This is a genomic window from Ochrobactrum sp. PL_is483, assembly GCF_055816855.1.
In genome coordinates, this window is record NZ_JBVPGS010000040.1 from 564,690 (window position 1) to 676,371 (window position 111,682).

Here is a 111,682-nt window from a genome sequence, read left to right on the forward strand (position 1 = left end):
TGATCATAAAAAACTATTCCCAAGACATGAATGTCAGACTGTATAAGATAACGCCGCGCAGGTTCATCCGCGCAAGTTCATTTCAGTCTGATCTTTTGCTTTGTTGAGGAGCCGAAAAAGTGCCAGATTGGCTTCAACTGATGGCGGAATCCCTGCCTACTCTTTTGTGGGCAGGCTTGATTTTCACCATCCCGCTTACCCTTTTGTCCTTTACTTTCGGCCTCACATTGGGACTCCTGACTGCGCTCGTGCGGCTGTTCGCCCCGCTCTGGCTTTCGTCTGTCGCGCGTTTCTATGTCTGGATATTCCGCGGCACACCTTTGCTCGTGCAGCTGTTCGTGATCTTTTACGGACTGCCGAGCGCAGGCATTTATCTTGATGCATTTCCCGCAGCGGTGATTGGCTTCACACTCAGTGTCGGTGCTTATAGCTCAGAAATCATCCGGGCTGTGATATCCGCCGTCCCCAAAGGCCAATGGGAAGCCGCATACTCTATCGGCATGAGTTGGAGACAGGCTCTCGCGCGCACCATTCTGCCACAGGCGACCCGGACGGCCGTGCCGCCACTTTCCAATTCCTTCATTTCGCTGGTGAAGGACACGTCGCTTGCTGCGGCTATCACCGTGCCGGAGCTTTTCCAATCCGCACAGCGTATCGTCGCAACCACTTATGAGCCTCTCATCCTCTATATCGAAGCGGCCCTGATTTATCTGGTCATGAGTTCCGTTCTATCGGCGCTGCAAGTGCGGCTTGAAAAGCGCTTCGGACGCTATGGCGGTACGCTGGAGACAAACGCATGATTGAGCTGCAACACATCGTAAAGCGTTTTGATGACGCAGTTATTCTCAACGATATCAGCGTTGCGATTGCGGAGGGTACGGTAACGGCACTGGTAGGCCCGTCCGGCGGCGGCAAGAGCACATTGCTGCGCTGCATAAATCTGCTTGAGATTCCGACGTCGGGCACTCTGGTTCTAGGGGGGCAGAGCATCAGCTTCGAGCCCGGCCGCAAGCCGAGCTGGCAAGCAATCCAGTCAATCCGCCGCCAGACAGGCATGGTATTTCAGAACTTCCAGCTTTTCCCGCACCAGACGGCGATCCAGAACGTGATGGAAGGTCTTGTTACGGTCCTGAATTGGCCAAAGGACAAGGCAAAAGAACGTGCGATGGAACTGCTCACAAAGGTGGGGATGGCGCATAAGGCCGATGCCTGGCCCTCAACACTGTCTGGTGGGCAGCAACAGCGCATCGCCATCGCACGTGCACTAGCACCATCACCGCGCGTCCTGTTGTGCGACGAGCCTACCTCAGCACTTGATCCCGAGCTTGCCTCCGAAGTGGTTGATGTTCTGAGCAAGCTGGCCAAAGAGGGCACGACCATGGTGATTGCCACACATGATCTACGGCTCGCCTCCAAGATTGCAAAGAATGTGGTCTTTCTCGAGTCAGGCAATATCGTGGAAACAGGCGCTGCTAATGAGATTTTCTCGCGCCCTGCGCGCGAACGCACCAAACAATTCGTTGCGACGATCAACGCCGCTCATACATACGACATATAAGCCTTAAACATATAGATCCCGTAAGGGCTTTCGCCACCAGCGAAAGCCCTCGGCACGCCGTTGGCTCAAATTTCGTACGTGTGTTCAAAATTTCCGGCGGCTCCCGACAGCCTGCCCCTTGGTAAAACAGAAAACCACTGTTACATTATGCACAACGTAGAAATTGAAGCGCCTTGCTTGCGTCCTCATCGGTTCGCGCGGCGCCATAAGGACAAGAACCTTGAAGAACCCCGACGAGCGCACCGCGGAAATGGTGCATCAAGGGGCGTCCGGCGGACAATCGGGCAATTCGCAGGCCCGGAGTCCGTCCGATAACGGTAAGCGCAGACCGCGCAAAAAAGCCGTTACAGATATCGGTAATGCCCGTAGTGCATCCGATTCAGGACGCTCGAAATCACAGGACGAGGCCGAAAGTGCAGGCCCGCAGAGCCAGCGCAAACGTGCGCGTCGGCGTCGGCGTGGTAAATCTGTATCTGGTGTTGAAGCTGCTACCCAACAACCAACCAGGATTGAAGCAGATAACAGCCAGCAACGGCCATCCGGTAAAATCTCGAATCGCCGTCGGCGTGCCCGCAAGAAAAAGCAGGCGCGGCAGCAAAGCGGGCAGCCTTTGATTGCCGAAGCAACGGTCAAGGCTCCGCATAATCCCGTGCGCACGGATCATCAGCATGCTTTGGCACAGGGCAAACGGAAGAGCGGCAACAGCCAAACTCTCCGGATTGCCAATGGTTCGCATCCTGAAAAGGCTGATCCTCCGCTTTATGCGGCTTTGGACCTAGGAACCAACAATTGCCGACTGTTGGTGGCTTCGCCAACCAGACCGGGCCAATTCCGCGTTGTGGATGCCTTTTCGCGCATCGTACGACTGGGCGAAGGATTAAGCACTACGGGCCGGCTCAGCGACAATGCGATGAACCGCGCCGTCGAAGCGTTGAAAATCTGCCGCGACAAGCTGGCAGGCAAGAAAATCAGGCGATCGAGATTGATTGCGACCGAGGCCTGTCGTTCAGCTTCCAATGGCGAGGAGTTTCTGGCGCGGGTTCGTGCAGAAACCGGACTGGAACTCGAAATTGTGGATCGCCAGACAGAGGCCAGGCTGGCTGTCTCAGGCTGCGGCACGCTCGTTACCCGTGAGACCGACGCCGTCGTGTTGTTCGATATTGGCGGCGGCTCGTCTGAAATCGCGCTGATTGATGTTTCCCGCCGTAGATCCCCTCGGCTTGCGGAACACATCATGGCCTGGACGTCCCTTCCAGTCGGTGTCGTGACATTGGCGGAACGGTTTGGCGGGCGCAATGTCACACAGGAAAGTTTTCAGTCCATGGTATCGCATGTGACTGAACTGCTTGCACAATTTGCAGAACGCCAGTGCCTCGGGAATTTGACCGCCAGCCCCCGCTTCCACCTGTTAGGAACATCCGGCACGGTGACCACGCTGGCAGGAATTCATCTCGGTCTTGACCGATATGACCGGCGTCGGGTCGATGGTATGTGGATGGGTGCCGAAGACGTGACCCAGATGACTAACCGTCTTCTGTCGTGGGATTTTGAAGCTCGCGTAGCCAACCCATGTATTGGTGCGGATCGTGCCGATCTGGTATTGGCAGGCTGCGCTATTCTCGACGCGATACGCCAAGTATGGCCAAGCGAAAAACTACTCGTTGCCGACCGTGGTCTGCGTGAAGGCATTTTGACCGAACTGATGTCGCGCGATGGCGCATGGCGACACAATCGCGCGACAGGCGCTAGAAACAGGCACTGATAATGAGCAAGGCAGGCGGAAACAAAGGCGGAGTGAAGACTGGTGGTCGCGGTGGCGCTGGCTCCAGCAATCTGCAGGTGCGCGTGAAGAAAAAGGCCGGCACAATCAAGGAATCGTCGCGCCGCTGGCTGGAACGTCACCTGAACGACCCCTATGTGCACAAATCAAAAGCGGATGGCTATCGCTCGCGCGCAGCCTACAAGCTCATTGAAATCAATGATCGCTATAACCTGCTCAAAAAAGGGCAGAAGATCATCGATCTTGGTGCTGCGCCAGGCGGCTGGTCGCAGATCGCGGCCAAAATCGTCGGTTCCACGGATGAGAACCCACACGTCGTCGGCATCGACTATCTTCACGTCGATCCGCTGCCCGGCGTTGTCTTGCTGGAAATGGACTTTCTCGACGATGAAGCGCCAAAAAAACTAATGGATGCGCTCGGCGACAAGCCCGATCTCGTCATTTCCGACATGGCTGCGCCGACCACCGGTCACCGCAGGACTGATCACCTGCGTACCGTGCATCTTTGCGAAGTCGCTGCTGATTTTGCCATCTCGGTTCTGAAGCCCGGCGGACATTTTCTTACCAAGACTTTTCAGGGCGGCACGGAAAACGAACTTCTGGCGTTGCTAAAGCAGAAATTCCGCTCCGTGCATCACGTAAAGCCTCCGGCGTCCCGCGCCGAATCCGTCGAGCTTTACCTGCTCGCTCAAGATTTCAAAGGCTGAGCTTATTTTCCAGCGGAAGCGTTTGCGGCGTCCACAGCCGCGCGCTCCTTGCTGGAGTGTTTGACAACGGTTGGCGCCGCCAATTCCTTGCCCGCATCCGGCGCAAGCCGCGCAAACCAAAAAAAGGCCATGGCCGAAACAGCAGCAACTACATAAAAGCCGATGTGGAAGTCCACCAATTCAAGGTGGGCTTCGCGTAGGGACGTGCTGATTTCCAAAATACCGCCTGCCAGAGCGACGCCAATAGCAATAGAAACCTGTTGGGCCACGGCTGTAATAGGCGTTGCCTGACTGGTCTTTTCATCAGGGATTTCGGCAAAAGCCAACGCGTTGACGCCGGTGAAAAACAATGAGCGCGCAAAGCCCCCCACAAGCAGAAAGCCGATAATGACCCAATATGGCGTTGTCGGCGTGAACAGGCCATTGACGGCGATAAAGCAGGCCGAAATCAGCGAACCTGCCATCAGCGCACGCCGGAAGCCGACGCGAACAAAGATGCGCTTTGCACCGAACTTCATGCTGATTGCACCAATCGCCGAAACGAAAGTCATCATACCGGATTGAAAAGGCGTGAGCCCGAAACCAAGCTGAAACATTAATGGCAGCAGAAACGGAATAGCGCCGATCCCGAACCGGAAAATGCTGCCACCAACAACCGCAGAACGGAAAACCTGGTTATCGAAAAGCTTCAGGTTCAGCAGAGGATCATCGACCCTCTTGGCATGTTGAAGATAAAGGACTGTACAGACAATACCGATAGCAAGGGTTGTGAATCCTACCGCAGGTGGCAAGGCCGGAAGGCTGACGACTGACAGCCCGAAAACGACGCCTGACATCGCAATACCTGAAAGAAAGAAGCCCGTCCAATCGAGGCGCTTCACAATGCGCTCGTCAGTGTCTGGCAGAAAGCGCGTTGCGAACCAGATGCCGACGACGCCAATCGGCACGTTAATCAGGAAAATCCAATGCCAGGTAAGGAAGGTGGTTATGAAACCGCCTACAGGCGGCCCGACCAACGGCCCAACCATTGCCGGGATCGTAAGCCAGGCCATGGCTGATACAAGCTCGCTGCGTGGGGTGGAACGGATAAGCACAAGACGCCCGACCGGCGTCATCATCGCACCGCCCATCCCCTGCAAAAACCGTGCAACAACGAAAGCAGTCAATGAATTCGATGCAGCACAGGCAACAGAACCCACTACGAATACCGCTATTGCTGCGCGGAAGACATTCTTGGCTCCGAAGCGATCCGCCATCCAGCCGCTGACCGGAATAAAAACCGCAAGAGCAACAAGGTAAGCCGTCAGCGCCAACTTGAGCGCAATGGGGCTTGTGCCGATATCGGCGGCTATAGCGGGAAGCGAGGTCGAGATGACGTTCGAATCCATCTGCTCCATGAAAAGGGCTATGGCCAATACAAGCGGAATGATGCGATTCACGATAATATTCCGATACAACGGATATGAAAGATCTGACCATCCTATGTAGCGCCAAGCTGATTATTGCTAGCCGAAACGGCGTCACATTGCAGTGAATATGCATAAAATCTGCGATTTCTCGCCGATTCAGTTCGATCAGGCCGCTTTCGCGCAAATGGGCCAAATATCTCACGCAAGATTTCACTCGTTCACATTTGCGTAAATCGGGGTTGCGCTTCCCGTAACAGCTTGTTACATTTCGTTACAGTTTCACGAGACTTCGAACCGCGCGGGCACCGCTCCGGTTCAAGGAGGTAGGAAATGAACGATATTACAAGAACCGCCATTGTCTATGGCATGATGATCATTTCACTCAACACTGCACTTGCAGTAGGGCTGCTAGGACTCGACTTCCTGCGTTAACGCGCCCTGAAAAAGTTTTTTGCCCTCCAGGCATGCATGAAAAAGAGCGTTTCCAATTCAATGGAAGCGCTCTTTTCCTTTTGGAGTCTCGTTTGATGTCAGAGAATTCGACTTTGGCTGCCTGGGTCAAAGAAAACAGACTTGTCCAAGTTGAAAGCAAGCCTCGCCGGTTGTCCGGCAGCGATGCGGGCGTCGGCCCGCAGACGCGCCACGACATGCTTGCCGCCCAGTCGCGTGACCGCAAACGTGTCCGAGCCGGCAGGCTCGACAACATCAATCAGGCAATCGCCTTCCACCACGGCATCGGCGTTACGATCGGCTCCATCTGGATCGGTCAGCGCCTCGGGGCGAATGCCGAACACGATATCCTTGCCATCATATGCACCGAGTCCCTGAGGAGCGACTTTCAACGGTAGTTTGAGCGGTTCGCCGTCACCGCGCACGAGATTAATGGCATAGCTCGAACCGTTCTTTTCGACTCGCGCCGTCAACAGGTTCATGGCAGGAGATCCCATGAAATCTGCAACGAACATATTGGACGGATTGTTATAGATTTCTGCTGGCGTGCCAAACTGCTGCAAGACACCGTCCTTGAGAACAGCGATCTTGGTCGCGAGCGTCATCGCCTCGATCTGGTCGTGGGTTACGTAAACGATTGTCGTTTTCATCCGGCTGTGCAGCCGCTTTATTTCGGTGCGCATATCGACGCGTAATTTGGCATCAAGATTGGAAAGCGGCTCATCGAACAGGAAGACCTGAGGATTGCGCACCAGAGCACGCCCCATTGCCACGCGCTGACGTTGACCACCGGAAAGCTGGCTCGGCTTGCGATCCAGCAGATGGCCGATCTGCAGAATATCGGCAACTTCCTGAATAGCCTTTTCACGTTCAGCCTTTGGAACTTTACGAATTTCCATGCCGAAAGCGATGTTTCCGGCAACAGTCATATTTGGATAAAGCGCATAGGACTGAAAAACCATTGCAATATCGCGCTGGGATGGATGCAAACCGGAAACCGACTTGCCATTGATGGCGATATCGCCCGACGTGATTGGTTCAAGCCCGGCGATAGTATTCAGCAATGTTGACTTGCCACAGCCGGACGGACCGACGAGGACAAGAAAACCACCCTCGTCAATCTCGATATTGATATTCTTCAAAACCGAAACATTGCCGTAGGACTTATAGAGATCGGAAATTTTCAGAAAAGGCATTGCAACTTATCCCTTAACGGCACCGGACATCAGGCCACGAACAAAATAGCGGCCAGAAACAATGTAAACGATCAGCGTCGGCAGGGCCGCCAATATGGCACCTGCGAAGTGAACATTGTACTCCTTGACGCCGGTGGAGGAGGAAACGAGATTGTTGAGCGCTACCGTCATCGGTGTTGAATTCGCACCCGAGAAAGAAGCGCCGAACAGAAAGTCGTTCCAGATATTGGTAAACTGCCAGATCACAGACACCACGATGATCGGCCCCGACGACGGCAGCAAAATTCGCCAGAATATCTGGAAGAAGCTCGCCCCATCGATCTGGGCTGCCCGAACCAATTCCGTCGGAAAAGCCTCGTAATAGTTGCGGAAATAAAGCGTCGTGAAACCGATACCATAGACCACATGCACGAGGATCAGCCCCCAGATCGTGCCTGCGATTCCCAGAAAACCAAGTACGCGCGCCATCGGAATGAGCACGATCTGGAACGGAATGAAGCACGACAGTAGCAACAGGCCGAAAAAGATATTCGATCTGCGGAACTGCCATTTCGTCAGCACATAACCGTTTAAAGCGCCGACGATGGTCGAGATCGCAACGGCTGGAACGACCATCAGGATTGAGTTGATGAAGAACGGCTTCAGGCCGGTTGGCTGTACGCCGATCTGCGCCGTCGACCACGCGGACAGCCATGGCTCGATGGTCCATTGCTGCGGCAGATTCAACATGCCGCCCTGACGGATTTCATCAAGGGGTTTGAAGGAGTTGACCAGCATCACATAGAGCGGCAGCAGATAGTAGAATGCAAAGATCAGCAGTGCCGTGTAGATCAGCGCGCGTGTCAGCTTTCCGCTGCTGATGGCATTGTCTTGCGACTGGGCGCTCATGACCGCGACCCTCCGCGAATTTCCGAATAAAGATAGGGAATGATGATCGAGAAGATCATCACCAGCATGATGATTGCCGATGAAGCACCGATACCCATCTGGTTCCGGGTGAATGTATAGGAATACATGAACGTCGCAGGCAATTCTGTAGCCTGACCCGGTCCACCACCGGTCAATGCGATCACCAGATCATAGGCCTTGATCGCCAGATGAGCGAGAACCACGAACGCCGACAGGAAAACCGGGCGCATCAACGGAATGATGATGCGGCGATAGATGGTGCCCGTTGAAGCGCCGTCAATTTGGGCCGCCTTGATGATCTCGTTGTCGACACCGCGCAATCCTGCCAGAAACATCGCCATCACGAACCCGGATGATTGCCACACCGCGGCGATCACCAGACAGTAGATTGCCATCGTATTGCTCTTGATCCAGTTGAACGAGAAACTCTCCCAACCCCATAGATGCATTGTGTTTTCCAGACCAATGCCGGGATCGAGAAACCACTTCCATGCCGTTCCGGTCACGATGAAAGACAATGCCATTGGATAGAGATAAATTGGACGCAGAACACCTTCGCCGCGGATTTTCTGATCAAGTAGGATCGCAAGAGAAAGTCCGATAACCGAGCAGATAATGATATAAAGCGACGCAAAGATTGCCAGATTGGTGATTGCCCGCCACCAATGGGGCAAGGCCCAGAGTTTGGTGTAATTCGCGAGTCCGACAAAGCCATAGGATGGCAGCATTCGGCTGTTAGTGAGCGAGAGAACGCCGGTATAGATGATGAAACCGTAGACGAACACCAGCACTATGAGAAAGCTCGGACCCAGCACCAGCTTTGGCACCAGTTCCTGTAATCGGCTGTTACGCTGCATATTTGCGTCACCCTGTTTGCGCAGTTGGGGCTCTACGTCCCAATATAAGACGCGGCTCCGGACATCAGTTTGATGGGCATTCTGGCGCCTCAGCCAGATATGGGCCGAATGCACCCAAGAAGTTCAATCCGCTGCAATTTCCGATGGAAACATGCAGAGTTTCATCATGCAATTGTTGTTTTGATTTCTGGCTGCAATCGTCGTCACCTTCAAATATGTGGCCAATATCCGAAGTGCTTGAGATACGAGGCGTCCAGAAGGTTTCCTGGACGCCTCTCTGCGGTTATTTCGCAGCTTCGACAGCCGATACCAGTTCCTTGACCGCATCTTCCGAAGAAAGCTGACCGTTGAACTGACGGGTTACGACATCATAGATAGCGTTCTTGACTGCTGCCGGGTTGGCATAGCCATGTGCCATGGAGCCCAGCATCGTGCCCTTTTCACTCGCTTCCTTTTCGTCAGCGATAGCTTTCTTGCCACAAGCATCAAAGTCCGTATCGGGCACATCGGTACGCGCTGGAGCCGATCCCTTCACCACATTGAATGCCGACTGGAAAGCCGGGCTCTCAATCGCCGATGCCATTTCAAGCTGAGCCGGAACCTTGTCTTCCGAGACCTTGAACATAGCAAACATATCGGAATTGAATGTGATTGCGCCCTGCGTACCCGGGTAGCGCATGCAGACAAAGTCTTCACCCGGCTTCTTGCCAGCCTTGATGAACTCGCCCTTGGCCCAGTCGCCCATAAACTGGAGACCGGCCTTGCCTTCGATAACCATCGCCGAAGCAAGATTCCAATCCCGACCGGAGAAATTGTCATCAACATAGGAGCGCAGCTTCGTCATACGATCGAAAGCCTGCTTCATCGTATCACTGCCGAGCGTATCGGGATCAAGGTCGACAAAGGCCTTCTTGTAAAAATCAGTGCCGAAGGAGAGCACGACGGCGTCAAAGATCGTGGCGTCCTGCCATGGCTGCCCGCCATGAGCGACCGGAGTGATCCCCTGTTCCTTGAACTTGTCGAGCAAAGCGATCAATTCGTCCCAATTGGTTGGCTCCTTACCGCCAGCCTTCTCGAGCGCTGCCTTATTGATCCACATCCAGTTTGTGGAGTGAACATTGACGGGAGCCGCGATCCAGTGACCGTCATACTTGGCAAATTCCTGCAAGGGGGCCGGGATAACCTTTTCCCAACCTTCCTTGGTAGCGATCTCATCGAGGTTGCCAAGAGCCCCCTGCTCTGCCCAGTCACGAATGTCGAAGCCGAGCATCTGCACTGCCGTCGGCGCATTGCCCGCCGTAACGCGCGCGCGCAATACCGTCATGGCTTCTGTACCGCCGCCGCCGGCAACCGGCATATCAGTCCAGCTGATGCCCTTTTTTTCAAGGTCCTTCTTGAGAACATCAAGTGCGGCAGCTTCACCGCCGGCCGTCCACCAGTGCAGAACTTCAACATTCTGCTTGTCCTGTGCATTGGCAACAGGCGCCATTCCGGCGAGCAAGGCACAGGCGGCCGTACCCATCGCAGCAAGCTTCAAAAGTTTATGCATGTCTACCTCCCGTAGAAACAAACGAAACTAAAACTATCGGATACTCGGCCAAGCCTCTGCTTATGCGCAATAATCCGCTTCGTCATTCCTATCCGCACCTCCTCGGTGCGGACCAGAAACCGACTGCACCACACAGCCTCTTTCTGTTAGTCACTGCCGCAATATGATGCGAAAGCTCCCGCTTTCACCTGCGCCCCGACCATCCTTTGACGGCGTTTTTCCTGAAATCCTCCACCTCACTCTTACGCCGCCTCGCCCCAATTGACAACGTTGTCTTTTATGAATGCGAAATATCTTCCAGACAAGGTATGGCACGTAGGATAGGCCTCAACCCTCCCAGCCTGTCAATAGTTCCTATCCGACAAAACGGGAGAAGCCCAATCGATTAAAACTGCAAGTAGAGCCAACAGCCTCAAAAACCGTTGGAAAAGAATGGGTTACCCTTTGAAAGACGGCAATCTACATGCTTCTGATGCAGTGAACTTCAAAGGTGGCAGCGGTCGTAGAAATTCCCTCCTCTCCTACTGGACAAGCCATCGACAAGGGCATAAGTTCGCGCCGCTCGCATAATAGTGTGCGGGTTTGTTCTCGGGGCGGGGTGAAACTCCCCACCGGCGGTATGAAGCACAAGCTTTGAGCCCGCGAGCGCCTGATAGGGGTCGATTCGGCTTCAATTCAGGGTCAGCAGATCCGGTGAAATGCCGGAGCCGACGGTTAAAGTCCGGATGGAAGAGAGCAATTGATCGCCAGGATTGTGCCATTTCGGTGCCGTCTAGCGTTCTTTTGTGCGCCCTGATTCTAGTTTCGTGAGGAACCTATGAACCAGAGCTATCCGAACAAGACTTCCTTCAAAATTGCATTCGTTCAGGCTCGTTGGCACGCCGATATTGTCGATGAAGCCCGCAAGAGCTTTATCGAAGAACTGTCCGCAAAGGCCGGCGCCAACGTAGAAGTCGAAATCTTCGATGTTCCCGGAGCCTATGAAATTCCGCTCCACGCCAAAACCTTGGCAAAAACCGGGCAATACGCTGCGATAGTCGGTGCGGCCTTCGTCGTGGATGGTGGTATATACCGGCACGATTTTGTCGCCACTGCGGTTATCAACGGCATGATGCAGGTTGGTCTTGAGACCGAAGTTCCAATTCTCAGCGTTGTCCTGACACCGCATCATTTCCATGAAAGCAAAGAGCATCGTGATTTCTTCCATGCACATTTCAAGGTGAAAGGCGTGGAAGCAGCCCATGCCGCTTTGCAGATTGTCGGCGAACGCAGCCGCATTAACGCGCTCGTATAAGTGCTGGCCTGACCGGCACCTAAAAAGGCCGGTCAGGCTTCACGATAGAATGCGGATGGGTATAAATATCGAAATCATCGCCTCGAACCAACGCAATAAGCGTCAGGCCAGCGTCCTCCGCCGTCCGAATGGCCAGTGCGGTCGGTGCCGAAATGGCGGCCAGAACCGGCACGCCGAATAGCACAGCCTTTTGCACCATCTCCACCGATACACGGCTTGTAATGGCTACAATTCCTATCGCCGGTGTAACATTCGTGCGGGAAACTGCGCCAACAAGTTTGTCGAGCGCATTATGACGTCCGACGTCTTCGCGGACCGCGACGAGTCCGTTTTCCGGTGTATAGAATCCAGCCGCATGGACGGCTCTGGTTTCTGCATTCAGTCGCTGCTCTTCCGCGAGCGACGCTACAGCCGCTCGCACTTCTCCTGCCGTGAACCGCCTTTCCGCATTTTTCAAAACGTTTAGCGGTCGCAACGCATGTTCGATCGAATCTATGCCGCACAACCCACAACCTACGGGTCCCGCCATAAACCTGCGCCTTGCAGCAAGCCGCTGCTCCTGTGGTTCGGCCAGTCTGATCTGTATGTCTATGCCCTTTTCAAAGGCAACAGCCTCAACCGCTTCGATCTCGGAAATATGATCAACGATATTTTCAGTCAGAGTAAAACCGATGGCAAAATCTTCAAGATCGTCCGGCGTCGCCATCATAACGGCCTGTGTCGAGCCATTGTAACTTATAGCCACCGGCACTTCTTCCGGCACTGTGCGCATGCTTTCATTGAAGCCTGACGCGCGATGCGCGAGATACGGCACCTTTCGGCTTGTCGTCTGGATCATCATCTCATTCTCGTCCGTCACGCGTCATGAACCCAACAGTTTCATGTGGCACGAAATCAGCTTTTATGTAAGGTGCCACCAAACAAGCCCCACGGTTCGGGGCAAGCGAGGAAGAGATGGATATTCGGCAGATAGACGACAATTACTCGGTTTCAGGCCAGATCGAACCTGACGACGTGCGCGACATTGCGGCGGAGGGCTTTCGCACAATCATCTGCAATCGGCCCGATCACGAAGGCGGGCCAGATCAGCCCGAGTTCGCCGAGATTGCACGCGTTGCAGAAAAGGCTGGCTTGGCAACCTACTATATCCCGGTTATCGGCGGACAGCTGACGCAGGAAGATGTAGATGCGATGGCAGCAGCACTGGATGAAGCCGAAGGACCAATTCTTGGCTACTGCCGATCGGGTGCACGCTCTACGAATATTTACGGGATCGTACAGCAGCAAAGGCGCGGATAAAGAACGAGCGCAGGCTATGAGGACGGTGAAGCCGCAAAGGCATTTCTACAGTCTTTGCAAACATGGCAATCATCGTCCTGAAAGCCGGGCGCGGCCCGAATGAACGGCGCGCGATGTGTGGGCGCAATATTGACGATAATAGCTCATGCCGGTGCGCGCCACCGTCGCGACAACACCGCCAAGAACGAGCAGCCAGCCAATGGCCTGTGGCCAGTTAAAGCTTTCGATCCCGCCGCTGAGCGCCACGATAAAAATACCCGCCCAGAGCAGAGCAGCCGTGCGACGCCAGAACACCGGATTGAGTTCGTCAAAGACGGCTTTCCACAACGAGTGAACAAGGCAGGCGAAAAAAAGAGCCGCGGCCAGGCCGATATTGAGCAACTCGACCGGAAGCCATTGTTGCGAAGTAAGCATCGTTTCCATCATCCACTTAACCAACATTCGTACGAAGAAACCCGTTACGGATTTATCTTGCGATCCGAGTACTGTTACTGTTCGTCCTATTCAGCTTTCGCTTTGTGGCCGCAACGTGTTACAAGCACGGAAAGCTCCTTCGGATAAATTCACTTATTATTGCGATCACGCGAAATATCGTGTTGAAAACATTGCTCTATTTTAAGTGCCCCGACGGATCAGGCACCTCGCAAGCCCTTCGAGAGATTGAGGAATTTGTGGTTCCACGCTGCTGGTTTTTGGACGCAATGTTGCATGTGCGACCACGCAGGGTAACAGCTTTGTAACAATTCGGCAGAGAAAAACCGCTTCTGGAAGCCCTCCAGAATTCGCAATTATTCACAAGCACACGCTATTAGACAGCTTTTACTTGTTCGCCGCCCTTTTGCGATAAGATTACCGCCGATGGGTCTACGGAAGCTGGTGCATTTGCAGGACGTCCGAACAGAAAACCCTGAACCTGTTCACAACCCTCTTCAATTACCATGCGATGCTGGTCGAAGGTTTCTATCCCTTCTGCCACCACCGGCAGGTCCAGGCTGCGCCCCAGCCCGACGATGGCTCGGACAATGGCTCTCGCACTGACGTCCGTTTCCATGCTGGTAATAAAACTGCGGTCGATCTTGATTTTGTCGAATGGGAAACTTTGAAGATTGCTGAGTGACGAATAGCCGGTACCGAAATCGTCCATAACAACACGGACGCCTGATTTCTTCATGCGGCGCAGCAGTTCAAGTGTCGTCGATCGATCCCTCATCAGAGCGGATTCTGTTATCTCCAATTCCAGTCTCGTCGGATCAAGGCCGGTTTCTGTGATGATCGAGTTGACAGTATCCGGCAGACTTATCAGACGGAACTGCACGGGTGACAGGTTGACCGCGATTGTCAGATGCTTCTCCCATCCGGCAGCTGTGCGGCAAGCTTCACGTAAAACCCACTCGCCCAGAGCGACGATTGCTCCGGTTTCCTCCGCGATAGGAATGAAAACTTCCGGTGGTATCTGACCACGTTCGGGATGGTTCCAGCGAACAAGCGCCTCGTAGCCCGTGCAGCGTCCATCAGCAGTGGCAAACAAAGGTTGATAGGCAATACTGATCTGGCCGCGAAGCATGGCATGGCGCAAATCAGCCTCCATCTGGCGACGTTCGCTTATCTCACGATCCATTTCCGGCGAATAGAACGCTACCATACCGCGCCCTTCCGTCTTCGCTCGATAAAGCGCAACGTCTGCAGCATGCCGGAGGGCTGCTGCATCCTTGCCATCATTCGGATATAGGGCAACACCAATGCTGACACCGACAGCAGTTGGATCGAGTACTGTATTCAGTTCTGACCGGAAAGTTTCCAGTATCTTCTCACTCAGTTTCCGCGCACCTCTGGGCTGGGGTACACCAACCTGCAGAATAATGAACTCGTCACCGCCAATACGTGCGGCCGTATCTATACCGTTGATGCAGCGTTTCAGAATGCTGGAGACCGTCTTCAATACCCGGTCACCTTCGGCATGGCCGAAAATGTCGTTCACAGCCTTGAACCGGTCCAGATCAAGCGCCAGGACGGCGAAAGGTTCGCGATTGCGGCGCGCGACGGCATTCGCAAGCCGTTCCTCGAGAAACACACGATTGGGTAAATCGGTCAGCGCATCATGCCGCGCCATATACTCAATCTGGCGCTGGGCCGTGCGCTTTTCAGTAAGGTCCCGCACAGCAAGCACCTCGCAAGGGCGCCCCTGATACTCAATCGTATGAACCGCCAATTCAAAGATGCGCTCGTCATTTGGGAACCGCGGCGCGGCTTCGATTGCGTCTTGACGGGAAGCACAGACAGGAAGCCCATCAGCCGCCAGCAACAGCTTATCGGGAGCAACACCCAGGAGTGCCTTTTCGCTGCGCCGCATGAGATCGGAAAAACGGTCGTTCATCTCGACTATCCTTCCATCCCTGATAACAGCCAGCCCCTCCAGCGTAGCGTTCGCAAATCCCTTCAAGTCGGTCATGTAACGATCTATGAAGACTGCAACAATCGTCATCAGCGCTGCGATGCATACCACGGTGGCGATGGCCCCGATCAGCCAGACCCGACCGACACCGAGAGGGTCAGCGGCAGGAAGGGCAGGATTTGGAACCAGTTCGGTGGATGCAACCGCTGTGAAATGGAGCGTGCAAACCGCCAATACTCCTCCCAAGGTCGGGAGCAGAATACGCATCCAGCCTGAGGCATTCGTCACGAACCAGAAAGCAGCCAGCAAAAACAGGACCGATATTATGCAGCCGACGATCACTGGCGGGAGATCATAACGAACATCGGCAGCCGCCTTGACTGCATTCATACCCATGAAATGCATCGCTGCTATCGATAGTGTCGCCGAAATGCCCGCAGTCAGGGCGTATTTGAACGTAGTTCCCTTCAGAAAGCGAAGGCTCAACCAAAAGCCGAGGACGGCGATTACAGCCGATAGAACGGTGATGGTGAAATCAAACTCGATTGCGACTGTGCCGGTATAGGCGAGCATGGCTACAAAGTGGGTTGCCCATACGCCCAGTCCTCCCGCGAATGCACTGATTGCAAGCCAATTGTCGCGGCGGCTTTCCGTGCATTCACGCGCACGGGCAAACAACAGGAAAAATGCAAACATGCTTGCAAATGAAATGGATGCAGCCAACACTACAAAAGGCTGATCGTGCTGTACTGTCACGCATTCCAGGACTTTAAACATGTCGCCCCCTGCGCCCGCTTTAGGTGCAGTTCTTATAAAATACAACCAAAATACTGCCGAGACTGCGCTTGGCTTACCGAATAAAAATATCGGCAACTATTTAAGTATTTCTGAATTATCGAATATACCGATTAATGCCCGCCGATGGTGCAGGAGAAATCAGACACGCTTTGCAAAACGCTTCCCGACGCGGGCAAGCAATATCACGGGCAAAATTCCGACCGCTACGATAGCCAGCGCAGCAATAGACGCTTCTTCATAAGTTCCGCGCGCGGCTTCCCCATAAAGATGCGTCGAAAACGTTTCAATGTTAAGCGGCCGCAACAAGAGCGTTGCAGGCAGTTCTTTCACACAGTCAACAAACACGAGCAGGCCAGCCGCTACGATAGCTGTTCTGGATAATGGCAAATGGACTGCAAAAAAAGTCCGAGTGGCTCCACGCCCGAGCGTGCGCGATGCATGGTCCAGCGAGACGGGTATGCGTTCCAGTCCGGAATCTATCCCGCCCGCAGAGATGGCAAGGAATCTGACGACATACGCGTAGACAACCGCTGCACCTGTTCCGATAAGCACCAGCCCGGCAGAGTATCCGAGGAAATGTGATGTGAACTGATTGAAAAGATGATCAAAGCTGCCGGCCACCACCAGAATGCCGATTGCGACAACGGTCCCCGGTGCCGCGTATCCCATTGTCGACAGACGATAAGACCAGCGAGAAACTGTGCTCGGGAAAAGCCGGGCAGCATATGCGACGAGCGTTCCGCAAATCAACACCAGAACCGTTGCCGATGACGCGAGAACCACAGTATTGAGTGCTTCTCCGATCAATCGTGGCGACACTCCGGCGAAGCGCATCCGTTTAATGGCCTCCACGATCAGGTAGATCGCAGGCAGAACGAATCCAATGACAATGGGCAGCGCGCAAAGGCAGAACAACCATGCACCCCGCCCTTTTCCGACCACCAGTGGTTCGAAACCGCGCGAATGGCGGATATTGGAAGCAAAGCGCTGCTTGCGGCGTCCCCAGCGTTCTATTGAAACAAGGGCAACCACCAGAAACAGAAGAGCGAGCGCCAATTGGGAAGCTCCCGGCAAATCCGAGCGCGTTATCCAGGTGGTGTAAATCGAGACGGTTAATGTGCGAATCCCTAGAAATTCGGCAGCGCCTACGTCATTGAGGGTTTCCATCAGGGCAAGACTGACCCCAACCGCCACGGCAGGCCGGGCCAGCGGCAATGCAACACGCCAGAAAATGCCTTTGCGGCTGACTCCCAGAGTTCTTGCCGCTTCGATAAGGCTGGCGGACTGGGTAAGAAACATTGCCCGCGTAGGAATATAGACATAAGGGTAAAGAACGAAGCCCAAAAGGATGATGCAACCGGCCATCGAGCGGATATCGGGCAAGCGGAACTGGCGCGGGCTATCATATCCCAGCACGAAACGAACCGCGCCCTGCACTGGCCCGATTGGATGCAGGATATCAAGATAGGCATAGGCGATAATGTATGTCGGCACAGCCAATGGCAGCAAAAGCGCCCATTCCAGCACACCCCGCCCCCGAAAATCGTAAGCTGTCACCAACCATGCCGCCGATGTTCCAAGAAAAGCCGCTATGATCCCGACCCCGGCGAGCAAAATCACCGTTTCGAGAAAAGCGCTTGGCAAGTTGGTGGCGAACAAATGTGCCCATAAGCCCACAGAGCCTTTTAGGGCTTCCAAAGCGAGGGCGAGAACCGGCAATAAAACCAGAACTGCGACAAGAACCGAGAGCCATAGCCAGCTGCGCCCTGCCCTTGCGGGTTGCAAAACTCGTTTCCGCACGGTGGCAAAGGCTTCCATCGGTCTCTCTATAGTGCAACGCCGGCGCATGGACTGCACCGGCGTTAGTCTCATCAGTTCAATCGGCTTTTAGTTATCAAAACCGACTTTGTCGACCAGTTCGCTTGCCTGTTTGCGATGGCTGACGATTTCAGACAGCGGAACACTGTCGATCTTCAGTTCACCGAAGGATTCCACGATTGGATCAAGCGGCGCGCCCGGCTTGACCGGATATTCGAAATTGGCCTTGGCGTAGATCTGCTGAGCCTCATCGGAGACCAGATATTCGAGCAACTTGACCGCTGCATCCTTGTGCGGAGCGTTCTTTGCAATTGCGGCGCCGCTGATATTGACCTGCGTTCCGCCGTCCTTGAAAGTCGGCAGCAGAACCTTGATGCCCTCGCCCCAGACCTTCTGCTCATCACCGCCCTTGCCTGAACGCATCAGGCCGACATAGTAGGAATTGGCCACAGCGATATCGCAAATACCACCGACAATATCCTTGGCGCCGTCGCGGTCTCCGCCCGCCGCCTTGCGCGCCAGATTATCTTTCAGACCCTTTAGCCATTCCTCGGTCTTTTCCGGGCCATAATGCGCGATGTAATCCGCAAAGAGAGCGGTATTGTAAGGGTGCTGGCCGGCGCGGATGCAGATTTTGCCCTTCCACTTCGGATCGGACAGGTCCTCATAGTTGATCTTGTCAAGCTCAAGGTCCTTCGCGGCATAGACGACGCGAGCGCGCATGGAAAGTGCAAACCAGTTATCCTTCGCATCGCGAAGTTGTTCCGGTACAGCCTCTTTGAGAATCTTGGAGTCGACAGGCTGGGTCAGGCCCTTGTCGACGAGGTCGACCAGGTTACCAGCGTCCACCGTCATAAGTATATCAGCAGGCGAATTCGCGCCCTCGGAGGCCACGCGTTCTGCCAGGCCATCCTTCAGGAAAACTGTATTCACCGTGATTCCGGTGGACGACTTGAAAGCATCGAGCAGCGGCTGGATAAGGCCCGGCTCACGCGTCGTGTAAATGTTCACTTCATCTGCGTGAGCGGCTCCTGCGAACAGCGTTACTGCGACGAGAGCGAGACCAGAACGCGCAAACTTGAACATTTTACCTCCAGATGGATCTGTTTAATTTGTAATTATGAGCGAAGCAATCAAGTTATATGCCAGGGCTTTATTACGGTCAATTACCCCGGTGCTTCGACCGCATATATTTTCTGTCATTTCGTAAAAATCAGCGCCTTATCCCAATGAGGGCATAGAGCAATATTCGTGGCGGATTCCGGGAGCTGCCGTTCCGTACGTACGATCAGACGCTGTGTTGTGCCGCTTACTCTCACGGCCAGCTCTTCGCTTTCACCGAGAAATGTGCGTGACTCGATATAACCGCGCATTGAAGCTTTGCCGACTTCACCGTCAGTCAGAATCGTAAAATCGCGGGGACGCAGATAGGCAAAAGCTTCGATATTTGGTTCAAACTGTCCTACTATGGCAACAGGCCCAAAGGAAGTGACCAGTTCGCCCCCCTGGATCTTTCCCGGTATTATATTGAAATCACAGAAAAATTCTGCCGCATAACGATTAGTCGGCTGGTCGTGCAATTCGCGGGCGGGCCCGTCCTGAACTATTTCTCCGGATCGCATCAACACAACCCGATCTCCTGTAGAAAGCGCCTCCTCGGCTTCGTGCGTTACGATGATCGCCGTCGTGCCGAGTTCCCTCAATAAAGCCACCGTCTCGCGGCGGACCCGGGCGCGCAAGCCTCTATCGAGGTTCGAAAATGGCTCGTCCATCAGCAGAAGGTCTGGTTTCGGCGCAAGGGCCCGGATAAGGGCAACGCGCTGCTGTTCGCCTCCTGACAACATATGCGGATAGCGATCCGCCATATGCGAGAGTGAGACCAGTTCCAAAAGCTCTTTTGCCCGCGCATTCGCCTCATCACGCGACATTTTTCGCAAGCCGAAGAGAATATTTTCTTTGACTGACAAATGCGGAAACAGAGCGTAATCCTGAAAGACCACACCAACATTTCGCGCTTCCGGCTCAATAAAGACGGACGGGCCGACAAGCGTCTTGCCGCCCATGGTGAGCGTTCCACTGTTCGGAACATCGATGCCCGCGATAATGCGCAACAGGGAAGTCTTGCCACAACCGGAATGGCCCACCAGACAAATTATCTCGCCCGCCTGGACATCAAGCGACACATCATTGAGCGCACGCACCGCGCCAAATTGACGGCTGATGCCGGATAGCGTCAGCGCCGGACCGGAATGTCCGGAAAACTGTCGTTCGTTATGCAGGTTGCGTGCGTCCATCAGCCAGATCGCGTATTCAGATTGCAGTTCATGCCGATATAGAGACACATTCTCCAGAAAGCTACCAAAACAGGACAGAATATCTCAGGAATATTGTAATTAAGTATTTTTTGAACGGGGTATCTGGTTGATCGTGAGCCAAAAGCGGGCGATGGTCACGATGCTTCCACATGCCGAAAATCACCACGTTGGTTCGCAGGAGAATACAGAATGGGGCCGGTCACGGATAAGGTGGCGACAGCCGAAAGCTTACCGCAGGAAACCAAGATCGCCGTCATCGGCGGCGGCATTATAGGTGTTTCCACTGCCTTGTTCCTGGCCGAACGCGGCATCCCCGTCACTCTTCTTGAAAAGGGAGAGATCGCGGGAGAACAATCCAGCCGCAATTGGGGCTGGTGTCGTCGTACCGGACGTGACAGCCGTGAAATGCCGCTTATCGTCGAAAGCATGCGGCTATGGGAAGGCATGAACGAACGCACAGGGCGCGAAACCGGTTTCCGCGTTACCGGCATCGCCTATGCGGCTGAAAAAGAAGAACAGATGGCGCTCTATGCCGAATGGATCAAAATAGCGCGCGAACATGGCATTCAAACAGAGCTTCTCAATGCCACGCAGGCTGCCGCACTTGCACCGGGTATCAATCGTCGTCTGACTGGCGGCATGATGACACCGCTCGACGGCCGAGCAGAACCGCAAAAGGCCGTGCCCGCATTTGCCGCGAAAGCGCAGGAAAATGGTGCCGTCATTCTACAGAACTGCGCCGTACGTGACATTGAGACGACCAATGGCCGCGTCACAGCCGTCCTCACGGAAAAAGGTCGACTGCGCTGCGAGGCAGTCGTCGTCGCTGGGGGTGCCTGGTCCAGACTTATTTTCTCTGGTTTCGATGCACATCTGCCGCAATTGAAAGTTCGTTCCTCCGTCTTTCGGACGGCACCAATTGATGCCGGTGTGGAAGCCGCGATTGCTTTTTCAGATTTCGCTCTCCGCAGGAGGCTCGACGGCGGGTATACGGTTGCAAGTCTTGGCGGATCCATTGCGGATATCGTGCCTGACAGCTTCCGATTCTTCCGCGATTTTATACCGTCACTTTCCACCGAATGGCGGTCGTTGCGGTTCCGGTTTGGCGAACGCTTCTTCGAGGAAGCGTTCCAATGGAAGCTCCGCCCTGCCGATCAGGTCTCGATCTTCGAGAAAATCCGCATGCTCGATCCTGCTCCACACAAGGCCGCCAATGCTCAGGTATTTGCAAAACTGAAGCAGACAATCCCGTCCTTCGCGTCGGCTGTTATAGCGCAGGAATGGGCCGGTCTGATCGACACAATGCCGGATGTCATCCCAGTTATTTCCCCCCTTCCCGGCATCGAAGGCTTGATTGTTGCCACGGGCTTTTCAGGGCATGGTTTCGGCATTGGCCCAGGCGCAGGCAAGCTTGTGGCAGACATGGTTGCAGGCGAAACGCCAATCGTCGATCCCTCGGCGTTTCATATATCTCGGTTTTCCGATGGGTCCAAAATCCGCATCGAGAACTGGGGATAGCGTTTCCAACTCGGACTATTCGATTATCCCACAGGCAAACCGTGCTCCACCGCCACCAAGCGGCTTGGGTTTGTCGGAATAGTTATCGCCACCGACATGGACCATCAAAGCCTTGCCTTTAACTTCATCCAACGTCTTGAGACGCTGGGCGGTGACGCTTTGCGTCACATCTCCCTTGGCATCGGCTTTCAGCAGAGGCAGATCACCAAGATGCCCCTCGCCTTCGGGGCCCATGTGATGCTTGGAATGGGAGGGGTCGAAATGTCCGCCAGCAGCTTGTGCCGGTGCCGTTTTTCCGTCCTGTTCAGCGGGTGCGCAGCTTCCATTCTCGTGAACATGAAACCCATGCTCGCCCGCAGGAAGGCCGCGCAAATCCGGTTTGAATTGTAATCCACCGGCAGTCTGCGAGATCGTGACGGTGCCGATTTCCTTTCCTTGCCCAGTCGGCAAAGCCTCGTAGAGTTTGACACTCATATCAGCTGCGACTGCGGGAACTGTCAAAAGCAACATGGCTGAAGCAATCAATAGGGGTTGCATCGTTTTCTCCTGATCACGAGAACTCGGGATGAAGACACAACGCGCGCCGCCTGAAATTGTTCGAAAATAAATTCATCACATGGCGGACCGCGCAACAAAGAGTTGCGCGGCCCGCCACTGGCTACACCGTTACGAACTGCGCCATCATGCCCACATCTTCATGTTCCAGAACGTGGCAATGGAACATGAACGGGTGGCTTTTCACAGCCTCCCGGTCAAAATGAACAAGTAATTCAGCCTTTCCATCAATCAGCGCGGTATCCTTCCATCCGGATTGATGGGCTGGAGGAATCTTCCCGTTCGCTGAAAGGATGCGAAATGACGCGCCGTGGATATGGAAGGGATGTGGCATCTCTTTCGTCGTGAGCTCCCAGATTTCCCAGGAACCAAGTTTAGCCTCGACATCGATGCGATCCATATCGAAAGGCTTGCCCGCAATTGCCATTTCCACGCCGGAGGTCAACGCTTCAAGTGCCGGGCCGGTGTCGGCGGAACTTCTGGCACCATGCATATCATGATCCATCGTGCCGGACTGCATCGAGCTCATGTCCATGCCGCCCATATTATGCCCGGCATGGGGATCGGCTGACGGTTTCGCCATCATCAGCTTCGTATTTTCCGCCATACGCTCGTCAAAGAAAAATGAGCGGCGCTTTGTAGAGAGTTTTTCGTCCGGCGCATCAGGACCATCCAGACGATCTGGAAGTTTCGTAATCGTCCCGGACAATGCGGGATCCACGACAAATCGCATCAAGTGCAAATCGTCACCACCGCTGTCATTGCCATAGGTCAGCAGATCGGCCGCTTCGCCCCTGGAGAAATCAACCAGAACTTCGTAGCGTTCCCCGGGACTAATGGTCAGTCTTTCAACAGGTTCAGGCTTTCCAATATAACCACCGTCCGATGCCACAACGAGCAACGGGCGATTATCACTCAACCGAATATGAAAGTTCCGCGCATTGGCGCCATTCAAGATGCGCAGCCGAACGATGGATGCAGGGACACGTGCTTCCGGCGAAACGACACCGTTCACGATCAGCTTGTCGCCACGGAAACCGTGCATCAAGTCCATAATATCGGGCTGGTAAACCTTGTTGCCCTCGACCACCCGGCGATCCTGAAGCACCAGCGGAATATCGTCCACGCCGTAATCTTCTGGCAGTCCGCGTTCGGCATCCCTGCCGTCAGTCACAACCATGAGACCCGCAATACCCAAATGCGCCTGACGGGCAGTGTTTCCATGCAAATGCGGGTGGAACCAGTTGAACGAGACTGGCTGGTTGACCGTGACTTTCGGTTTCCACTCTCCGCCCGCTGCTATCAGGTTATGGGGTCCGCCATCGAGGACCGACGGTACGAAAAGCCCATGCCAATGCAGGGTCGTCTCTTCATCCATGCTATTCTCGACGGAAAAGGTGACTGTTTCACCGTTCTTCAGGCGCACCAGCGGGCCGAGATAGGCACCATTGATGCCAGCGGATGCGGCTTCACTTCCGTCTTCAAAGCTATGTCGTCCCGTCTGTATTTTCAGTTTAACGACACCCGATGCATCGGGCTCAGCCAGAGGTGGCAAAGGCAAAGGCCGACCGACCCCAGCGTTTGGTGCGGCGGTTGCTACGCCGTGTCCCATTTGATGATGCGCACCTTGGGCCAGACTACCCAAAGGGCGAACGGCAGCAAAAACGGCGGCTCCTGCCCCTAAGGTCAGCAGGCGGCGACGTGCAATTCCAGACATGGTAAGTCTCCAGACAATAATCATGATAGCCGCCAAAGTTTCGGCGGCGATTTCCAGATCAAGCCGGAAGCGAGATGGGAGGCCGTAGATCACCCGCTGGAGATCTGCCGCTTAGCGCCGTCACGAGCGGAGGCAAGCCAAAATTCTGTGCGATCACAAAGGAATGCAAACATGAGCCTATCTGGAAAAGACAGCCGCATGTCATCATGACGCAAGCGTTTGGTGTCTTGGCGCCATGATCCATCGGTGCACGCTTACTCACATCCACCGACATTTCAGAAGCGCCACTGTAATGCGTCGCATGCGCATCAAATTCAGAAACCATCTGCACAGACGGCACATCATGTGCCATTGCGTAACAAAGCTGTACCGAAATGAGAAACAAGAACGATAGCACTGCCATGAGCGTACGGGAGGGCACGCGCAAGACCGCGTGACCTCGTGCCGTATTCCTCAAGCCGATATCGTACTGTGTTCGATACATATTCACTTCCAAACGAACGACACCAGAAATCTAATCGTCCCTCAGGAGAATTAAAAGGCCAAGCTGAGCGCTGACGGGAATTTTACCCACTTTCGCTTTTCTTTCTAAAATGACCCATTCGAAATTAGAAAATTGCTTAAAAGTCCTTTTCCACTTGCGATTCCATCTCCAGCGGTTTTAAAGGAGCCACATCTGGGCTTCTCCCAAACCTTGACGGCCCATAAATATTGGATTTGAAACAATGACTGTCGCTGTAGCGGTTGCCCCGCAGAAAAATTCCGCGCGCCGTGTTCTGGCCGCGAGCATGATCGGCACCACGATCGAATTCTTTGACTTCTATATTTATGCAACCGCCGCGGTGATCGTATTCCCGCATCTCTTTTTCCCTGCAAGCGACGGCAACTCGGCACTTCTACAATCTCTTGCGACCTTCGCGATTGCATTCTTTGCCCGCCCTATCGGCGGTGCATTGTTTGGTCACTTCGGGGATAAAGTTGGCCGCAAGGCGACGCTGGTTGCAGCGCTCATGACCATGGGCATTTCCACGGTCGCCATCGGTTTCCTGCCGACCTATGATTCGATCGGCGTCTGGGCAGCGCTCCTGCTCGCCCTGTGCCGTCTGGGTCAGGGCCTCGGTCTCGGCGGCGAGTGGGGCGGCGCAGTCCTGCTTGCAACCGAGAATGCGCCGGAAGGCAAGCGGACCTGGTATGGCATGTTCCCGCAGCTTGGCGCTCCGGTAGGCTTCATTCTGGCTACGGGCATATTTCTCGTGCTGGCGGAGATTCTCACAGAAGAACAGTTTTTTGCTTTCGGCTGGCGTATTCCTTTCATCGCCAGTGCTCTTCTGGTCGGCGTCGGGCTGTTCATTCGCCTGAAAATTGCCGAAACACCGGAGTTTCAGAAGGCCATCGACAAGGCTGAACGTGTTGAGGTTCCGGTCGCCACCCTGTTCAAGCAGCATAAGATGAGCCTTTTCCTCGGCACCATCGGCGCGGTCGCAACCTTCGTCCTGTTCTATCTCATGACGGTATTTTCACTCGGCTGGGGTACGCGCGCGCTTGGTTACAGCCGTGAGGAATTTCTCATTCTCCAAATGATTGGCGTGGTCTTCTTCGGCCTCATGATCCCGGTGGCAGCATTGCTGTCCGACCGCTTCGGCATGCGCCCGGTCATGGTCATCGTCACCGTCCTGATCGGCCTCTATGGCTTCATCATGGCGCCTTTGTTCATGGCTGGCACGGCTGGCGTTCTCGCCTTCCTTATCATCGGGTTTGGCCTGATGGGTCTTACCTACGGCCCAATCGGCGCGGCACTTGCCGAACCTTTCCCGACATCCGTTCGCTATACCGGCGCGTCGCTGACTTTCAACCTGGCAGGCATTCTCGGCGCTTCGGTTGCACCTTACATCGCGACCTGGCTCGCCACGCATTATAGCTTCGACTATGTCGGCTATTACATGGTTGTTGCCGCAGTCGTCTCGCTGATCGGATTTGCATTCATTTCGTTCAAACGCGGCTAGTAACAGCCGCAGAAACAAAAATAGCCCGCGCGGATCACTCCGCGCGGGCTATTCTTTTCGATGTCGTCTTACTCAGTATCAGCGGCTTCCAGTGCGATAGCCACCGACTGTATGATTGATGCAAAGCGCACGGCAGTCTGGATAATTTCCGACGTCACATTGGCCTTGCGCAAAACATCTTCGTGAGCATCAATGCACATGCCGCAACCATTGATCGCCGACACGGCAAGCGACCAAAGCTCGAAGTCAACCTTGTCGACGCCCGGATTGCCGATCACATTCATGCGCAGCTTCGCCGGCATGGTGCGGTAATCCTTGTTGGTCGCAAGATGAACGAAGCGGTAATAGACGTTATTCATGCCCATGATCGACGCAGCCGACTTTGCTGCCTGGATGACTGAAGCGTCAACCTTGGCCGCCGCTTCAGCAATAAGCGCCTTGCGCAGATCGGCATTGCGGGAGGCAATGCCGCAGGCGACGAACAGACCGTATTTCTGTTGCGGCGTCAGTGTTTCGTCGCTTGCCATGGACGAAAGATTGAGACGAACATCCTTGGCGAAATCCGGAATTTTTGATTTCAGATCATCAATGGACATGGAACCCTCTTTATCAGTCATTTTGGATATTCAATAAAAGAAAGGCGGGCCTGAACCCGCCTTTTCGTCGATAATCAGGGCCAATCAGGCAGCCTTGAGCGTCTCGCCACCGACTTCGCGGTTGCATGGGCAGAGTTCGTCGGTCTGCAGCGCATCGAGAACGCGCAGCGTGTCCTTGGGAGCACGGCCAACATTAAGGTTGGTCGCGTAAACATGCTGGATCGTGTTGTCCGGATCGACAACGAAGGTGTAGCGATATGCGACGCCATCCGGCGAACGAACGCCGAGACCGTCCACCAGCGAGCCATTGGTGTCAGCAAACGACCAGATCGGCAGCTTGTCCAGATCCTTATGGTCGCGACGCCATGCGAGCTTCACGAATTCATTGTCGGTCGAACCGCCCAGAACGACCGCGTCACGGTCTTCAAAATCCGAAGCAAGGCGCGCAAATTCGGCGATTTCGGTCGGGCAAACAAAGGTGAAATCCTTCGGGTAGAAGAAGATAACCTTCCACTTGCCCGCGAAGCTTGCTTCGGTGATTTCCTCAAATGCCGAAACGCCATTCTCTTCATGATGGTTGAAACCGGGCTTTACGCCGGTGACCTTGAAGGAGGGAAGCTTGTCGCCGATACCGAGCATCTTATACCTGCCTGTAAAAATTCAATGGTTATGCGGAAATTTCTGAATTTTCAGAATTTTCCGTCCTGCGACTCGTATATAGGGCTTCTTGCCAAATCGGTCAAAGCGATTATATCGATAAATTCCATCGATTTTAACGATGGAGCAGGGTCTGAAGCTTCAATGCTCAATATCAGTGTCCGTCAACTCCACTATTTCATGGCCCTCGTCAAAGTGGGTTCCTTTTCGCGAGCGGCCGAAGTCGTGGGCGTAACCCAATCGACCTTGAGTGCGGCCATTCAGTCCCTTGAGACAGAACTTGGCGTAGCGTTGATCGACCGCTCAGGCAGACGAATGCAGCTTCTCCCTGCGGGGGAAGATTTTATGGAGCGCGCCCGTATTATCGTAGCGCTCATCGAAGAACTACCTGAACATGCCAGACAGGCAGAACGCCCACTGACGACGAGATTGCGGATGGGCGTTATCCCGTCGATAGCGCCTTTTCTCCTGCCAAAAGTTCTGCCTGCCACGTCCAGAGCTTTTCCCGAACTCCAGCTTACCATTCGTGAAGGCCTTACGCGCTCGCTGCTTGAAAGTTTGCGTTCCGGATCGCTGGATGTTGCACTCGTGGCCCACCCTTACGATCTTGATGAGTTCGAGGTCGCAGAACTTGGGCGGGACCCCTTCTATCTGGCAGTACGACGCGACCATGCATTGGCCAACCGCGACCGTGTCGATGCGGAGGATTTGCAGGACCAGCCATTTCTCCTGCTGGAAACCGGGCATTGTCTTCGTGAACACGTCATGGCCGCCATAGGTTCCACACCAGCACAAGCAAGCGGCGATGTTCACGCCACATCCATAATGACATTGGTGCAATTGGTGGATTTCGGGATGGGAATTACCCTGCTGCCGGAGGTCGCCGTTAAAGCTGGAGCTACACGCGGAACGGAACTGAGCATCGTTCCTTATGATGGCAAAAACAACTACCGGTCGCTGGTTCTCGTCTGGCGCTCCAACGCCGCCCGCCGCAATGAGTTTCAGCTTTTCGCAGACCACCTTCGCAGCAAATGCATGAAAACCGGCTAAAAAATTCCCCAGGCCCGGAAACGTCCCCGCCCCGTGACCTCTCTCAGACCGAGTTCTGAGATCAGTTTCAGAGCTCCTTGCTGCGTGACCTGCAATTCCTTTTCCACCATCTGGCTGGAAATAACGGGGTTGCGCAGAACCATATCCATCAGTTGCGGCAATCGCGAGTTGGATCTGCGTCCCTTGAGTTTGCGCTGCATCTGTTCACGCGCCAGAAGCAGCCGGTCATGTTCCTTCATGACCGCATCCGCGGCGTCTTCAATGCTTTCAAAGAAAGCCCGAAGACGGATCAGGGGGTTGGGCGAACGCCGTTCGTCCGGTCGTTCTGCGCGAAGACCGAGGCTGATTACCGGTAAATGGCCCGTTACGAGCCCGCTATGTCGCAGGAAGGCCGCAGTCAGCAACCGTCCAATCCAGGATGACCGCTGCACAACCTCCAGGGAAAACCACGCGTCGTGGATCAGTGCGGCGCGCATAAGCGGCGGGAAATGTCCTGTGGCCGCAACACAATCCCGCCACTCCTGCAAACGCGCGTCCTCGTCCCAGTCATCGTCATAAAGCAATGCATCGCGTGAGGCGGGCTCCGGTTTGGCCTTGTCAGGGATTGCGCCTTTCAAAAGTGCATCGGTCCGCGCAAGCAAGCTGTCAATATCGTTGAACAGCGGATCAGTATCCCCGTCCATCGTCGTGAACGGTTCGGCCGCCGCAGCAGGCGTGGCGTTGACCGCGCGTCCGAGCAGTTGCTGAATACCTGCTGAGCCGAGAGCCCAATCTGGAGGCCTTCCAGCAATCTGCCTACGCATCCGCAAGACCGCGTGCGCAATCGTCAAGGCATGGCTTGGCATCCGGCTATCCATCAAGGCATCGTGCAAGACCAAGTCTTCCATATGCACGAGTTCACCCTCGAGCCACATCGAAGCAATCGCATCGTGCATATGCATGCGCTCCACCATACCTTCACGTATGGGCGAACGCGCAAGCCGCTCGTCGAGCCGCACCAGAGCTGACGTAGCCCTGCTGACGGAGACGAAAAATTCTTCGAACGGCAAATCGTCGATCTTATAGGCCATATCCCGCATATCGCAGCCGAATGTTACGAATTTGAAAAAGCAGTAATTTCAATTGGTTGTCGCACCTGTGCGGCCCGCTTTAGCCAGTGCGGCCCAAATGCTTCGGAACTATCCGTTCGAAACGAGTTGCAAATGGGGCTTAAGCATCTTGTCCATAGCAGACTTTGCGAGGACTTTTTGACGTGCAGACTTAGCATAACGGTCGACTTCCTTCGAAGTGGTGTGACCCGTTATTGCCATAATCTCGCGTTCGGTGCATCCCAATTCAGCCAGCCGTGAAGCGGCCGCTTTTCGAAGCCCGTGCGCCCTACCCGGAACTCCGGCCTCCTGACAAGCCTGCTGAAACCAGTAAGAAAAATTGTCTCCAACAAAAGGCTTCTTTCGGGGTGACAAGAGCCACGTTGTTTCACCAGCCCCCGGCGTTTCTTCAATCAATTTCCGAAGCGGCTCAACGAACGGAAGCGCCATTTCGACGGGCTTCCGGTTCCGGTTCTTGTGCTGCGTAAAAACCAGCCAGCCGTTTTTGACCATTTCCGGCCCAAATCGTATCACGTCAGAACGGCGCTGGCCTGTATAAAGCAGAAGACCTAGCGCAAGTCGTTCCATCGTCCCGACCGGATGCTTTTCCTCAAATCGCAGCACTTCTTCTTCCGTCCAAGAATGGTGACCGTCTGAGTTGATTTTTAGGTTCTTCACGTCCCTTGCCGGGTTGCTCTTTACATATGGCAACCCCGCCTCAAGGCCGTAAGCAAACGCTCTCCGCAACAAACCAAGTAATTGATTGGCAGCGGACGGAGTATCGACGCGTTGATCGCGTATGGCTCGAATATGTTGAGCCTCAAGCCCGGCAACGGGAAGCTGCCCGCAGATCAGTTTTCCGCTTGGTGACTTGGACAGGCAAAACTTATCCAGCGCATACTTGATGTTTCTGCGACTATCCGCGTCGTTTGTCTGCTTGAATTCAGCCGAATTGTAGAATGAGACAATCAAATCTCTAATCGTACCTTCGACTGGTTTTTCAGGGACTTGCGAGACAATCTTTCCGGTAGCGTCCTTGCCCTGCATAGCGAGCGCTACAGCGCGAACGAACTCGGGCGTCCCTTCCTTTTCTCGGATGCGAATACGGGCACCGGGCTTCTTTCGATAGTATAGCCTTATGTTCCCGTATCGATCCTTTTCACGGATCAGATACTTACTCTCAATTTGCATAGCTCGTTTTTCCTTCATTAGAAGTCATCCCAAACGTTCTTTGTCGGTTGGGTGTCTTCACTAGGAAGGTTATCAAACGAAATGTCTAGTTCCTCCCTGTCCCAAAGAACGCGCGCATCCACTCTTTTCGGTTGTGGCATGCGTCCATCTTTGACCATTTCGTCAAACTTTGTCGTCCCAACACCAATGTAAAGAGCGGCAGCCGCGCGAGACATGCCGCGCGGTGCGTATCGCTGTGCATGGTCGCCCTTTCTCATTCTCATACCTCTTTGGAATTGCAAACCGCGCAAGGAAGCCCCCGTCGGATTTCGGTTGCGGTTAAATTGAACTGCCATCCCGCATCATGCCCGCACCGGGAGCATTTGAAATGCCCGCCCTGCGCAGTTCGCCAGCCCGGCATTAAGCCGGGCGCTTCGCCATGGTCGACCGCATGCATTCTCACGACGCGGGGCTTGCGAGGAACTGGGCCGAAAAGGTCAGTTCGCGTCATGGTGAAACACCATTTCGAATGTTATTAAGTCGCTGCCTTATCGATTTGTTCACGCCCCATAGACGTTCTTTCGGCCATTCTGCATGCTTGGGTAGTGCGTGCCACGCTAGCAGAACGAAAAGCCGAGCGATTGCATATCGAGCTTCTGGAAAACGGCTCCCGTCAATCATGCTGCCCTCGCAATTTGATCGATGTTTCCGAGGATCGGCCGGAAAGTGTAGGCGGCTACCCATGGGTTTTTATTCCACGCGCCGGGGCCGTTGATTTCGTCCCACAGGTTCGCATAGGCGTCGACGGCGGACCGTGTCAAAGCACTGTCCCACTCGGCTTCGGGAACACCATAAAACCGACCGATTTTTGCGATGCCTTCCGCGAATGCGTCGGCCTCACTGCAATCCTGCAACCGCTCGACCTTGACGCCGGTCACTTCAAGCGTGATCCGGGATGCCCACCGGGGCATATGCATCGCCTGCCGGAACTTCCCGGCCCAATCCGGCCGTTCTCCGATTTCCGGCCAAACAGCGGGCTTCCAATCGCCTTGGGCATCCTGATTTGCGATTGAGCCGCCCGCTTCAAAGAAAACCGTCATCGTGCGCGGTTTCAGATCGCGGGGCGCTACTCGGTCGTGCATGCGCGAAACTCGCCACGCTTCGCGGACATAAAGGCGGTCCCCCTCATTGATCCGAATGAACTTCCCTTCCCGGATTTGCCATTCCGCGGCTTCAATCACGCGGTCGCCCAACGTCACCGTTCCCGATGCTGTCGGCTGCGGCTTTATAATCCGGCGTGTTTGCGTCTTGCCGGTGCCCGGATTTTCGATTTCCCGGAGGATTGCGCGCACCATGGGCGCGCTGAAAAGGATAGGAAGATCAGCCACGGCGCTTTACCTCCAAATTGTTGAGGTACGTGTGAAAAGCCTGTTCGGTGATATGCGGCATTACCCCGTGCAGGTCTGGCCTTTCGGCTTCCGACGCGATTTTTCCGATTACCATACCAAGCGCGACATATGAGGAAGCCATATCCCGACCAGACAGGAGGCGGCGAATATCGTTCGCCGACTTTTGCGCTTGCTCGGAAATCATTCTTTCGTCTTCGGTCATAGCCCTACGGCCCTTTCAATTGCTGCGGCCTTGCATCGATCCCATGCGATCCCGCAAAGACGATCGAGGCGAACAGCCTGAATTCGTTTTTCGCTACCGGCTTCGAAGCACCAAAATGAGCTATTGCCGAAAAGCCGCTTGTATCGGCGAAAGAGCTTGAATTTCCGGCGTTTCAGGTGTTGCGGAACAAGTCGCCAGTGCGTCCCGCATATCCATTCCGAAGTGTTGTCCCGGTTGTGCCGCGTGCGCGTGCAGAACGGGACGCAACAATTCACGCGCTCGGACATTGTGACGCCTCGATATAGTCGCTGGCGATCTCATGAAGCTTTGTGGCGATCATTGCTTCGTTGAGCGTCAAATGCTGCAAGTGTTCCGTAGTGAGCGCCCAATTGGCGTGCTCATCTTCGGTGCAAGCTTCCGGCATTGTTTCTATTTCGGCGGCCGCCATCAGAATTTTTTGAAGCTTGGTCATGACTAGCCCCTCCATTCGGGCGCGAACGGAATTTCGTCGTCCAGATCGCGCGAGAAGCCCCCGCCATAGCCGCCGGACGATTGCCCCCTGTCATTGCTTGAATACCGGCCGGACGAGCGCGAGCCGCGATCGTCATCGCGCCCGCGCGACCCACGGTCCCCGCCGTTGTCGTCTTTGCTGCCGAGGAGATAGAGAGAGCCGCTAAACGCTCCAACGACGACCTTCGTCGCCTGTCGCTTCTGGCCGTCCTTTTCCCATTCCTCGTTATCAAGCTCGCCCTCGATACCGATAAGCGATCCCTTGTTGACGTATGGGCGGATGACGTTCTCGATCAGGGAGTTATTCAACACCTTGATTTTGTGCCAAGTCGTTTTCGACTTGCGCTCGCCGGTATTCTTGTCCCGCCATTCCTTCGACGTGGCGAGCGAGAACTCGGCGACTTGGTCGCCGCTGTTGAACCGTCTGACTTCCGGGTCTTGCCCGACACGACCGACGAGAATGGTTTTGTTAATGCCTGCCATGATTTTTCCTCTTGCGAAGCCCGCGTCCGTGCGCGGCTTCGTCTGAATTCAGTGAAACTTTTCGTCGGCCCAAAGGACTGCGAGCGACGCTGCCGTCATGCCCGCAATCACGAGGGCGACCGTCCAATCCCGATGAATGAACTCTGCGCTCACGATCAAAGCGCACCGGCAAACTCCGAATGTGCCGATTACGCGCAGGATGATGCCATCGATTTTCATCGGCTGACCTCCCGAAGCGCTTCTTCGCGGGCTTGGTTAAGTTCGGCCATTTCTTGGTGCGAACCGCCGTCAACGTCTGGATGGCGCTCTTTGGCTAACTTCTTGAAGCGCGCTTCGACCGTTTCATTCGTGACGTGGTCGAAGGCCGCAAAACCAAGGACGGCACGCCAATTTCGTTTGTTGAAATGTGGTGGCAGTGCAGTAAAACCGGCGAACATTTCCGCCATATCTGCGACGCCGTACCGCTCGATTGCCCGAGTGGCTTCGATGTGCTTTGCGATGGCTGCAATGTTGTCGGCAACGCGGTCGTAACGGTCGCAAGGCAAGCAATGCGGTTTGTCGCCAAGGTGGAAATAGAGCGCGACGCCCCGGTCTTTCGGTTCGGCCTGTCCAGATCGTGGCAAACCATCGAGCCGAAGCTCGACATTGCTCGAAAGGACGTACTGTTTCGCGCCGAGAAGATCGACTTCGCGTTGAAGACGGCCGAGCGCGTCAGCGATCGAAAGCGATTGCGTTTCCGCGTAGGACTTTCCGGGCCGGACAACCTTTTTGTTGAAGGTCGCACGAACTGGAGAAGCTGTTCGCGGCCGGTGCTGTGGCCAGTGAAGGGGGAAAGCTGCGGTCATTGTACCACCGTCACTTTCTCGGCCGCGCGGGTAATGGCCGTGTAAAGCCAACGCTCGGGTTCCGGGAAAATCCCGCCCTCGTCAAAGACCATGACGTTGTCCCACTGGCTGCCCTGCGACTTGTGACAGGTGAGCGCATAGGCGTAATCAAAAGGCTGGAAACGCCGAGCATCCTTCCAATGGAGGTCACGCTCCTGACCTCGCGTCCAAGCGTGGTGCGTGATGACCTCGACCGGCTGTTTCGTCATGCCGCTATCGAGCGGCGAGACGTACATCGTCGTTGTGTCGCGAGACTGCCGGAGCACCTTGTCGACGTTCCAAATACCGCCATTCAAGAGGCCCATTTCGCGATTGTTTTTCAGGCATACAACGCGGTCGTTGACCATGAAATCGCCCTTCATGCCCTTCAACTCTCGCAGGCGTTGATTGAAGTTGCGGCGAGTGCTGTTCTTGCCGACGAGGATTTGATCGGCGGCGAGCACGTTATCGGTTTCCAGTTCTTCCCGACGAATGACGCGGCTATCGCCAAACGCGCCGAAGTCGAGGCTTTCCCGTTGGCGGACCTTCATTGACATAGCGATAATTGGATTATCGGCCGCCTGCCGATGAACTTCCGTAAGCATGAAGTCGGGGTCGCCCGCAGTGAAGAACCCTTCGCCCTTGACCGGCGGAAGCTGTGCAGGATCGCCGAGAACAAGAACGCGCGTTCCGAACGACAGAAGATCGCGGCCGAGTTCTTCGCCGACCATCGAAACTTCGTCGACGATAACGAGGTCGGAATAGCGAACCGCACTGTCATAATTTTTGACAAAGCGAGGTATCGGGCTATTCGGGTTCTCGATCTTATAAATCAGGCTGTGAAGTGTGCTCGCATCCTCGCAGCCCTTCGAACGCAGGACGAGCGCGGCCTTGCCGGTGAAGGCTCCGAAGCAAACACGGCCGATATCCTCGGCGAGCCGACGCGCAAGCGTCGTCTTGCCCGTTCCAGCGTAGCCGGCGAGATAGAACGTCTGCTTTGCGCCGGGGTCTTTTAGCCAGGTAGATACCGCCTTGATGGCTTGATCTTGTTGGGGTGACAGTTTCATTCTGCCGCCTCCATGAAATCGGGTTCTGTGGGATTTTCTTTCCTCGGGGCTTCATCGGCCATGAGGGCGTAAACGCACGCTTTCAGCTTGCGGACGGAAACGGCATTTCCGATTTGCTTCACCTTCTGCGTCTTCGTTCCGGCAAACTCGTAGTTTTCAAAGCCCATCGCTAAGGCGAGTTCGTGCGGCTCAAGCATTCGAAAAAGGATATCGAATTCGAGTTCGCCCCTGTCGCGAGAAATGCTTTCGGCGATAGCAAGCTCCCCGCGATTTGCGCCCGTAATCGTTGGCAAAGGCTCGTTGACGCCTTGGACGCGACTTAACCCGCCGTCATGCGTGACGGGCAAAACAACTGCGAATTCTCCGCCCTTGGCTGTGGTTACTGTTTGCAAAGGTTCGTCAACGGATCGGCTACCGTTGCCGCCTTGGCTATGCGTCACCGGCACGACGATGCCGAAACGATCCTTCGTTGTGACCGTTGGCAGCGGCTCGGCCGTGTTCGTGCACGTCTCACCGGAGCCGGAGCCATAAAACGGCGCAATAAGAGTGTGAGCGCCGCCCCTCCCGCCGGTTGTCGACGTAGGCAACGGCTCATTGACCGTACGAGGCGACCCGCAGCTTGCCTGTGAGAGAACGAACGGCTCGACCAACATCGGCCGGGCGCACCCCGGGCGCTCGGCTGTGCCGGCCCCGCCCGTCGTAACGGTTGGCAACGGATCGCGGACAGGGCGCGGCGATCCGCTATTATGTTGCGACAAGATAATGGCTTCGGCCGTATATAAATGGGGAGCGTGTGCCGTTTGGGTTGGAAGCGGTTGAGCCACACCCGATGCCGTGGATTTACCTTTCATATTGACGATGACCGGCTCGGCGACACCGATGTGTCGTCCGGTTGCTGTGATCGTAGGAAGCGGAACATCTATGCCTTGTGCTGCCATGTGATTGCGCAAAATAACAACAAATGGCTGCGGCCATTCATGCTTGATCGCGCCCGCATAAATGCGCGCAAGAGTTTTCGGCGCGAGTGGCTTCTTTCGGTTGAAAATCGAGCGGCCTTTGATCGACCAATCAATTATCTCGTGGGCCGGACGCCAAGGGCGAGCATCTTCGAAAAGCTCTGATTTCGTATCCTGCCGCTTGTGATGCGTTGGCATCGGCCAACGAACCTTATTGCCGTCTGATCGCGCCATAAGGATAAAGCGTTGACGTGTGGTGGCGTCTCCGAAATCGGCCGCGTTTAATTTCCGCCACTCGGGATCAAAGCCAAGCCGCTTGATCGTTTCAATCCATGCGTGAAAGTACTCGCCTTTCCGTTCCTTTATTGGCTTGCCGGTTTCTGGATCGACAGGCCCCCACCCGCAGAACTCCCACACGTTTTCAATTATCAGCCGCTTAACCCGCAGTTCGGTCAACCACGTAATTATGTGCCAAGGGTCGGAACGCTGTTGATCGCTGGTCGGCTTCCCCCCGCGCGCCACCGAATGGTAGGTGCACGTCGGCGAAGCCATAAGGAGGTCAAGATATCCTTCGGGCACGATCTCCGTAGGGCGGGCGACGGCGATATCTTGAATGTAATGGCGCGCGTGTTCGTGGTTTCGGCGATGCGTTTCAATCGCCGTTTCCCAATGATTGAGGCAGACCAATTCCATTTCTAAGCCGAGTTCATTGAACGCTTGCGCCGCGCCGGTTGATGACCCGCCCGCACCGCAAAACAGATCAGCGACGAGAAATTTTCTTGTCATACCTCGCCCCCTTCCGTCGCAGGCTGTTCGCCCGTCAAAACCGATGACGTCGTCGAGAGCTTTTGCGCGATCAGCACCAACTGCGCGGCCGTGATCGAAAGGCGTCCCGCTTCAATCCTCGTAATCGAGTTTTTCTTGACGCCGATAACTTCGGCCAAGTCGTCGGCCGACAAGCCGCGAAGAATACGGAATGCACGAATGCGGCTTCCGATTTTGCTATTGAGTTCATCAACGCGCATCACATTTCCCCCCGATTTTTCAGGTGGACGCGGGCGGTATGGACGAGGTCCGGCTTGTCGGTGACCTTGCGAACTATCCATTTCAGATAATCGCTCGGCACTTCCTTGAACGGTTTCCCCCGATGCTCGCCGAAAGGAACCGCTTTCAACAAACGCAAAGGCTTCTCGCCCTGCGTCCAGTTGATCAGCGTGTCGACCTCGACGCCTTGATCGATGATGAATTTCAGGAGGTGCGCGGTGACGTGGCTATCGGGGCCTGCCCGGTGAGACATTTCGGCAATCTCACGGTCAACCGGCAGGCTATGCAGATACCGCAAGAACTGGTTTTGATGCTTTTCAGCATCCGGCCATAGATGAAGCGCAGCCTTGTAAGTGCAGATCATTGGACGACCGCCGCCGGTAAAGAACTGCTGGTCGAATTCCAGATTGTGCGCTGCGAAAGCGTCGGCCGCATCCGAAAGGGTTCGGAGGGCCACTTCGGGAGCCGGAGCGTCCACGAGGTCCGACTTTTCAATATGGTGGGTGGATAGCGCGCCGATTGACATTTCAAGCTGCGGTGCAGCTTCGAAAGGATTGACGAGCATCGAGGTTGTTCCGCCAACCTCGGCCTTTCCGTCCTCGACAAGTAGATCAGTCCAACCAGCCTCAACGATGGCAGCGCCGGGAGGGAACCCGGTGGTTTCGAAATCAAAAACGCGAATAAGCATGTCGGTCCCTTAAAGTGGTGGTTAGGGATATCGGGGAGATTGGCGGCGACCCTTGCAGTGGTCGCCGCAGCCGGTGCTAAGTTCGGCTATTTCTTTGGTGGCGGAGGGTAGCGGAGCAAATCGCCGGGCTGGCGTTCGGTGATTGTTGGCGCGAGGTAGCCGGCCCCTGCCTCCTGCAAAAACGCTTCTCGGGCTTCATCGCGCTTGCGCTCGACCCGTTCGAGAGCTTTTTGCACAGTCATCCCAAAGCCGTTGTTTTTCATCATATCGTTGATGACGCGCTCGGCGTTCCCGGCGACGACAGGGTCGTGGTGTTCGACCTTGATCTTAAGCCGGTGACGGCCTCCCTCGTCGGCGAACTGCCGAAAGAGTTCCGCGAGGGCTTCGGCTTCGCGCCACTTATCCATAAGCTTTGCGTAATGGGTGCGATCGCTGGTCAATTGCGTGCCTCCGCTTCTTCCTCGGCCGCGGCGTCATAGCCTTCAAGCCAAGCGTTGCGCTCCTCCTCGCGCCCCCTCGCGTTGAATTCGCGCGGGCAGGTTTCACGGGGCATGCCGTTGTGGAATGCGTCGTGCCCCTTGTCGCGAGCGATTTCGATATCGTCGGACGTCGGCGGAAGGATTTCGGTGTCCTCGTCGCCAGACTGTTCCGGTTTAGGCTTGTCAGCTTTTTTCTCGGCCGCTGGTTTCGTTTCGGCCTTCTTGCTGTCGCCCGCGCCGGCCTTATCCTTCGGCTTTTCCTGCCCGTTTTCGCCCTTGGCGAAATCGCTCATTTTCTGGCTAGTTGACTTCTTTTCGCCATCCCCACGCGCTTGACCCCCGAACATTTCTTCGACCGTGGCCTCTCCGCTCTTGAGAGCGGATCGCATGCCGGTGAGTGTGGGAATATGTTCAAGGGTAATATCGTCCTCGCCCGCGATCCCAAGCGAAGCGAAAATCTGTTCGGGCTTCACCCCGAACGCAGCAAACGCCTTGAAGATATTTTCCCGACGCTCCGCCAACGTTTTGACGTCGCCCTTTACGACCTTTTCAGCAGCGTCGTAAGCTTTGCGCCAAACGGCTTTTGGAACTCCGGAAAGGATAGCGTTACGCGATGCGATCGAACACGCGGCGTTTCCCGTAACGATAATCATGTCGTCCGAATAAAGTCGGCCCTGACTATCCACGATGCGGCGACGCACGCGGGCCGTTTTTGAGGCATTGGTTTCCAGATCGTGGTAAATGCCTTCGGCTTCGACGTACTTCTCGACGCGGTCAACATGCACGACGCGAGCGCCGACAATGCAGTTCCCCCAATTCTGATAGACAATTTCGGCGAAACGAGCAGACGGCCCGACGATAGGCTTTTTGCCGCGTGGCAGCGCATAGCTACATTCCTCGGCAGTTTCTTCATCAAGCGTTGCCAACGTCATGATGTTCTGAATTGCCTTCGTGACCTGTCGAGGATACGCGCGGGCCGTCGCAATCTTCTGGTCGACTTCCGCCCTCGAAAGCTGGATGGCAAGTGAAGCCTGTTCCGGCGTCATAAAGCCGGAAAGGACTTCGCCGTCCGCTGTGATTACTTCCTGTCCTGACATTGGACGTTTCCTTCTGTGGTGGTTGAAAAGTGGCCCGGGCTTCGCAGCGACGTGCTGATCCGCGACTACTTGCCGGGCCTCCGGCTACCGCGCCGGATTTAGAAGCTGCCGAGGAAGCCCGAGGCACTGGCCTTGCGGCGCGTTTTCGGAAGCTTTTCGGCTGCCTTTTCCTTGGCGTAATGAACCGCAGGCGTCGGCAACTCGCCGATGCGCAAGAGTTCACGCAAGAGGATGCGCGCACCTTCGGCGTCGTTCATGGCTTGGTGAGCGCCATTCAGGTCATGCCCGAAATGGGCCAGAGCCTCGCCAAGATTGGGGAATTTGAAACCGCCGCGATTTGCATTTGGAATTCTGCAAATCTTCATCATGGGGCGCATTACGCAGACGTTTTTAGTCTGTTCGAAAAGGTCGGGCACGCCAGCCCGGCGCATTTCGCCGCGCATAACCTTAAGGTCGTACTGTGCATTGTAGGCGACCAGTACCAACCCCCGGAGGATTTCCTCGCGATACTGTTCGAGAACGACGCTGATATCCGCACCGTTCGCGAGCAAGAACTCGTCCGTCAAACCGTTGACGGCTCCCGCAGAACCTTCACCCTGCGGCATCGTCCAGCCGTTCGGGCGGACATAAATGTCCTGACGGTCAAGTTCGTTGCCTTCGGCGTCGGCCCAAATCATCGCCAAATGTGCGAGGCGTGGCTGTCCTTCGGCATCGGCCGGCTGCTTGAAGTCAAACAAGCCTGTCGTTTCCGTGTCGATAACAAGATATTTCATGGGATTTCTCTTTCCGGCCGCGCCGGTTGAATAGGTTAACCGGCGATCAGCGGAATGTAGCTTTCACGTCTTCGAAGACTTCGACGCCCGGGATTTTCGTGTTGCCCTTGTGAATGGCGACCTTCGACCGGATCGCCTTTTCGATATCTTCCACACGGAAGAAATCTTTCAGGCTGTTGAGGTCGACCGCAGCCAGGTCAACAATGCGGAAGGCCCATTTCGTCGTAGCTGAAGCGGTAACACCGTTGCCCGTGCGAACCTTCGTCAATTCGGCCGCGGTCGCAGTGGTGCGCTGTTCGGCACTGGTTGCTTGATGGCCGAGGCTTGCTGCCTCGTCCTTCTTGCGCTCCGCAGTGCTTTCCCGCTTAACCTCTTGGGCTTCCTTGAGCTTGCGTTCCTCCTCGGCGCGAAGGCGCGCCGCTTCTTCGGAGGCCCGACGGCGTTCCGCTTCCGCCTTATCGCGCTGATATGACGACGCGAGGGCTTCGAACACGTCGACGATAAGGTCGAGGCGATCAATCAGGGGGTGGAAGAACTGGTCGACTTCACGGCCGCCCTTTACAAAAGGTTCCTTCTCAACCTTCCGGGCAGCTTCGATGCGCTTCGATAGTGCCTTAGCATCGAGAACGATCTCTCCGAGCGGCCCGAGGTCATCGTCGCTTTTTATTTTTCTCGGGTGCGCATTGGCGCGCTCAGCGATTGGCTCGATCAGGTCGACCAATTCTTTGTATTGATCCGCGAGAACTTCTTTTATAGGGGGATTGTTGCCGCCGATAACGGCGCGTTCATTCGTTTCAGCTACCATAGCGAATGGTGCCTCCTGTTCGTGGTGGTTCAGGGGTGCATCAGGACCGGCGACGTTGGGTTGCAGCCTTTAGCCGCCGGTCCACTTCACGCGTCAGGCGGAGGAGTACGCAGGACGCGGAATTCCTTCGGCGGGGCGAAATACCCGGCCCGCTTCTGCGTCAGCCACGTAATCTTTTTCCCGCCCGCAAGATGCGCAATCGAAGCGCCTTGCATTTTGTGCTTGATCTCGGCTTCAACCGCCGCGACCTTTCTTTCGGCTTCTGTGACGTCCGCTTTCAGGCGGTGACGCTCTGCAATCAATTCGTAAATCTGGTTGTCTCGCGTGAGGTCGATTTCCTCGCCTTCCTCCCGCTCATACATTCGCTCGATAAGACCGGCGTCGAGGCTGTAATCTGGAACAACTTCCGCACCGCTTTCGACTAATTCCCAAAACTCCGCGCACTTTGCGCGAATACGCTCGATAGCGCCCTCAAGAATGGGTATTTCGATGACTGGCATATCGACGCCATGGCCTACGACAATCGGCGCTACAGCGGCCCATTTGCTGCCGGTCAAGTAAGCTTCAACGACTGCCTGCATGGCGATCCAGAACGGCGGCTCTGGAACGTCGCTTCCGGCCAGCCACTTCCGGCGAAAGACGCCCTGTTCCACTGACTTGATTTGCACGATGCCCGGCCCGCGTTTTTTATCCACCGCGAGCACGTCGGGAGTGGCCCCGAGACGGACTTCATTGTCGCGCCAGTAGTCACCGGGATTGGTGTTGTGCTTGATTTTCCATGCTGGCCGTTGACGACGCAGGAGCTTAACCGCGACTGGCTCCAAAAGTTGGCCGCGAAGCATGGCCGGGGTTTCCTCCGGGTCCGACTGGACCCGACCCGATTTGAACGCCCAAAGTGCATAAGGCGTTACGAATTCATGAACCCCAAACAAAGCCCCAACGACCGACGCCGTGACGTCTCGCGACCTGCGAGCGTGCCATTCGGCACTTGTCCTAACGTTGATCCGTTCGATCTTCATATCGCCTGTCCTGCCCCGATTTCCTCTAGCGCCGCCTGCGCTACCTCAACCGCCAATGTCTCGATCGCTGGTTTACCGAAGTTGGCTTTTCGCAACTGTTCGACCACGTCTTCAAAAACAGATGGGTCGATATTGCTTTCGATAATCGTATCAATCATTTGGCGCTTTATGATGCTGACCAGAGAAGCCCTCACCGCGCCGGTTGCCTGAATAATTTTGGTCATTTTGTTTCCTGCTGTCGTTAACGCTTCGAAAGGAAATCGGCGTTCCTTAAGGATAGGTTTTGACACGAGCGGCAGAGGGTGAGGATAACTTTCCTATTTTCCCGTCTGGCCTTCTTAAGCCGCTGAAATTCCTTGAATTCACCAAGGAAGATATGTCTAAACCTCGCGAATTCGTCGCAGGTCAAAAGGCAATCGTCGTAAACGATTGGTGCAGTTTTTCACTCGAATTCAAGGCTGATTGCAGTGGGGAGATAATCGGCATGTTGTATCCTGCTCTTACGTAACCATTCGTTTACGAAGATAGAAATAATCTAACTTTTATGGCCTTGCAATCCACAAAGTTTGAAAATCTCTAACTTTTTGTCAGGAGGATTATTCGTTTTAATAAATCAATCAGTTAGATTGTGAATAAATTAAAAATGGGACAGGGGGTATAAACCCCCTGTCCCTAATCTAATTATATAAATATCTATACACGCGCGAGCGCGAAGGATCAGAAAACCATAATCGCTTGAAGCACCAAGCCGAGCACCGACACCTCCTCCGAAGCGTATAGGGGTTCTATCTCCCCTTCGTCTGGAAGCGCGTCAAACCTTATGCCCTTCGCGTCAAAGGCCACCTTGCGGACTGTGATTTCTACCTTGTCCTCAACGGCAGTTCGGGAGACGACCACGACGTCACCCGCTATCAACTCCCTGCCGACCTCCCTCAATGCGTCGGTATTGGCGATTAGGACGAAAGCCTCGCTCGGGATATTCAGCCCGACAGCATGCCCGCCACGAACCAGATAGACCGCTTGCGCCTCGGCTGGATATCGTGGATCGGTTTCGATTGCGGCTGACAGACCTTTCGGAACCCCGGCACCGGGCGACCTTAGCGCCCCTGCCTCGGCAATTCCGGAAACTTTGGTGCCGTCGGGGATGCCTCCCCGTCGGGGTGTGCGCTGTTCAAGCGTGAGGTATTCCGGGTCGCAGTCCAGCGCAGCGGCGGCCGCATCAAGGTGCTTCGGGTTGAAGCGATCTTTCTTGTACTTGCCGTTTTCGAGACGAAAAAGCTCATAGAAGAAATTTCTTGTCAGGCCGCCTCGCTTGGCAGCTTCAAACGCATTGATGCCGAGAGCATCAAGCCGCCCTTGGACCCGTTTCCGCAAAACGTCACTCATTCACGCAACCCCTTTTTGACGCTTTTATAGGTCAAATTTTTCTAATCTGTCCACCCGAGTACGATAAATAAAACTTTTCACATAGAAATCAACTATTTTCTGTCTACTGACAGTTTCGATATCGCACCCTATTGCAGTTAGACAAAATCTAACTTAACAAATGGTGCATGAATTACCTTGATCTCTTCCGCACCAACATTCGAGTAACGATGGATGCATACCGGAAAGCCACCGGGTGCACACAGACGAAACTCGACGAAATTGTCTCCGGCTATCGCACGTTTTCGCAGACGATTGACCGCGTCGATATGCGCGCAGGGACATACGACAAGATCATGTCGCGGTTTTCCGCGATATGGCCGGAAGGCGTGGCGTGGCCCGCGGGCGTCGAGCGCCCGGAGCCCGCCACCCTTGATGCTCAAACCCTCAAACTCGTATCCGAGAACCGGAAACCCGTTAGCGGCATTCATCCCGAATGGCCCGTTGGGGAAGCATGGCCCTTGGATATCCCGCAGCCCGTCGCCGTCTAAGACGCCGACCGAAATCAAGGAGCATGCAGCATGGCAAGACGAGCAAAAAAGGCTGACGTCACGTCGAGCAAGTCGTCGATCACGGCCGAAGAACTGCGCCGCGTAGTAAACCAGTTCATGACCGAAACGGCCGAGGCTTCCGAACATAACGGCGCGGCCGGTTCAATCGTCAAGAATGCCTTGGATCGCCACGGCATGGACCGGAAGGCTTTTCGCTTCATTCTCGGCCTCGCCAAGATGGAAACCACCAAGCGCCAAGCAACCCTTCGGGGCGTGATCGAGCTTGCCGACAAGATGGGCTACTTCGACGACGTCGATATGTTCGATGACGTCATTTCGACGATGGCAAATATCGTCGATGGGAAGCGCCCGGCCGAGGAGGAAGCTCCGAAAAAGGCAAAGGCTCCGCTTACGCTCGCCACCGTGAATTAGATTGATAGTGCGCGCCCTCTGCAACCGGGCTGCGCACATCAAGGCCGGTGCCTCCGCTCCTACACTCCCTGCGTTGTAGGCACCGGCCACCGATTACGGGCCGGGCATCCATTGCCCGGCCTTTGCTTTACCAACCACCACAAGGAAACTGCCATGCCGATACAGCGTCTTTCAGTGACGACGGTCGTCCCTTCTCGCCGCGATCCCTACAAGTACATTTCACTCACCTTTGAAACGGACGCCGATAGCTTCGACGACGTTTTCGAAAAGCTCGCCGAAGACGGTTGCTTAAAGGGCCACCGTATCCAGACGAACGAAATTGCAGACGGCACGCGCGTGGCCGTCGAGCGCACACCGCACATTGTCGGCTTGAACGGCATTGCGGTCATCTGCCCTGTTCATTTCGACTATGTCTATTCGCAGGAGATTGCCGCCGATGCGTAATCTCCCCCAACGCATGATTTTGTTTCTCGACGTTGCTACCCGCACCGGATGGTGCGCCGGTCGCCCAGGCGAAGACCCCGAATACGGTTCAAAACGCCTCGCTCCCGAGGAAGCCCCGCCGGTCGCAATAGTCGCTCATTCTCAAATCTTCATCCGCGAACTAATCGAAACCTACCGTCCGAACGTCATCATTGCGGAAGCTCCTGTTTTCGCCGGGGCGATGGCCGGAAAGACAAACCATAAGACTACGCGTCTCTTGCAATGTCTGCCGTGGGCGATGGCCTCGGCCGCGTACCACGAGAAGGTTTTCGACTATCGCGAAATGGCTCAAGCTTCGATCCGCAAGTTTGTCCTCGGGCGCAAACCGACGACAGGCAAGGCGAAAGCCGAGGTCATGCGGGCAATGAGAGCGCTTGGCTTTGATCCGCAGGACGACAACGCTTCGGACGCAATCGCGGGCTGGCTGTATGCCTGCAACGTCATCGCGCCAGAAGTGAACCCCGCTCACACGACGCCGCTATTCGAGCACAAGCAAGCCGATTTGAGGTTCTAATCATGAGCCGAAAGCGCGCCGGTCTTTGGACCATGTTGCAGACGGCATCCAGCGAGGCGGATCGGATTTACGGGATACAAAAGGCGCTCGTTCGCAATGGAATGCGCGATAAGCCGTGTCCCGACCAGATCGCAAAAGCAGACGTCTTTACCGACATAGCCGATCTCATATCGACGATTATCCCGGTCAAAGAAGACGTCGCGAAAGTCCTCGCACCCGTCGCCAGAGCGAGAGCGAAACCCGGCCAAGCCGGGTTCGCCGATCAGCAACCAGACAATCAAACCGACAATTCAGAACATTAAGGGCGGCTTTCAATGGCTGATAATGGCGAAAAGTTTGCAGGGTTTGCCGGAGAGGTTGCCCGCGAACTCCTCGGCGAGCCAAACAAGCAACTTTCAACATCGAGCGAACTTCGCTTCGGGAGTAAGGGATCAGTTTCGGTTGATCTCGAAAAGGGCACTTGGTTCGACCACGGCGAAAACACCGGCGGCGGTGTTCTCGCGCTCATAGAGAGAGAAACCGGCCGCAAAGGCCGGGAGGCGGTGGATTGGCTGCGAGAAAAAGGTTTTCACGTCGAAGACAAAGCGTCATCCAGTAATCGCGACTACGCGCCGGACAACGGCAATTCGCGCCGCAATGACGAAAACATGAAGCCTGTTAAGACGTGGGATTACGTCGACGAGAAAGGCGACCTGCTTTTTCAAGTCGTGCGGCTTGAGAACGGCGAAACAGGGAAAGACGGGAAGCCGGTTAAGACGTACCGGCAGCGCCGCCCCGATCCGTCCAAGGCCGGAGGTTGGAACTGGTCGACGAAGGACGTCCGGCAGGTTCCCTATCGGCTGCCCGATCTTAAAAAGGCCGTGGACAAAAACCACATAGTTTTTGTCGTCGAAGGCGAGAAGGCGGCCGACAAGCTACTCGACCTTGGCGTTCCTGCGACGACGAATGCGCGTGGTGCCGGGAAATGGCTCGCGGAACTTAGCGACTATCTTAAGGGTGCCCGCGTTGTCGTGCTCGCGGACGACGACCCGCAAGCCCGGCACCAAAAGACCAATGAGCCGCTGTTTCACGATGATGGCCGCCCGAAGTTTGTAGGGATCGATCACGCGAACAGTGTCGCAGCTTCCTTGCTCGGCAAAGCCTCGGACGTTCGCGTCGTCCAGTTGACGGATAACAAGAAAAAAGAAGACGTCGTCGACTGGCTTGATGATGGTCACACGGTCGAGGAGCTTTACCAGATCGCGGCCAAGGCTCCCAAATTCACACCCCCGGCCTTCAAGTCAAAATTCAACGCCGTCCCGTGGGACGCCTTCGACGCCCCGGCCCAAGAGCACGAGTATCTAATCAAGGGCATTCTCACTCGTGGGGAAGTGTCGATCGTTTCAGGCGCGTCAAAGAGCGGGAAAACATTCTTGATCCTTGACGCGGCTATGGCAGTCGCTCGCGGTGTTAACTGGATGGGCCGCAAGTCTCGCCGTGGCGGCGTGATCTATCAGGCTGGTGAAGGTCAAAAGGGCCTCCGAAAACGCATCAAGGCATATCGCCAATGGCACGGCCTTGTTGCTTCGGACAATCTGCCGTTCGTATTCATGCCCGCCCGGCTCAATCTGTACCAGAACGACGACCAGACAAACGAGTTTATTGAAGAAGCCAAGTATTGGGCGTCAACCTTCGATGCACCGCTTGAGCTTGTCGTCATCGACACTTGGGCGACGGCGACAGTCGGCGCGAATGAGAACGACGGTAAAGACGTCGGTTCGGTGTTAGAACGCGGTCGCCGCATTTCAGAAGCTTTGAACTGCCACGTCCTGTTTGTGCACCACATGAACGCGGACGGCACAAAGGTTCGCGGTCACTCCTCGCTTATTGCCAATCTGGAAAACGCTCTCATTGTCCGTTTGGCCGATGGGTTGCACGACGAAGATGGGCGGCAAATCCGTGAAGTATTCCTGCAAAAAAACAAGGAAGGCGAGGACGGGATCACGTTCCGGTTTGCTTTGTCGCAGGTCAAGATTGGCAAAGACGAGGACGGCGATCCCATTACGTCATGTGTCGTCGTCACGCCAAAGGGCGAAGGCTCCGACGAGGCACCCGAAAAACGGCCGAACATTTCCGACAAGGAAAATGTTCTCCTGACCGCGATCCAGAACGCGCTAACCGAACACGGCACCGATGCGCCGCCTTCGATGGGGCTACCCGGCGACGTGCGCATTGTCCATTGGCAAAAGGTCATCGAAGCTTTCGACAAGCTGGATTTCGAATATGCCATTGAGAAGAACGACGACGAGAAGGCGCGACAGCGCAAGCTCGATGCGCGTCGAAAGGAACTCGGCCGCCGTGGCGAGCGCCTGTTCCACAAGGGGCTTATTGCCCGCGACAACCCGTTCGTTTGGCTCACTCCAAAAGCAAAGCGCCGGCTAGTCCGAACGGAGGACGTTCGTCCGGCAATCACACCCGCAGAACCAAGCAACGTCAACATGGCGGCCGTCGAAGAAGCGGCCGCGCTATGGGGGACCGATTGAGACACTACGATGATGTTTGGACCCCGAAACTGGTCGGGGAAGTTCTTGTCGATGCCGCTAAGTGGTCGATCGCCAGCGCCGGGCGCACCGGCCCGGCCGACGACCGAAACGGCATTCTTGAAAAGCTCGACCCGGAAAATGTCGTCCCTTCGCGCAAATGGATGCTTTCGCCTGCCCGCGTTTCGCTTCTCGAAAAGGCGATCCATTGGCCCGCGAACTACCTCAAGGGGAACGACGGCGCTGCCCGCGTGCTGCAACTCTGGTTGCGGTGCAAATGCACCCGTTACCGCTTCGGGCATGCGGTTGACGATAAGGGATGGAGCCGCGCAACGGCCTATCGCCTTCGCGACAAAGCGCTATCAACCATTTCCCAAGGATTGGACCGCGATCGAATTGAGGTTCCGCGCCGATGACACAGCCAAATCTAATCTTCATTCGTCGCGCCCGAAAAGCGGCTTGCCCGGTTCGCGTGTTTCAGAAGCGACCATATGCTAAGGCGGCCGCGATAGGGATGCATCGTGCGGGCGTTAGTCAGCGGGAGATTTGCCGGAGGCTGGAAATCAGTCAATCACTCCTGAACTCCTTCATTGCCCCCTTCTCGCTCTTTCGGATTTGAGCCATAATAAGAAAGCCCCGCTAAGTCGGGGCTTTCATTTTATTTGCTATTAGCTAATTTTTATGTTGCATTTCGATTAGCATATTGCTAACTTCAACTCATGAAACAGATCACTTACTCCCGCGAAGCAACCAAGACCTTGATCAAGATGCCAGCCAACACGGCGAAGCTGATCCGGTCGAAGATTGAACAGTATGCAGCCGATCCGGCGAGCCTTGCGAATAACGTCAAGGCGCTCAAGGGCGGCGAAGGATTGCTTCGCCTGCGGGTTGGCGACTGGCGCGTTATCTTCACGGAAGATGGCCGCGTTCTGGAAGTTATCAAGATCGCGCCGCGTGGCGGCGCTTATGAATGAGGCCCGGAAATGGCACACAACGAAATTCCTGACGTTTTCGATAAATATGGCGATTATCTAAATCCCGTTTGGGCGGAAGGTGGCCGCGTTCAAAACTGGCGCAACTACATCAATGATCAGCTTCGCGAGATTTGGCATACGTTCACCGATGAACAAAAGCGCGTGATTGCTTGGAATGCCGAAGAACTGGCCGACCGTGAAGATTGGGACTAGCGGTCTGAGAAAGGAATAAGAAAATGAATGTTCAAATCATCACTACCCCACAGGGAGAGGAAATGGCAGTTCTCCCCAAGGCCGACTACGATAAGCTGCTTGAAGCTTTCGAGGACCGCGAGGACATTGCAGCCGCCCGCACTTTTCGCGAAAAGCTGGCCGCCGGTGAAGAAGAATTGATCCCGGCCGAGTTCGTCAATCGGATGATCGACGGCGAGAACAAAATCAAGGTTTGGCGTGACTATCGCGGCATGAGCGCGAAGGCGCTCGCCGATGCCGCCGGTATCAGCGCCGCCTACTTGTCGCAGATTGAAAAGGGCGTCCGCGAAGGCTCTCTCGACGCAATGAAGAAGATTGCGGAAGCGCTTAAGGTTACGATCGACGAACTCGTTTAAGGTGGGATTGCCATGAAAATCCGTCAGCGCCGTAATGGTGATTGGTGTATGGAGCATAACGGAGTGGAAGCACCGTACTTCGTCGAAAAAGAGATCGGCGGGGCCTTTTCAGTTTACGACCTCGAGGACGAGGATCGCGAAAAGCCGGTTGCTTTTCATGTCGATCAGGACACGGCGGAAGCGCTTACCCGAGCTCACTTCAACACAATCGCGGGCAAGCTTGGACTGCGGGGTGATTGAATATGATTATGCCCGGCAATTCGCGCGAGGTGGTCGTCAAAGCCCTTGAGGGCCTGTCGTCCGCGCCCAATATTCTTGCAAGCAAGGTTATCAATGATCTTGACGACGCTGGTTTTCGCGTCGTCGAGCGTGACGAATTAACAGGCATTATCCGCGACTTGCTGGATATGGCCGAAGGGAACGGCAGCATGCACCCTTCCGTCATCCGGGCGAAGGCACTTATTGAAATCTTAGACGCATAGAGGAGGAGAAAACGGCATGTGCGGACGTTTCACGCAAACCTACACGTGGGCCGAAATCTATGCGATGTATAACCTCACGGCGACCACGCCCCGAAATATCCAGCCTCGCTATAACATTGCCCCGACGACGCAAGTCGGTGTTATCACGCAAGACGGCGAGCACCTGGCCTATTCAGAAATGCGCTGGTGGCTTGTGCCGTCGTGGTGGGACAAGCCAATTAACAAAGTGCCTTCCACCTTCAACGCTCGGGCCGAGGGCGTGGCAACAAGCGGCATGTTCAAAGGGCCGCTACAGCGGACCCGTTGTCTAATCCCGGCGACCGGCTTTTTCGAATGGTCGGGGCCGAAAGAGGCGCGCTTGCCGTGGTTTATCTCGGCCAAGGATGGGCGGCCGTTGACGTTCGCCGGACTGCATGATCGTTGGAAGGATCGCGAAACCGGCGAGGTGGTTACAAGCTGCACAATAATCACCTGCGATGCGAACCCCTTCATGCAGAAAATCCATACTCGCATGCCGGTGATTTTGCAGGAAAACGACTGGCGCGCTTGGCTCGCCGAGCCGCGCGTCGATCTATTGAAGCCCGCGAATGATGATAACTTGCAGGCGTGGCGCGTTTCCACGAATGTCAATTCGAGCCGATATCAGGGCGAAGACACTATGCAGCCCATCGAAACAGGCGATTTACTGGACGGTTAATTTCATCGCCCTACCTTCCTCGTCAATGAGGGAGGTCGCCAGCATGCCAGAACATTTGAAACCCGTGATAGGTCCGAAGCGCGAAGGGAGATATCCCGACAGGAATATCGATTGTCAGGAGGCTATCGCGGACGCTGTCGTCGATATCATCGAACAAGCGGAAAAGGCTGGTTGGACGGCCGCAGAAGCCGCCCGGGCAGTTAGCGAGGTTTCGCGGGGATTGGCTGTCGGCATTCAGGGGAAAGACCCTGCCGAGTAGCGAGTGCCGCTTTCCTGCTTGCTTCCGCAAATTCTTTCGCCGAAAACGTCCCGGCCCTTGCGAGTTTTGAAAGAGATTGCGCGACGTGCGGCGGAATATCGTGCTTCTGTTCTGACTTCATTTGATGCACCACGGTTCACGCTTGCCCCGCCAAGGGCGGGCAAGTTCTTCCTCGATCAAGATTGCCCCGACGTCAACGCCCTCGACGTAGGCCGTCGCCAGCGTGCGGCCGTACCGATCCTTGATGCGGCCGGACTTCGGATCGCCCCGTTCAATTTCAAAGCCGGGCGAAGTAAGCAATTCCTGCAACCGACGCTTGGCGACACGCCCGAGGCGTCGCTCGGCATCGCATTTCGCGTTGCGGGTTTCCGGTGCGTCGATATTCGCGATGCGTACATGCTCGCCATCAATGACGAATGTATCACCGTCCAATGCTTGCGGCGCGCTGGTCATTATGGCCGCAGCAAGAAGAACCTCAATCATGAATGCCCCCGTTTAGTATCCTCTCGCCGTCTTCGGTAGCGGAGCGGCAACCGCTCCGGCACCCGAATTGCTCGGGAAGTCGAACATGAGCCGAACCCGCCTTGACCCGCAGGACGGGCACTTCATGCGCTCCTGCAGAAAAGTCAGCGGCATATCCCGGCCGCGCGTACAGACGAGCGTTTGAACGTCAAGTTCCGCGCTAAACAAGCATTCGCGAACCGACTTCATTGCGTCTCTTTTACCCCACGCGCACCGCATTCTAATGCGGACGCTGTGCGTGTAGGCGTCTCCTAATGTCTCAATCTGCATGAGAACATCATGAGAACAAAATTCGGCAACCGTCAATGTGCGGCGAGTTCACGAAACGATACAAGCGGCGGAATAGCGCAGGTTTTCCCCGCTGTTCAATTATCGATCAGGCGGTCGGCGACGGCGAACCCGACGAGCGCCTTATAAGCAGAAAGCGCCGAAATCCCCCATAAAACCGCGTGAACGTACCAAGGCCAGACTTCGGACCCGAGCCAATAATTCAGCCCAACGCACACGACGGCCCCGAATACCCCGGCCATAGTCGCAAGCTTTTCGGATTTCTTCATATGCCCTCTCCCGCTTCAAAGTCGCGAGAGAGGCTAGTTCGAATTTAGACCGGGTTCAATTCCCCTGTTCTATCTCGTCCGACAATGCGCCTCGGGCCTCCTCCGATGCGGCCAGCTTTGTTTCGAAGCTGGCAATTGTAGCCAGATGGGAACGTATGATTACGTCCTTCTCCGCCAATAGTTCGTCGGCATTCTCACGCATAACGACCGGCGTTTCAAAGTCCCCGCCGGGCTTTGGCACGATAACGGCCGCGTCGACCGCGCCCTCCATAAGAAGCCCGATTATGCCCCTTTGTGCATAGCCAACCGTCAACAGCCCCGTGCTCGTAGCTGCGGGCTCGGGGCGGGTAAGAGCAACGTTGTTTTCTGCGAAGGATTTCCGCTGTTCTTCCATCAATTCGAGTTGCTGCTCTGGCATCAGGGCCTTACACGCCTTGACGGCGTCGCTCATGAGTTCGTCAAGCGTATGCACACCCTCTATAGGCGCGGGACGCGTGTTGCGTAGCGCTTCAATTGCCAGACTGACAATCGCTTTGTTCCCGATGGATGCTCCCGCCCAATCGCATTTTTCGAGGGCGTCGGCTATCTGGCAAGGTTCTAGTTTACTCTCCATGGTCGTCGCTTTCCGGTACAAAGATGACTGCGCCCGGTATGATGTTCACGAGAGCAGGGCGTGTTGGGAAAAGCTTATCCATGAGGACGTAGATAAGCGGCTCGATTTCATGCATCGGTGCGTCATGCCTTGTGACTACAGTACCCAGCAGAAAAGCATCTTTGTCGGGATAACGGCATATCGCGCACCATGATCTATCAGTCGCCATGACGTTCGCCTCCCGATGGTGCAGAACTCAAAGCTGCTTCCGGGTAAATCTGGACGCTGCCGATTTCAGTCTCGCTTTCGACGGCATATCCGACAGGCGTTAGTTTGGTGCTGTAAAAACCAACGATACGACCAGTCCACGACGATCCCTTGGTCTTGGTCACGCGATCACCGATGCGGAATTTGCGGGCGTCGGCATGGTCCGGTGAGGATAGGGCGCGGATGGCGGCGGCAATCGTGGCATGATGCTGGTCATCTTTTGCCATTCTCGATGGTTCAAGGCGCGGTCCGGCATTCGACACAGTATAAGCGTGTGTTTCTATAAGGCGCGCCGCTTCCTCCAACGCCAGCCCACGCGCTGCGGATGACTCCTTTCTGCCTAAATCCTTGAGAGCGAAATCACGTTCCGCACCCTTGTTGTGATCGTAGGCCCGCAAGAGCCATTGCGGTTCCGGGTGCCATTCTGTCGAACCAAACCAAGGCCGGATAGGCGTAATTTTTCGCTCCGAAGTTTCCCCGCGATAGTTCGTATAGAAAACCGTCGCAGGTGGAGCCTCTTTCGTTGAGCTACGAAGCGCGCTCACCGGACCGGAATAAACCAAACGCATGCCGGACGCGCCCCCGATTTCTGCGACTGCATTGCTAATTCGCGTCAGCAATTCCGCGCAATTCATCTGCCCGAGGATGCTATCAATTCGTTGCTCGTACTCGTCCGAAGGAAGTTGCGGCCCCCCCTGCCCGATATCGTCACGAATGATTTGCTCGATAGTCTTCACAGCCTTGCCTCCGGTTGTTCGGTTGGCACATGGAAGCCATGCACTTTCGCCCGCCCCATAAAGACGTACCCCACACCGGCACCCCCGGGGATGCGCCAGCCCTGTTGACGAAGAACCTTGACATCGCGGTAAATGGTGCGCGGGGTGACGTTCAAAAGCGTAGCAAGGCTGTCCGAGGTGTGGCGGCGGCCGTCTTCAATCGCGCGAATGAGTTTCATAAGGCGTTCTGTTTTGGACATTGCATGCCTCCTAAAAATGGAACGTTTCGCTATCGAGCAAGTCGGCGCGCGTAAGGCCGTCCGTCCCGGCGATCGGGGCGTCGATAGAGACGTTCTTGAAGTGGTCGAACTGGCGGTTGTAGGCGGTCACTGCCGCTTTGACGGCTTCATTCAGCTTATTGAACTCGACCCTGTTCTTGAGGGCCATTTCCATAACCGCCGCGATCACATCCATCTTTGCCGATGGGTCGAGATAGCCGGGGACCATCGGACGGATAAGCGCTCGCAATTCGTTTGGCTTCTCCCGCGCCATCTTCAAAGACTTGTTGCGGTAGTATCGGCGCATTCTTATTGCCCGCTCGTTTTTGTTTGTGTATATTCCGGTGCGCGCTCTACTTTCGCGGCGAAGCTGCCTCGCCCTTTCGAGTAGTACGGGATCGCCCCTTATTTTATCCTGCTTTCGCTTGTCTATTTCCTTAGCCTTTTTCGGGTTTTTCTTGCGCCATTGGCGGACATACTCGCGTTTATATTCGCGGTACTTCTCCCGGTTTTCTTCGCGCCATTTACGCTTGTATTCGCGTAATTCGTTCTTGAGCCGCTCAACCTCGTCGAGCGCTTCTTCCGTGTCCATCTGGAGGATGCGATCAAAGTCCGCTCTCTTCATCCATTTTGGGCACTTCATCTTGGCCTTCGACAGCTTAAAGGACATTACTTCCCCTCCGCTTTCTCGATAGCCGCGCGCAACTGTGCGACGGCTTTTTTGACCACACCCGGTGTGAACACAGGGCTTTCAAGCGCATCCTCGACAAACGGCAAAGCCAGATAGACGGCATCGAGCAATTCAGGAGCGGCCGCGCCGAGCGCCGCGTCTTCCGGCCGCTGAAATACCGCTACCAGTTCGCGGCCGCGCCCCTCGTCGGCCGCCCTAAAATTCGCGAAAACGCGAACTCTTTCCGAAGCCTGCACTTCGTCGCGCACTTCCTTCGTCCAGCGCCGTGTTGTGGCTGTGGCCAGAAGTTTGCCTTGGGACCATGGCCCCGGTGTTGTTTTGCCCATCGTCATAGGACCGCCCTCACTGGCAGATTGTCGATGCGGGCAAATCCGTCGACGTATTGAAGAACACGGCCGTTGCGCAGGAAGATTGCAAACTCGTCCCGGCTATCGGACCAGCGGAAGCCCTCAACCTGCGGGTGACCGCACGCTGCAATAGCTGCCTCGTCGGCTTGCATCATCGCCAGCCGGGAAAAAGCCTGATCGGCCGTTTCGTGGTTGTTAAGCTCGTCGGACAAAAGACGGCGGACGGCTTCGACTTCCGTGTCGATGCCCGTCGCTGCCATGTAATTCAGCAAGCGGGCATGAAGGTCGAGAGGCAGGTTATAAACGCGCCGGATCGTCGGGCCTTTGGCCCTGAAATGTTCAATGGCTGTGATTGCGAGTTCGCACATAATGCCAATCTCCGATTAGACATAGCTTCGCCGTGGCGCAGAAACGCGCGATCAACCGGCGGAGAATTTCAAGGAAGTGATTGGGTGCCGTTTACTCGGCCGGATAGAATTGGTGCTGCCAGCTTTCCCGCCAGAACGTGACGACCTCGTCGCCGATCAGCACGCCGACCCGGATATCCAGACGGCAACCGTAGTTTTGCATAAGGCAGTTGCCGGGTTCGAAATCTCGGATCGGGTTCGCCGCAACCTCAAGGACGACATGCGGAACGCCCTTGTCGTCATAGGTCGACGTCGGCTTCGGGGTGACTATGTCGCCTACCTTGAACGGGCATCGCGCCTGATAGGCGGCGCTCACCTCGCGGAGCGTTGCAATTTGAGCTTCCGGTAGCGGTCGCTTAAGCGCTTCTCGGCGCTGATTTACCCGCGGCAATTCTACTTCAAAAATCTGCATGATAATGCCTCATGTGGTGGTTAAGCATTCGGGAAACCGCCCTTCGGGGCGGAAACCGGAAGGCTTAAATTCCTGCTTTCTTCAAGCGTTTCAAAATCGCGGACTGCCGTTCTTCGTCGGTCTTGAAGAATTGACGCGGCTGCGTTGCGCCGAAACATTCGCCGTCCTTTGTTTTGTCGATCTTTGCGACAAAATAGAAACCCGGTTCCAGACCGTAATACGTCAATACATCGGCAGGGCGGTCAATGAGTGTCACTTCGCACACTTCAACGCGGACACCTTCAACGCGCCCTTTGGCGTCTTTGTTTCCAGCGCTGTAAATCGTTACGCTAGCTTCGGTCTGCTTTCCTAAGATACTTGGCATTTCGGGTGTCTCCCAACTCGTTTGAACATTTGAGAAACCCGCCCCTGACTGGAGGGAAAGAGGCGGGAAACTGAAAGGCTCATGCAACGATGAACTGCTTTTCAATTTTGAGCGGCCCGAAGCTGCCTTCGACGAGAACAGTCTTTTTGTTGACCTTGAGGACTTTCCGAGGGCCATAGTGGGCCGTGTTGACGATCTGACCCACTCTGACAGTTATCGCCGCGGCCTTAGCCTCACGTACTGCGGCGGCATCACCTGCCATGACCGCGCCACGAGCTTCAAGCGTGTCGGCACGTTCGCGAAGTTCTCTCGCCTCGGCGGCAATAGCGCCCGCCTTGATAATCCGGTTGCGCTCACGGTCACGGTGCCGAGCGAACGAGCGCCCCGCAGCGTTGCCGTAAGCTGGCTGTGTCCAGAAAGCCGGATCGTCGTTCACGGAACCGCGCAGGCGCTTTGCTTCGGCTTCTTTGGCATCGGCGCGAGCGCGGAGGTCAGCTATTCGCTTATCAAGCTTGCGCTGGCGTTCTTCGCGGGTCTCATTCATCGCTAATTTTCTCTAACTGGCTTGGCTATAAAATCGCTGTTTGTGATTATGATTTGACACAATTTATCTAACTCCGCAACAGCAAAGTTAGATTTTTTCGTACTTTTTTTAAAGGCAAATCACCTGCAAATCACCCGTCAGACACAAAGCACTGCGCCCCGCTCACGCAAGACGCTGCCGGACATAGCAATGCGGCAACCGGACAAAATGCGCTAAGAGCCGGACACAAACAGGGGCGAAAGCGGACAATCCACTGTCCGGCTTGCCAATTATAAACGCAATTTCAATAGCTTATTGAATTGTCCGGCTGCAAAGCACTGAAGCGATGGCGGACACGCATACCGGACAAAAATATTTTCACCTGTCCGGCACTGGTCGAAACCGACGGTACATCAATGGTTTAGGTTCCGCGCCGTCGTGTCCGGTTAGAAGAAATCGTGTCCGTTTGAAAATTTTCGTCTTGACGAGTGAGACAATTTCGCTCTTTCTCTCGCGTTAAGACGATGGGGTCGCGCGCGGATCGTAGAGCACCGACGAGAGCGAGGCGACGGGAGACGACAAGTCTCCCGGAGAGACGAGCGATCTAGTATTGTTATTCTGATCCATCGTTAAAATCGAAAATCTGTAAATTTTAAATCCGCATGCGAGCGCGCGTGATGCCTATCGGCACCGCGCGTTTTTTCATGCCGGGTTCTGATCGGGTGAAACCATGGCAAGCATCGTCATCACCTCGGACGGCGTATTCAAGCGATATGGTAAAGCGCTGGAAGCAATCGGCGAACGTGATGCAAAGCGTGTATTCGCCCGAGCACTCAATCGCGGTGGTGACCAAGCCCGCACGCAAGTCAAGCGTTCGCTGGTCGCTCAAACCGGGATCAAGTACGGCCTGATTAACAAGGCCGTCAAAACCATTCGAGCACACCCGAACAAGCTCGAATACAAATTGGAAGCGGAAGGCGGGGAGACAAACCTCAACCTGTTCAATGCCCGACAAGGCAAGAAAGGTGTGAGCGCTGCCCCATGGAAAAAGCGCCGAGTTTTCAAGTCGACCTTCATCGTCCCCGCATATGACGGCAGGGTGTTCAAGCGTGAAGGCAGCGAGCGCGGACCACTCGAACCGCTGTTCGGTCCCAACATCGCCCGCGAGGTCGTCAAAGACCCGACGGCGGAGAAGTGGCGCATGGTCGGTGGGTTCGTCATGACCCGCGTCGAGCATGAACTCATGCGCCTCTTTAAGCTCTCCTGACCCCGATCAGTCGAAAGCCTCAAATTTGACCGTAGAAGAGCGAGAGCGCGCGGACGTCAAATCGGTGTCGGCGGGGTGACCGTGCGCGTGGGTGACCGCCTGCGAGGCGAGGCACCCCTACCCCTTTAGGGACCGTACCCCAAGGCCAAGGCATGCGGTGCCGCCGCAGCCCCGAATTTGCGCGTTTTTCAGCTTTCGAAAATCGCGGTTTGCTTTGCACCGAAGGAATGTTCGCCATGGCGAAAAAACCAACCGTCGCCCCTCCGACGCCGCGAGCGTTTGCCTTGACTGGCGAGGAGATGATTTCCGCCAGCGGGGCGGCTTCCCTCTTGGGAATTACGACGCAATGGCTCCGGCAGTTGGCAGCGAATGGCTATGTCCCGGCGGCGGTCAAAGGGAAATACCCGCTCGTCGAAGTGGTGCAAGGCTATGTCCGCTCCCTCAAAGACGAGGAACGGCGATCAACAAAATCAGCGGCGGACAACGGCTTGAAGGCGGCGCGACAGCGCGAAGTCGAACTTCGTATCGCCAAAGAGGAAGGCCGGCTCGTCGAAATGGACGACGTCGAGGCCGTTTCATCCAGCATCTTAGCCACGCTCCGGGCCGAACTGGCAGGGCTTCCCGCATCGGCTACGCGGGACGTGAAGCTGCGCGAGGAGATTGAGAAGGGTCTAAATGGCGCGTTTGCTCGATCACAAAACAAGTTCCGAGAGGCAAGCGAGGCTCTACGATCTGGCCGCGATCCTTTGGGAGCCGACAGAGAAGACGACGGCTGACAAATGGGGCGCTGAAAACCGGGTTTATCCTCCCACTTCGGGAAAGCCCGGACAGCGCGACCCGTACCTTACGCCTTACGCCGTGCCGTTCACGCGAGGTTTTGACGACCATCGGTACACCCGCAATGTCCTCGTGACCGGCGCGCAAAGCGGAAAAACCGAAAGCATTCTCGATGTGATCGGCCACCGCTGCGACACGCGGCCGGTGCCGATCCTGTATGTCGGTCCCTCTCGGGAGTTCCTAACGGATCAGTTTGAGCCGCGCCTTATGGGACTTTTCGACGAGGCCCCGAAACTCAAGGCAAAACTTTCGCGCGGAAAGCGAATGAAGAAAACCTTGAAAAGGGTCGCGGGCGTGACTGTCCGTCTCGCGCATGCCGGTTCGTCAACCGCGCTTAAGTCCGATCCTGCGGGTTTGGCACTCGTCGACGAGTACGACGAAATGCTCAAGAACGTTAAAGGCCAAGGCGACCCGCTCGGCCTCGTCGAAGCTCGCGGCATCACTTACGCCGATTTCATGACCGGCATCACGTCCACACCCTCCCAAGGAATGGTTGAAACGGAAATGGACGAGGAAACCGGCCTTGAATTCTGGAAGGTCGCGCCGACGGACGACGTCGCGTCGCCAATCTGGAAACTATGGCAAGAGGGCACGCGCCATCATTGGACATGGCGTTGCCCCCACTGCCGGGAATGGTTTGTTCCGCGCTTCAAATGCTTGTCATGGCCTAAGCGTGCGACGCCTGCGCAAGCTCGTCGCGAGGCTTTCCTTGAATGCCCCCGCAACGGGTGCGTGATTGAGGAGAGCGACAAGGCCGAAATGAACGCTACCGGCGTGTTTGTCGCGCCGGGCCAGACGGTCGACGAGGACGGCAACGTTTTCGGCGACCCGCCCGACACGACAACGCTTTCGTTTTGGGTTTCTGGTCTTGCGTCGCCGTTCGTTTCCTTCGGTGAGCGCGCCGAAAGCTATTTGAAGGCGCTTGCATCGGGCGATAGCGACAAAGTGCAAACTGCCGTGAACGCAGGTTTCGGCGAGGTTTTCACTCCCGGCGGCGGCGACGTGCCAGAATGGGAGGAGGTCGCGAGGCTCAAGGCCCCGTATCTGCCTCGGACGTTGCCGGATCAAGCAGTTTTCTTGACTGCCGGCGTCGACGTCCAGAAAAACCGCCTCCCGTTTGTCATACGAGCATGGGGGCCGCGCGCGACCTCTTGGCTTGTCGATAGCGGCGATCTTTGGGGTGAAACCTCGCAGCAAGATGTTTGGGACGATCTTGCGGACCTGCTTACGCAACCTATCGACGGGCTGCCGATAAGGCTTGCGTTCGTCGACAGTGGCTTCCGGCCCGGCAAAAAATTTGCCGTGCCGGAGCATCGCGTCTACGAGTTTGCAAGGCGGTTCCCGCGTTTCGTCTTCCCGACAAAGGGGCGACGCACACAGTCAAAGCCGATCATTCAGTCGAAAATCGAGGTGAAACCTGACGGCAAGTCGGCCAAGTATGGCCTGACGCTGCACCTCCTCGACACGGACCATTGGAAAAGTTGGGTGCATGAACGACTTCGCTATCCTCATTTAACCGAGGACGGCAGTCCAGCACTTGGGGCGTGGTATCTCCATTCCCAAACCACGGATGACTATTGCCAGCAGATTGTAAGTGAAGCTCGCACGACGTCACCTTCCGGTACGCCGGTTTGGGTGCAGCGATCACGCGAAAACCACTTACTTGACTGCGAGGCACTGGCCGCCGCCGCCGGCTTCCAACTCAATGCGCACCGCCTCGGCCCGAATGCTCGACGACGCGACGACGACGATCGAGCGGAACCGCGAATTGCGGTTCCCGATGCAAATGGACAGCCGCAGGAAACGAAAGGGTCGAAATTCGACCGCATCGCTTCAATCGCGGCTCGATTTAACGGGTTGTGACGATGAACGCACAAACGAAACCGCGCATTCGCGTCGGCACGGACGGGACCATTATGGGCGCTGTTCCGCAGACGTCACCACAGCATTCAGCCGAATATTTCCGTTCGCCGGGAAGTGGTGGCGCTGCGGCCCTGTTCGCTTGGCGACCGGCACTTCGTGACGCTCGGGACGACGTCGCGAAATCCTACATCGAGGCGGCCGCCCGCGCGATTGATGCCCTTCATAACTCCGGCTGGATTGCCGGGGCGATTGAACAGGCAGTCGCAAGCACCATCGGGACAGGGCTTCGACTTTCGCCTCGCCCGGATCGCATCGCCCTTGGATGGGACGAAAAGCAGGCGAACGAGTGGTCAAGCCATGTCGAACGCCGCTGGATACTTTGGAGCGACAACCCTGTCGAGTGCGACGCCGCAGGCAAGCACACTATGGGCGAGCTTACGGCAATGGAGCTTAAGACGTGGTACGCTTATGGCGAAGCGACGGGATTGCTCCCGTCCATTCGTCGAAGCATTTCACAGTCCCGAACAAAGGTTCAATTGGTTCTTCCTCACCGATTGGTGCAGGACACAGAACCGTTGTCCAAACTCTATCAGGGCGTGAAAACGGACGACTTCGGCTTTCCGCTCTCATATCGCTTCATGCGCGACGGGGTGTTCCGGCACACTGTCGATATTGCCGCCCGCGATGGAGCGGGGCGTCCGCAGGTTTTTCATATCTACCAAGGCGCGCCGGGACAAATTCGCGGCATAACTCCCTTTGCCCCGATCCTTCGCGTCCTTCGCCAGTATGACCAGCTTGCGGACGCCACGCTCACCGCGGCGCTGATCCAGTCTATTTTCGCCGCGACTGTCGAGAGCGAGGCACCAACGGACGCACTCTTGCAGGCATTGCAAGACCCGACGGAGCAAGCCACCTCTGATAGTAGCCCCGCCGAAACCTTGTTCGGTTTCAAACAAGCTTGGTACAACCAGACGAAAATCGACCTCGGGGTCGGCGGCCGTATCGCCCACCTGTTCCCGGGCGAAAGTCTCAAAATGAACCGTTCGGAGCACCCGAACGACACATACGAGGCTTTCACCAAGTTTCTACTGCGGGAAATCGCGGCTTGCCTCGGCATGACCGTGGAAACTCTCACGGGAGATTACACCGGGGCGACATATTCGTCGGTGCGCATGTCCACGGCGGAAAAATGGCCCATCACGCTTTCGCGGCGGGCAAATATCTGCGGCCGTTTCTTACAGCATGTCTATGAGGCATGGCTCGAGGAAGAAATCGAACGCGGAACAATCCCTTTCCCGGGCGGGCCACGGGCCTTTCGCGCGCAACGGGCCGAAGCCTGTTCCGCAGACTGGCGCGGGCCACCCAAGCCACAAGCTGACGACCTCAAATCGGCCAAGGCGCACGAGATTTACCAACGGCTCGGCGTCGTAAGCGATGAAATGATCTGCAACGACATGGGTGCGGATTGGGAAGACGTTTACGAACAACGTGCACGAGAGCGAAAGAAACGGGAAGAGCTTGGCCTCCCCGACGTTGGGCCTATCGTTCCCGATCCCGTCGGCGACAAACTCATAGTTGAGGATGAAAAATAATGGTCGAAAAAATCGGACCAGTCGCCATTGATTGGGATGATCCTTGCGCGAGAGCAAAAGCACTTCGGCAAGCCTATTTCGACAGGCTTGCCGGAGGGACCGCGCAACGCGTGCGTTTCCGCCACGGGGACAACGAACAGGAGGTCCAAACTTCTGTTTTGCAAGGCAATCTCGCGATGCTGCGGCAAGAAATGCAAAGGGCGGAAGATGAATGCCGCGAGCTTAACGGACTTCCGCGTTTGAACCGTCGCTTTGCGATCGTCGCCGGCTCACGACGCCGGTAAAACACAAGGAAAACCTCAATGCCAGCAACGCGCGCCCTCCGGGCGGCGCTTGCGGAGCCATGGGCGATAACAGCCGAAGGGCTAGAACTCGTCCTCTCCGTTGCCGCTCGCGAAAATGACGTCTCGATCGATGCTCTTGAAGCCTATCGCGCCGAGCATGTCCCCACTGCCGAGCGCCTGACCCGCCGCGGGTCGGTCGCCATTCTTGATGTTCGCGGCCCGCTTGTCAGTCGCGCCAACCTGTTTACGGCCATATCCGGCGCAACGTCTTACGACATTTTGCGCCGGGACCTTCAAGCAGCCCTCGACGACCCGTCGATCCGGGCGATTGTCATGTCTTACGACACGCCCGGCGGTTCGGTGACGAACGTCGACGAGTTAGCCAAGGCCGTCCGCGCCGGGAAGGCGATCAAGCCGATTGTCGGTTATGTCGGCGGTTCGGCAGCCTCGGCGGGATACTGGCTTGCCTCGCAGTCAACGGAAATCGTGATCGCCGATACTGCTTTGCTTGGCTCGATTGGCGTCCGTGCCGCCTTGCAGGACACGAGCAAGAAGGACGCCGAGGCCGGGCGGATCGAGTTCATTTCGTCGCAATCCCCCGGGAAGCGGACGGACCTCTCAACGGACGAAGGGCGAGCGCGCATTCAGCGCACGATTGATGCGCTCGCCGACGTTTTTATCGCCACGGTCGCAGAAGGCCGAGGCGTAAAGCCCGACGACGTGATCGCCAAGTTTGGCGGCGGCGACGTGCTTATTGGCTCGGCCGCAGTTGCGGCCGGAATGGCTGATCGCATCGGCAATTTCGAGGCGGTCATCAAAGAACTGGACGGGCGATCCCCCTCCGCAACCTCCAAATTCAGGAGCAACACCATGAATGAACAAATGATCGCTCGCGCGGAACATGATGCCGCCGTAGCAGCCGCCCGCACCGAAGGCCAGATGGCCGGTGAAAAGGCGGGAGCAACCGCAGAGCGGGCACGCATTCAGGCAATTCTCAATCTGCCGGAAGCCAAAGGCCGCGAAGCTTCGGCGATGCACCTTGCGTTTACGACCGACCTTTCGGCGGAAACCGCCAAGGGCGTTCTGTCAGGTCTGGAAGCATCGAAGCCAGAACCTGACAACGATGCCGATATCGAAGGTCAGCGTTCGCATGAAGCTGTCGGCGGTCTCGTAGTCTTTGACCCAAAGGCCGACAAACAGTCGAGCAAGGCCGAAAAGACAAAAGCCGCGTGGGGTGAAGTCACAAGCAAGCTCAACGCTCGCATGTGATCGCGGGGCGCTCCAAGCGCCCTCCCACATTTTCCCAAATCGCTTTCATTGGAGATTGAACAATGTCGAAAGTGTTCGTCGAACCCCGCCACGCGGGCGAATTTATCTTGAGCGAGGCCAACGGCCACCGCTCGCGCGAAAACGTGACGGTCGCTGCGGAACAGGCCATTGAGGCAGGAACGATTTTGGCGTTTCTCGCGATGGCTAACGGCGTTACCGCAACGGTCGTTGCAGGAGCCGAAAATGCAGGTAACGGCACGCTTACGATGGCGGGCACCCCGGTATCGTCCAAGGCCAAGAACGGCACCTATGTCGCGATCGCGACGTCCGACACTGCCTTTGCAGTTGAGGACCCGACAGGCGTCAACATCGGCAATGCCACGGTAGGAACAGCCTTCAATAAGGAGGTCAAGTTCACCATCGCGGCCGGGGGCACTCCGTTCGCCGCAGGCGACCGCTTTGAAGTGAACGTCGGCGTTGAGGCCGGAGATTATCAGGCGGTGGCCTACAATCCGAACGGAGATGACGGGAGCGAAAAGCCCGCCGCCATCGCGATCTATCCAGCCCTCACCGGCGAAGGTGAAACCGTCAAGATTGCGGCGCTTCGCCGTGACGCCGAGGTGAATACTCATTGCCTCGCATGGCCGGAGGTAATCGCGGCGGAGAAAAAGGCCGCCGCAATTTCCGCTCTCGCCGCCCTCGGCATCATTGTTCGCTAACGCATCCCGCCGCAGCAACGCACAACATTCCGAAAATTTGGAGACAACTTAGATGTTGGATATTTTTAACGACGCGGCGTTTTCGACCACAAGCCTGACCGACGCTATCAACGAACTGAAGTTCGTTCCCGGTCGCATCGGCGAAATGGGGCTGTTTGCGGTCGAAAGCGTCGATACGACGACGATCGCCATCGAGAAGAAGGGCGATATTCTGGTTATCGTGCCGCCAACTCCTCGCGGTGGCCCGGGTACGACTATTGCCAAGGAAAAGCGCGACCTGCGCTCGCTGATCGTTCCGCATTTTGAAATCAACGACGCGATTTATGCGGAAGAAGTGCAGAACGTCCGCGCTTTCGGGCAAGAGCGCGCGTTGATGACTGTCATGCAGAAGGTTGGACAGCGGCAGGTAACGCATGTCAATAGCATGGCTGCGACCGAAGAATTCGCGCGTATGGGGGCTGTGCAGGGTATAGTTACCTACGCTGACGGTTCGACGTTGAACCTCTTTACGGAATTCGGTGTCCAGCAGTCGGCGGCGATCGATTTCGATCTCGACGCAGCAAACCCCGGAGAAGGCATTCTTCGCAAGAAGTGTGCGTCCGTCGTTCGCCGGACCGCTGACAGCCTTGGCGGTGTACCGTTCACTGGAATGCACGCTTTTGTTGGTGACAACTTCTTCGATGACCTTCTGACGCATCGTGAAGTTCGCGAGACGTATAAGGGGTGGTCCGAAGCGCAAATCCTTCGCGACGGCTATGTGGGTCCGAACCGCTCAAGCTACGGCATTTTCGAGTTCGGCGGCATCGTTTGGGAGAACTATCGCGGCTCTGTCGGTTCTGCGACCTTTATCGACGCCGATAGCTGCCACCTGTTTCCGGTTGGTGTGCCTGGCTTGTTCAAAACAGCCTACGCACCTGCGGATTATGAGGACACTGTCAATACAATGGGCCAGCGCCTTTATAACCGACAGTGGCCAATGCAGAACGGCAAGGGCCGAAATCTGGATACGCAGATGAATGCCCTCCAGTACTGCACCCGTCCAAAAGTGCTCTTGAAGGGCAAGCGGACCTAACCGCCATGCGCCTCAACAGCATCGCAGCGCGCACCGCCTTCGGGGCGGTGCAGCGTGAGCTTGGGGAATTTGTTCGGGTCGTACCTCGCATTCAAAGCGATTATAGCGGCCCTTCTCCCGATCCTGACCGTCGAATTGTAGACGTCTTCGTCGTCGTTTCATTGACGCCGGAAACGGCACCTTTCGACGGCTCGCGACGCGGCACGAAGATCAACACGTCAACGCGTCTTTCACAGCGCGAGGCGGCCATTTGGTTCGATCCTCCGGTCTATGAAGCGTTGAAATTCGAGCTTCGCGAAGGCGATCAAATTCTCCTTATCGAGCGGCCGAAGGAGCCGCCCTATGAAGTATCCCGCGCGCCGGAAAGTTCCGACCGTGGCGACGTTGTCGTTTCTCTTGTTTTGGATGGAAACCGATGAGCCTCACAGCCCTCGCCGTTCGCCTCGCCACGATCCGAGCTTTGAAGGATCGAACGTTCGCCGAGGATCGGATTTTCGACAGCAAGGTAAATCCGGTCAACCTCGTCGCAAAGGGCGAACCTCGGCCGGTAATCGTCGTCACCACGGATGACGACAACGTCGATATCGAAGGTAGAGACCTGCGCGCGGGCAATCATAAGCTCGAACTAGTGATTGAGGTTGCCGTTACTCAAAAAATCGAAGTGGCAGTCGGCAAAGGCGCGACGACCGAAGTCATATCAATACCGGCGAGCGATGCCGGGCTTGAGGCGACCGTCGGCATTGTTGGCTGGCAAATCGCAAAAGCCCTCTCCGCAGATGGCGGGGAATGGGGCGACCTCTGGCGAACGTTGGTCGTAAAGGTGCATTCCATTTCAAGCCGACGCGGTGCGGACGAAGAAAAGGGCGTACGGTATGCAGCCCGACAATACATTTACTCAATCGACCATATCAACGAACCGACACCGGGCGAAACGCCCGCACCGGGAAGCGCTTGGGGGCGTGTCCTTGCGGCCATGAAGGCCGACCGCGATTTCGCTGACATGGCGAAGCTAATCGAAGCCGAGATTACAGGCGGTGACTATTTGCCTTGGGAACTCGCACGCGGCCAGCTTGGCCTTGCAAACGACGAGACGGATATCATCGGCAGCAAGCCGGTTGAGATATCCGAAATCGTCCAGCTTGCTGCCGTCGAAATGACTGACGGCTTTTCAGTCGACGAGCAAAAAGCCGTCGAAGTCGATGGGCCGGAGAAGCCGAAATGAGGATAGATAAGCTACTCGTCGAGGTGCTTCGCCGAACGGCCGAGATTGAGCGACGCTTCGACGGCATGATTAAGCAAGGCCCGGTCGCGGAGGTCGACCCCAAAAGAGGGACGGTTCGCGTTCGCCTTGGGGGAAGCGACAAAGAGCCGATGCTTTCGCCTCCAATCCCGTATGCGCAGGTTGCCGGCGGCTTAAAGGTTCACGCTCCCCCAACCGTCGGGCAGCAAATGACGGTTCTAAGTGGCGCTGGCGATTTCCGGCAAGGATTGGCCGTTCCGATGACATGGAGCGACATCAACAAGTCACCAAGCGAAAAGGGCGACGAGAACGTCATCACTTTCGGCGCGCTTACGATCGAAGCTCGGGGAAACGAGCTTGTGGTCAAAGTGCCGCGAATGCTGATCGAGTGCGACGGCACCACAATGGAATTGACGGGCGCGGGCCTAAAGGCTGTCGCGCCCGATTTTGATTTTAGTCAGGGGTAAACCATGCCGGGCATTGCTTTAGTGGGTGTCGATACGGCCGGGGGCGTGCAACTCGGCTTGCAAGTGCCTTGGTTTCGCATCAACGGCCAACCTATTGCGGTCAAGGGCGACCGGGTTTCGGGGCATGGAATTTTCCCGCATAGCAGCCCGGTCATGGCTGAAGGTTCCCCAACCTTTCGAGCGGGCGGCATTGCCGTATGCCGGGAGGGGCACCTTGCAACGTGCGGGCACCCGACAACGGGGCGGACGTTCTTCCGCATTCCATAGAAAGAGGATGCCATGAAAAAGACCTATCTTGTGACCGAACGCGCGGGCGACTGGATCGCCGGGCAGCGCAAGCCGAAGGACGGCAAAATCGCCCTATCCGACAGTCAGGCCGCCTATGAGTTGGCTTTAGGAACAATCGCGCTCCCGCCCTCTGCCGAGCGGCCGGAACAAGAACGCAAGCAACCGCGGCGAAAAGCCGAGAAATAGCCGGGAGATATGCCATGTCGCTTAACTCTGCCCTCGGCATCGATATTGATCGGCAAACCGGGGAAATCATCGAAGGTTGGGCGCATGTTGAACAATGTATCGGTGATTTCTTGTCAACATTCTTCGGCGAGCGTGTCATGCGGGAATGGTACGGATCGATCGTTCCGCCGTTGATGGGCGAAAATCTGACCACTGAAACGATTGTCCGGTTCTTTGCGGCCGTGACGTCAGCAATCGACCAGTGGGAGCCTCGCTTCAAGATCGCGAGGATAACGCCGCTTTCCGTAAACCGAAGCGGAGAATTTCAGGTTCGAATTGAGGGCGATTATCGCCCGTTAGCGCTGATCGGCAATTTCACGTCGGGCAGTCCGAAGCATTTAACCATTAGCGGGGCCGTGGGCCGGGGGCTGGTTTTGATATGACAATCAATCTCGAAAGTTACCCTTCGCCCGACGTGATCGAAACAATTGCATTCGAGCAAATTCTCGCCGACATGCAGAATGAGCTTATTCGATTGTTTCCCGCCATCGCGCCAACTCTGGCGCTCGAAAGCGCGCTCGCAAATAAGTTGATGCAAGTTGCATCGTTCCGCGAAGCACTTTTCCGCGCGCGCGTGAATGATGCGGCGCGAGCGAACCTTTTGGCGTTTGCGAATGGTGCCGATCTTGACCACCTCGCAGCCTTCTACGATGTGGAGCGCCTGCAAGGCGAAGATGACGAAGCCCTTCGGAGCCGAACCGTTCTCGCTATTCAAGCGCGCTCGCCTGCGGGCGGCGCGAATTGGTACAAGGCGGCCGCCAGACGCGCCGACGTCCGTATCCGGGACGTCGCCGTTTATCGTGAGGATTTTTGGCCGATTATTCATGTCGCCGTGCTTTCACGCGACAATGACGGCATTCCAGACGACGCCATGCTTGACGCTGTTCGTGCAATCGTCACGAGCGACGACGTTCGTCCGCTAAACGATACCGTCGTCGTCGAAGCGGCCGTTCAGAACCGGACAAACGTCGAGGCGAATGTCTGGCTACTACCTTCCGCTCCCATTGCGGATATGACGCCGCTTCAAGATGCGCTTCGGAAGGCTTGGACAACGGAAACCGGGATCGGGTTCGACCTCGTGCCGTCATGGATCGAGGCTCGCTTGCACGTGTCAGGCGTCCAGCGCGTGGAAATGGTTAGTCCGACCGCTCCTCTTATTGCCGCGCCGGGCACCGCAATCGCCATCGGCGAGATAAAACTCAACTATATGGGGCGCGATTACTGATGTCCGAACGTATCGCATTGCTTCCGAGCAATGCGACGGCGCTGGAAAAGGCATTTTCGGAGGCTCTTGACCGAACCCCGGAACTGTCACCCGGCATCGTCGAATTGCGCGGGTTTAAGTTCCACCCGATCGACAGGGTTATTCCCTACCTCGTCGCGGAATACGGTTTGTCGGAGGTCGCCGAGTTTCTTCCGAACCTTCGCGACGTCATTCGCGAAGGCATCCAGTGGCAGAGAATTATAGGAACTCCCGCAGCGATCCATAAGTCCTTGCGGTGGATAAACCACGATGGCGATATCGAGGAGTTTCCAGCGACAGCGCGCAAATGGTGGTGGTTTCAAATTCACCTGCCATTTGAGCCGACCAATACCCAATTCTTGCGGCCGACGACGCAGCTAGTCCAGTCGTCGAAGCCCTTGCGCTCGGAATTCGCCCGCCTGACCGCGGGATGGGACGTAAGGGCGTTCCGATTGAATGAGCACCGGCTCAATGGCGGGGCAGGATTAAACACATGGTCGGGCACCCGAAAGGAACCCGGCGGACCAGTTGTTTCCATCCGCGTCAATCACCGCAAGCAGGTGATTGTCCCCACTGGCGGGCGCGTCGACGTCAAGGACGTTCAACACATTGAGACGGTTCGAACCGTCCAATCAATCATTCCAATGAGCCAGCACTCGACGCGCTTCGCGTCGCTGGCGGCGGTTCGGGTCGATTACCGCAACCGCGCGACGGTCGCATTCCAGAATGCGCCGTTTGTTCATCAACCTTTCGGCGCTCCGGTGCCGCGTGTCCAAACAGGATTTGAATAATGGCTGTCTTTACCCAAGACGGGCGCGTCGCACTGGCGAAAGCGCTTTATGACATGACGCTCTTTCTTGCCGTCGGCGAAGGCTTGCCGGAATGGGACGATCAGCCCCGGCCGTCTACGCCAGAAGAACAGGCGGCCCAAGACGCCGCATGGTCGGTGCTGACTGGCCTTGAAAATACCGTTGGCATGACGAGGACGCGCGACAAGTTTTTTGTCGTGCCTGATCCAAACGGCGAAATCGTCATGGCCGACGGCGCGAAGTTTTCGCAAAGCTCCGAGCCGACCGGGTACGTCTTCATACGGTTTCAACTCGATCTCGACGACGCGAGCAGCAACACGTTGCGCGAAACGGGCATGTATGTCGGTACAAAATTGGCCGAAAGCGTGCCAGCCGGTCAGATGTATGTCCCCCTCGCCGACGTAGTCGATCTTGGGAAAATGATCGAGGTCGACCGGTTCTCGCCGATCATTCGCGATGGCTCGATCGGCCAAACGTTTACTTTCGTTCTGACAATGTGAGGTGCCATGAACAGCATCATTAAGCGCGCCGGTTATGGCGATCGGTTTGATCGCGCACTACGTCGCCACGCAATCGCGTTTCAGGACGTCGGCCGTGACAAGAAGGGCATCTATCTTCAATCGACCGATTTGAACGAATTGCAGTCGATGCAAATCGATCATATGCGCCGTGGGTTTGACTATATCCTTCAAGACGGCCGCGTCATGGACGGCCAAGACCCGGTCGTCGAAATTGAGGATGACGATCATATTCGCGTGCGGCTCCCGGCCTGCCCGATTTACATCGAAGGTATCGTCCACGACGTGCCCGCCGCGACCTTTGTTCTTCCAAACAAAGGCGACCTGACAATCGGTGTCAGAAGCTCGCAAGTCCTCGTAACCGATGTGGTTGACGTGGATTTGAAAGGTTCAATCCCCGGCACAGAAGCCTACATGGAGGAAGGGCCGAGCCGAATTGAAATTACCGTCCTTTGGGGGCATTCACAGGACGGCGACCCCGAGCCGCTTGTTTCGGTTTATCAGGTCCGGGACGGCGTTATCCTCACAACGTCAACAAACATCGACTTTTCGGAAATCTACAAGGCGATCGAAGGCTATTCGCGCGAGAGCAACGGCTCGTATGTCTTCAACGGCTTCTTGATTACCGCCCTCGGGCCGAAGCCCGACGGCAAACAGGCGTTTTCTGTTTCCGAGGGGACGGCCTATGTGAATGGTCGCCGCATTGTGCGGCGGCAATCATTCCCGTTCGATGTTGAGGAGAAGCCGGACCTTCGCAACGTTGACGCCGAGCCGCACCCTTTTACCGAGGCGACCGGCGGAACGCAGACGTTCAAGGTTTCCAAAGCACCGATTTCAAGCGTTCGTCGGGTAACGGTGGAAAAGGAGGTCACCGAAAGCGTTCTTCATGGGCCTTACTCCGGTGTCGTCGACCCACTGGAACACCCGTCAGTCACCGCGATCCTTGAAATCAAACAGGGAAATACGGTCTACACCTCGCCGGCAAGCTGGTTGCTTTCGCAGGGGCAAATTGACTGGTCGCCATCCGGGCCGGAACCCGCACCGGGAACGACTTACACGGTCAAATATCGCTACAATGAGAACGTACAGCCGGACGAGGTCACTCGCGACACTGTCACTGTGACCGGGGCCGCCAAGGATACGAACGTTCTTATTGATTACGCGTACAAGCTACCGCGCATTGATGCCGTTTGCATGGATATGACCGGCTCCATGGTCTACGTGACGGGCACTTCTGCGGTGTCTCGCCCTCGCCCTCCGATTGTATCGGACAGCATGATCGAACTTGCCCGGATATCGAACGATTGGGGACAAAAGCCTCTCGTCGAGGTAACCGGCGTCAGGAATGTGCCCTACAGCGAAATTCAGGACATTCGAACGATGCTCCTCGACGTGTACGACCTTGTCGCGCAGGAGCGTCTTAAGAACGATGTGTCGGCTCGCGATGTTGGAGCAAAGCGAGGGCTGTTTGTCGATCCGCTGCGCAATGATGCTATGCGCGATCAGGGCATTGCACAGACGGCGGCCGTGTTCGGCGGCAAGATGACGCTGCCGATCTACGCTCGCCTGCACGAATTCCCCGCCTTTGTGGGCATCCGTCATCTGGATTTCGTCGAAGTCGCCGTCATTCGCCAGCCACGGCGAAGCAAGGCGATGAAGATCAATCCTTATCAGACGTTCACTCCAATGCCGGGGCGCGCGAGCGTCGAGCCTTCAACGGACATTTGGACCGACAAACAAACCGTTTGGACGTCACCGGAAACGCAGGCTTTTGAAGCCGGCGAAGGCGAGTTCATTAGCGGTATCTCGCTTGAACAAAGGGTCGAGAAAGTCAGCGAGCGTGTGGTCAACGCCGAGTTCATACGGCAGCGCGACGTTAACTTCCGGCTGGAAGGCTTTATCGAAAATGAAACGTTGGAGATTGTCGAGTTCGACGGCGTGCCCGTTGTGCCTACTGTGTCGGGACCGGCCGACGAGGACGGCTTGATTACGGGGCACTTCACCACGCCGCCCAACGTTCCGGCCGGTTCAAAGTCGATTTACTTCGAAGGCTCTGTCGGAACGGTAGCGGGCTGCACTTACGTCGGCCGCGGATCGATCACGGTTGAAGAGTATCGCCTCACGTCGTCGCTCGAAACGACGACCGACACGATGCCCCAACCCGTCGTCAACAACACCGTTATCAATAACGTGACGAATGTCACCAACGTGACGAACGTTGCGGCGAACAATTCCACGCCAATCCGCCGCGAGGGCGGTAGCGATGGCGGGGCCGGGCACGATCCGCTTGCACAGACTTTTACGCTCGCTCAATCGTGGTGCCTCTCGGGCATTCGGTTGATGTGCGCAAAAGTGGGATCGCGAAGCAACTCGATTGCGGTGCAGCTTCGAACGGTTGAGGTCGGCATGCCGACGCAAACCGTTCTCGCCGAAGCATTCGTTCCCGGTACTGACCTTGTCGAAGGCGAAGTCTTTACGGCTCGTTTCAACTTCCCGGTTTTCCTGCAAGGCGGCCGGGAATTTGCTTTCGTTGCACTGACAGACGATGCGGAGCATTCGTTGTTTGTGGCCGAGATTGGCAAGATCGACCTCGACACTAACGCGGTGATTTCGGAACAGCCGTTCACGGTCGGCGTACTTCTTTCGTCGTCGAACGCTTCGACTTGGACGGTCCATAATGAGGCCGATCTCTGGTTTGAAATGCTCGGCTGCCGGTTTGATCCTGTCGAACGGGTTATCCCGATTGGCACGTTCAAAGCGAACAAAATGTCCGACGTGATTATCCGTGCTGGCGTCGAATACCCCGACCCGTCGGTCGACATTTCGATCCGGCTCCGCCGTCCAAGCGGAGAGGTCATCACTTCGGCACCTTCGCAAACGATCCGGTTCGACGAGTATATCCAGAACGAGGATATCCAAGTCGAGGCAGTATTGCGCGGAACCGAACGCATTACGCCATTCTTGTTCCCCGATATCCAGATTATCGAGGGCGAGTTACAGCCGACCGCGAACTATGCAACGCGAGCTATCGACGCCACCGACGCAAATCGGGTTTTGGTGACGCTCGACGCCCGCTTGCCTGCCGGTTCATCTGCGACTGTCCAAATTGGAATGCCGGGAGACTACCCGAACATCCCGGTTTCCAGTGCAACCCAACTCGGCGACGGCCTCGTCGAGCAAACCTTTATCCGATCCGCCTACCCGGCGGCCAACCTCGATGCGCGCACGCTGATTACGATTACCGGCACGCCAGCGGCGCGGCCGGAGTTGTCGGCGGTGCGCATGTTACTTTCAAAGGTGTGATAAATGGCCAACACGGCAAACTACGAATGGCCTTTGCCGTCCCCTAAAGGCATCCAAATGGAGGAGGTCGCAAAAATTGCGGCCTCCCTTATTGCTATCGATAAAAAGGTAAAGGAAGCGGAAACGGCGCTATCCACGCACAAGCATTCATTTGCTGATTTGCTGGACAAGCCGACGACGCTTGAAGGCTACGGCATTACTGACGGCATGACGGCCGCAGAAATTGCCGCCGCGATTAAGGCCGCAATTGACGGGGTGGTAAACGGTTCTGGCGCTGCCCTCGATACGTTGAAAGAACTTGCTGACGCCCTTGGCAACGACCCCCATTTCGCGACCACAGTTAGCAACGCATTGGGAGTGCGAGTTCGGGTCGATGCTGCGCAAAGCTTTTCGCTCGCACAAAAGGCGCAAGGGCGCGGAAACCTTGATGCTCTCGGGACGGTCGACAAGGGTAAGGCGAACGGTGTCGCCAGTCTCGACGGCACGGGCAAGGTTCCAGCCGCCCAGTTGCCCGCTATGGAATATCTTCCGATCACTGGCGGAAAGGTGAACGGCGAAACCCATTTTCGAAACGGCACCAACGCCAGTGGCGCGCATGTTCTTGGATTGGGTTGGAGCAATAAAGATTTCCCCCTCTGGAAATTCGTTATCGAAACAGATGGTTCTTTGCTTCTGGCTGGCTACAACCCGGATACGGGCACTTGGTTGAAGTCCCCGATCAGATTTATCAGAAATACGAATGATCCGTCCGGCGTAAAGGTGGAGGGTGATGTTCGTGCTACCGCTTGGATATATGCCGGTGAAGCCAACTTGCAGACCGACGGCAACGTCTTCGGGTCTGCATGGGGAGGCAAGCTTTCTGATTTCTTGAACACCGCAAGGCTAGGTGCTTCCGCTTTTCCTCGTCGCTCCGACGGCCACCCTGTTCAATTTCAATGGAGCGGTCAGCCCGGTCAGCCTACGTGGGTTTGGGGCGGCACTGGTGCCGAAGGCGATGCCGGTATTTATCGCGTATGGAACCCCGCCAACTTCAGCGTGAATTACGCAACTAGTGCAGGCAACGCAAATACTGTGGGGGGTGCAAGCTGGGCGCATATCAATGGGGTCATTGAAGACCGTTCCTACTGGCGCACCCGTGATTACATGTTGGCAGAACTTGTGCCAGTCGGCGGCTACGCTTTCCTAGACCCCTACGGTGGCTACGGCCCCGGCGACACGTTCGGTGGCAATGTGATGCGATGGGCTTCGTCAGGGAGTTATCCGGGAAGCTTTGTCAATTATGGCACATGGCGTTCCGTCGCTCATGCTACGGGCGGCAAAACGTCAGGAATGTTCCAAAGGATAGGGTAAATGAAAATTATCGACGTAATCGGTCTAAAATGGCTCGACCCTGAACACACAATGCTTGGCGGGACAGCAGTCACCACAGAATTTGGCCCGGTTCCAGTTTGCGTTCGTGAGAATTACGATTTGGAATACGGCCGGAAGCTTTGGGAGGACGCCCATGCCGGTAAATACGGTTCGATCTTCGAATATGTCGCGCCTCCGAAACCAACGCCGGAACAATTGCGGGCCGAAATGCCTCTGCTTGAAAAGTGGCGCGTAGATACGATCATCGACCTTGAACCGGGGCTTCGGGATGCAATTAATATCGCTATTGCCAATTGGCCCGACCCAAAAAGTACAATTGCGAAGAACAAGCTTGCAAGCGTCACCCAATTTTCCCGCCTCGACCCACTTTTTGATGAATTGGGGGCCGAACCCGGAGTGGGTAAGTCTCCGGACGATATCGATATAATGTGGACTGCGGGAGCGGCGCTGCCGCCCGCACTGTCTTAAATGAAGCGCATAAAGATTGTTGAGAGGAGTTTACAAGCTTTTTGCTGGTAGAACGCAAAACAAATGGCTCGGTTTGAAGACTAGGACTAAATCCTTGCTGTCAACTACAAATTAAATTGGAGAAGACCTTTTTACTTTGACACATCAGCACTCAACTCCTGTACCCGTCTTCTCGCCATTTCGGCCATTGAACGGGTTCGATGGACAGCTTTTGGGTCAATAGCCCCGTCTTTCTTCCAAATTCCGTAATGGGTACGGAAATATTCGATGACAAGCAGATCGGCATTTGTTCGGTCATGCGCGCCTTCGACCAAGTCTGTGAGAGCATCAATCCCGGCTGCGCCGTTGTCCACAACATGGAGACCCTTGCCTGTCATCCAGATTGGAACACCGACCCGCTCCAAATGTCCTGACAGCCACGCATCATCTACAGTCCACATTACATCGGGGATTTCGTAAAAGGCTTCATCGAACCATTCAGGACGGACTAGCACGCCAGCAAATCCAGCAATCATATCCACAAAACCGGGAGTCGTTCGATTTGGCCTATACCGGTATAGATAAAGCGCACGCTGCAACCTATACCGCCAGTCCTTCGGGCGAGACTTTCCGCGCGGCAAGCGTTCCGGCGACCTACATTCGTCAGCGATATCGGGGAAGCTATCGCCTTTCTCGACGATACACGCATTCGGGTGCAGCTCGCTGGCTTCTTTCAGTCTCCGGTGCCAATGCCGGTCATAAAGCACATCATCATCACAAAAGATGAGGTCAACATTCTGGTGCTTCAGGTCGTGAGCAGCAGGTAAAACCTTCGTTGCAGGCCCGTAGTCCATGTCGCATCGCACAATGCGAACTCCGGCTGGAACCACCGGCAACGTACCGTCCCAATTTGGGAAGCGCCGATACGTCTTCGGGATATAGACGCGGACTTCATGAGGCTTGACGCTTTGCGACAGCAACGACCTCAATGTTGGCTCAAGCAAATGAAAGCGTGAAGGAATAGACGATAGCGTCACTACCGTTGGTCTGGTCATGTGGCCCCCGCGATCTAAAATTTAGACCATAAAGCCTCGTATTCCATCGTGTCGGGGAAAATGTCAACCGCCGCTGACGCCATTAAAAGCCGCCCGTAATCGGCTTTTTACTTTTAAGAACCACCGAAGCCCGGCCATCGCGCCGGGCTTTTTCGTTTTCTGGATTGCTCACAAAGGAGAAATGGAATGAGCGACCCTACCTTCGGCCTTTCGATTACTCGCATAGATAACGAGCCACGGCCCGCGATCCTGACCAACATGTCAATTGTCGGAATGGTGTTCACTGCGCCGGCAGCGGATGCAGACGCCTTTCCTTATGACCGCGTCGTGCAGTTCTATTCTGACGACATTGCCATGTTGTCGAAGATGGGGAAGACGGGCACCGGCCCGATTGCGGTTGAGCTTATCAATCAGCAACTCGGGGAGTTTCAGGCGGCCGCGACGATCATCGGCGTTCGCGTTGAGGAAGGCGCAGACGTCGCCGCGACGATTGCGAACCTTCGCGGCAACATCAACGACCGAACTGGCATGTATGCGCTTCTTAATTCCGGTGCGGAACTTGGCCTCACGCCCCGCCTGATTTGCGTGCCTGGCTACACGTCACAGATTGCGGAAGGCGCAAGCGCGAATGCCATCGTTGCGGGACTGCCGACACTTCTCGACCGTCTCCTCGCCGTGGCGGTTGTCGATGGCCCGTCGACCAATCAGGCGGCCGCTATTGCTTGGCGCGAGAGCATTCAATCGGAGCGCATCATTGCGGTCGACGGCGGCGTCAAGTACATGAACGATGACGGCGAAGTCGTCGTCGTTCCTGCCTCCCCTGCAATTATCGGTGGTGCCGTTCGTCGGGATCATGAGTTTCAGGGACGTCCGTTCCACTCGTGGGCCAACCAGCCGATTTACGGGATCGTCGGGCCGTCGCGTCCGATCGAATTCTCGATCCTCGACGGGGCGACAGAAGGTCAACAGCTACTCGCGAAGAACATCGGCGTTATCGTCCGGGGCGAAAGCTCCGATGGCGCGATCGCGGATGGCGGATATGTATACGTTGGCACTGACACGTGCTCCGAAGACACGCTTTGGCGCTTCTACAATCAGGTGCGCGGCCGCGATTATATCCACCTGATGTTTATCAAAACGCTTCGTTATTTCCTCGGCCGCCGCAATATCGACCGTGGGACTATCGAAGACATTCTCGCGACGATGAAGGGCGGCCTTCGCGACATTCAGGCAACCGGCGACCTTCTCGGTTTCCGGGTCGGGTTCAGTAAGGACACGAACAGCCCCGAACAGCTTCGCCTTGGTCGCTTTACCGTGGCGTTTCAGGCCGAGGAGCCGCCCGTCCTGCGCTACATCGGCATCCAGTCGGCGCGCTACCGCCCGGCGCTTGATGCCCTCCTCGACGACCTGCTTACGAGCCTCGACGTCGCAGCTTAACCCGGTTCGCGCGGCGGCTTAGGCCGCCGTCGCTTCCTCTTGTTCCTCGATTTCGGAGAAATCAATCATGTCGAACATTTATATCATGGAGGCTGCGAACCTTTTCGTCGGCGACCACGATCCGAAGAACTCGAAATTCCTCACTCTTGAGGAATTGAAGCTACCCGACTTGCAGGAAACGCTTGTCGACCACACTCCGGGCGGCGGCAAGGTTGGCGTCGAGTTCGCCGTCGGCGTTCAGAAGCTTGAGCCGACGTTCAAGCTTAAGGGTTGGGACGCCCCGCTCCTGCGGGACTTCGGCCTCGGAACGACAAAGCGGAAAGTATTTACCGCTTACGGCGTCGTGCGGGACAAAAAGACGGGCGACGCTCTGGAAGCAAAAGCCATTATCGAAGGCCGTCTTTCCAAGGTCGCACCCGAAGCCTTCAAGCGCGGCGAAACGATGGGACACGATTATTCCATCAATGAGGTGCTGCATTACGAAGTTTTCTTCGATGGCAAGGAAGAATTCTATTGGGATTTCTTCACGAACACGCTTCGTCAAGGCGGGGTCGATCCCGACCCCGACTTCAACAATATCCTTCGTATCAGCAACGGCGGCTAACCGCTGAATAGCTCTCCTTCCCGGCCCGCTCTCATGCGGGCCTTTTTTCTGTTTCAGGTTCCCAAATGACAAAGCACACGCTTCAATACCCGATCGAAATCAACGGCTCGACCGTGTCGTCGGTTACGATCCGCAGGCCGAAGGGCGGCGACATGGTCGTTATTGGTGACGACGTGGCAGACCTGATGCGCTTCTATTCGTCGAACGCGAAGGCCGCCCAAGAAATCAACAATGCGCAAGTCGCGGCAGAGCTTGCCGGTTCCGAGCCTGATTTCGAAAAGATCGCATCGAAGATGACGCCGCCAGACAGTCGCGTCTATACGGCAATGATTTCCATCGTCGGTCGTTTGACCGGGATCGGTGAGGCCGCCGCGGAACTGGACGTCGCCGACCTCCAAGATATCGCTGCAAAGGCCCTCAACACGGGGGAAGCTCCGGGGCGTGGGGCGGCGACGAATGGCGACGAGCAATAGCCCTCGTCGCCAACGCTACCAACACGCCCCTAACGTTCTTTCTCGACCTGCCAGTCGGTGAACTCCTCGACTGGCTTGAAACGGCATCGCAGCTACCCCCGAGGCGTATTTAAATGGCAAATCTTACTTCCGTTCTCACGGTTCGGCTGATCGATGCCGTTGCAGGCCCCGCCCGCGCGGCGGCAAACTCCATTCGGGGTATCGGCAATGCCGTTGACAGCACGAATGCGCGCCGCCTCGCCATTGGCGGGGCGGTTAGCACGATGGTTTCCGACGTCGGCAAGCAAACACAAGTCCTAAAGAGAAACCTTCACAACATGACCACCGGGCTTTCAATGCCCGCTGGTTTCCTGACGTTCTTTGGCGCGCGCGCGGTCTATGACTTCGAAAAGACGTCGAACTCTCTGCAAGCTGTTACGGACATAACCGACGAACAGCGCAAGTCGATCCAGAGCTACGCGAAGGAACTCAACGAGCTTTTCCCGGCCACGAACTCCGAAATCATGAAAGGCGCTTACGAACTCGGCCGAGCCGGGTTCAAGTATGACCAGATCATGGGTTCCATGAAGGGCATGCTTAACCTTGCGCTGGCTGGCGACATTGCGATCAAAGAAAGCTCCGATATCGCCACCAATATTCTGACCGCGATGCGCCTACCAATGAAGACGGTCGAGCAAGCTTCGGACAGCCTGACCCGCGTCAATGACGCCCTCGCCTATTCCGCGTCGAATTCGAACACCGACGTTCGAATGATGGGCGAAACATTCAAGTACGTCGGCCCGATGGCCGCCGCTGCGGGAATGTCGATTGAACAGGTTGCCGCCGCTTCAATGGTCATGGCCCGTAACGGCATTCGGGCAAGCGAAGCCGGCGTCGCGATGCGATCCGCTCTCGTCCGCATGGTCCGACCGACGAAGCCTATGCTTCAAGCCCTCGATCGGATCAACGTCGATATCAACAAGTTCGTGAAGGGCGGCCGACAGATCAGCGCGAAGGATATTATTGGATCGCTCGCCGTTGACGGTATCGACGCGAGTTCCTACGCGAAGCAAATCGAGCAGGTTCTAAACGATCCGAGCCTCAATAAGTCTTTAAGCAAGTTATCGGCCAAACTTGCCGAAATCATCGGCGGCGACGGCACGGCCGTCGACAAGTCGAAGCTCGCCGAAACGATTACGGACGTTCTCACGGCCGCCGGTTCGGAAGTGGACTTTTTCGGCTTCATCCGCGCGCTACGCGAAAAGGGTGCTGACCTTGGCGACATTGCCCGCATTTTTGACGCTCGACAGGGTTCGCGACTGATTACGCTTCTCGCGGGCGATCTCGATAAGGCCCTGTCCGACGTCGAGAAGAATTCGAAGGGCGCAACCGACCGCATGGCTAAAACGATGATGAAAGGCATCGTAGGCGATTGGGCCGAGTTCGAAGCGTCGGTCGAAAATCTATTTGTGTCGATTGCAGAAAGCGGCGTCCTGAAAACCGCGTCCGAAGCTTTCAAGCTCGCCGCTGACGGGTTGAAATCTCTCGCGCAGTCGAACCCTAAGCTCCTCGAATTCGGAACTTACGCCCTCATGATTGCGGGTGTACTCGGGCCAATTGCCCTTGTCGGCGGAGGCGTGATTTCATTCTTCACGTCCCTTCTAGCGATGCTGTTGCTTGTGACAAAGGTCGGGCGCGGTGCGCTCGGCGTCGCAGGCGCTGCGATGGGTATCTCGGGGGCCGCTGGCGCAACCGGAGCCGGAGCGGCCGCCGCAGGTGCGGCGGCAGGGGCTGGCGCAGCATCGAAGGGAAGTTCGCTTCTCGGCAAGGCTGCCAAGGGTGCCGGTATCATCGGCACCGCTTGGACGGTCAAGGAAGTGCTGGACGCTGTTGACCCCGAGGGCAATCTTTGGGGCCTGACGAGCGGCATTGACGCGTGGATCGAAAGCAAGACCGGCATCAACCCGTCAAAAGTCGGCGGAAGCCAGCGCGTCGGGCCGGAAGCCACACCGGAAGAAGGCCGGGCGCATGACATTTCCGAATGGCAAGCACGCCAAGCGGAAATAGACGCCCGACTTGCGCAAATTGAGAAAAACACTCACCCGGCAATGCGTGACATGCCGAACATCGAGCGAGACAATTTGCAGGCCGAGCGCTCTATGCTCGATCAGCAAATCAATGCGGCGATACCGCAGGCGCAGCCTGCCGAAGCCGCGGCGGCCGCTAAGCAAACGATGGACGGATACAACGCCGCATTGTCGACCGAACTTTCGGCGGCCGAGGCGCAGATTGACGCGTTCATGGCTCGCATCAAACAAAAAATGGCGACGACCCTTAGCCCGGTGATTTCACCGCGCCTTGATACGTCGTCAATCTCGGGGCTTCACGCTGATATAGGGGTTGAATAATGCTTTTCCTTCTCGGCGCATTGTCATTCGAGATTTGGCCGCTCAATCCGACCAGCACCGACAGCGAGAACGGCGGCGACTATGTCGAGAAACCAGTAATGGGCCGACGCCCGCCACTGGAATTTGTCGGCGAAGCTACAGAGAGCTTTTCGTTCTCGGCCGTTCTGTTCCCCGAAAAGCTCGGCGGCCTTGAAAAGCTCGACCAGCTTCACGCCATCCGAAAAAGCGGCATTCCTCAATACCTCATGCGAGGTGACGGAAAGCCGCTCGGCTGGTTTGGCGTGACCGGGGTTAAGGAACAAGGTTCCTACCTTTCAGCGCAGGGCGTCGGGCAGCAAATCAACGTCGAAATAAGTTTGCTGCGGGGCGATGCCCCGCAAGACGCTGACTATTTCGCATCGGTCATAGGGATGCTGGAATGAGTTACCAAGGCAACGCGGAAACGATCGTCGTCAAAGGGGAAGCTATCACGCTTCCCCTTCTTGTTTGGCGGCGCTTCAAAAGGCAGCCCACCGGCTTTGTTGAGCGCGTTCTCGACTTGAACCCTGGCATTGCCGACCTCGGCCCCTTCCTTCCGGTCGGAACCGAAATCCTGTTTCCGGTCGATGCGCCAGAATTGGAGACGAAGGAACGGGACACCGTTCATCTTTGGGATTGATTAAATGGCAACGAGCAAAAAAACCGAGTGCGTTGTCATCGTCGACGGGCGCGACATTTCCAGCGCTCTTATGCCCCGGCTTCTCAATCTGAATATCTCGGATAAAGCCGGTGCTTCGAGTGACACAGTCCGCATTGACCTCGACGATGCGGACGGGAAAATTCTCCTGCCAAGCGAGGGCGTTTCGATTTCTGTGTCTCTTGGAGCCGCCGGAAAAGGCGCGGGCGTTGCTTTTCGTGGCGTGGTTGACGAGGTCCGTTCAAAAGGATCGCGGAGCGAGGGCCGCGTTCTGTCGATCAGCGGAAAAGGCTTCGACGCACAAGGGAAACCGAAACAACAGCAAGAAAAGCATTGGGACGAAAAGAAGCTCGGCGATGTGTTCGCCGAGGCGGCAAAGCTCGGCGGGATCGAAACCGTTCGCGTCGACGAGGAGCTTGCATCGATCATTCGTCCCTATTGGGCGATGCAATCGGAGAGCTTCATTCATTTTGGCGAACGTCTCGCGCGTGAAGTCGGCGGGACATTCAAAATCTCGAATGACGTTGCAATCCTTGCCAAACGCAACGGCGGCAAGTCAGCGAGTGGCAAACCGCTTGCTATCATCAACGCGACATACGGCGACAATCTTATCGCTTGGGATATCGCGCCCGTCACCGGCCGCCCTCGATATTCGAAAACTAAAACCCGTTGGTACGATGCCAAAACAGGCACGTGGAAAACGGAAGAAGTCGAGATTGAGGACGAAAAGGCCAAAGCCGAATTTATGAGCCGCTTTCCGGCCGGGGATGCTGCCGAGGCAAAGCGCTTGTCAGAAAGCCGGAAGGCGGACAGCGAGCGCGCCAAGGGCGAAGGCTCGATCACGATCGACGGCAACGCCGATGCGCAGCCCGAGGGATCGGTCAACCTTAGTGGTTCGCGTCCCGGGATAGATGGAACGTACCGCATCGACACCGTCAATCATGACTTTTCGCGCTCGACTGGTTGGGTAACCCGCCTCGACGTCAAACAGCCGCAGGGCGACGCCGGGAAGGACAAGCGCAAGAACTCCAACAAGAGCCGAAAAGGCCCGCGCCGCCAAAAGAATACCCCGACGCCGGTAACTGGCGGCGGGGGCGGATGGAGCACCCCGGACTAACCCCTACCCCATAGAAGGGCCGCAGCAACCGGCCATCACAAAACCAAAGGACAGAACATGACTACCGTGCTGACTATTCAGCGGCGGTTAGCTTCGCTCGGCTACAATCCGGGTGCGGCTGACGGCCTGATCGGCCCTAAAACGCTCTCCGCTATCGATGCGGCGCTTACTGCATTGGAAGGCAAAGGGGGCGCGCAACCAAGCCCTGCGGTTCGGTTCCTGCCGGAAGAATGGCTCCCTTGGGCGCAAATGCAACGTGTCATCGTCCATTGGACCGCCGGGGCAAACAAGGCGAGCGCGGTCGATAAGGCTCACTATCATGTGCTTATCGAAGGCGATGGCACTCCGGTGAAAGGCGATCCGTCGATCGCTGCAAACCAAGCGCCGGTATCATCCGGCTATGCCGCCCACACGTTGAATTGCAATAGCGGCTCAATTGGCCTGTCGCTCTGCGGCATGGCCGGTGCGGTCGAGAAGCCGTTCAATGCTGGCAAATATCCAATCACCCGGCAGCAATGGGAAGCGGCGATTAAGGCCGTTGCCGACCTATGCCGCCGCTACTCGATCCCAGTCACCCCGTCGACCGTGCTTTCGCACGCCGAAGTGCAGCGCACGCTTGGCATCCAACAGCGGGGGAAATGGGACATTGCGATCTTGCCGTTTGAGCCTTCGCTCAACACGGCCGCTAAGGTCGGCGACGCATTCCGCGCCGCCGTCAAAACCATCCTCTAACCGAAGGAGAATTCGGAATGAGATTTTTTTCTATGATCGGCGTGGCAGTGTGCGCGGTTGCGGCTCTTGCCCTCGCGCTCCCGGCCGTTGCGACGGCCGAGGCCGCATCGTCACCCCCCGGCTTTTTTGAAAGCGTGAACCCGCTTCTCTTTAACCTCGCGTCGGCTGCGATCGCCGTTGGCGTGGGCTATGCCATCAAGCGGTTTACCGATTGGACCGGCATCGCAATCGAAGCGAAGCACCGCGAGGCGCTTCAATCGGCTCTCGAAAATGCCGCTCGGCTCGCAATCGGGCATCTGGAAAGCAAGCTGGTTGGTAAACCCGTTGACCTAAGTAATCCGGCGCTCTTGGCCGCGACAAAGTACGTTCGGCAATCGGTTCCCGATGCGGTCGGCTTCTTCAAGCTGACGGACGATAAAATTACCGACCTTATCAGTCCTAAACTCATTCCGAAGGCGTAGCGCCCATGACTGCGATCCTTCTCGGCATTCTAACGGGGGCGGCTGCAATAGCCGCCCTTTTATACAAAGCGTTTTCCGCGGGCAAAAAAGTGCAGTCCGCCGAAGACATAAGGGGCAAGGCGGATAGCTATGAAAAGGAAATCGAAAGGGTCGGCCGTGCCGCCGATGCTCGCGCTTCTGCCGAGCGTGATGCTCGCGGCGGGATGCTCGATGACGAGTGGACAAGGGATTAAGCAGAATGTGGACACGAACGCAGTTTGCGCAGTCTGGTTGCCGATCACGTCGAGTAAGAACGACACGGCACAAACGAGGATCGAGATTAAGGGCAACAATGCCGCCCGGAAAGAATGGTGCAATGTCGCTTCATGAATTCCTTGCGAGCCTCGGCCTCAATCCGAACTTCATCGTTGCGGGCACCGCTGGCGGCTTTCTTCGGGCACTATCCCGAAAGCAGTTCAAAATCCGCGAGGTTGTCTTCTCCCCGATTTGCGGCGCGCTTGCTGCCGCTTATCTGACCGAGCCAATCATCCACTACGCCCGCATGATGAATTGGCCCATGCCAACCGACGGCGCGCCCGAGGCAACGAACAATGCGGCGGCCTTCATCGTCGGCGTCATAGCAATGTGGATTACCGACATTCTGGCAGACCGCCTTATGCGCTTTGTAAAATCGCGAGACAAAGAATAGAGAAGCCCCGCTCGGCCATTAACCGAGCGGGGCTTTTTTTGTTTTTGTACCCTTGGAAAGTGCGGCCCGCCTGAACGAAAAAGCCCGGAATTCCGAGGGTAAAGGTTGGGCCGCACTTTCTTCCAACTAGTTGAAATCTTTACTTTCCCGTTCTTCGCAGCCGAATGCGGGAAAAGGCAAACAAAATTACTGCCTTATCCGAGAACTTCCGCAACTTTGACCGTGCGTCCTTCTTTGATCGAGCGAAGTGCAGCCTCTGCGAGAGCCAAAGCCTGCAGTCCATCCTCTGCTGAAGGATGGGGCGCTTTTCCTGTATCAAGCGCATCAATAAACGAGGCAATCTCCGCGGCATATGCAGCCGTATAGCGCGTCATGAAAAAATCGTGCAGCGGCGGGCGGTTATAGCCATCTCTGGAAGCTATTTCTATCGAAACCGGGCGCTGGTTTTCCGCAGAAACCGCGCCAAGCGATCCATGGACCTCAATGCGTTGGTCGTAGCCATAGGAAGCACGTCGCGAATTGGAAATAACGCACTGTCGACCGGAAGCGGTCGTCAGGATGACGCTCGCACTATCGAAATCGCCTAGCTCTCCGATTTTGGGATCGACAAGGACCGACGCCGACGCAGATACGCTCTCTATTTCCTCCCCAAGCAGAAAACGCGCCATATCGAAATCGTGGATCGTCATGTCGCGAAAAATGCCACCCGATACCTTGATATATTCGGCAGGCGGAGCAGCTGGATCGCGGCTGGTGATCGTTACCATTTCGACGTTGCCGATGCGTCCGTCTTCAATGGTTTTGCGTACTGCTGCAAAATGCGGATCGAAACGACGATTGAAACCAAGCATCACCTTACCGCCGGTTTCGCGAATGACGGCGAGGCAGGCTCGTACGCGTGCAATATCAAGATCGATCGGTTTCTCGCAGAAAACGGCCTTGCCGGCGCGCGAAAACCGTTCGATAAGATCGGCGTGGGTATTGGTCGGCGTGCAAATCAGCACTGCGTCGATGTCGTCGGATTTCTCGATCAGGTCGATGGTGCGAACATCCGCACCGGCAGAATCGGCGATTGCCGTCGCCGCCGCCTCGTTGGCGTCCGCAACGGCGACCAGTTGAGCCCGCTTGTCCGCGGCGATTGCGCCGGCATGAACCTTGCCAATACGGCCCGCACCAAGCAGTGCCAGACGTGTCACCATTGCCTCATCCTCCCAGGAAACGGCCATCTTCAGTTCACTGAAGATATGCTATAGAATATTTATTCTATTTTGCTAGAATGTGACATAAAGATTGTCAAGAGACCATATTGAAAGGCCAAGGATGGATTCCCCTACACCATCATCAAACAGCGTTCCTACGAATATCAAGGAATTCGAGGCGAAACTGCTGGAGGTTTCCGACCGGTTGCCAAAGAGACTGAAACAGTGTGCCGATTTTGTTGCTGCCAATCAGGATCGTATTGCTGTGTCAACCGTTGCTGAGATGGCCGAGGGCGCAGGCGTGCAGAGTTCCGCCTTCATGCGCTTCTGCCAGATCATGGGCTTCTCCGGTTTTTCGGAAATGCAGAAGCTGTTCCGGGAATCCTATGCGGGCGGCTGGCCTGATTATTCGACAAGACTGCAGCATTTGCGAGAAACAGCAACAGGCAGCGCTCCTGCCCTCCTCGCCGAATTTGCCGAGGCCGGGCGCACCTCCCTTGAAGGTTTGCTCAAAACCATTGATCCGCAAGCCCTCGAGAAGGCCGTTCAGCTTCTGGCCAGTGCGCAGACAATCCACATTGTCGGCATCCGCCGCGCATTTCCCGTCGCAAGCTATCTGGCTTACGCTCTGGAGAAAATGCAAGTACCCGCAATGCTGCACAGTGCCGTCGGCAAACTGGAAAACCTTCATGCTATCCGCGAAGGTGACGTGCTTCTGGCCATCACCTTTTCCCCGTACTCGCCCGAAACTGTCGCCATGGCCGAAGCAGTCGCCGCGCGGGGTATCGATGTCGTCGGCATCACCGACACATTTGTGAGCCCCTTGAGTAAATTCGCCAAGCAGACTTTGTTGGTTTCAGAGGTGGATTTCGGAGCATTCCGCTCACTCTCCGCGACGCTCTGTCTGGCCATAGCATTGGCCGTTGCTGTGGGCACAGCACGCCAAAGCGACTGATCCCTCTCGCACACTATTCCATTTTTTGGTTGAAATAGAATATTAAATCCATTTTAATCGAAAATGGAATAACTGCATGATGGCGCATGAATCAAGCGCGGTCATGCAGCAATAAGAAAATAGCGAGGGAGGATGGCAGTGAAGCGGCTCGACTTGATCACCATTGGGCGATCTTCGGTTGACCTGTACGGCGCACAGGTTGGCGGCCTTCTGGAAGACATGGCATCCTTCAACAAGTATGTGGGCGGCTCCCCCACCAATATCGCCACCGGGACCGCGCGGCTTGGCCTCAAATCGGCTTTGATCACCCGCGTCGGCGATGAGCATATGGGGCGTTTTCTGCTGCGCGAACTGGAACGCGAAGGCGTGGACACGCGTGGCATCGTCACCGATCCCGAACGCCTGACCGCCCTCGTCATTCTCGGCATTCGCGACCAGCAGCATTTTCCGCTGATCTTCTATCGGGAAAATTGTGCCGACATGGCTTTGTGCGAGGGTGATATCGATCCGGCCTTCATCGCCGAAGCTGGCTGCGTGTTGGCTACCGGCACACACCTGTCCCATCCAAAGACGGAAGCGGCTGTTTTGAAGGCAATTCGTCTTGCCCGTGAAAATGGAAGCCGGACAGCACTCGACATAGATTATCGCCCGAATCTCTGGGGGCTTTCCGGCCATGGTGACGGTGAAAACCGTTTTATCGAATCTGCGGCCGTTACTGCGAAACTGCAATCGACGCTTCACCTGTTTGATCTCGTTGTCGGAACGGAAGAGGAGTTCCATATTGCTGGCGGCTCGACTGATACGTTGCAGGCGCTTAAAGCCGTGCGCGACGTGACGAATGCCGCGTTGGTTTGTAAACGCGGGCCCATGGGGGCTGTAGTTTTCGAAGGGCCAATTCCCGACAGCCTCGACAAAGGGCAGAGCGGCGAAGGTTTCCCGATCGATGTTTTCAATGTGCTTGGCGCAGGCGACGGGTTCATGTCCGGGCTTTTGCGAGGCTGGCTGAAGGGTGAAGACTGGCCTACGAGCCTCAAATTTGCCAATGCCTGCGGAGCTTTCGCGGTCTCGCGGCATGGATGCACGCCAGCCTATCCGAGTTGGGAAGAACTTCAGTATTTCTTCCGCACCGGCGTCCGCAACAAGGCTTTGCGCAAGGACGCCGCTTTGGAGCAAATCCATTGGTCTACAAACCGCAACGGTCATTGGCCGCATATGCGCGTCTTTGCGTTCGACCACCGCATCCAGCTGGAAGAAATGGCCGCCGAGGCGGGCGTTTCTCTGGATAAGATCGGCGAGTTCAAACAGCTCTGCCTGAATGCCGCATTACGGGTGGCAAATGGCGCTGACGGCTATGGCATATTGTGTGACGGGCGACTGGGGCGAGATGCCCTGTACCGGGCCGCGGGCACAGGCTTGTGGATCGGACGGCCCACCGAATGGCCTGGTTCGCGTCCACTCAAGCTGGAACCCGAACTCGGGCCTGACTGTGGCGGACTGGTTGAGTGGCCCGTCGAGAATGTCGTGAAATTGCTATGCTTCTATCATCCCGACGATACTGCCGAGTTCAAGGCAAAACAGGAAGAAACTGTTTCACGCCTTTTCGCAGCTGCTCGGCGCAACCGACTGGAATTCTTGTTGGAAATCATCCCATCCAAAGCGGGGCCAATCGACGATAATACCACAGCGCGCGTGATCGAGCGGTTCTACGAGATCGGCGTCTATCCCGACTGGTGGAAACTCGAACCCATGAAAACCAGAGCAGCCTGGGCCAATGCCTGTGGCGCTATCACGCGCAATGATGAGCACACACGCGGCATTGTTGTTTTGGGGCTGGACGCGCCAGCCGAGGAACTGGAGGCCAGCCTTGCGATTGCTGCCGAATTTGACCTCGTCAAAGGATTCGCGGTGGGACGCACGATCTTCGGCGACGCCGCACGCAAATGGCTGAACGGCCTGATCAGCGACGAAGAAGCAATCGCCGACATGACCGCGCGCTACCGCAATCTTTGCAACGTCTGGGACAGCGTGCGTACATATTGAAATCGTTCTGCCGGGAGGAAGCTGGAGGAGCTATGAAAACCGTTCGATTGACCGCCGCGCAGGCATTGGTGCGCTATCTCGCAAACCAGATGACGCCGGATGGCGAGACTTTTATCGCAGGTGTTTGGGCAATTTTCGGCCACGGCAATGTGGCCGGGCTTGGTGAGGCGCTCCATGGCATTCACGAAAAACTACCCACATGGCGCGGTCATAATGAACAGACCATGGCTCATGCAGCCATTGCCTACACCAAGCAGCTTGGCCGCAAGCGCGCTTGTGCTGTCACCTCCTCCATCGGTCCCGGCGCAACAAATATGGTCACGGCAGCGGCCCTCGCCCATGTAAACCGCCTGCCGATTCTCCTCATCCCCGGCGATGTCTTTGCCAATCGTGGGCCTGATCCCGTCTTGCAGCAGATCGAAGACTTTAACGACGGCACAATGACCGTGAATGACTGTTTTCGTCCGGTCAGCCGCTATTTCGACAGGATCACCCGGCCCGAACAGCTTCTCACCGCCCTGCCTCGCGCCTTCCGCACCATGACCGATCCCGCTGATTGCGGACCGGTCACGCTTGCCTTTTGTCAGGATGTGCAGACAGAAGCCTATGACTGGCCGGAAGAGTTCTTTGAACCAAAAGTCTGGCATTGGCGCCGCCCACCGCCGGACGAAAACGAGCTGCACACCGCAGCGACGGCAATCAAAGCGGCGCTCAAGCCCGTTATCGTTGCAGGCGGTGGGGTTCATTACTCCGGTGCTCACGAGGCGTTGCGCAATTTTGCCGAAGCGCACGGCATTCCGGTGATCGAAACGCAGGCCGGTAAATCGGCCCTGCCTTGGGATCATCCGCTCAACTTCGGCCCGGTTGGCGTAACTGGAGCGGATAGTGCCAATGCTATCGCGGCAGAAGCTGATCTCGTGATCGGCGTCGGCACCCGCTTTCAGGACTTCACCACCGGATCCTGGGCGCTGTTCAAGCATCCGGAACGCAAGCTGCTTTCACTCAATGTCCAACCCTACGACAGCACCAAACACAATTCACTGCCATTGGTTGCCGATGCAAAGATTGGCCTCGAAGCCCTTTCAAAAGCGATCGGCAGCTACAAACGCCAGCCTGTGAATACCGCTTTGAAAGAGAAATGGTTTGCGGCCGCAGACCGGTTTACTGCTGCCCCCAGCGATGGCAACGCGCTTGCAACCGATATGCAGGTGATCGGCGCGGTGCAGCGTCAGGCACGAGAGAACACCGTCGTCATGTGCGCGGCTGGCACAATGCCCGGAGAATTGCATCAACTCTGGAAGGCCGGTCGCCCCATGTCCTATCATATGGAATACGGCTTTTCCTGCATGGGCTACGAAATCGCCGGTGGCCTTGGCATCAAGATGGCCGAACCGGATCGGGACGTCATCGTGATGGTCGGCGACGGATCTTACATGATGGCCAATTCCGAACTCGCCACCGCCGTCATGATGGGACAGAAGATTACGGTCGTTATTACCGACAATCGCGGTTTCGGCTGCATCAACCGGCTGCAAATGGCGACCGGCGGCGCCGAGTTCAACAATCTGCTCGATCATTCGAGCCATGTGAACCCATCTCACATCGATTTCGCGGCCCACGCCGGGGCTATGGGTGCAGATACGAAGAAAGTAGCCTCCATCCGCGAGCTTGAAGAAGCTTTGGCGGAAACCCGCAACAGTGTGCGCACCACCGTCATCATTATCGATACCGACCCCTATTCAACGCCAGAAACGGGTGGATGGTGGTGGGATGTCGCAGTGCCGGAAGTCTCAGAGCGCGAGCAGGTGCGCGCCGCGCGCAAAAATTATGAAGCCAAGCTCAAAGAAAGAAACTGACCGATGATCCTCTATGGCACCAATCCTATTGCCTGGTCGAACGACGATGATCGCAGCCTCGGCGCGCATATCACGCTGGATCAATGTCTCGATGAAACCGCCGAAATCGGCTTTGACGGGATCGAAAAAGGTCACAAATTTCCGCAGGAACCGTCTGCGCTCAAAGCAGTGCTCGAACCTCGTAATCTTCGTTATGTGTCGGGCTGGCATTCGCTCAACCTGCTGGTGAATTCGGTGGAAGATGAAAAGAACGCGATACAGCCAGCGCTCGATCTTCTGAAGGCAATGGGCTCGACGGTCATCATCGTTTGCGAAACCTCGAACGCCATTCACGGCGACAACGACAAGCCGCTATCCGAGCGTCCGGTGCTGGAAGAAGCGCGCTGGGAAGAATTCGGCGCGGGCGTAGAAGCACTCGCTGAATATGCCGCCCAGCAAGGAATAGCTCTTGTCTATCATCATCACATGGGAACGGTGGTGCAGAGCGAGGATGAGATTGATCTTCTGATGCATCATACGGGACCGCATACAAAGCTTCTTCTCGATACCGGTCACTGCCTGTTCGGTGGTGGCGACCCGGAACGGGTTGCGAAAAAGCATATGGACCGCGTCGGGCATATCCATGCCAAGAACGTTCGTCCGGCGATAGCCGCCGAAGTACGCGACCAAAGCCTGTCGTTTCTAGAAGGTGTCCGTCGCGGTGTCTTTACCGTTCCAGGCGATAAGGAAGGCGGCGTCGACTTCGTGCCCGTGCTGAAAGTTGCCGCTGAAAGTGGCTATCAAGGTTGGCTGGTGATCGAAGCCGAGCAAGATCCAGATGTTCGTAATCCATATCAATATCAGTCACTTGGGTTGAAATCGCTGAAAACATTCGCACGCGAAGCAGGACTCGATAAAGGAGACTGAGACATGGCCAATCTATTGCGCAAGCCCAACGGCACGCATGGTAAGGTTCACGACATTACCCCGGAAAGCGCCGAATGGGGCTATGTCGGGTTCGGACTTTATCGCCTGAAGGCTGGTGAAAGCGCTTCGGAAAAGACAGGCTCGACCGAGGTAATCCTCGTTCTTGTGGAAGGCAAGGCGAAGATTTCGGCTTCCGGCGAGGATTTCGGTGAGATGGGCGAACGCATGAACGTGTTCGAGAAACTGCCGCCACACTGCCTCTATGTGCCTGCTGAAAGCGACTGGCATGCGACCGCCACAACAAATTGTGTCCTGGCCGTATGTACCGCGCCAGGTAAGCCGGGCCGCAAGGCACAGAAGCTTGGACCGAAAGGCCTGTCACTGGAACAACGCGGAACAGGCGCGAACACCCGTTTCATCCATAATATAGCAATGGAAGGCCGCGATGTTGCCGACAGCCTTCTTGTTACCGAGGTCTTCACCCCGCAGGGTAACTGGTCATCCTATCCGCCCCACAGACATGACGAAGACAATTTTCCGGATATGACCTATCTGGAAGAGACCTATTATCACCGCCTCAATCCGGCCCAAGGTTTTGGCTTCCAGCGTGTTTTCACTGAGGACGGAAGCCTTGATGAAACAATGGCGGTCGCGGATGGAGATGTCGTTCTTGTGCCAAAAGGCCATCATCCATGTGGCGCTCCCTATGGCTATGAGATGTATTATCTCAACGTGATGGCCGGTCCGTTGCGCAAATGGCGGTTCAAGAACCACCCTGATCACGACTGGATTTTCAAACGCGACAATCCCTGACCCAGCCTGACCTGAGTTCGGAGCAACTTGTCGGCAGGTCTATAGACGGCTTGCCGATTTTACTGAGGGAGAACCAATTGAACGAGCGGGTGCGCTTTCAGCTTTCGTCTGCGGTTTTTATCATTCTGACACGTGGACCAGAAATCTGCATGTTGCGGCGAAAAACAACTGGTTGGATGGACGGTTCGTTCAGCATTCCAGCCGGAGGACTGGAAGCAGGCGAAACAATACGCTTAGCAGCGGCACGCGAAGCGTACGAAGAGATCGGCATAACTATAGCGCCAGAAACCCTGCAACCCGTCCATACACTGCATAGCTTGACTGCTGGCAACCAGTGGCTCGGCCATTTCTTCCGTGCTGAAGAATGGATCGGCACACCTACCCTATGTGAACCTGACAAGCATGCCGATCTGGAATGGAGAACTCTGGACAATCTGCCAGAGACTACCATTCCGTACGTTCGGCAAGCACTCCTCTGCTCCGCCCGAGGCGAACTCTATTCAGAATATGGATGGAAGTGAAATTCCGGAGAGATCGCCTCCTATAGACGGGCCACTTTCTTGAGATCATCGATCGCACCAGGCGCTGCCACGAAAACCTTGTTACCCTTGGTGAGTTTTTCTCCGTCGACCGGAAAAGGATGCGCATAACCGCCCGCCTCGCGCACGAGACAGAAGCCCGCCATGCAATCCCAGGCATGCATATGAGGCTCATAATATCCGACGAGCCTGCCCGCTGCGACGTAAGCAATCATCAGCGCACCGGAACCATTGCGGATAAAGGTTCCGCCCGCCTCAAGCAGGTCTTCCACGATTTTTGCCACGACTTGCGGCGTAACATAGTTGTTGGCACCGATACCCGTCACCGAATTGCGGATCGTGCGGCTCGGATCGAGAACCAGCTCCTTTCCATCAAGTGTAGCGCCCAGACCTTTGGCTGAAGCGTAGAGCTCGTCAAAACACGGGGCCTGGATTACGCCGATGACGGGCTCGCCTTCTTTCAGAACGGCAATGGAAACGCACCAGTTCGGCATGCCATTGACGAAAGGACTGGTGCCATCAATGGGATCAACGACCCAGGTGTACCCTGACGTGCCTTCGTTCAACCCGTATTCCTCTCCCAGAAAACCGTCTTGAGGAAACGTTTCCGACACGCGAGCGCGGATAAGCTGCTCGACGTCCCTGTCGGCAATCGATACCACATCCTGCGGATCGCGCTTGGTTTCGATAACCAGCGTTTCACGCTGATTGAAATAGTCGAGCGCTTTGGCGCCCGCCTCGCGCGCGATCTTTTCGGCCAGCGCCAGCCGCGCTTCCAGTTCCTGTCGGGGATGAGAAGTCATGATGATTTTCCGGTAAGAGTTGGTAACGGCACGACGCTTCTGCGCCTATTGATTGATTATGGCAAGGCCGCGGGTTTTGAACTCAATGGAGACGTCGGTTTGCGGTGGCAGCGCCTCTTCGACCGCTGGATCGACAATGAAAAGCTTGCCGTGTTCGGTCTCGATTTCATACTCGATGTGATCTCCGAGATAGGCTGAATGTGCAACACGTCCGGGGAAACCGCCATTGGTTTTTGGTTGCAGCGTCACAGCGTTGGGACGAATTGCAAGCTGCGCCGGTCCGGGTCTGGCATTACGTGCGGCAATCCGGTGGGTCAGACCGCCGACACGAATAACGGCCTCGGCGCCGTCCGCCGTCATCACCTCACATGGAACGACATTCGCTTCTCCCATGAAATCCGCGATAAAAGCTGATGCCGGTGCCTCATAGAGATCACGGGGACTTCCCTTCTGTGCGATATTGCCCTCCTTCATCACGATGATTGTGTCGGAGACGGCCAGCGCCTCGTCCTGATCATGCGTCACATAGACGGCCGTAAAACCGAGCCGTTGCTGCAACTCGCGAATTTCAGTACGCACCCGACGACGCAAGCGAGCGTCGAGATTCGAGAGTGGCTCATCCAGAAGCAGAACCTGTGGCTCCAGCACAAGGGCTCGGGCTACAGCGACGCGCTGCTGTTGGCCGCCCGACAATTCCGCCGGCAGGCGGTGCCCCATTCCTGCAAGACCGACGAGCTTCAGCCCTTCTTCTGCACGTTCGCGCGCTTCGGCCTTCTTCAAGCCAGAGGATTCCAGCCCATAGGCCACGTTGTCCAGCGAACTCATATGCGGAAAGAGCGCGTAGGACTGGAAGACCATAGACACATCACGCTCATTGGCCGGCAGATTGGTCACATCCTTGCCGCCAATCAGGATACGGCCAGACGTAGGATGTTCGAGCCCGGCCAGCAACCGCAAGGTTGTCGTCTTGCCGCAACCGGATGGCCCAAGGAGCGTCACCAGCGTTCCCGGCTCGACGGTCAGTGACAGATCGGGCAAGGCGGTGAAATTACCGAATTTCTTGGTGACATTCTCAAATGTAACGGAGCCGGGACGGATCGCAGTCATGCGGTTTTCTCCTGACGAACAGTTTTGATGGGCGTGGCAGCAGCGACACGGTTTTCGCGCCTGAGCTTGCGTTCACCCACGAGAAGCTGGAAGCCTGTAATGACGACGATCATCACGACAATCAGCATCGATGAATATGCAATCGCCACGCCGAATTCACCGTTTTCGACCAGACCGACGATATAGGACGTCGCCATGTTGTATTGTGCCGACACAAGGAAAATCACCGCGCTGATGGACGTGATGGCGCGCACAAAGGAATAAACCAGCGCTGCCGTGATCGCCGGACGCAGCAACGGAAGAATGACCTTACGGATCGTGCGGAAACTGTTCGCCCGCAACGTTAGGGACGCTTCATCAAGGCTTTTGTCGAGCTGGCTCATGGCTGCAATCCCGCCCCGCACGCCCACCGGCATGTTGCGAAACACAAAACATGCGATCAGGACCAGCGCCGTGCCTGTCATTTCAAGCGGTGGCAGGTTGAACGCCATGATATAGCTGACACCGATGACGGTTCCAGGAATGGCGAAGCTCAACATCAGGGCAAATTCGAAGACATTACGCCCGACGAAACGCTGGCGAACAATCAGATAAGCCGTCAGCAAACCCACTGCCGCAGTCAGCGGGGCTGAGAGCAGCGAAATTTCCATGGTTGTCCAGAACGAGTTCCATGCCACGCCGGTCCATGCGATACCGTTTTCGGTCCAGTTGACGGAGAATGCACGCGCGTAATGCTCAACCGTCAGTGTATTGTCGAGCCCCCACTGCCGTACGAAACCGCCAATAAGGATCATCGCATAAACAACGATAGTGAAAATCATCCACGGGATGACAAGAGCATAAACGCCGATCTTCAACCCTTTTGGCAGCCCGGCATGCATGCCGGAATCGCCCTTGCCGGTCACCGTCGCGAAATTCTTGCCCGAGAGCCATACGCGCTGGATAAGAAATGCGGTGAGTGTGAAACAGAGCAGCACGATAGCGAGAACCGCCGCACGGGAAGGATCGTTCTGCGCGCCCACCACGGCAAAGAATATTTCAGTCGAAAGCACACCATTGCTGCCTCCGAGGACCATCGGATTGCCAAAATCCGCCATGCTTTCAATGAATGCAATGAGAAATGCGTTGGCAAGGCCTGGCGCCATCAGAGGCAGAGAAACCCTGCGAAAAGTCCGCCAGCGATCGGCGCGCAAAGTTTGCGATGCCTCTTCCATCGAGGGTGACACGCCTTCCACAACGCCGATAAGCACGAGGAAGGAAATCGGTGTGAAAGACAGAACCTGTGCAATCCATATGCCCGTCAGCCCATAGAGCCACCGTCCCGGTTCTACGCCGAATATATTGGAAATCTGTTCCGTCACCACACCTGCGCGACCAAAAAGCAAAGTCAATGCAAGGCCGACAACGAAAGGCGGTGTGATGATCGGCAATATGGTAAGAAGTCGGAGGCCTTTCTTGAAAGGGAAACCTGTGCGGGTTGCGACAAGGGCAAAGGCAAGCCCCAGCACAGTCGATCCCGTCGCGGTCATCAGCGCCAGCCACAATGTGCGCCACGCAACGCCACACCGTCCTTCACCGACAACACAGGCCAGGCTCCAGATCGAAGAATCCTGGATATTACCTATGAAACCATCTGGCTTGAACGAACCGTCGAAATCCTGCACCGACCCGACAAACATGCTGAGAACAGGATAGAAGACAAATACAGCCACCAGTGCGACAAGCAGAGTAATGGACGAGACAACAAAAGCGTCTCCTTTCATCACGCCGCGTTCCGCGACACCAAACGCAAAAATGAGCAGGAAACAAAGCCCCGTCAGTATCGCCCCTGCCCCAAAGGCTGGCTGACCATCGGCAAGTGCGCCGAACAGTTTCTCACTAATCGTCCAGTTCCAGCCCGAGAATCCGATGGCCAATCCTTGCAGGCTCAAAAAAAGCAAGCCGAGAAGGCTCGCGCAGATCATGGCCCCACTGCGACGTTCAACCGGGAGCAAAAAGCGGGAAGCAGCACAGACCAACATGAATACAGCGACAGCCCCCAGCCACGGGCGTCCGAAAAAGAATATCTGCCACAGGCCGGGTGCAGTTGCCCCATCGCCGAACATTCCGTCCAGCCAGCCGAAACTCAGAAAACCGTCCTCCACGCGATACCACGGCAACAAGACAAATGCCGCAAGCGCAAGTGCCAGAACGATATCCAGTCTGCGATTATGCTGTTTCATGGATGTCCGCGTCCCTCCAGATCGGGGATTTCCAAGGAATGGCTACAGGCTCCGGCTCCAGCTTATTTCAGGAGTACCGCTACTCTGTTCCGCCATTCGGAACAGGTGCGACGCATAACAAGAGCGGCGCACCCGGATTTCAGGCCGTAGAAAGATCAGTTGGCGTGCGCGCCGATCTCCTTGTCCCAGCGCTCAAGCAATTCCTTGCGCTTGGCCGGTTCGCCATAGGTCTTGAAGTCATAATCGATCAGCTTGATATCTTCGAAGCGCGGGGATTCCTTTGGAACCTCGGCCGATTTGTTCGACGGCAACTGGAAGGACTTCGCATCCTTCATATGCGACTGCACTTCTGCGGTCAGCGCCCAGTCGTACCACTTCTTGGCATTTTCGAGATTCTTGGCGCCCTTGACGATCGACATGGAGCCGATCTCGTAACCCGTGCCTTCACATGGAGCAACCGACTTGACCGGGAAGCCTTCCGCCGTCATCGACACCGCATCATGCATAAAGACGATCCCGATCCCGGTTTCGCCGCGCGCGGCGGATTTGACCGGAGCCGAGCCGGATTTGGTGTATTGCGATACATTCTCGTTGAGCTTCTTCAGATATTCATAGGCCTTATCTTCGCCCATGATCTGCACCAGCGTAGCCAGCGCCGTATAGGCCGTGCCCGAAGAATTCGGGTTGGCCATCTGGATTTCGCCCTTATAGGAAGGGTCCAGAAGATCGGCCCAGCATTTCGGCTCTTTCAGGTTTTTCTTGGCCAGAATATCAGTGTTGTAACCCCAACCAAGCGCACCGGCATAAACACCAACCGTGCGGAATCCGGAGCTTTCGGCCTGCTTTTTGGCCCAATCATTCAACTGGTCGAGCATGGGCGATTTATATTCGAGCGTAAGTCCCTCAGCCGCAGCCTGTAGATGTGGATCGCCGGTGCCAGCCCACCAGATATCGGTCTTTGGATTACGCGCTTCCGCCCTTACCTTGGCATAAGTTTCGCCGGAAGAAAGCCGCACCATGTTGACCTTGATGCCGGTATCCTTCTCGAACATGTTCTTCATCTGCTCGCAGATAACCACATCCGCAGAACAAATGAGATTGAGATTGCCTGCGGCCTGCGCAGAAAAAGCAAATGAAAATACGCCAGCGGACAGCGCCGCAACCAGAAATGCCGAACGCATTGTTTTCCTCCCTTTATACGGCGCCTCCACGCCGACGCTTTTGCAAGCGTGTGCACAGTCTTTGCCTTTTATGAAAGCCTGTCAATGCCTTTGTAAATTTTATTCTGAAATTATAAAAAATAATTCAATCATTCTGTTTTGAGCCATCATTTGCACAGCCATGCAAATCTGTACCGGCAAAAGAAAAAGGCGGCCGAAGCCGCCTTTCTGCTCTTTCCGATGCCTATGCGATCAGCCAATTGCCATCAGGCTGGCATTTCCGCCGGCAGCGGTCGTATTAATAGAAGTTGAAACTTCTTCCAGAAGCCAATTAAGGCAATAGGTGTCCGGGTTGTTTGCCAGTTCTTCCGAGGAAGCCGCTTGCGTCAGAACCAATGGCCCCGGAAGCGTTGCGATCTTCTTGTTGATCTCCACGATGCATTCAGAGTCTCCTTCAACAAGCGCACCGGCAAATGGTGCATCGGATTCCCAGTTATTGGTCCAGATCGTGCGCGCTGCCACAGAAGCCGGAATATCTTTCAGAACATTCCGCAAGCCCGAGGTCTCGTCAATATAGGCGTTATTGCCCGTAGCTAGTGCCGCAGTCATCTGGCGATAAAGTCCTGTTTCCGTCTGCGGAACCAGCAGGATATTTCCGCGTGGATGCAACGCATAAAGATTGCGCTCACCGACCGGCCCCGGCAGTTCAAGATCAAGACCGAGAGCCGAAGCGCCACCGGTGTCGCGTGCAGCTTGAGCAAGATCGTTCATGCCACGCTGGCCAAGCCATTTGGCAAAATCCTTGAGCGCCGGATCGGTGTGAACCGAACTATGACGCGGCGGGATCGGCGCCGTTTCCACGAGGCGTCCGAGATAGAGCGGGCCACCCGCCTTCGGGCCGGTGCCAGACAGGCCGCGCCCGCCGAAAGGCTGCACGCCGACAATCGCGCCAATGACATTCCGGTTGATATAGATGTTCCCGACACGGATACGATCCGCGACATTTGCGATGGTTTCGTCAAGGCGGGTATGCAGACCAAAAGTAAGCCCGTAACCAGTTGCGTTGATGTCGTCGATCAGACGCTCCATGTCATCGCGCTTGTAACGCACAACATGCAAAACCGGACCAAAGACTTCCCGCTTGAGATCGCGAAGCGAGTTGATCTCGATGATGGTCGGCGCGACGAAAGTGCCCTTCTCGGTTTCGGGTCCAAGCGGAAGCTGTTCCACCTTGCGGCCAAGGTCGCGCATGCCCTGAACATGTTTTTCGATGATGTTTTTGGCTTCATCAGTAATAACCGGGCCAATATCGACCTTCAGCCTGTCGGTGCGACCGATGGAGAGTTCCTTCAATGCGCCTTTGAGCATGGTGAGGATGCGGTCAGCCACGTCTTCCTGGAGGCAGAGAACGCGCAGCGCCGAACAACGCTGACCGGCGCTGTCGAATGCGGATGCAATCACGTCGAAGACGACCTGCTCTGCCAAGGCAGATGAATCCACGATCATGGCGTTCTGACCGCCGGTTTCGGCAATCAGCGGGATCGGCTTGCCATTTGGCAGCAGGCGCGATGCCAGCTGCGCCTGAATGAGACGCGCCACTTCCGTCGAACCCGTGAACATCACACCGCATGTTTCTTCGGCGGCAACCAGTGCCGCCCCGATACGGCCATCGCCCGGCAGAAGCTGGAGCGCATCAGCCGGAATGCCAGCCTCATGCAAGATGCGGACGCCCTGTGCTGCAATGAGCGGAGTTTCTTCGGCGGGCTTCGCCAGAACCGGATTGCCCGCGACGAGAGCGGCGGCAATCTGGCCAGTGAAGATCGCCAGCGGGAAATTCCACGGGCTGATGCAGACAATAGGCCCCAGCGCCTTATGGGCAACGCCCAAGGTGCGGCGGGCCTGTTCAGCATAATAGCGCAGGAAGTCGATGGCTTCGCGCACTTCGGCAATCGCGTTTGGCATGGATTTGCCGGCTTCGCGCATGATGAGACCAAGCAGAACTGGCATATCACGCTGCATAATGTCGGCTGCGCGTTCAAGACAGGCCGCACGTTCAGCAGGCGCAACCGCCGACCAGCTTGCCGTTGCGTTCTTTGCCGACTTCATGGCTTTGGCTACGTCTGCTTCGGCGATCTCAGTCACCGTGCCGACAATATCGTTACGATCACCTGGATTGAGAACAGGACGGCTGGTTCCCTTCACCTTGGCGCCAGCAACTTGCGGCTCCGACGTCCATGCACGATTGGTGCTGTCTTCCAGAGTTTTGCTCAGTTCCGCCAGCGTGGTCTCGTTTGACAGGTCAAAACCATCGGAATTCCTACGAACGCCATAGAGATTTTCCGGCAGTGCAATCTGGTCGTGGCGTGCGCCGATAACAGCCATGGAGCGAACGACCTCAACCGGATCGGAGATCAGCTCATTGACGGAAACACTTGCATCACCGATGCGGTTGACGAAGGAGGAGTTCGCACCGTTTTCGAGAAGGCGACGAACCAGATAAGCCAGCAGCGTCTCGTGCGTGCCGACTGGCGCGTAAATGCGAGCCGGGCGACCAAGCTTATCGGCGCCGACAACTTCATCATAAAGCGGCTCACCCATGCCATGCAGGCACTGGAACTCGAACTTGCCGGTTTTGAAATCCGGGCCAGCCAGATGATAGATGGTGGCCAACGTCTGCGCATTGTGGGTTGCAAACTGCGGGAAAACGGCATCGGTCGCGGCAAGGAGCTTGCGGGCACAGGCGATGTAGGAAACATCGGTATGCACCTTGCGGGTATAAACCGGAAAATCTTCCAGCCCATCCACCTGAGCACGTTTGATCTCGGCATCCCAATAAGCGCCCTTGACCAGACGAACCATGACGCGCCGCTTGTTCTGTCGCGCAAGATCGATGATGAAATCGAGCACGAACGGGCAACGCTTGCCATAGGCCTGCACCACGAAACCGATGCCTTCCCAATCTGCCAGTTCCGGGTCTTCGATCAGGCTCTGCAACAGGTCAAGCGACAGCTCCAGACGGTCAGCTTCTTCGGCATCGATATTAAGGCCGATATTATAGGACTTGGCGATGGCAGCGAGTGCCTTCACCTTGGGCAAAAGTTCGCCCATCACGCGCTCGCTCTGGGAGCGGACATAACGCGGGTGCAGAGCGGACAGCTTGATGGAAATACCGGGGCCGTCATAAATGCCACGGCCAGCCGATGCACGGCCTATGGCGTGGATTGCGGTCTCGTAATCCTTGTAATAGCGCTCGGCGTCGGCGGCAGTCGTCGCGGCCTCACCCAGCATGTCGTAGGAATAGCGAAAGCCTCGTTCTTCCAGCGGCTTAGCGCGTTTCAATGCTTCTTCGATGGTTTCGCCGGTGACGAACTGTTCGCCCATCATGCGCATGGCCATGTCCACGCCGCGACGAATGACTGGTTCACCGCAACGGGCGATGAGGCGAGTGAGAGCTGCCGATAGGCCACGATCGTTGACCGTATTCGTCAGCTTGCCAGTGACGACAAGACCCCAGGTCGCAGCATTGACGAAAAGCGAACGCCCTCCGCCGATGTGAGACTTCCAGTCGCCATTCGAAATCTTGTCGCGGATCAGCGCGTCGCGCGTCGCCATGTCGGGAATGCGCAGCAGAGCTTCGGCAAGGCACATCAGCGCCACGCCTTCCTGGCTCGACAGCGAATATTCATGCACCAGACCTTCAACGCCGGTGCCCTTGTGCTTGGCGCGCAGCGCTTCGATCAGCTTGCGGGCGGTAGTGCGGATTTGCTTGACTGTTTCTTCCGGCAAGGTTGCCTGTGCGACCAATGCGGAAACGCATTCGGATTCGGGCCGACGATAAGCGGCGGTAATCGCCTGCCTTAGCGCATTTTGCTCGCGGATCGGCGGCGCAAAATTCTGGAAAACCGGATTGGTGGGAGCGGGTATGGTGTCGGTCATGATGCTATGCTCGCAAATGAAAACAGCCCAGAGCGTCTGTGCACAGTTTAGCTCTGCTTTATGTGGGCGCACACTATCATTTGTACAAATTGCGTTCTGCCTTCATTTGCTCCATATAAAGGAAAAACGATCTTATTACAGACCTATCAGAAGGCTAAAAGAATGCGACAAATAGACTCTGTGGACGATTTGGATCAGTTCGATCGGCGTATTCTGGAGGTCTTGAGTGAAGATGGGCGCATTCCAGTCACGGAGCTCTCGAAAAAAGTCGGGCTCTCCAAGACACCGTGCCAGGCCAGACTGAAAAGATTGGTCGATGAAGGCTATATTGTCGGCTTCCGTGCGGCCATTGACCCGGAAAAGCTCGGTCTCGATCATATCGCCTTTACGACGGTCAAGCTGTCGGACACACGCGAGGCGGCGCTTGAAGCGTTCAATGTGGCGGTGCGCAAAATACGCGAAGTCGAGGAATGCCACATGATCGCAAGCTCTTTCGACTATCTCCTGAAAGTGCGAACGTCCAACATCCGGCGTTACCGCGAGGTGCTGGGCGAAAAGATTTCGAGCCTGCCCAATGTGGCAAGCACGTCGACTTTCGTGGTGATGGAATCCGTGAAGGACAACCGCCCGGTCAGGGTTTATCCAGGCGCGTTATGATCGCTCTTATATTGGCTCGTCGGCATGCTAGAGCGGTTCCTGTTTTAACGGAATCGTCGGAACCGCTCTATCCATTTGTTTTTTATGCAGTGATTCAGAAGTAAAAATGGCGAGTCACCCCGCCATTTTATTTTATCTATTTAGTTCAAGCCGAGTGTACCGCGCAGAGTGGATAAATCCTCTGCCAGCGTGGTCACAGGACCAGCCAGCGCCTTGCGATCGTCGTCGGAAAGCTTGTCATAAGACTCGTAACCGTCGCCCTTCTTGTACTTGGCGAGAATATCATCAACCGTCTTGAAGTTGGCTTCCACCTTCGTCACGAGGTCCGGGTTTTCCTTTTGCAGCAGAGGTTTGAACAGCTCAACGATCTTCTGCGCGCCATCCACATTGGCCTTGAAATCCCACAGGTCCGTATGGCTGTAACGATCTTCCTCACCGGAAATCTTGGTAGCGGCTACTTCTTCAAGCAGGGCAGCAGCGCCGCCGACTACCTTTTCCGGCGGAACGGTAAGGTCTTTTACGCGCTTTTGGAGTTCCAGCACGTCTGCGTAGAGCTTGTCGGCGACCGGAGCGAGCCCTTCGCTTGAATTCTGCGCAAACAAGCCATACTCGATGCGATGAAATCCGGTGAAATCTTCCGACTTCTCGCCATTTTCATGGTCGTCAGCGCGGCTATCGATCGAAGCGTCGAGATCAGCGAAGAGTTCGGCGATTGGTTCGATCTTCTCGTAGGAGACACGAGTGGAGGGATAAAGCTCCTTGGCCTTTTCCAGATCGCCTGCCTTGACCGCATCCGTGAAAGCCTGGGTGTCTTTTACCAGGATATCAAGGTTTTCCTGCACGTAGATCTTGTAGTCAGCGATCGGCTGAACAAGATCCAGCGGAGATACTTCGGCCTTGGCTGCGCCGAAGCTGAGCGAAATTGCGACGGCGCAAGCCGATGCAAGCAATGGCAGACGATACTTCATATTTAGCCTCTCCATGTCGGCGCATTCCGAGGAATACGCGTTAATAAAATTTGGTCGCGATCTCACCCGCGGGCATTTTGCGGACCGCTGGCCTCCAAAAGTGCGCGCGCGTAGTAGTCCTTGTGATCTTGAACACCCGGCAGCGCGAAGAAATACCCGCCCCCAATGGGTTTCAGATATTCTTCCAGAGGCTCACCGTTGAGCCGGTTCTGAACCGTGATGAAGCCCTTTTCCAGATCGGCCTGATAGGCGATGAAGAGGAGGCCCATATCAAGTTGGCCCGATTTACTGACGCCGTTGGAATAGTTGAATGGACGACGCAGAATGAGGTGCTGATCAGCATTTGCATCGCGCGGATTTGCCAGACGAATATGCGAGTCGAGCGGCGTTACCTTGCCGTCGGCGTCTTTCGCGTAATCGGGAACGTCGGTCTCGGTTTTTCCGTCGAATGGCGCTCCGCTATCCTTGCGGCGCCCGAAAATCGCTTCCTGCTCCTGCAGCGGGGTGCGGTCCCAGCGCTCCACGAAATTGCGAATGATACGCACGGCCATATAGCTGCCATTGGTCGCCCAATCCGGCTCTGCATTTTGCTTCCCCACCCAGACGATACGGTTCATCAACGCTTCATCGGAGGAATCCGGGTTGGCGGAGCCATCGCGAAAGCCGAGGAAATTCCGGGCGCTTTCTTTTGCCTTGGGGGAATGCGGAGGCTGTACCGGAACGCTTCCTTCCTGTTTCCAGCGCACCATCAGAAGATCAGGCATGTTCTTCATAATGTCCCGCAAAGCATGGATATTCGTATCCGGCGTATTCGAGCAGAACTGAATTACAAGGTCCCCATGGCAGATGTCCTTTTGCAAGGCATCGTTGGGAAAACCTGTCATGCGCTGTAGAAGTTTCGGCTTCAACGGCTTCAAGCCAAAACGATCATCGAATAATGACGAGCCGAGCGCGACCGTGACAGTGAGATTATCCGGGGTGACGACCGGACCGAGAATACCGGAATCCGATGGCGGAAATTTCGCATCCAGCACCGGCGGCCTTCCGCCCTTCATCAAGAATTCCGCGCGCTCGGTGAGCAGCTTGAACATGCGCTCAAGTTCAGCGCGGTCGCGCGCCAGCACATCGAAAGAAGCAACGAGACCAGCCGCGGGGCGTGGCGTCACGATGCCCGGCTGATGCTGCCCGTAAAAAGGCTGGCTTTCGTGCAGCTTTTCGCTTTCCGGCGCATTGGTTACATTGTCGGAGGAAAGCGCTTGTGCCGACTGTGGAGCAAGCACGCCTGCAACACCAGTTGCTCCGGCACCGAGCAGCAATGCGCGGCGTGAAGGTGAAACAGGATTATCTGTTTTCAAAAATTTCTTGGTCACTAATTCACTCCCAATTGATCGCGGAGTTTAGAGAATTGGGCGGCGAGCGAAGCGGCGCCCTCCTTGATCTTCGCCTTTTCATCAGACGAGAGATTGTCATAGGCCTTGAAACCATTGCCTTCGGCATTGGCGCTCAAGAGAGCTTTCACCGCAGCCAGTTCCTTGTCGATGCCTTCAAAAGCCTTCGCATCGACTTTGTCCACGATGGGCCGCAACACATTTGCCGTCTTGGCCGCGCCTTCAACGAGCCCGGCGAAAGCGTACAGATCAGTGTGGGCATAACGGTCTTCGCCGGTATCGCCCGCCGCCGAAGCAAAACGATTAAGCGCCGATGCGGTGCCAGCCAGCATGCGATCCGGCGAAATACGCAGAGCGCGAATACGCTCCTTCAGCGCGCCCGCATCCTGGGCCAACTTGTCCGAAACCGGGGCCAGATCATCTGCCGATTTCTGCTCGAACAGCCCATATTCGATACGATGCAGGCCGCCGAAAGCAGCGTCCTGCTCCCGCTTTTCGAAATAATCCGCGCGCGCATTGATAGCGGTATCGAGATCAGAGAACGCCTCCGAAACAGGGGCAATACGTCCATAGGCCTCTCGTGCAGGGCCATAGGCAGCTTGTGCGGCATCAAGATTTCCGCTCGCTATTGCTGCGGAAAGCGCCGCAACTGCTTTCTGGAATTCAGCCACTTCGGTTGCGAGATAGATCTGATATTCAGCCAGCGCCCCGATGAAAGCAGTAAGCGGAAGCTTGCCCTTCTCCGCTTCGCTGGCGGCGGTCGCAGTTACGGTCAACTTGCCCCGAGGATTGGACAGAAGCCCACAGGTAATCTGGTATTCGCCCGGCGCCAGCTTCGCAGTGATTGTCTGTTTGAAACCCGGCGCGATGTTTTCACGTTCTTCAAGAACCATCACTCCGTCAAGAATTTCCCATTCCACGGTGCGATCCGACTTGTTTATGATTTCGAACACCGAACGCCCGGCAGGAACGGTCAGCTCATTCGGCTCGCAGCTTTTTGCATTGATTGCGACTTGTACCTTGCCATCCACTTCTGCATGGCGGGCCTTGTCCGACACGCGAGATGCATAAAAGAACGCAGCGCCCGCAGCAAAAAGCAGCAGTACGGCGAGAGCCAGCCCGATGCGGACCAGGTTACGTGACATGGGTTCAGCAGACTTCGAATTCGTCATGAAAATCTCTTTTATTGTGCGCTTGATCTGGCCTGATTGGCTGTGGCTGGGACACTTGTTGGCATCAAGAACAGAATGAGCGCCGGAACGAGAAACGCCACATAGGCAACGACTTCACTGACGGTCGGCGTTGCGATGTAGCCAAAAATGCCCGCCAGAACCGAGCCAAGTGTGCTGTCGAGCGGGAGAATGTCGCTCGCATCGAAAACGACTGCCTGGAAGTGGTTCCAGATACCTGCCTCATGCAGCGCCATGACAGAATTGGCGAGAATGCCCGCCGCGATGATCAGGATAAAGACACCGGTCCAGCGAAAGAAGCGACGGAGGTTCAGTTTCAAACCGCCTTTAAAAATGCCGTAGCCAACCGCCGCCGCGAGCAACACGCCGAGAAGCGCGCCCATCGGCGCAGCCGGTCCCTCGCTCTGCTGAAAGGCAGCCAGCAGAAAGAAGACAGATTCGAGCCCCTCGCGGGCCACCGCGAAGAAAACCATGAGAATAAGACCAAGACCTTTATGCGTCGGGGTCTGAAAAGCCGCATCGATGGAGTGGTGCAGCTCCGCCTTGATCGATCGTGCCGCCTTGCGCATCCAGAAAACCATTGAGGTCAGCACAAAGACGGCAATCAGGCCAATAATGGCCTCAAACATCTCCTGCGCTTTTTGCGGGAATTCCGCACTCAACAGCTGCAGAATTGCGCCAACCGTCAGTGACATAGCCAGAGCAAGCAGAATGCCGATCCAGACGACAGGCATCCAGGCACTACGGCCTGTCTGATGAAGATAGCTGGCGATAATGCCGACAATCAGCGCAGCTTCCACGCCTTCGCGGAACATGATGAGAAAAGGTACAAGCATTCCGACTATCCAAAAGACAGAGAAATCGGCCTGCCCCTTGGTCGCTTCTCTTTAACCCCGGCGTGAAGCCTTCGTCATTTGGTCATCTTTTATATCCGCACCGTCAGCGCCGCAAGTTAAATGAAGTTGACCAAAGCAGGAATGTTTTAGAATTATTCTAACCAATTCAGCAGTTTATAAGTGTGCGGTTCGCAGGCGGAATTAACTTACCCCCATAGAAACGATCATATACATTATTGAAATCGCGAGAAAATATGAACTTCCAACGCGCCCGTGCGTTGCTGGCAGCGCATCGCCGCGAGCTTTGCGAACTAATCAAATTAGAGAACGCCGCAATCCTCCACAGCGAGTCGCAAGCACCTGCATTATAACTAAAGATTGTTTCGATCTGGAGTACGCCCGGCCCGTCCGAGGAGTACAAACATTGACCAATAAACTGGAAAACACGGCCACATTTCAAAAAGTTTCAGAATTTTCCGAAATGGTCAAAAATTTCGTGTTTCAGGGGTTGAAGATTGGAGCAAGGTGATACATATCACAGTCACTTACCGCTGTGCCTCCTCCCATTGCGCGCGGTAAGTGTTCCCCTCTGGAGGTTTGCCCAAGTGGCACCTTCATAACTTAGCCGGACTTCCTAGTCCGGCTCTTTTTTTGCCTAAAATTCAGTTGGATGGACTGGCTTCGGTTTAACGTGGAACCGTCGGAACCGCTCTAACCTTTTGATTTTATCGCATCATCCACGCAAAACCGCTTCGCACTTTTGCTGAAAATGCTCCAACGTTCTTCGCAAAAGAAAAGGCGCCGCGTTTCCGCGGCGCCCTGATTTCAAAACAATCCAGCACGATCAACCGTAGGCTGCGACCGGCGGGCAGGAGCAGATCAAGTTCCGATCGCCGCCGACATTATCCACACGGCTGACTGGCGGCCAATATTTTGCCGTCGCATCGAAATCGCCATTGATCGCGCTTGCCGGGAATACTGCCTCCTCACGCGTATAAGGATGCGTCCATTCCGTTGCCAGCGTATCGCCTGCCGTATGCGGTGCATTGGCAAGCGGATTATCGTCCGCAGGCCAGACACCATCGGCAACCTTTTTCGCTTCGGCTGCAATTGCAATCATCGCATCGCAAAGACGGTCGATTTCCGACTTCGGTTCAGACTCCGTCGGCTCGATCATCAGCGTACCCGCAACCGGCCAGGACATGGTCGGCGCATGGAATCCATAGTCGATAAGGCGCTTGGCCACGTCTTCCACGGTGATGCCAGCGCTGTCCTTCAGAACTCGCGTATCCACGATGCACTCATGCGCCACGCGATCATGCGCGCCAGTATAAAGGATCGGATAAGCGTCCTTGAGGCGATGCGCGATATAGTTGGCGTTGAGGATTGCAGCTTCGGTTGCCTTCTTCAGACCAGCACCGCCCATCATGCGGATATACATCCACGTGATGACCAGAATGGATGCGCTACCGAACGGCGCAGCCGAAACGGCATGTTTGGAACCGATATCCACATGGCCAGGCAAATACGGCACCAGATGCTTGGCAACACCGATTGGACCAACACCCGGACCGCCGCCGCCATGCGGAATGCAGAAGGTCTTGTGCAGGTTCATGTGGCAGACGTCGGCACCAATATCGCAAGGACGGGCAAGACCAACGAGCGCATTGAGGTTTGCACCGTCGAAATAGACCTGACCGCCATTGTCATGCACGATTTCGCAGAAAGCCTTGATGCCTTCTTCAAACACACCGTAGGTCGACGGATAGGTAATCATGAAAGCAGCGAGATTATCACGATGCTTCTCGGCCTTGGCCTTCAGATCGTCGATATCGATATCGCCATCCGGCCGGCAATTGACCACGACGACGCTCATGCCTGCCATCGAAGCGCTGGCCGGATTGGTGCCATGTGCAGACGACGGGATCAGGCAGATGTTGCGATGACCTTCGCCGCGCGACTGGTGATAGTGGCGGATAGCCAGAAGACCGGCATATTCACCCTGGCTGCCTGCATTCGGCTGTAGCGAAACGCCAGCAAAGCCGGTGACTTCGCAAAGCCAAGCCTCGACGTCAGCCGTCATTTTCGCATAGCCTTCGGTCTGGGCCGCAGGCGCGAACGGATGCAGATTTGCAACTGTGTTCCAGCTCACAGGCATCATTTCTGCCGCCGCGTTGAGCTTCATCGTGCAGGAGCCCAGCGGGATCATCGCGCGGTCAAGCGCCAGATCCTTGTCGGCCAGACGACGCAGGAAGCGCATCATCTCGGTTTCGGAACGATGCGAATGGAACACATCCTGCGTCAGGAAGCCTTCACCGCGCCCCTTGCCCGGAACGAGAGCCGTGTCGCCTTCAACTGCCTTCGCGCCGAACAGAACGGCGAGCGCTGCGAGATCTTCCTCCGTTGAGGTTTCATCAAAGGTGACGCCAACCGTATCGGCGTCGATGATGCGAAGCAGACGTCCACCCTTGTCGGCCTCGTCGGCGATCTTCGCAGCCTTGCCGGCGAGCTTGATCGTAACCGTATCGAACAGGCTATCGCCTGCAATCTCCACACCAGCAGCCTTGAGGCCAGCGGCGAAGCGCGAAGCAAGGCCAGCAACACGCGTTGCAATCGCCTGCAAGCCAGCCGGACCGTGCCAGATGGCATAGGATGCTGCCATATTGGCGAGCAGCGCCTGCGCGGTGCAGATGTTCGACGTCGCCTTGTCGCGACGGATATGCTGTTCGCGTGTCTGGAGCGCCAGGCGATAGGCCGCACGACCATGCGCATCAACCGACTGGCCAACGATGCGGCCCGGAATGATGCGGGTCAGCGGTTCCGACACGGCCAGATATGCTGCGTGTGGACCACCAAAACCCATCGGCACGCCGTAACGCTGCATGGATCCAACGGCCATGTCCGCACCCCAGCTTGCTGGAGCTTCCATGATGGTCAGCGCCAGCGGATCGGCAACGGCGATAACCAGTGCGCCCTTGGCCTTGGCATCGGCGATGACCTTGCTGAAGTCGCCATAGACTCCGCGCGTATCCGGCCACGGCACCACGATTGCCGCGGTGTTGTCGTCAACGTCGCTGCCGGTGGCGATTTCCCAACCGAGCGGTTCGGCGCGGGTATTCACCACGTCGACCGTCTGCGGATGCAGTTCACCCGCCAGCAGGATGCGGCTGCGCTTGTCGCGATGATGGCGGCAGGCAACACCGATTGCTTCGGCAACGGCAGTTGCTTCGTCAAGCAGCGAGGCGCAGGCAACCGGCAGGCCGGTCAGTTCCGCAACCAGCGTCTGGAAATGGAACAGAAGCTCAAGGCGGCCCTGGCTGATTTCAGACTGGTACGGCGTATAGGCCGTGTACCAGGCCGGATTTTCAAACAGGTTGCGCTGGATGACCGGCGGCGTGTGCACACCATGATAGCCCGCGCCGATGAAGCTCTTCTTCACCACATTGCGGCCCATGATGGCGTTCAGTTCGGCAAGCGCGTCGGATTCGCTAAGCGGCGCCGGCAGATCAAGCGCACGGTTGAGGCGAATGGATGCCGGAACCGCCTGCGTGATGAGGGTTTCCATGGAAGGAAGGCCGAGCGCTGCAAGCATTGCGCGCTCGTCTTCCAGTCTTGGCCCGATATGACGGGCAACGAAGGGAAGAACCTGCTGGGTCATCGCGTTATCCTACCAGTTTGTCGTAACCGGCCTTGTCGAGGAGACCGGAAAGCTGGCTTTCATCGGAAAGCTTCAGCTTGAACAGCCAGCCCTCGCCTTCCGCAGCCTGATTGATAAGAGCCGGATCGCTTGCGACGGCTTCGTTGACTTCGACCACTTCGCCATCGACCGGCGCATAAACGTCGGAAGCGGCCTTGACCGATTCCACAACCACAATGCCCTCGCCCTTGGTTGCCGTGCGGCCGACATCCGGCAGCTCGACGAAAACGAGGTCACCCAGTTGTTCCTGTGCGTGGATCGTAATGCCGACAGTGGCGACGCCGTTTTCGACGCTGATCCACTCGTGATCTTCGGTGAACAGGATA

Annotated in this window: 120 protein-coding genes and 1 riboswitch (1 of these 121 running past the window's edge); of the genes, 61 read left to right on the forward strand and 59 right to left on the reverse strand. The window is 56.0% G+C overall.

The window, feature by feature from the left end:
- Positions 1-119: 119 nt before the first annotated feature.
- From AC0TNJ_RS20935 to AC0TNJ_RS20950, 4 genes are all read left to right on the forward strand, one after another.
- Positions 120-800 (forward strand): amino acid ABC transporter permease, encoded by a 681-nt coding sequence (locus AC0TNJ_RS20935; protein WP_122001888.1) that lies wholly within the window; start codon positions 120-122, stop codon positions 798-800.
- The gene (locus AC0TNJ_RS20940) at positions 797-1,558 is read left to right on the forward strand and encodes an amino acid ABC transporter ATP-binding protein (RefSeq protein WP_473772298.1); all 762 of its coding nucleotides are present in this window, start codon (positions 797-799) and stop codon (positions 1,556-1,558) included. The genes AC0TNJ_RS20935 and AC0TNJ_RS20940 overlap by 4 nt, the downstream gene beginning before the upstream one ends.
- 220 nt (positions 1,559-1,778) lie before the next feature.
- A complete protein-coding gene (locus AC0TNJ_RS20945) occupies positions 1,779-3,320 on the forward strand; it encodes a Ppx/GppA phosphatase family protein (protein WP_473772299.1) in 1,542 nt (513 codons plus the stop codon).
- A 2-nt stretch (positions 3,321-3,322) separates the two neighbouring features.
- Complete coding sequence (locus tag AC0TNJ_RS20950) at positions 3,323-4,045, forward strand: RlmE family RNA methyltransferase (protein ID WP_473772300.1); 723 nt, start codon at positions 3,323-3,325, stop codon at positions 4,043-4,045.
- Positions 4,046-4,047: 2 nt separating this feature from the next.
- On the opposite strand, the gene AC0TNJ_RS20955 is transcribed toward AC0TNJ_RS20950, so the two are convergent.
- The 5 genes from AC0TNJ_RS20955 to AC0TNJ_RS20975 form a co-directional block, all read right to left on the reverse strand.
- Positions 4,048-5,484, reverse strand: coding sequence for a DHA2 family efflux MFS transporter permease subunit (locus AC0TNJ_RS20955; protein WP_473772301.1), 1,437 nt, complete (start codon positions 5,482-5,484; stop codon positions 4,048-4,050).
- A 500-nt stretch (positions 5,485-5,984) separates the two neighbouring features.
- Positions 5,985-7,100: an ABC transporter ATP-binding protein gene (locus tag AC0TNJ_RS20960; protein ID WP_473772302.1), complete on the reverse strand. Its 1,116-nt coding sequence runs from the start codon at positions 7,098-7,100 to the stop codon at positions 5,985-5,987.
- 6 nt (positions 7,101-7,106) lie between these two features.
- Complete coding sequence (locus AC0TNJ_RS20965) at positions 7,107-7,988, reverse strand: carbohydrate ABC transporter permease (protein ID WP_473772303.1); 882 nt, start codon at positions 7,986-7,988, stop codon at positions 7,107-7,109.
- Positions 7,985-8,866: a carbohydrate ABC transporter permease gene (locus tag AC0TNJ_RS20970; RefSeq protein ID WP_473768478.1), complete on the reverse strand. Its 882-nt coding sequence runs from the start codon at positions 8,864-8,866 to the stop codon at positions 7,985-7,987. Before AC0TNJ_RS20970 ends, AC0TNJ_RS20965 begins: the two co-directional genes overlap by 4 nt.
- 283 nt (positions 8,867-9,149) lie before the next feature.
- Positions 9,150-10,415: an ABC transporter substrate-binding protein gene (locus tag AC0TNJ_RS20975; protein WP_122001895.1), complete on the reverse strand. Its 1,266-nt coding sequence runs from the start codon at positions 10,413-10,415 to the stop codon at positions 9,150-9,152.
- 580 nt (positions 10,416-10,995) lie between these two features.
- Positions 10,996-11,156, forward strand: a riboswitch (FMN riboswitch).
- 76 nt (positions 11,157-11,232) lie between these two features.
- On the opposite strand from AC0TNJ_RS20975, the gene AC0TNJ_RS20980 reads away from it, so the two are divergent.
- Positions 11,233-11,709 carry a 6,7-dimethyl-8-ribityllumazine synthase gene (locus AC0TNJ_RS20980; protein ID WP_473772304.1) on the forward strand — a complete coding sequence of 159 codons (477 nt, stop codon included), beginning with the start codon at positions 11,233-11,235 and terminating at the stop codon, positions 11,707-11,709.
- A gap of 19 nt (positions 11,710-11,728) precedes the next feature.
- On the opposite strand, the gene fdhD is transcribed toward AC0TNJ_RS20980, so the two are convergent.
- Positions 11,729-12,550, reverse strand: coding sequence for a formate dehydrogenase accessory sulfurtransferase FdhD (fdhD, locus tag AC0TNJ_RS20985; RefSeq protein WP_473772427.1), 822 nt, complete (start codon positions 12,548-12,550; stop codon positions 11,729-11,731).
- A gap of 113 nt (positions 12,551-12,663) precedes the next feature.
- Between fdhD and AC0TNJ_RS20990 the strand changes: the two genes are divergently transcribed.
- Positions 12,664-13,008 (forward strand): protein tyrosine phosphatase family protein, encoded by a 345-nt coding sequence (locus tag AC0TNJ_RS20990; RefSeq protein ID WP_473768476.1) that lies wholly within the window; start codon positions 12,664-12,666, stop codon positions 13,006-13,008.
- 69 nt (positions 13,009-13,077) lie between these two features.
- Here the strand turns inward: AC0TNJ_RS20990 and AC0TNJ_RS20995 are convergent, their stop codons facing one another.
- The 5 genes from AC0TNJ_RS20995 to AC0TNJ_RS21015 form a co-directional block, all read right to left on the reverse strand.
- Complete coding sequence (locus AC0TNJ_RS20995) at positions 13,078-13,422, reverse strand: hypothetical protein (RefSeq protein WP_122001899.1); 345 nt, start codon at positions 13,420-13,422, stop codon at positions 13,078-13,080.
- A gap of 394 nt (positions 13,423-13,816) precedes the next feature.
- Positions 13,817-16,177, reverse strand: coding sequence for a bifunctional diguanylate cyclase/phosphodiesterase (locus AC0TNJ_RS21000; protein WP_473772428.1), 2,361 nt, complete (start codon positions 16,175-16,177; stop codon positions 13,817-13,819).
- A gap of 159 nt (positions 16,178-16,336) precedes the next feature.
- A complete protein-coding gene (locus AC0TNJ_RS21005; RefSeq protein WP_473772305.1) occupies positions 16,337-18,016 on the reverse strand; it encodes an ABC transporter permease in 1,680 nt (559 codons plus the stop codon).
- A gap of 69 nt (positions 18,017-18,085) precedes the next feature.
- Positions 18,086-19,102, reverse strand: a complete 1,017-nt coding sequence (locus AC0TNJ_RS21010) for a Fe(3+) ABC transporter substrate-binding protein (RefSeq protein WP_473768473.1) — start codon at positions 19,100-19,102, stop codon at positions 18,086-18,088.
- Between the two features lie 113 nt (positions 19,103-19,215).
- A complete protein-coding gene (locus AC0TNJ_RS21015) occupies positions 19,216-20,310 on the reverse strand; it encodes an ABC transporter ATP-binding protein (protein ID WP_473772306.1) in 1,095 nt (364 codons plus the stop codon).
- Positions 20,311-20,520: 210 nt separating this feature from the next.
- On the opposite strand from AC0TNJ_RS21015, the gene AC0TNJ_RS21020 reads away from it, so the two are divergent.
- Positions 20,521-21,849 (forward strand): NAD(P)/FAD-dependent oxidoreductase, encoded by a 1,329-nt coding sequence (locus tag AC0TNJ_RS21020; protein WP_473772307.1) that lies wholly within the window; start codon positions 20,521-20,523, stop codon positions 21,847-21,849.
- 15 nt (positions 21,850-21,864) lie between these two features.
- On the opposite strand, the gene sodC is transcribed toward AC0TNJ_RS21020, so the two are convergent.
- The 3 genes from sodC to AC0TNJ_RS21035 form a co-directional block, all read right to left on the reverse strand.
- Positions 21,865-22,386: a superoxide dismutase [Cu-Zn] SodC gene (gene sodC / locus AC0TNJ_RS21025; RefSeq protein ID WP_473772308.1), complete on the reverse strand. Its 522-nt coding sequence runs from the start codon at positions 22,384-22,386 to the stop codon at positions 21,865-21,867.
- Positions 22,387-22,507: 121 nt separating this feature from the next.
- Positions 22,508-24,121, reverse strand: coding sequence for a multicopper oxidase CueO (cueO, locus tag AC0TNJ_RS21030; protein WP_473772429.1), 1,614 nt, complete (start codon positions 24,119-24,121; stop codon positions 22,508-22,510).
- A gap of 58 nt (positions 24,122-24,179) precedes the next feature.
- Complete coding sequence (locus AC0TNJ_RS21035) at positions 24,180-24,605, reverse strand: hypothetical protein (RefSeq protein ID WP_473772309.1); 426 nt, start codon at positions 24,603-24,605, stop codon at positions 24,180-24,182.
- A 241-nt stretch (positions 24,606-24,846) separates the two neighbouring features.
- Between AC0TNJ_RS21035 and AC0TNJ_RS21040 the strand changes: the two genes are divergently transcribed.
- Positions 24,847-26,124 carry an MFS transporter gene (locus AC0TNJ_RS21040; RefSeq protein WP_473772310.1) on the forward strand — a complete coding sequence of 426 codons (1,278 nt, stop codon included), beginning with the start codon at positions 24,847-24,849 and terminating at the stop codon, positions 26,122-26,124.
- A gap of 68 nt (positions 26,125-26,192) precedes the next feature.
- Here AC0TNJ_RS21040 and ahpD read toward each other — a convergent pair whose 3' ends face one another.
- Together ahpD and AC0TNJ_RS21050 are read right to left on the reverse strand one after the other, a co-directional pair.
- On the reverse strand, positions 26,193-26,720 hold the full coding sequence (gene ahpD, locus AC0TNJ_RS21045) for an alkylhydroperoxidase, AhpD family (RefSeq protein ID WP_473768467.1): 528 nt from the start codon (positions 26,718-26,720) through the stop codon (positions 26,193-26,195).
- A gap of 84 nt (positions 26,721-26,804) precedes the next feature.
- Complete coding sequence (locus tag AC0TNJ_RS21050; RefSeq protein WP_006469087.1) at positions 26,805-27,359, reverse strand: peroxiredoxin; 555 nt, start codon at positions 27,357-27,359, stop codon at positions 26,805-26,807.
- Between the two features lie 162 nt (positions 27,360-27,521).
- Between AC0TNJ_RS21050 and AC0TNJ_RS21055 the strand changes: the two genes are divergently transcribed.
- Entirely contained in the window at positions 27,522-28,427 is a 906-nt protein-coding gene (locus tag AC0TNJ_RS21055) for a hydrogen peroxide-inducible genes activator (protein WP_473772311.1), read from the forward strand.
- On the opposite strand, the gene AC0TNJ_RS21060 is transcribed toward AC0TNJ_RS21055, so the two are convergent.
- From AC0TNJ_RS21060 to AC0TNJ_RS21150, 19 genes are all read right to left on the reverse strand, one after another.
- On the reverse strand, positions 28,424-29,497 hold the full coding sequence (locus tag AC0TNJ_RS21060; protein WP_473772312.1) for an RHE_PE00001 family protein: 1,074 nt from the start codon (positions 29,495-29,497) through the stop codon (positions 28,424-28,426). The genes AC0TNJ_RS21055 and AC0TNJ_RS21060 overlap by 4 nt on opposite strands.
- 108 nt (positions 29,498-29,605) lie before the next feature.
- Positions 29,606-30,724, reverse strand: coding sequence for a tyrosine-type recombinase/integrase (locus tag AC0TNJ_RS21065; protein WP_473768464.1), 1,119 nt, complete (start codon positions 30,722-30,724; stop codon positions 29,606-29,608).
- Positions 30,724-30,963 carry a helix-turn-helix transcriptional regulator gene (locus AC0TNJ_RS21070; RefSeq protein ID WP_473768463.1) on the reverse strand — a complete coding sequence of 80 codons (240 nt, stop codon included), beginning with the start codon at positions 30,961-30,963 and terminating at the stop codon, positions 30,724-30,726. The genes AC0TNJ_RS21065 and AC0TNJ_RS21070 overlap by 1 nt, the downstream gene beginning before the upstream one ends.
- Before the next feature lie 399 nt (positions 30,964-31,362).
- A complete protein-coding gene (locus tag AC0TNJ_RS21075; protein ID WP_473768462.1) occupies positions 31,363-32,073 on the reverse strand; it encodes a hypothetical protein in 711 nt (236 codons plus the stop codon).
- Between the two features lie 494 nt (positions 32,074-32,567).
- Positions 32,568-32,768 (reverse strand): hypothetical protein, encoded by a 201-nt coding sequence (locus AC0TNJ_RS21080; protein ID WP_473768460.1) that lies wholly within the window; start codon positions 32,766-32,768, stop codon positions 32,568-32,570.
- Positions 32,769-32,770: 2 nt separating this feature from the next.
- Positions 32,771-33,289 (reverse strand): single-stranded DNA-binding protein, encoded by a 519-nt coding sequence (gene ssb / locus AC0TNJ_RS21085; protein WP_473768459.1) that lies wholly within the window; start codon positions 33,287-33,289, stop codon positions 32,771-32,773.
- 48 nt (positions 33,290-33,337) lie between these two features.
- Positions 33,338-33,508, reverse strand: a complete 171-nt coding sequence (locus AC0TNJ_RS21090; RefSeq protein WP_473768458.1) for a hypothetical protein — start codon at positions 33,506-33,508, stop codon at positions 33,338-33,340.
- Positions 33,505-34,134, reverse strand: coding sequence for a J domain-containing protein (locus AC0TNJ_RS21095; RefSeq protein WP_473768457.1), 630 nt, complete (start codon positions 34,132-34,134; stop codon positions 33,505-33,507). Before AC0TNJ_RS21095 ends, AC0TNJ_RS21090 begins: the two co-directional genes overlap by 4 nt.
- Positions 34,131-35,219: an ATP-dependent DNA helicase gene (locus tag AC0TNJ_RS21100; protein ID WP_151651084.1), complete on the reverse strand. Its 1,089-nt coding sequence runs from the start codon at positions 35,217-35,219 to the stop codon at positions 34,131-34,133. The genes AC0TNJ_RS21095 and AC0TNJ_RS21100 overlap by 4 nt, the downstream gene beginning before the upstream one ends.
- A complete protein-coding gene (locus tag AC0TNJ_RS21105; protein ID WP_473768456.1) occupies positions 35,216-36,961 on the reverse strand; it encodes a DNA cytosine methyltransferase in 1,746 nt (581 codons plus the stop codon). The genes AC0TNJ_RS21100 and AC0TNJ_RS21105 overlap by 4 nt, the downstream gene beginning before the upstream one ends.
- Positions 36,958-37,200: a helix-turn-helix domain-containing protein gene (locus AC0TNJ_RS21110; protein ID WP_167522164.1), complete on the reverse strand. Its 243-nt coding sequence runs from the start codon at positions 37,198-37,200 to the stop codon at positions 36,958-36,960. The genes AC0TNJ_RS21105 and AC0TNJ_RS21110 overlap by 4 nt, the downstream gene beginning before the upstream one ends.
- Positions 37,200-37,907, reverse strand: a complete 708-nt coding sequence (locus AC0TNJ_RS21115; RefSeq protein WP_473768455.1) for a hypothetical protein — start codon at positions 37,905-37,907, stop codon at positions 37,200-37,202. Before AC0TNJ_RS21115 ends, AC0TNJ_RS21110 begins: the two co-directional genes overlap by 1 nt.
- Before the next feature lie 86 nt (positions 37,908-37,993).
- The gene (locus AC0TNJ_RS21120) at positions 37,994-38,347 is read right to left on the reverse strand and encodes a hypothetical protein (RefSeq protein ID WP_313665580.1); all 354 of its coding nucleotides are present in this window, start codon (positions 38,345-38,347) and stop codon (positions 37,994-37,996) included.
- Positions 38,344-39,483 (reverse strand): hypothetical protein, encoded by a 1,140-nt coding sequence (locus AC0TNJ_RS21125; RefSeq protein WP_473768454.1) that lies wholly within the window; start codon positions 39,481-39,483, stop codon positions 38,344-38,346. Before AC0TNJ_RS21125 ends, AC0TNJ_RS21120 begins: the two co-directional genes overlap by 4 nt.
- A gap of 98 nt (positions 39,484-39,581) precedes the next feature.
- The gene (locus tag AC0TNJ_RS21130) at positions 39,582-40,256 is read right to left on the reverse strand and encodes a 3'-5' exonuclease (protein ID WP_473768453.1); all 675 of its coding nucleotides are present in this window, start codon (positions 40,254-40,256) and stop codon (positions 39,582-39,584) included.
- Positions 40,257-40,302: 46 nt separating this feature from the next.
- A complete protein-coding gene (locus AC0TNJ_RS21135; protein WP_473768452.1) occupies positions 40,303-41,061 on the reverse strand; it encodes a hypothetical protein in 759 nt (252 codons plus the stop codon).
- A gap of 86 nt (positions 41,062-41,147) precedes the next feature.
- Complete coding sequence (locus AC0TNJ_RS21140; RefSeq protein ID WP_473768451.1) at positions 41,148-42,080, reverse strand: YqaJ viral recombinase family nuclease; 933 nt, start codon at positions 42,078-42,080, stop codon at positions 41,148-41,150.
- On the reverse strand, positions 42,077-42,304 hold the full coding sequence (locus tag AC0TNJ_RS21145; protein WP_473768450.1) for a hypothetical protein: 228 nt from the start codon (positions 42,302-42,304) through the stop codon (positions 42,077-42,079). The genes AC0TNJ_RS21140 and AC0TNJ_RS21145 overlap by 4 nt, the downstream gene beginning before the upstream one ends.
- Before the next feature lie 493 nt (positions 42,305-42,797).
- Positions 42,798-43,466 carry a hypothetical protein gene (locus tag AC0TNJ_RS21150; protein ID WP_473768449.1) on the reverse strand — a complete coding sequence of 223 codons (669 nt, stop codon included), beginning with the start codon at positions 43,464-43,466 and terminating at the stop codon, positions 42,798-42,800.
- Positions 43,467-43,633: 167 nt separating this feature from the next.
- Here AC0TNJ_RS21150 and AC0TNJ_RS21155 point away from each other — a divergent pair, with 167 nt between their 5' ends.
- The 14 genes from AC0TNJ_RS21155 (at position 43,634) to AC0TNJ_RS21220 (ending at position 50,964) form a co-directional block, all read left to right on the forward strand.
- The gene (locus AC0TNJ_RS21155) at positions 43,634-43,996 is read left to right on the forward strand and encodes a hypothetical protein (RefSeq protein WP_473768448.1); all 363 of its coding nucleotides are present in this window, start codon (positions 43,634-43,636) and stop codon (positions 43,994-43,996) included.
- A 30-nt stretch (positions 43,997-44,026) separates the two neighbouring features.
- On the forward strand, positions 44,027-44,428 hold the full coding sequence (locus AC0TNJ_RS21160) for a hypothetical protein (RefSeq protein ID WP_473768447.1): 402 nt from the start codon (positions 44,027-44,029) through the stop codon (positions 44,426-44,428).
- Positions 44,429-44,581: 153 nt separating this feature from the next.
- Positions 44,582-44,872: a hypothetical protein gene (locus tag AC0TNJ_RS21165; protein WP_473768446.1), complete on the forward strand. Its 291-nt coding sequence runs from the start codon at positions 44,582-44,584 to the stop codon at positions 44,870-44,872.
- Entirely contained in the window at positions 44,856-45,425 is a 570-nt protein-coding gene (locus tag AC0TNJ_RS21170; RefSeq protein ID WP_473772313.1) for a hypothetical protein, read from the forward strand. Before AC0TNJ_RS21165 ends, AC0TNJ_RS21170 begins: the two co-directional genes overlap by 17 nt.
- A 2-nt stretch (positions 45,426-45,427) precedes the next feature.
- Complete coding sequence (locus AC0TNJ_RS21175; protein ID WP_473768444.1) at positions 45,428-45,727, forward strand: hypothetical protein; 300 nt, start codon at positions 45,428-45,430, stop codon at positions 45,725-45,727.
- A 12-nt stretch (positions 45,728-45,739) separates the two neighbouring features.
- Positions 45,740-47,947 carry an AAA family ATPase gene (locus tag AC0TNJ_RS21180; protein ID WP_473768443.1) on the forward strand — a complete coding sequence of 736 codons (2,208 nt, stop codon included), beginning with the start codon at positions 45,740-45,742 and terminating at the stop codon, positions 47,945-47,947.
- Positions 47,944-48,360, forward strand: a complete 417-nt coding sequence (locus AC0TNJ_RS21185; RefSeq protein WP_473768442.1) for a hypothetical protein — start codon at positions 47,944-47,946, stop codon at positions 48,358-48,360. The genes AC0TNJ_RS21180 and AC0TNJ_RS21185 overlap by 4 nt, the downstream gene beginning before the upstream one ends.
- Before the next feature lie 303 nt (positions 48,361-48,663).
- Positions 48,664-48,918: a type II toxin-antitoxin system RelE family toxin gene (locus AC0TNJ_RS21190; RefSeq protein ID WP_259030089.1), complete on the forward strand. Its 255-nt coding sequence runs from the start codon at positions 48,664-48,666 to the stop codon at positions 48,916-48,918.
- A gap of 9 nt (positions 48,919-48,927) precedes the next feature.
- Entirely contained in the window at positions 48,928-49,131 is a 204-nt protein-coding gene (locus AC0TNJ_RS21195; RefSeq protein ID WP_473768441.1) for a hypothetical protein, read from the forward strand.
- A 62-nt stretch (positions 49,132-49,193) separates the two neighbouring features.
- Positions 49,194-49,526, forward strand: coding sequence for a helix-turn-helix domain-containing protein (locus AC0TNJ_RS21200; protein WP_473768440.1), 333 nt, complete (start codon positions 49,194-49,196; stop codon positions 49,524-49,526).
- Positions 49,527-49,538: 12 nt separating this feature from the next.
- Positions 49,539-49,766, forward strand: coding sequence for a hypothetical protein (locus tag AC0TNJ_RS21205; protein WP_473768439.1), 228 nt, complete (start codon positions 49,539-49,541; stop codon positions 49,764-49,766).
- A 2-nt stretch (positions 49,767-49,768) separates the two neighbouring features.
- Complete coding sequence (locus AC0TNJ_RS21210) at positions 49,769-50,008, forward strand: hypothetical protein (RefSeq protein WP_473768438.1); 240 nt, start codon at positions 49,769-49,771, stop codon at positions 50,006-50,008.
- A gap of 16 nt (positions 50,009-50,024) precedes the next feature.
- On the forward strand, positions 50,025-50,705 hold the full coding sequence (locus tag AC0TNJ_RS21215) for an SOS response-associated peptidase (RefSeq protein WP_473768437.1): 681 nt from the start codon (positions 50,025-50,027) through the stop codon (positions 50,703-50,705).
- 43 nt (positions 50,706-50,748) lie between these two features.
- On the forward strand, positions 50,749-50,964 hold the full coding sequence (locus AC0TNJ_RS21220; RefSeq protein ID WP_473768436.1) for a hypothetical protein: 216 nt from the start codon (positions 50,749-50,751) through the stop codon (positions 50,962-50,964).
- A 117-nt stretch (positions 50,965-51,081) separates the two neighbouring features.
- On the opposite strand, the gene AC0TNJ_RS21225 is transcribed toward AC0TNJ_RS21220, so the two are convergent.
- The 11 genes from AC0TNJ_RS21225 to AC0TNJ_RS21275 form a co-directional block, all read right to left on the reverse strand.
- Entirely contained in the window at positions 51,082-51,447 is a 366-nt protein-coding gene (locus AC0TNJ_RS21225; RefSeq protein ID WP_151657853.1) for a thermonuclease family protein, read from the reverse strand.
- Between the two features lie 404 nt (positions 51,448-51,851).
- Positions 51,852-52,043: a hypothetical protein gene (locus tag AC0TNJ_RS21230; RefSeq protein ID WP_473768435.1), complete on the reverse strand. Its 192-nt coding sequence runs from the start codon at positions 52,041-52,043 to the stop codon at positions 51,852-51,854.
- A 55-nt stretch (positions 52,044-52,098) separates the two neighbouring features.
- The gene (locus AC0TNJ_RS21235; protein ID WP_473768434.1) at positions 52,099-52,656 is read right to left on the reverse strand and encodes a hypothetical protein; all 558 of its coding nucleotides are present in this window, start codon (positions 52,654-52,656) and stop codon (positions 52,099-52,101) included.
- A 197-nt stretch (positions 52,657-52,853) separates the two neighbouring features.
- Positions 52,854-53,129: a hypothetical protein gene (locus AC0TNJ_RS21240; RefSeq protein ID WP_473768613.1), complete on the reverse strand. Its 276-nt coding sequence runs from the start codon at positions 53,127-53,129 to the stop codon at positions 52,854-52,856.
- 506 nt (positions 53,130-53,635) lie between these two features.
- A complete protein-coding gene (locus tag AC0TNJ_RS21245) occupies positions 53,636-53,878 on the reverse strand; it encodes an HTH domain-containing protein (RefSeq protein ID WP_473768432.1) in 243 nt (80 codons plus the stop codon).
- Between the two features lie 10 nt (positions 53,879-53,888).
- Positions 53,889-54,566 carry a hypothetical protein gene (locus AC0TNJ_RS21250; protein WP_473768431.1) on the reverse strand — a complete coding sequence of 226 codons (678 nt, stop codon included), beginning with the start codon at positions 54,564-54,566 and terminating at the stop codon, positions 53,889-53,891.
- Positions 54,566-54,919, reverse strand: coding sequence for a hypothetical protein (locus tag AC0TNJ_RS21255; protein WP_473768430.1), 354 nt, complete (start codon positions 54,917-54,919; stop codon positions 54,566-54,568). The genes AC0TNJ_RS21250 and AC0TNJ_RS21255 overlap by 1 nt, the downstream gene beginning before the upstream one ends.
- Complete coding sequence (locus AC0TNJ_RS21260) at positions 54,916-55,302, reverse strand: hypothetical protein (protein WP_473768429.1); 387 nt, start codon at positions 55,300-55,302, stop codon at positions 54,916-54,918. The genes AC0TNJ_RS21255 and AC0TNJ_RS21260 overlap by 4 nt, the downstream gene beginning before the upstream one ends.
- A gap of 91 nt (positions 55,303-55,393) precedes the next feature.
- Positions 55,394-55,753 (reverse strand): hypothetical protein, encoded by a 360-nt coding sequence (locus AC0TNJ_RS21265; RefSeq protein WP_473768428.1) that lies wholly within the window; start codon positions 55,751-55,753, stop codon positions 55,394-55,396.
- Between the two features lie 64 nt (positions 55,754-55,817).
- Positions 55,818-56,117, reverse strand: coding sequence for a hypothetical protein (locus tag AC0TNJ_RS21270; RefSeq protein ID WP_473768427.1), 300 nt, complete (start codon positions 56,115-56,117; stop codon positions 55,818-55,820).
- A 79-nt stretch (positions 56,118-56,196) separates the two neighbouring features.
- The gene (locus AC0TNJ_RS21275) at positions 56,197-56,661 is read right to left on the reverse strand and encodes a hypothetical protein (protein ID WP_473768426.1); all 465 of its coding nucleotides are present in this window, start codon (positions 56,659-56,661) and stop codon (positions 56,197-56,199) included.
- 709 nt (positions 56,662-57,370) lie between these two features.
- Between AC0TNJ_RS21275 and AC0TNJ_RS21280 the strand changes: the two genes are divergently transcribed.
- The 20 genes from AC0TNJ_RS21280 (at position 57,371) to AC0TNJ_RS21375 (ending at position 75,475) form a co-directional block, all read left to right on the forward strand.
- Positions 57,371-57,907: a phage tail protein gene (locus AC0TNJ_RS21280; RefSeq protein ID WP_473768425.1), complete on the forward strand. Its 537-nt coding sequence runs from the start codon at positions 57,371-57,373 to the stop codon at positions 57,905-57,907.
- A gap of 236 nt (positions 57,908-58,143) precedes the next feature.
- The gene (locus tag AC0TNJ_RS21285) at positions 58,144-58,683 is read left to right on the forward strand and encodes a hypothetical protein (protein ID WP_473768424.1); all 540 of its coding nucleotides are present in this window, start codon (positions 58,144-58,146) and stop codon (positions 58,681-58,683) included.
- The gene (locus tag AC0TNJ_RS21290; protein WP_473768423.1) at positions 58,583-60,607 is read left to right on the forward strand and encodes a terminase gpA endonuclease subunit; all 2,025 of its coding nucleotides are present in this window, start codon (positions 58,583-58,585) and stop codon (positions 60,605-60,607) included. Before AC0TNJ_RS21285 ends, AC0TNJ_RS21290 begins: the two co-directional genes overlap by 101 nt.
- A 2-nt stretch (positions 60,608-60,609) precedes the next feature.
- Positions 60,610-62,199, forward strand: coding sequence for a phage portal protein (locus tag AC0TNJ_RS21295; RefSeq protein WP_473768422.1), 1,590 nt, complete (start codon positions 60,610-60,612; stop codon positions 62,197-62,199).
- The gene (locus AC0TNJ_RS21300; RefSeq protein WP_063882031.1) at positions 62,199-62,483 is read left to right on the forward strand and encodes a hypothetical protein; all 285 of its coding nucleotides are present in this window, start codon (positions 62,199-62,201) and stop codon (positions 62,481-62,483) included. The genes AC0TNJ_RS21295 and AC0TNJ_RS21300 overlap by 1 nt, the downstream gene beginning before the upstream one ends.
- An 18-nt stretch (positions 62,484-62,501) precedes the next feature.
- Positions 62,502-63,752: a S49 family peptidase gene (locus AC0TNJ_RS21305; protein WP_473768421.1), complete on the forward strand. Its 1,251-nt coding sequence runs from the start codon at positions 62,502-62,504 to the stop codon at positions 63,750-63,752.
- Positions 63,753-63,814: 62 nt separating this feature from the next.
- Positions 63,815-64,471, forward strand: coding sequence for a head decoration protein (locus AC0TNJ_RS21310; protein WP_473768420.1), 657 nt, complete (start codon positions 63,815-63,817; stop codon positions 64,469-64,471).
- Positions 64,472-64,523: 52 nt separating this feature from the next.
- A complete protein-coding gene (locus AC0TNJ_RS21315) occupies positions 64,524-65,543 on the forward strand; it encodes a major capsid protein (protein WP_473768419.1) in 1,020 nt (339 codons plus the stop codon).
- 5 nt (positions 65,544-65,548) lie between these two features.
- On the forward strand, positions 65,549-65,962 hold the full coding sequence (locus AC0TNJ_RS21320) for a hypothetical protein (protein WP_473768418.1): 414 nt from the start codon (positions 65,549-65,551) through the stop codon (positions 65,960-65,962).
- Complete coding sequence (locus AC0TNJ_RS21325) at positions 65,959-66,765, forward strand: hypothetical protein (protein ID WP_473768417.1); 807 nt, start codon at positions 65,959-65,961, stop codon at positions 66,763-66,765. The genes AC0TNJ_RS21320 and AC0TNJ_RS21325 overlap by 4 nt, the downstream gene beginning before the upstream one ends.
- Positions 66,762-67,250, forward strand: coding sequence for a phage baseplate assembly protein V (locus tag AC0TNJ_RS21330; protein ID WP_473768416.1), 489 nt, complete (start codon positions 66,762-66,764; stop codon positions 67,248-67,250). Before AC0TNJ_RS21325 ends, AC0TNJ_RS21330 begins: the two co-directional genes overlap by 4 nt.
- Before the next feature lie 3 nt (positions 67,251-67,253).
- Positions 67,254-67,517, forward strand: a complete 264-nt coding sequence (locus tag AC0TNJ_RS21335) for a PAAR domain-containing protein (RefSeq protein ID WP_473768415.1) — start codon at positions 67,254-67,256, stop codon at positions 67,515-67,517.
- A 12-nt stretch (positions 67,518-67,529) separates the two neighbouring features.
- Positions 67,530-67,724, forward strand: a complete 195-nt coding sequence (locus AC0TNJ_RS21340; RefSeq protein WP_151657831.1) for a hypothetical protein — start codon at positions 67,530-67,532, stop codon at positions 67,722-67,724.
- Positions 67,725-67,738: 14 nt separating this feature from the next.
- Positions 67,739-68,146, forward strand: coding sequence for a GPW/gp25 family protein (locus AC0TNJ_RS21345; RefSeq protein WP_473768414.1), 408 nt, complete (start codon positions 67,739-67,741; stop codon positions 68,144-68,146).
- A complete protein-coding gene (locus AC0TNJ_RS21350; protein ID WP_151657829.1) occupies positions 68,143-68,988 on the forward strand; it encodes a baseplate assembly protein in 846 nt (281 codons plus the stop codon). The genes AC0TNJ_RS21345 and AC0TNJ_RS21350 overlap by 4 nt, the downstream gene beginning before the upstream one ends.
- Positions 68,988-69,797 (forward strand): phage tail protein, encoded by an 810-nt coding sequence (locus tag AC0TNJ_RS21355; protein WP_473768413.1) that lies wholly within the window; start codon positions 68,988-68,990, stop codon positions 69,795-69,797. The genes AC0TNJ_RS21350 and AC0TNJ_RS21355 overlap by 1 nt, the downstream gene beginning before the upstream one ends.
- Complete coding sequence (locus AC0TNJ_RS21360; RefSeq protein ID WP_006472985.1) at positions 69,797-70,315, forward strand: hypothetical protein; 519 nt, start codon at positions 69,797-69,799, stop codon at positions 70,313-70,315. The genes AC0TNJ_RS21355 and AC0TNJ_RS21360 overlap by 1 nt, the downstream gene beginning before the upstream one ends.
- Before the next feature lie 6 nt (positions 70,316-70,321).
- Entirely contained in the window at positions 70,322-73,636 is a 3,315-nt protein-coding gene (locus AC0TNJ_RS21365) for a DUF4815 domain-containing protein (protein ID WP_473768412.1), read from the forward strand.
- Between the two features lie 3 nt (positions 73,637-73,639).
- Positions 73,640-74,986, forward strand: coding sequence for a hypothetical protein (locus AC0TNJ_RS21370; protein ID WP_473768411.1), 1,347 nt, complete (start codon positions 73,640-73,642; stop codon positions 74,984-74,986).
- Complete coding sequence (locus tag AC0TNJ_RS21375; protein ID WP_473768410.1) at positions 74,987-75,475, forward strand: hypothetical protein; 489 nt, start codon at positions 74,987-74,989, stop codon at positions 75,473-75,475. It begins immediately after the preceding gene.
- 131 nt (positions 75,476-75,606) lie between these two features.
- On the opposite strand, the gene AC0TNJ_RS21380 is transcribed toward AC0TNJ_RS21375, so the two are convergent.
- Complete coding sequence (locus tag AC0TNJ_RS21380; protein ID WP_473768409.1) at positions 75,607-76,509, reverse strand: glycosyltransferase family A protein; 903 nt, start codon at positions 76,507-76,509, stop codon at positions 75,607-75,609.
- A gap of 186 nt (positions 76,510-76,695) precedes the next feature.
- Here AC0TNJ_RS21380 and AC0TNJ_RS21385 point away from each other — a divergent pair, with 186 nt between their 5' ends.
- The 11 genes from AC0TNJ_RS21385 (at position 76,696) to AC0TNJ_RS21435 (ending at position 85,084) form a co-directional block, all read left to right on the forward strand.
- Complete coding sequence (locus AC0TNJ_RS21385) at positions 76,696-77,946, forward strand: phage tail sheath family protein (protein WP_473768408.1); 1,251 nt, start codon at positions 76,696-76,698, stop codon at positions 77,944-77,946.
- A 67-nt stretch (positions 77,947-78,013) separates the two neighbouring features.
- Positions 78,014-78,550 (forward strand): phage major tail tube protein, encoded by a 537-nt coding sequence (locus AC0TNJ_RS21390; RefSeq protein ID WP_006472360.1) that lies wholly within the window; start codon positions 78,014-78,016, stop codon positions 78,548-78,550.
- 65 nt (positions 78,551-78,615) lie between these two features.
- Positions 78,616-79,023 carry a phage tail assembly protein gene (locus AC0TNJ_RS21395; RefSeq protein ID WP_473768407.1) on the forward strand — a complete coding sequence of 136 codons (408 nt, stop codon included), beginning with the start codon at positions 78,616-78,618 and terminating at the stop codon, positions 79,021-79,023.
- A 113-nt stretch (positions 79,024-79,136) separates the two neighbouring features.
- Positions 79,137-81,410 carry a phage tail tape measure protein gene (locus tag AC0TNJ_RS21400; RefSeq protein WP_473768406.1) on the forward strand — a complete coding sequence of 758 codons (2,274 nt, stop codon included), beginning with the start codon at positions 79,137-79,139 and terminating at the stop codon, positions 81,408-81,410.
- Positions 81,410-81,832: a phage tail protein gene (locus tag AC0TNJ_RS21405; RefSeq protein WP_151657822.1), complete on the forward strand. Its 423-nt coding sequence runs from the start codon at positions 81,410-81,412 to the stop codon at positions 81,830-81,832. Before AC0TNJ_RS21400 ends, AC0TNJ_RS21405 begins: the two co-directional genes overlap by 1 nt.
- Positions 81,829-82,068 carry a tail protein X gene (locus AC0TNJ_RS21410; RefSeq protein ID WP_006472365.1) on the forward strand — a complete coding sequence of 80 codons (240 nt, stop codon included), beginning with the start codon at positions 81,829-81,831 and terminating at the stop codon, positions 82,066-82,068. The genes AC0TNJ_RS21405 and AC0TNJ_RS21410 overlap by 4 nt, the downstream gene beginning before the upstream one ends.
- Positions 82,069-82,072: 4 nt before the next feature.
- Entirely contained in the window at positions 82,073-83,203 is a 1,131-nt protein-coding gene (locus tag AC0TNJ_RS21415; RefSeq protein ID WP_151651024.1) for a phage late control D family protein, read from the forward strand.
- A gap of 57 nt (positions 83,204-83,260) precedes the next feature.
- Positions 83,261-83,935, forward strand: coding sequence for a peptidoglycan recognition protein family protein (locus tag AC0TNJ_RS21420; RefSeq protein WP_063881997.1), 675 nt, complete (start codon positions 83,261-83,263; stop codon positions 83,933-83,935).
- 17 nt (positions 83,936-83,952) lie between these two features.
- Positions 83,953-84,396, forward strand: coding sequence for a hypothetical protein (locus AC0TNJ_RS21425; protein ID WP_473768405.1), 444 nt, complete (start codon positions 83,953-83,955; stop codon positions 84,394-84,396).
- A gap of 5 nt (positions 84,397-84,401) precedes the next feature.
- Positions 84,402-84,629 carry a hypothetical protein gene (locus AC0TNJ_RS21430; RefSeq protein ID WP_473768404.1) on the forward strand — a complete coding sequence of 76 codons (228 nt, stop codon included), beginning with the start codon at positions 84,402-84,404 and terminating at the stop codon, positions 84,627-84,629.
- A 122-nt stretch (positions 84,630-84,751) separates the two neighbouring features.
- A complete protein-coding gene (locus tag AC0TNJ_RS21435) occupies positions 84,752-85,084 on the forward strand; it encodes a hypothetical protein (protein ID WP_151651022.1) in 333 nt (110 codons plus the stop codon).
- Between the two features lie 194 nt (positions 85,085-85,278).
- Here AC0TNJ_RS21435 and iolG read toward each other — a convergent pair whose 3' ends face one another.
- A complete protein-coding gene (gene iolG, locus AC0TNJ_RS21440; protein ID WP_473772430.1) occupies positions 85,279-86,283 on the reverse strand; it encodes an inositol 2-dehydrogenase in 1,005 nt (334 codons plus the stop codon).
- A gap of 121 nt (positions 86,284-86,404) precedes the next feature.
- Here iolG and AC0TNJ_RS21445 point away from each other — a divergent pair, with 121 nt between their 5' ends.
- The 6 genes from AC0TNJ_RS21445 to AC0TNJ_RS21470 all read left to right on the forward strand — a co-directional run bounded on the left by AC0TNJ_RS21445 (position 86,405) and on the right by AC0TNJ_RS21470 (position 93,374).
- A complete protein-coding gene (locus tag AC0TNJ_RS21445; protein WP_122001910.1) occupies positions 86,405-87,238 on the forward strand; it encodes a MurR/RpiR family transcriptional regulator in 834 nt (277 codons plus the stop codon).
- A gap of 132 nt (positions 87,239-87,370) precedes the next feature.
- Positions 87,371-89,278: a bifunctional 5-dehydro-2-deoxygluconokinase/5-dehydro-2-deoxyphosphogluconate aldolase gene (locus tag AC0TNJ_RS21450; protein ID WP_473772314.1), complete on the forward strand. Its 1,908-nt coding sequence runs from the start codon at positions 87,371-87,373 to the stop codon at positions 89,276-89,278.
- A 32-nt stretch (positions 89,279-89,310) separates the two neighbouring features.
- Positions 89,311-91,134 carry a 3D-(3,5/4)-trihydroxycyclohexane-1,2-dione acylhydrolase (decyclizing) gene (iolD, locus tag AC0TNJ_RS21455; protein ID WP_473772315.1) on the forward strand — a complete coding sequence of 608 codons (1,824 nt, stop codon included), beginning with the start codon at positions 89,311-89,313 and terminating at the stop codon, positions 91,132-91,134.
- Positions 91,135-91,137: 3 nt separating this feature from the next.
- Positions 91,138-92,040 carry a myo-inosose-2 dehydratase gene (gene iolE / locus AC0TNJ_RS21460; protein WP_473772316.1) on the forward strand — a complete coding sequence of 301 codons (903 nt, stop codon included), beginning with the start codon at positions 91,138-91,140 and terminating at the stop codon, positions 92,038-92,040.
- Between the two features lie 3 nt (positions 92,041-92,043).
- Positions 92,044-92,853, forward strand: coding sequence for a 5-deoxy-glucuronate isomerase (gene iolB / locus AC0TNJ_RS21465; protein ID WP_473772317.1), 810 nt, complete (start codon positions 92,044-92,046; stop codon positions 92,851-92,853).
- Positions 92,854-92,930: 77 nt separating this feature from the next.
- Positions 92,931-93,374 carry an NUDIX hydrolase gene (locus AC0TNJ_RS21470; protein WP_473772318.1) on the forward strand — a complete coding sequence of 148 codons (444 nt, stop codon included), beginning with the start codon at positions 92,931-92,933 and terminating at the stop codon, positions 93,372-93,374.
- Between the two features lie 20 nt (positions 93,375-93,394).
- Here the strand turns inward: AC0TNJ_RS21470 and AC0TNJ_RS21475 are convergent, their stop codons facing one another.
- The 5 genes from AC0TNJ_RS21475 to putA form a co-directional block, all read right to left on the reverse strand.
- On the reverse strand, positions 93,395-94,195 hold the full coding sequence (locus AC0TNJ_RS21475) for an inositol monophosphatase family protein (RefSeq protein ID WP_473772319.1): 801 nt from the start codon (positions 94,193-94,195) through the stop codon (positions 93,395-93,397).
- A gap of 45 nt (positions 94,196-94,240) precedes the next feature.
- Positions 94,241-95,302, reverse strand: a complete 1,062-nt coding sequence (locus tag AC0TNJ_RS21480; protein ID WP_473772320.1) for an ABC transporter ATP-binding protein — start codon at positions 95,300-95,302, stop codon at positions 94,241-94,243.
- Positions 95,299-97,524: an ABC transporter permease gene (locus AC0TNJ_RS21485; RefSeq protein ID WP_473772321.1), complete on the reverse strand. Its 2,226-nt coding sequence runs from the start codon at positions 97,522-97,524 to the stop codon at positions 95,299-95,301. The genes AC0TNJ_RS21480 and AC0TNJ_RS21485 overlap by 4 nt, the downstream gene beginning before the upstream one ends.
- Before the next feature lie 155 nt (positions 97,525-97,679).
- Positions 97,680-98,705 (reverse strand): ABC transporter substrate-binding protein, encoded by a 1,026-nt coding sequence (locus AC0TNJ_RS21490; RefSeq protein ID WP_473772322.1) that lies wholly within the window; start codon positions 98,703-98,705, stop codon positions 97,680-97,682.
- A gap of 231 nt (positions 98,706-98,936) precedes the next feature.
- A complete protein-coding gene (gene putA, locus AC0TNJ_RS21495) occupies positions 98,937-102,620 on the reverse strand; it encodes a trifunctional transcriptional regulator/proline dehydrogenase/L-glutamate gamma-semialdehyde dehydrogenase (RefSeq protein ID WP_473772323.1) in 3,684 nt (1,227 codons plus the stop codon).
- A gap of 162 nt (positions 102,621-102,782) precedes the next feature.
- Between putA and AC0TNJ_RS21500 the strand changes: the two genes are divergently transcribed.
- On the forward strand, positions 102,783-103,277 hold the full coding sequence (locus AC0TNJ_RS21500; protein ID WP_473772324.1) for an Lrp/AsnC family transcriptional regulator: 495 nt from the start codon (positions 102,783-102,785) through the stop codon (positions 103,275-103,277).
- Between the two features lie 140 nt (positions 103,278-103,417).
- Here AC0TNJ_RS21500 and efeO (AC0TNJ_RS21505) read toward each other — a convergent pair whose 3' ends face one another.
- The 6 genes from efeO (AC0TNJ_RS21505) to gcvH form a co-directional block, all read right to left on the reverse strand.
- Positions 103,418-104,245, reverse strand: coding sequence for an iron uptake system protein EfeO (gene efeO, locus AC0TNJ_RS21505; RefSeq protein ID WP_473772325.1), 828 nt, complete (start codon positions 104,243-104,245; stop codon positions 103,418-103,420).
- Positions 104,246-104,307: 62 nt separating this feature from the next.
- Entirely contained in the window at positions 104,308-105,615 is a 1,308-nt protein-coding gene (efeB, locus tag AC0TNJ_RS21510; protein WP_473772326.1) for an iron uptake transporter deferrochelatase/peroxidase subunit, read from the reverse strand.
- Positions 105,615-106,805: an iron uptake system protein EfeO gene (efeO, locus tag AC0TNJ_RS21515; protein ID WP_473772327.1), complete on the reverse strand. Its 1,191-nt coding sequence runs from the start codon at positions 106,803-106,805 to the stop codon at positions 105,615-105,617. The genes efeB and efeO (AC0TNJ_RS21515) overlap by 1 nt, the downstream gene beginning before the upstream one ends.
- An 11-nt stretch (positions 106,806-106,816) precedes the next feature.
- Positions 106,817-107,659 (reverse strand): iron uptake transporter permease EfeU, encoded by an 843-nt coding sequence (gene efeU / locus AC0TNJ_RS21520; RefSeq protein ID WP_473772328.1) that lies wholly within the window; start codon positions 107,657-107,659, stop codon positions 106,817-106,819.
- A gap of 844 nt (positions 107,660-108,503) precedes the next feature.
- On the reverse strand, positions 108,504-111,317 hold the full coding sequence (gene gcvP / locus AC0TNJ_RS21525; RefSeq protein ID WP_473772329.1) for an aminomethyl-transferring glycine dehydrogenase: 2,814 nt from the start codon (positions 111,315-111,317) through the stop codon (positions 108,504-108,506).
- A gap of 4 nt (positions 111,318-111,321) precedes the next feature.
- Positions 111,322-111,682, reverse strand: the 3' portion of a protein-coding gene (gene gcvH / locus AC0TNJ_RS21530; RefSeq protein WP_006471988.1) for a glycine cleavage system protein GcvH. Its footprint extends 8 nt past the window's final position; the window shows 361 of its 369 coding nt (coding positions 9-369); its start codon lies beyond the right edge, outside the window; the stop codon is at positions 111,322-111,324.

Bases quoted from the DNA above. Each gene is read 5' to 3' on its own strand.
- AC0TNJ_RS20940 (WP_473772298.1), top strand. From the start codon at position 797: ATGATTGAGCTGCAACACATCGTAAAGCGTTTTGATGACGCAGTTATT.
- AC0TNJ_RS20950 (WP_473772300.1), top strand. From the start codon at position 3,323: ATGAGCAAGGCAGGCGGAAACAAAGGCGGAGTGAAGACTGGTGGTCGC.
- AC0TNJ_RS20960 (WP_473772302.1), bottom strand. From the start codon at position 7,100: ATGCCTTTTCTGAAAATTTCCGATCTCTATAAGTCCTACGGCAATGTT.
- AC0TNJ_RS20965 (WP_473772303.1), bottom strand. From the start codon at position 7,988: ATGAGCGCCCAGTCGCAAGACAATGCCATCAGCAGCGGAAAGCTGACA.
- AC0TNJ_RS20970 (WP_473768478.1), bottom strand. From the start codon at position 8,866: ATGCAGCGTAACAGCCGATTACAGGAACTGGTGCCAAAGCTGGTGCTG.
- AC0TNJ_RS20975 (WP_122001895.1), bottom strand. From the start codon at position 10,415: ATGCATAAACTTTTGAAGCTTGCTGCGATGGGTACGGCCGCCTGTGCC.
- AC0TNJ_RS20980 (WP_473772304.1), top strand. From the start codon at position 11,233: ATGAACCAGAGCTATCCGAACAAGACTTCCTTCAAAATTGCATTCGTT.
- fdhD (WP_473772427.1), bottom strand. From the start codon at position 12,550: ATGATGATCCAGACGACAAGCCGAAAGGTGCCGTATCTCGCGCATCGC.
- AC0TNJ_RS20990 (WP_473768476.1), top strand. From the start codon at position 12,664: ATGGATATTCGGCAGATAGACGACAATTACTCGGTTTCAGGCCAGATC.
- AC0TNJ_RS20995 (WP_122001899.1), bottom strand. From the start codon at position 13,422: ATGCTTACTTCGCAACAATGGCTTCCGGTCGAGTTGCTCAATATCGGC.
- AC0TNJ_RS21000 (WP_473772428.1), bottom strand. From the start codon at position 16,177: ATGTTTAAAGTCCTGGAATGCGTGACAGTACAGCACGATCAGCCTTTT.
- AC0TNJ_RS21005 (WP_473772305.1), bottom strand. From the start codon at position 18,016: ATGGAAGCCTTTGCCACCGTGCGGAAACGAGTTTTGCAACCCGCAAGG.
- AC0TNJ_RS21010 (WP_473768473.1), bottom strand. From the start codon at position 19,102: ATGTTCAAGTTTGCGCGTTCTGGTCTCGCTCTCGTCGCAGTAACGCTG.
- AC0TNJ_RS21015 (WP_473772306.1), bottom strand. From the start codon at position 20,310: ATGGACGCACGCAACCTGCATAACGAACGACAGTTTTCCGGACATTCC.
- AC0TNJ_RS21020 (WP_473772307.1), top strand. From the start codon at position 20,521: ATGGGGCCGGTCACGGATAAGGTGGCGACAGCCGAAAGCTTACCGCAG.
- sodC (WP_473772308.1), bottom strand. From the start codon at position 22,386: ATGCAACCCCTATTGATTGCTTCAGCCATGTTGCTTTTGACAGTTCCC.
- cueO (WP_473772429.1), bottom strand. From the start codon at position 24,121: ATGTCTGGAATTGCACGTCGCCGCCTGCTGACCTTAGGGGCAGGAGCC.
- AC0TNJ_RS21035 (WP_473772309.1), bottom strand. From the start codon at position 24,605: ATGTATCGAACACAGTACGATATCGGCTTGAGGAATACGGCACGAGGT.
- AC0TNJ_RS21040 (WP_473772310.1), top strand. From the start codon at position 24,847: ATGACTGTCGCTGTAGCGGTTGCCCCGCAGAAAAATTCCGCGCGCCGT.
- ahpD (WP_473768467.1), bottom strand. From the start codon at position 26,720: ATGTCCATTGATGATCTGAAATCAAAAATTCCGGATTTCGCCAAGGAT.
- AC0TNJ_RS21050 (WP_006469087.1), bottom strand. From the start codon at position 27,359: ATGCTCGGTATCGGCGACAAGCTTCCCTCCTTCAAGGTCACCGGCGTA.
- AC0TNJ_RS21055 (WP_473772311.1), top strand. From the start codon at position 27,522: ATGCTCAATATCAGTGTCCGTCAACTCCACTATTTCATGGCCCTCGTC.
- AC0TNJ_RS21060 (WP_473772312.1), bottom strand. From the start codon at position 29,497: ATGGCCTATAAGATCGACGATTTGCCGTTCGAAGAATTTTTCGTCTCC.
- AC0TNJ_RS21065 (WP_473768464.1), bottom strand. From the start codon at position 30,724: ATGAAGGAAAAACGAGCTATGCAAATTGAGAGTAAGTATCTGATCCGT.
- AC0TNJ_RS21070 (WP_473768463.1), bottom strand. From the start codon at position 30,963: ATGAGAAAGGGCGACCATGCACAGCGATACGCACCGCGCGGCATGTCT.
- AC0TNJ_RS21080 (WP_473768460.1), bottom strand. From the start codon at position 32,768: ATGACCAAGCTTCAAAAAATTCTGATGGCGGCCGCCGAAATAGAAACA.
- ssb (WP_473768459.1), bottom strand. From the start codon at position 33,289: ATGGCAGGCATTAACAAAACCATTCTCGTCGGTCGTGTCGGGCAAGAC.
- AC0TNJ_RS21090 (WP_473768458.1), bottom strand. From the start codon at position 33,508: ATGAAAATCGATGGCATCATCCTGCGCGTAATCGGCACATTCGGAGTT.
- AC0TNJ_RS21095 (WP_473768457.1), bottom strand. From the start codon at position 34,134: ATGACCGCAGCTTTCCCCCTTCACTGGCCACAGCACCGGCCGCGAACA.
- AC0TNJ_RS21100 (WP_151651084.1), bottom strand. From the start codon at position 35,219: ATGAAACTGTCACCCCAACAAGATCAAGCCATCAAGGCGGTATCTACC.
- AC0TNJ_RS21105 (WP_473768456.1), bottom strand. From the start codon at position 36,961: ATGACAAGAAAATTTCTCGTCGCTGATCTGTTTTGCGGTGCGGGCGGG.
- AC0TNJ_RS21110 (WP_167522164.1), bottom strand. From the start codon at position 37,200: ATGCGCGTTGATGAACTCAATAGCAAAATCGGAAGCCGCATTCGTGCA.
- AC0TNJ_RS21115 (WP_473768455.1), bottom strand. From the start codon at position 37,907: ATGCTTATTCGCGTTTTTGATTTCGAAACCACCGGGTTCCCTCCCGGC.
- AC0TNJ_RS21125 (WP_473768454.1), bottom strand. From the start codon at position 39,483: ATGTCAGGACAGGAAGTAATCACAGCGGACGGCGAAGTCCTTTCCGGC.
- AC0TNJ_RS21130 (WP_473768453.1), bottom strand. From the start codon at position 40,256: ATGAAATATCTTGTTATCGACACGGAAACGACAGGCTTGTTTGACTTC.
- AC0TNJ_RS21135 (WP_473768452.1), bottom strand. From the start codon at position 41,061: ATGGTAGCTGAAACGAATGAACGCGCCGTTATCGGCGGCAACAATCCC.
- AC0TNJ_RS21140 (WP_473768451.1), bottom strand. From the start codon at position 42,080: ATGAAGATCGAACGGATCAACGTTAGGACAAGTGCCGAATGGCACGCT.
- AC0TNJ_RS21145 (WP_473768450.1), bottom strand. From the start codon at position 42,304: ATGACCAAAATTATTCAGGCAACCGGCGCGGTGAGGGCTTCTCTGGTC.
- AC0TNJ_RS21150 (WP_473768449.1), bottom strand. From the start codon at position 43,466: ATGAGTGACGTTTTGCGGAAACGGGTCCAAGGGCGGCTTGATGCTCTC.
- AC0TNJ_RS21155 (WP_473768448.1), top strand. From the start codon at position 43,634: ATGAATTACCTTGATCTCTTCCGCACCAACATTCGAGTAACGATGGAT.
- AC0TNJ_RS21160 (WP_473768447.1), top strand. From the start codon at position 44,027: ATGGCAAGACGAGCAAAAAAGGCTGACGTCACGTCGAGCAAGTCGTCG.
- AC0TNJ_RS21165 (WP_473768446.1), top strand. From the start codon at position 44,582: ATGCCGATACAGCGTCTTTCAGTGACGACGGTCGTCCCTTCTCGCCGC.
- AC0TNJ_RS21175 (WP_473768444.1), top strand. From the start codon at position 45,428: ATGAGCCGAAAGCGCGCCGGTCTTTGGACCATGTTGCAGACGGCATCC.
- AC0TNJ_RS21180 (WP_473768443.1), top strand. From the start codon at position 45,740: ATGGCTGATAATGGCGAAAAGTTTGCAGGGTTTGCCGGAGAGGTTGCC.
- AC0TNJ_RS21190 (WP_259030089.1), top strand. From the start codon at position 48,664: ATGAAACAGATCACTTACTCCCGCGAAGCAACCAAGACCTTGATCAAG.
- AC0TNJ_RS21195 (WP_473768441.1), top strand. From the start codon at position 48,928: ATGGCACACAACGAAATTCCTGACGTTTTCGATAAATATGGCGATTAT.
- AC0TNJ_RS21200 (WP_473768440.1), top strand. From the start codon at position 49,194: ATGGCAGTTCTCCCCAAGGCCGACTACGATAAGCTGCTTGAAGCTTTC.
- AC0TNJ_RS21205 (WP_473768439.1), top strand. From the start codon at position 49,539: ATGAAAATCCGTCAGCGCCGTAATGGTGATTGGTGTATGGAGCATAAC.
- AC0TNJ_RS21210 (WP_473768438.1), top strand. From the start codon at position 49,769: ATGATTATGCCCGGCAATTCGCGCGAGGTGGTCGTCAAAGCCCTTGAG.
- AC0TNJ_RS21215 (WP_473768437.1), top strand. From the start codon at position 50,025: ATGTGCGGACGTTTCACGCAAACCTACACGTGGGCCGAAATCTATGCG.
- AC0TNJ_RS21220 (WP_473768436.1), top strand. From the start codon at position 50,749: ATGCCAGAACATTTGAAACCCGTGATAGGTCCGAAGCGCGAAGGGAGA.
- AC0TNJ_RS21225 (WP_151657853.1), bottom strand. From the start codon at position 51,447: ATGATTGAGGTTCTTCTTGCTGCGGCCATAATGACCAGCGCGCCGCAA.
- AC0TNJ_RS21230 (WP_473768435.1), bottom strand. From the start codon at position 52,043: ATGAAGAAATCCGAAAAGCTTGCGACTATGGCCGGGGTATTCGGGGCC.
- AC0TNJ_RS21235 (WP_473768434.1), bottom strand. From the start codon at position 52,656: ATGGAGAGTAAACTAGAACCTTGCCAGATAGCCGACGCCCTCGAAAAA.
- AC0TNJ_RS21240 (WP_473768613.1), bottom strand. From the start codon at position 53,129: ATGGCAAAAGATGACCAGCATCATGCCACGATTGCCGCCGCCATCCGC.
- AC0TNJ_RS21245 (WP_473768432.1), bottom strand. From the start codon at position 53,878: ATGTCCAAAACAGAACGCCTTATGAAACTCATTCGCGCGATTGAAGAC.
- AC0TNJ_RS21250 (WP_473768431.1), bottom strand. From the start codon at position 54,566: ATGTCCTTTAAGCTGTCGAAGGCCAAGATGAAGTGCCCAAAATGGATG.
- AC0TNJ_RS21255 (WP_473768430.1), bottom strand. From the start codon at position 54,919: ATGACGATGGGCAAAACAACACCGGGGCCATGGTCCCAAGGCAAACTT.
- AC0TNJ_RS21260 (WP_473768429.1), bottom strand. From the start codon at position 55,302: ATGTGCGAACTCGCAATCACAGCCATTGAACATTTCAGGGCCAAAGGC.
- AC0TNJ_RS21265 (WP_473768428.1), bottom strand. From the start codon at position 55,753: ATGCAGATTTTTGAAGTAGAATTGCCGCGGGTAAATCAGCGCCGAGAA.
- AC0TNJ_RS21270 (WP_473768427.1), bottom strand. From the start codon at position 56,117: ATGCCAAGTATCTTAGGAAAGCAGACCGAAGCTAGCGTAACGATTTAC.
- AC0TNJ_RS21275 (WP_473768426.1), bottom strand. From the start codon at position 56,661: ATGAATGAGACCCGCGAAGAACGCCAGCGCAAGCTTGATAAGCGAATA.
- AC0TNJ_RS21280 (WP_473768425.1), top strand. From the start codon at position 57,371: ATGGCAAGCATCGTCATCACCTCGGACGGCGTATTCAAGCGATATGGT.
- AC0TNJ_RS21285 (WP_473768424.1), top strand. From the start codon at position 58,144: ATGGCGAAAAAACCAACCGTCGCCCCTCCGACGCCGCGAGCGTTTGCC.
- AC0TNJ_RS21290 (WP_473768423.1), top strand. From the start codon at position 58,583: ATGGCGCGTTTGCTCGATCACAAAACAAGTTCCGAGAGGCAAGCGAGG.
- AC0TNJ_RS21295 (WP_473768422.1), top strand. From the start codon at position 60,610: ATGAACGCACAAACGAAACCGCGCATTCGCGTCGGCACGGACGGGACC.
- AC0TNJ_RS21300 (WP_063882031.1), top strand. From the start codon at position 62,199: ATGGTCGAAAAAATCGGACCAGTCGCCATTGATTGGGATGATCCTTGC.
- AC0TNJ_RS21305 (WP_473768421.1), top strand. From the start codon at position 62,502: ATGCCAGCAACGCGCGCCCTCCGGGCGGCGCTTGCGGAGCCATGGGCG.
- AC0TNJ_RS21310 (WP_473768420.1), top strand. From the start codon at position 63,815: ATGTCGAAAGTGTTCGTCGAACCCCGCCACGCGGGCGAATTTATCTTG.
- AC0TNJ_RS21315 (WP_473768419.1), top strand. From the start codon at position 64,524: ATGTTGGATATTTTTAACGACGCGGCGTTTTCGACCACAAGCCTGACC.
- AC0TNJ_RS21320 (WP_473768418.1), top strand. From the start codon at position 65,549: ATGCGCCTCAACAGCATCGCAGCGCGCACCGCCTTCGGGGCGGTGCAG.
- AC0TNJ_RS21325 (WP_473768417.1), top strand. From the start codon at position 65,959: ATGAGCCTCACAGCCCTCGCCGTTCGCCTCGCCACGATCCGAGCTTTG.
- AC0TNJ_RS21330 (WP_473768416.1), top strand. From the start codon at position 66,762: ATGAGGATAGATAAGCTACTCGTCGAGGTGCTTCGCCGAACGGCCGAG.
- AC0TNJ_RS21335 (WP_473768415.1), top strand. From the start codon at position 67,254: ATGCCGGGCATTGCTTTAGTGGGTGTCGATACGGCCGGGGGCGTGCAA.
- AC0TNJ_RS21340 (WP_151657831.1), top strand. From the start codon at position 67,530: ATGAAAAAGACCTATCTTGTGACCGAACGCGCGGGCGACTGGATCGCC.
- AC0TNJ_RS21345 (WP_473768414.1), top strand. From the start codon at position 67,739: ATGTCGCTTAACTCTGCCCTCGGCATCGATATTGATCGGCAAACCGGG.
- AC0TNJ_RS21350 (WP_151657829.1), top strand. From the start codon at position 68,143: ATGACAATCAATCTCGAAAGTTACCCTTCGCCCGACGTGATCGAAACA.
- AC0TNJ_RS21355 (WP_473768413.1), top strand. From the start codon at position 68,988: ATGTCCGAACGTATCGCATTGCTTCCGAGCAATGCGACGGCGCTGGAA.
- AC0TNJ_RS21360 (WP_006472985.1), top strand. From the start codon at position 69,797: ATGGCTGTCTTTACCCAAGACGGGCGCGTCGCACTGGCGAAAGCGCTT.
- AC0TNJ_RS21365 (WP_473768412.1), top strand. From the start codon at position 70,322: ATGAACAGCATCATTAAGCGCGCCGGTTATGGCGATCGGTTTGATCGC.
- AC0TNJ_RS21370 (WP_473768411.1), top strand. From the start codon at position 73,640: ATGGCCAACACGGCAAACTACGAATGGCCTTTGCCGTCCCCTAAAGGC.
- AC0TNJ_RS21375 (WP_473768410.1), top strand. From the start codon at position 74,987: ATGAAAATTATCGACGTAATCGGTCTAAAATGGCTCGACCCTGAACAC.
- AC0TNJ_RS21380 (WP_473768409.1), bottom strand. From the start codon at position 76,509: ATGACCAGACCAACGGTAGTGACGCTATCGTCTATTCCTTCACGCTTT.
- AC0TNJ_RS21385 (WP_473768408.1), top strand. From the start codon at position 76,696: ATGAGCGACCCTACCTTCGGCCTTTCGATTACTCGCATAGATAACGAG.
- AC0TNJ_RS21390 (WP_006472360.1), top strand. From the start codon at position 78,014: ATGTCGAACATTTATATCATGGAGGCTGCGAACCTTTTCGTCGGCGAC.
- AC0TNJ_RS21395 (WP_473768407.1), top strand. From the start codon at position 78,616: ATGACAAAGCACACGCTTCAATACCCGATCGAAATCAACGGCTCGACC.
- AC0TNJ_RS21400 (WP_473768406.1), top strand. From the start codon at position 79,137: ATGGCAAATCTTACTTCCGTTCTCACGGTTCGGCTGATCGATGCCGTT.
- AC0TNJ_RS21405 (WP_151657822.1), top strand. From the start codon at position 81,410: ATGCTTTTCCTTCTCGGCGCATTGTCATTCGAGATTTGGCCGCTCAAT.
- AC0TNJ_RS21410 (WP_006472365.1), top strand. From the start codon at position 81,829: ATGAGTTACCAAGGCAACGCGGAAACGATCGTCGTCAAAGGGGAAGCT.
- AC0TNJ_RS21415 (WP_151651024.1), top strand. From the start codon at position 82,073: ATGGCAACGAGCAAAAAAACCGAGTGCGTTGTCATCGTCGACGGGCGC.
- AC0TNJ_RS21420 (WP_063881997.1), top strand. From the start codon at position 83,261: ATGACTACCGTGCTGACTATTCAGCGGCGGTTAGCTTCGCTCGGCTAC.
- AC0TNJ_RS21425 (WP_473768405.1), top strand. From the start codon at position 83,953: ATGAGATTTTTTTCTATGATCGGCGTGGCAGTGTGCGCGGTTGCGGCT.
- AC0TNJ_RS21430 (WP_473768404.1), top strand. From the start codon at position 84,402: ATGACTGCGATCCTTCTCGGCATTCTAACGGGGGCGGCTGCAATAGCC.
- AC0TNJ_RS21435 (WP_151651022.1), top strand. From the start codon at position 84,752: ATGTCGCTTCATGAATTCCTTGCGAGCCTCGGCCTCAATCCGAACTTC.
- iolG (WP_473772430.1), bottom strand. From the start codon at position 86,283: ATGGTGACACGTCTGGCACTGCTTGGTGCGGGCCGTATTGGCAAGGTT.
- AC0TNJ_RS21445 (WP_122001910.1), top strand. From the start codon at position 86,405: ATGGATTCCCCTACACCATCATCAAACAGCGTTCCTACGAATATCAAG.
- AC0TNJ_RS21450 (WP_473772314.1), top strand. From the start codon at position 87,371: ATGGCAGTGAAGCGGCTCGACTTGATCACCATTGGGCGATCTTCGGTT.
- iolD (WP_473772315.1), top strand. From the start codon at position 89,311: ATGAAAACCGTTCGATTGACCGCCGCGCAGGCATTGGTGCGCTATCTC.
- iolE (WP_473772316.1), top strand. From the start codon at position 91,138: ATGATCCTCTATGGCACCAATCCTATTGCCTGGTCGAACGACGATGAT.
- iolB (WP_473772317.1), top strand. From the start codon at position 92,044: ATGGCCAATCTATTGCGCAAGCCCAACGGCACGCATGGTAAGGTTCAC.
- AC0TNJ_RS21475 (WP_473772319.1), bottom strand. From the start codon at position 94,195: ATGACTTCTCATCCCCGACAGGAACTGGAAGCGCGGCTGGCGCTGGCC.
- AC0TNJ_RS21480 (WP_473772320.1), bottom strand. From the start codon at position 95,302: ATGACTGCGATCCGTCCCGGCTCCGTTACATTTGAGAATGTCACCAAG.
- AC0TNJ_RS21485 (WP_473772321.1), bottom strand. From the start codon at position 97,524: ATGAAACAGCATAATCGCAGACTGGATATCGTTCTGGCACTTGCGCTT.
- AC0TNJ_RS21490 (WP_473772322.1), bottom strand. From the start codon at position 98,705: ATGCGTTCGGCATTTCTGGTTGCGGCGCTGTCCGCTGGCGTATTTTCA.
- putA (WP_473772323.1), bottom strand. From the start codon at position 102,620: ATGACCGACACCATACCCGCTCCCACCAATCCGGTTTTCCAGAATTTT.
- AC0TNJ_RS21500 (WP_473772324.1), top strand. From the start codon at position 102,783: ATGCGACAAATAGACTCTGTGGACGATTTGGATCAGTTCGATCGGCGT.
- efeO (WP_473772325.1), bottom strand. From the start codon at position 104,245: ATGAAGTATCGTCTGCCATTGCTTGCATCGGCTTGCGCCGTCGCAATT.
- efeO (WP_473772327.1), bottom strand. From the start codon at position 106,805: ATGACGAATTCGAAGTCTGCTGAACCCATGTCACGTAACCTGGTCCGC.
- efeU (WP_473772328.1), bottom strand. From the start codon at position 107,659: ATGCTTGTACCTTTTCTCATCATGTTCCGCGAAGGCGTGGAAGCTGCG.
- gcvP (WP_473772329.1), bottom strand. From the start codon at position 111,317: ATGACCCAGCAGGTTCTTCCCTTCGTTGCCCGTCATATCGGGCCAAGA.